At 34.1% G+C, this 115,343-nt stretch carries 110 protein-coding genes (2 of these 110 only partly in view); 49 read left to right on the top strand and 61 right to left on the bottom strand.

Going from position 1 to position 115,343, the window contains the following annotated elements:
- The 11 genes from FNE73_RS01405 to FNE73_RS01455 all read right to left on the bottom strand — a co-directional run.
- Positions 1-91, bottom strand: partial view of a 2TM domain-containing protein gene (locus FNE73_RS01405; RefSeq protein WP_143883003.1) — the 5' end (the start) only. Its footprint begins 206 nt before the window's first position; 91 of the gene's 297 nt are visible here — the first part of the coding sequence; its start codon is at positions 89-91; the stop codon falls past the left edge of the window.
- A gap of 388 nt (positions 92-479) precedes the next feature.
- Complete coding sequence (locus FNE73_RS01410) at positions 480-941, bottom strand: hypothetical protein (protein ID WP_143883004.1); 462 nt, start codon at positions 939-941, stop codon at positions 480-482.
- Between the two features lie 3 nt (positions 942-944).
- A complete protein-coding gene (locus FNE73_RS01415; protein WP_143883005.1) occupies positions 945-4,478 on the bottom strand; it encodes a DUF6443 domain-containing protein in 3,534 nt (1,177 codons plus the stop codon).
- Between the two features lie 7 nt (positions 4,479-4,485).
- On the bottom strand, positions 4,486-7,959 hold the full coding sequence (locus FNE73_RS01420) for an RHS repeat domain-containing protein (protein WP_143883006.1): 3,474 nt from the start codon (positions 7,957-7,959) through the stop codon (positions 4,486-4,488).
- Positions 7,960-7,965: 6 nt separating this feature from the next.
- The gene (locus FNE73_RS01425) at positions 7,966-9,621 is read right to left on the bottom strand and encodes a T9SS type A sorting domain-containing protein (protein ID WP_143883007.1); all 1,656 of its coding nucleotides are present in this window, start codon (positions 9,619-9,621) and stop codon (positions 7,966-7,968) included.
- An 873-nt stretch (positions 9,622-10,494) separates the two neighbouring features.
- Positions 10,495-11,061: a methyltransferase family protein gene (locus FNE73_RS01430; RefSeq protein ID WP_185147265.1), complete on the bottom strand. Its 567-nt coding sequence runs from the start codon at positions 11,059-11,061 to the stop codon at positions 10,495-10,497.
- Between the two features lies 1 nt (position 11,062).
- Entirely contained in the window at positions 11,063-11,362 is a 300-nt protein-coding gene (locus FNE73_RS01435) for a 2TM domain-containing protein (protein WP_143883008.1), read from the bottom strand.
- Entirely contained in the window at positions 11,352-12,677 is a 1,326-nt protein-coding gene (locus tag FNE73_RS01440) for a 2TM domain-containing protein (RefSeq protein WP_143883009.1), read from the bottom strand. Before FNE73_RS01440 ends, FNE73_RS01435 begins: the two co-directional genes overlap by 11 nt.
- Positions 12,678-12,745: 68 nt before the next feature.
- On the bottom strand, positions 12,746-13,393 hold the full coding sequence (locus FNE73_RS01445) for a hypothetical protein (RefSeq protein WP_143883010.1): 648 nt from the start codon (positions 13,391-13,393) through the stop codon (positions 12,746-12,748).
- 28 nt (positions 13,394-13,421) lie between these two features.
- A complete protein-coding gene (locus tag FNE73_RS01450; RefSeq protein ID WP_143883011.1) occupies positions 13,422-15,653 on the bottom strand; it encodes a TonB-dependent receptor in 2,232 nt (743 codons plus the stop codon).
- 157 nt (positions 15,654-15,810) lie between these two features.
- The gene (locus tag FNE73_RS01455) at positions 15,811-17,940 is read right to left on the bottom strand and encodes a carboxy terminal-processing peptidase (RefSeq protein ID WP_143883012.1); all 2,130 of its coding nucleotides are present in this window, start codon (positions 17,938-17,940) and stop codon (positions 15,811-15,813) included.
- Between the two features lie 146 nt (positions 17,941-18,086).
- Here FNE73_RS01455 and surE point away from each other — a divergent pair, with 146 nt between their 5' ends.
- Positions 18,087-18,857, top strand: a complete 771-nt coding sequence (gene surE, locus FNE73_RS01460) for a 5'/3'-nucleotidase SurE (RefSeq protein ID WP_143883013.1) — start codon at positions 18,087-18,089, stop codon at positions 18,855-18,857.
- Between the two features lie 59 nt (positions 18,858-18,916).
- Here surE and FNE73_RS01465 read toward each other — a convergent pair whose 3' ends face one another.
- Genes FNE73_RS01465 through FNE73_RS01480 form a run of 4 tightly spaced genes read right to left on the bottom strand, consistent with a single transcriptional unit; the run spans position 18,917 to position 22,703 of the window.
- On the bottom strand, positions 18,917-20,119 hold the full coding sequence (locus FNE73_RS01465) for a glycosyltransferase (protein ID WP_143883014.1): 1,203 nt from the start codon (positions 20,117-20,119) through the stop codon (positions 18,917-18,919).
- 59 nt (positions 20,120-20,178) lie between these two features.
- Positions 20,179-21,582: a radical SAM protein gene (locus FNE73_RS01470; RefSeq protein WP_143883015.1), complete on the bottom strand. Its 1,404-nt coding sequence runs from the start codon at positions 21,580-21,582 to the stop codon at positions 20,179-20,181.
- A 9-nt stretch (positions 21,583-21,591) separates the two neighbouring features.
- Entirely contained in the window at positions 21,592-21,825 is a 234-nt protein-coding gene (locus tag FNE73_RS01475; RefSeq protein ID WP_228429827.1) for a hypothetical protein, read from the bottom strand.
- Complete coding sequence (locus FNE73_RS01480) at positions 21,822-22,703, bottom strand: prolipoprotein diacylglyceryl transferase (protein WP_228429829.1); 882 nt, start codon at positions 22,701-22,703, stop codon at positions 21,822-21,824. Before FNE73_RS01480 ends, FNE73_RS01475 begins: the two co-directional genes overlap by 4 nt.
- Positions 22,704-22,730: 27 nt before the next feature.
- On the opposite strand from FNE73_RS01480, the gene FNE73_RS01485 reads away from it, so the two are divergent.
- The 4 genes from FNE73_RS01485 to FNE73_RS01500 all read left to right on the top strand — a co-directional run bounded on the left by FNE73_RS01485 (position 22,731) and on the right by FNE73_RS01500 (position 28,368).
- On the top strand, positions 22,731-23,771 hold the full coding sequence (locus FNE73_RS01485; protein WP_143883017.1) for a GMP reductase: 1,041 nt from the start codon (positions 22,731-22,733) through the stop codon (positions 23,769-23,771).
- 426 nt (positions 23,772-24,197) lie between these two features.
- Positions 24,198-24,761 carry a hypothetical protein gene (locus tag FNE73_RS01490; protein WP_143883018.1) on the top strand — a complete coding sequence of 188 codons (564 nt, stop codon included), beginning with the start codon at positions 24,198-24,200 and terminating at the stop codon, positions 24,759-24,761.
- Positions 24,762-24,962: 201 nt separating this feature from the next.
- Entirely contained in the window at positions 24,963-27,764 is a 2,802-nt protein-coding gene (locus tag FNE73_RS01495; RefSeq protein WP_185147266.1) for a DUF6923 family protein, read from the top strand.
- Positions 27,765-27,828: 64 nt separating this feature from the next.
- The gene (locus FNE73_RS01500; RefSeq protein WP_143883020.1) at positions 27,829-28,368 is read left to right on the top strand and encodes a hypothetical protein; all 540 of its coding nucleotides are present in this window, start codon (positions 27,829-27,831) and stop codon (positions 28,366-28,368) included.
- Positions 28,369-28,460: 92 nt separating this feature from the next.
- On the opposite strand, the gene fabG is transcribed toward FNE73_RS01500, so the two are convergent.
- The 4 genes from fabG to FNE73_RS01520 form a co-directional block, all read right to left on the bottom strand.
- Positions 28,461-29,204: a 3-oxoacyl-[acyl-carrier-protein] reductase gene (gene fabG, locus FNE73_RS01505; RefSeq protein WP_143883021.1), complete on the bottom strand. Its 744-nt coding sequence runs from the start codon at positions 29,202-29,204 to the stop codon at positions 28,461-28,463.
- A 109-nt stretch (positions 29,205-29,313) separates the two neighbouring features.
- A complete protein-coding gene (rsmI, locus tag FNE73_RS01510; RefSeq protein ID WP_143883022.1) occupies positions 29,314-29,991 on the bottom strand; it encodes a 16S rRNA (cytidine(1402)-2'-O)-methyltransferase in 678 nt (225 codons plus the stop codon).
- The gene (locus FNE73_RS01515) at positions 29,991-30,557 is read right to left on the bottom strand and encodes a hypothetical protein (protein ID WP_143883023.1); all 567 of its coding nucleotides are present in this window, start codon (positions 30,555-30,557) and stop codon (positions 29,991-29,993) included. The genes rsmI and FNE73_RS01515 overlap by 1 nt, the downstream gene beginning before the upstream one ends.
- Positions 30,558-30,564: 7 nt before the next feature.
- On the bottom strand, positions 30,565-31,950 hold the full coding sequence (locus FNE73_RS01520) for a hypothetical protein (RefSeq protein WP_143883024.1): 1,386 nt from the start codon (positions 31,948-31,950) through the stop codon (positions 30,565-30,567).
- Positions 31,951-32,009: 59 nt separating this feature from the next.
- Between FNE73_RS01520 and FNE73_RS01525 the strand changes: the two genes are divergently transcribed.
- From FNE73_RS01525 to FNE73_RS01565, 9 genes are all read left to right on the top strand, one after another.
- Entirely contained in the window at positions 32,010-32,594 is a 585-nt protein-coding gene (locus FNE73_RS01525) for a thymidine kinase (protein WP_143883025.1), read from the top strand.
- A 59-nt stretch (positions 32,595-32,653) separates the two neighbouring features.
- Positions 32,654-32,974 carry a hypothetical protein gene (locus FNE73_RS01530; protein WP_143883026.1) on the top strand — a complete coding sequence of 107 codons (321 nt, stop codon included), beginning with the start codon at positions 32,654-32,656 and terminating at the stop codon, positions 32,972-32,974.
- Complete coding sequence (locus FNE73_RS01535) at positions 32,955-33,257, top strand: type II toxin-antitoxin system RelE/ParE family toxin (RefSeq protein ID WP_143883027.1); 303 nt, start codon at positions 32,955-32,957, stop codon at positions 33,255-33,257. Before FNE73_RS01530 ends, FNE73_RS01535 begins: the two co-directional genes overlap by 20 nt.
- Positions 33,258-35,702, top strand: a complete 2,445-nt coding sequence (locus tag FNE73_RS01540) for a bifunctional UDP-N-acetylmuramoyl-tripeptide:D-alanyl-D-alanine ligase/alanine racemase (RefSeq protein ID WP_143883028.1) — start codon at positions 33,258-33,260, stop codon at positions 35,700-35,702.
- A 4-nt stretch (positions 35,703-35,706) separates the two neighbouring features.
- A complete protein-coding gene (locus FNE73_RS01545; protein WP_143883029.1) occupies positions 35,707-37,863 on the top strand; it encodes a patatin-like phospholipase family protein in 2,157 nt (718 codons plus the stop codon).
- A 3-nt stretch (positions 37,864-37,866) separates the two neighbouring features.
- Complete coding sequence (ybeY, locus tag FNE73_RS01550) at positions 37,867-38,277, top strand: rRNA maturation RNase YbeY (RefSeq protein ID WP_143883030.1); 411 nt, start codon at positions 37,867-37,869, stop codon at positions 38,275-38,277.
- 199 nt (positions 38,278-38,476) lie between these two features.
- Positions 38,477-40,339 (top strand): tRNA uridine-5-carboxymethylaminomethyl(34) synthesis enzyme MnmG, encoded by a 1,863-nt coding sequence (gene mnmG, locus FNE73_RS01555; RefSeq protein WP_143883031.1) that lies wholly within the window; start codon positions 38,477-38,479, stop codon positions 40,337-40,339.
- A 91-nt stretch (positions 40,340-40,430) separates the two neighbouring features.
- Positions 40,431-41,252 carry a class I SAM-dependent methyltransferase gene (locus FNE73_RS01560; RefSeq protein ID WP_143883032.1) on the top strand — a complete coding sequence of 274 codons (822 nt, stop codon included), beginning with the start codon at positions 40,431-40,433 and terminating at the stop codon, positions 41,250-41,252.
- A 122-nt stretch (positions 41,253-41,374) separates the two neighbouring features.
- Positions 41,375-41,980 (top strand): hypothetical protein, encoded by a 606-nt coding sequence (locus FNE73_RS01565; RefSeq protein ID WP_143883033.1) that lies wholly within the window; start codon positions 41,375-41,377, stop codon positions 41,978-41,980.
- A 42-nt stretch (positions 41,981-42,022) separates the two neighbouring features.
- Here FNE73_RS01565 and FNE73_RS01570 read toward each other — a convergent pair whose 3' ends face one another.
- The gene (locus FNE73_RS01570) at positions 42,023-43,213 is read right to left on the bottom strand and encodes a phosphoglycerate kinase (protein ID WP_143883034.1); all 1,191 of its coding nucleotides are present in this window, start codon (positions 43,211-43,213) and stop codon (positions 42,023-42,025) included.
- A gap of 840 nt (positions 43,214-44,053) precedes the next feature.
- Here FNE73_RS01570 and rpiB point away from each other — a divergent pair.
- From rpiB to tsaB, 9 genes are all read left to right on the top strand, one after another.
- On the top strand, positions 44,054-44,488 hold the full coding sequence (gene rpiB, locus FNE73_RS01575) for a ribose 5-phosphate isomerase B (protein WP_143883035.1): 435 nt from the start codon (positions 44,054-44,056) through the stop codon (positions 44,486-44,488).
- A gap of 370 nt (positions 44,489-44,858) precedes the next feature.
- The gene (rnr, locus tag FNE73_RS01580; protein WP_143883036.1) at positions 44,859-47,009 is read left to right on the top strand and encodes a ribonuclease R; all 2,151 of its coding nucleotides are present in this window, start codon (positions 44,859-44,861) and stop codon (positions 47,007-47,009) included.
- 33 nt (positions 47,010-47,042) lie between these two features.
- A complete protein-coding gene (locus FNE73_RS01585; RefSeq protein WP_143883037.1) occupies positions 47,043-47,924 on the top strand; it encodes a KilA-N domain-containing protein in 882 nt (293 codons plus the stop codon).
- A gap of 17 nt (positions 47,925-47,941) precedes the next feature.
- Positions 47,942-48,634, top strand: coding sequence for a LysE family translocator (locus FNE73_RS01590; RefSeq protein WP_143883038.1), 693 nt, complete (start codon positions 47,942-47,944; stop codon positions 48,632-48,634).
- 125 nt (positions 48,635-48,759) lie between these two features.
- Positions 48,760-49,686 (top strand): S66 peptidase family protein, encoded by a 927-nt coding sequence (locus FNE73_RS01595; RefSeq protein WP_143883039.1) that lies wholly within the window; start codon positions 48,760-48,762, stop codon positions 49,684-49,686.
- Between the two features lie 48 nt (positions 49,687-49,734).
- The gene (locus FNE73_RS01600; protein ID WP_143883040.1) at positions 49,735-50,106 is read left to right on the top strand and encodes a YraN family protein; all 372 of its coding nucleotides are present in this window, start codon (positions 49,735-49,737) and stop codon (positions 50,104-50,106) included.
- A 91-nt stretch (positions 50,107-50,197) separates the two neighbouring features.
- Entirely contained in the window at positions 50,198-50,950 is a 753-nt protein-coding gene (locus FNE73_RS01605) for an SDR family NAD(P)-dependent oxidoreductase (RefSeq protein WP_143883041.1), read from the top strand.
- A 37-nt stretch (positions 50,951-50,987) separates the two neighbouring features.
- Positions 50,988-51,419 (top strand): nuclear transport factor 2 family protein, encoded by a 432-nt coding sequence (locus FNE73_RS01610; protein ID WP_143883042.1) that lies wholly within the window; start codon positions 50,988-50,990, stop codon positions 51,417-51,419.
- 46 nt (positions 51,420-51,465) lie between these two features.
- The gene (tsaB, locus tag FNE73_RS01615; RefSeq protein ID WP_143883043.1) at positions 51,466-52,143 is read left to right on the top strand and encodes a tRNA (adenosine(37)-N6)-threonylcarbamoyltransferase complex dimerization subunit type 1 TsaB; all 678 of its coding nucleotides are present in this window, start codon (positions 51,466-51,468) and stop codon (positions 52,141-52,143) included.
- A gap of 42 nt (positions 52,144-52,185) precedes the next feature.
- On the opposite strand, the gene porW is transcribed toward tsaB, so the two are convergent.
- The 4 genes from porW to FNE73_RS01635 all read right to left on the bottom strand — a co-directional run bounded on the left by porW (position 52,186) and on the right by FNE73_RS01635 (position 56,671).
- On the bottom strand, positions 52,186-54,759 hold the full coding sequence (gene porW, locus FNE73_RS01620) for a type IX secretion system periplasmic lipoprotein PorW/SprE (protein WP_143883044.1): 2,574 nt from the start codon (positions 54,757-54,759) through the stop codon (positions 52,186-52,188).
- Positions 54,760-54,830: 71 nt separating this feature from the next.
- Positions 54,831-55,400: a Maf family protein gene (locus FNE73_RS01625; RefSeq protein ID WP_143883045.1), complete on the bottom strand. Its 570-nt coding sequence runs from the start codon at positions 55,398-55,400 to the stop codon at positions 54,831-54,833.
- Positions 55,401-55,413: 13 nt separating this feature from the next.
- Positions 55,414-55,932, bottom strand: a complete 519-nt coding sequence (locus tag FNE73_RS01630; RefSeq protein WP_143883046.1) for a KdsC family phosphatase — start codon at positions 55,930-55,932, stop codon at positions 55,414-55,416.
- Positions 55,922-56,671, bottom strand: a complete 750-nt coding sequence (locus tag FNE73_RS01635; protein ID WP_143883047.1) for a Rossmann-like and DUF2520 domain-containing protein — start codon at positions 56,669-56,671, stop codon at positions 55,922-55,924. Before FNE73_RS01635 ends, FNE73_RS01630 begins: the two co-directional genes overlap by 11 nt.
- Positions 56,672-56,842: 171 nt before the next feature.
- Here FNE73_RS01635 and FNE73_RS01640 point away from each other — a divergent pair, with 171 nt between their 5' ends.
- From FNE73_RS01640 to lepA, 4 genes are all read left to right on the top strand, one after another.
- A complete protein-coding gene (locus tag FNE73_RS01640) occupies positions 56,843-57,394 on the top strand; it encodes an RNA polymerase sigma factor (protein ID WP_143883048.1) in 552 nt (183 codons plus the stop codon).
- A gap of 21 nt (positions 57,395-57,415) precedes the next feature.
- Positions 57,416-58,030, top strand: a complete 615-nt coding sequence (locus FNE73_RS01645; protein WP_228429834.1) for a hypothetical protein — start codon at positions 57,416-57,418, stop codon at positions 58,028-58,030.
- A 5-nt stretch (positions 58,031-58,035) separates the two neighbouring features.
- Complete coding sequence (locus FNE73_RS01650; RefSeq protein WP_143883049.1) at positions 58,036-58,545, top strand: hypothetical protein; 510 nt, start codon at positions 58,036-58,038, stop codon at positions 58,543-58,545.
- A gap of 226 nt (positions 58,546-58,771) precedes the next feature.
- Positions 58,772-60,568 (top strand): translation elongation factor 4, encoded by a 1,797-nt coding sequence (gene lepA / locus FNE73_RS01655; protein ID WP_050377848.1) that lies wholly within the window; start codon positions 58,772-58,774, stop codon positions 60,566-60,568.
- A 74-nt stretch (positions 60,569-60,642) separates the two neighbouring features.
- On the opposite strand, the gene FNE73_RS01660 is transcribed toward lepA, so the two are convergent.
- The gene (locus FNE73_RS01660) at positions 60,643-61,281 is read right to left on the bottom strand and encodes a DUF1579 domain-containing protein (protein WP_143883050.1); all 639 of its coding nucleotides are present in this window, start codon (positions 61,279-61,281) and stop codon (positions 60,643-60,645) included.
- A 124-nt stretch (positions 61,282-61,405) separates the two neighbouring features.
- On the opposite strand from FNE73_RS01660, the gene FNE73_RS01665 reads away from it, so the two are divergent.
- The 17 genes from FNE73_RS01665 (at position 61,406) to FNE73_RS01740 (ending at position 73,212) form a co-directional block, all read left to right on the top strand.
- Positions 61,406-62,101: an NUDIX hydrolase gene (locus FNE73_RS01665; RefSeq protein WP_143883051.1), complete on the top strand. Its 696-nt coding sequence runs from the start codon at positions 61,406-61,408 to the stop codon at positions 62,099-62,101.
- Positions 62,102-62,542: 441 nt separating this feature from the next.
- A complete protein-coding gene (locus FNE73_RS01670; RefSeq protein WP_143883052.1) occupies positions 62,543-63,085 on the top strand; it encodes an NADAR family protein in 543 nt (180 codons plus the stop codon).
- Between the two features lie 31 nt (positions 63,086-63,116).
- Positions 63,117-63,665 (top strand): prolyl hydroxylase family protein, encoded by a 549-nt coding sequence (locus tag FNE73_RS01675; RefSeq protein WP_143883053.1) that lies wholly within the window; start codon positions 63,117-63,119, stop codon positions 63,663-63,665.
- A 2-nt stretch (positions 63,666-63,667) separates the two neighbouring features.
- Complete coding sequence (locus FNE73_RS01680) at positions 63,668-64,072, top strand: hypothetical protein (protein ID WP_143883054.1); 405 nt, start codon at positions 63,668-63,670, stop codon at positions 64,070-64,072.
- Positions 64,073-64,143: 71 nt separating this feature from the next.
- Complete coding sequence (locus tag FNE73_RS01685) at positions 64,144-64,983, top strand: SPFH domain-containing protein (RefSeq protein WP_228429836.1); 840 nt, start codon at positions 64,144-64,146, stop codon at positions 64,981-64,983.
- A gap of 38 nt (positions 64,984-65,021) precedes the next feature.
- Positions 65,022-65,147 carry a hypothetical protein gene (locus tag FNE73_RS16950; protein ID WP_262711325.1) on the top strand — a complete coding sequence of 42 codons (126 nt, stop codon included), beginning with the start codon at positions 65,022-65,024 and terminating at the stop codon, positions 65,145-65,147.
- A 48-nt stretch (positions 65,148-65,195) separates the two neighbouring features.
- Positions 65,196-66,104 (top strand): diacylglycerol kinase catalytic domain-containing protein, encoded by a 909-nt coding sequence (locus tag FNE73_RS01690; RefSeq protein ID WP_143883055.1) that lies wholly within the window; start codon positions 65,196-65,198, stop codon positions 66,102-66,104.
- 186 nt (positions 66,105-66,290) lie between these two features.
- Positions 66,291-66,725 (top strand): ADP-ribosylation/crystallin J1, encoded by a 435-nt coding sequence (locus tag FNE73_RS01695; protein ID WP_143883056.1) that lies wholly within the window; start codon positions 66,291-66,293, stop codon positions 66,723-66,725.
- The gene (locus FNE73_RS01700) at positions 66,700-67,335 is read left to right on the top strand and encodes a DUF4291 domain-containing protein (protein WP_143883057.1); all 636 of its coding nucleotides are present in this window, start codon (positions 66,700-66,702) and stop codon (positions 67,333-67,335) included. The genes FNE73_RS01695 and FNE73_RS01700 overlap by 26 nt, the downstream gene beginning before the upstream one ends.
- Positions 67,336-67,475: 140 nt before the next feature.
- A complete protein-coding gene (locus FNE73_RS01705; RefSeq protein ID WP_143883058.1) occupies positions 67,476-67,985 on the top strand; it encodes an O-acetyl-ADP-ribose deacetylase in 510 nt (169 codons plus the stop codon).
- Between the two features lie 131 nt (positions 67,986-68,116).
- Positions 68,117-68,803, top strand: a complete 687-nt coding sequence (locus FNE73_RS01710; protein ID WP_143883059.1) for an SIR2 family NAD-dependent protein deacylase — start codon at positions 68,117-68,119, stop codon at positions 68,801-68,803.
- Positions 68,803-69,750 (top strand): ADP-ribosylglycohydrolase family protein, encoded by a 948-nt coding sequence (locus FNE73_RS01715; RefSeq protein ID WP_143883060.1) that lies wholly within the window; start codon positions 68,803-68,805, stop codon positions 69,748-69,750. Before FNE73_RS01710 ends, FNE73_RS01715 begins: the two co-directional genes overlap by 1 nt.
- Entirely contained in the window at positions 69,747-70,289 is a 543-nt protein-coding gene (locus tag FNE73_RS01720) for an RNA 2'-phosphotransferase (RefSeq protein ID WP_143883061.1), read from the top strand. Before FNE73_RS01715 ends, FNE73_RS01720 begins: the two co-directional genes overlap by 4 nt.
- A gap of 87 nt (positions 70,290-70,376) precedes the next feature.
- Positions 70,377-71,297 carry a helix-turn-helix transcriptional regulator gene (locus FNE73_RS01725; protein ID WP_143883062.1) on the top strand — a complete coding sequence of 307 codons (921 nt, stop codon included), beginning with the start codon at positions 70,377-70,379 and terminating at the stop codon, positions 71,295-71,297.
- A gap of 121 nt (positions 71,298-71,418) precedes the next feature.
- Positions 71,419-71,991, top strand: a complete 573-nt coding sequence (locus tag FNE73_RS01730; protein ID WP_228429838.1) for an energy transducer TonB — start codon at positions 71,419-71,421, stop codon at positions 71,989-71,991.
- Between the two features lie 184 nt (positions 71,992-72,175).
- Positions 72,176-72,727, top strand: a complete 552-nt coding sequence (locus FNE73_RS01735; RefSeq protein ID WP_143883063.1) for a hypothetical protein — start codon at positions 72,176-72,178, stop codon at positions 72,725-72,727.
- 53 nt (positions 72,728-72,780) lie between these two features.
- A complete protein-coding gene (locus FNE73_RS01740; protein WP_143883064.1) occupies positions 72,781-73,212 on the top strand; it encodes a nucleoside deaminase in 432 nt (143 codons plus the stop codon).
- Between the two features lie 40 nt (positions 73,213-73,252).
- Here the strand turns inward: FNE73_RS01740 and FNE73_RS01745 are convergent, their stop codons facing one another.
- From FNE73_RS01745 to FNE73_RS01765, 5 genes are all read right to left on the bottom strand, one after another.
- Entirely contained in the window at positions 73,253-74,008 is a 756-nt protein-coding gene (locus FNE73_RS01745; RefSeq protein WP_143883065.1) for a type III pantothenate kinase, read from the bottom strand.
- Between the two features lie 285 nt (positions 74,009-74,293).
- Entirely contained in the window at positions 74,294-75,379 is a 1,086-nt protein-coding gene (prfA, locus tag FNE73_RS01750; protein WP_143883066.1) for a peptide chain release factor 1, read from the bottom strand.
- A gap of 77 nt (positions 75,380-75,456) precedes the next feature.
- Positions 75,457-78,294 (bottom strand): alpha-amylase family glycosyl hydrolase, encoded by a 2,838-nt coding sequence (locus FNE73_RS01755; RefSeq protein WP_143883067.1) that lies wholly within the window; start codon positions 78,292-78,294, stop codon positions 75,457-75,459.
- Positions 78,295-78,598: 304 nt separating this feature from the next.
- Positions 78,599-78,889: a hypothetical protein gene (locus FNE73_RS01760; RefSeq protein ID WP_130914491.1), complete on the bottom strand. Its 291-nt coding sequence runs from the start codon at positions 78,887-78,889 to the stop codon at positions 78,599-78,601.
- 97 nt (positions 78,890-78,986) lie between these two features.
- Complete coding sequence (locus FNE73_RS01765) at positions 78,987-80,594, bottom strand: fumarate hydratase (RefSeq protein ID WP_143883068.1); 1,608 nt, start codon at positions 80,592-80,594, stop codon at positions 78,987-78,989.
- A 318-nt stretch (positions 80,595-80,912) separates the two neighbouring features.
- Here FNE73_RS01765 and fumC point away from each other — a divergent pair, with 318 nt between their 5' ends.
- Positions 80,913-82,307 (top strand): class II fumarate hydratase, encoded by a 1,395-nt coding sequence (fumC, locus tag FNE73_RS01770; RefSeq protein WP_143883069.1) that lies wholly within the window; start codon positions 80,913-80,915, stop codon positions 82,305-82,307.
- 333 nt (positions 82,308-82,640) lie between these two features.
- On the opposite strand, the gene FNE73_RS01775 is transcribed toward fumC, so the two are convergent.
- From FNE73_RS01775 to FNE73_RS01890, 25 genes are all read right to left on the bottom strand, one after another.
- Complete coding sequence (locus FNE73_RS01775) at positions 82,641-83,678, bottom strand: outer membrane beta-barrel protein (RefSeq protein WP_143883070.1); 1,038 nt, start codon at positions 83,676-83,678, stop codon at positions 82,641-82,643.
- A gap of 31 nt (positions 83,679-83,709) precedes the next feature.
- Positions 83,710-84,315, bottom strand: a complete 606-nt coding sequence (locus FNE73_RS01780) for a hypothetical protein (protein ID WP_143883071.1) — start codon at positions 84,313-84,315, stop codon at positions 83,710-83,712.
- Positions 84,302-84,862: an RNA polymerase sigma factor gene (locus tag FNE73_RS01785; protein WP_143883072.1), complete on the bottom strand. Its 561-nt coding sequence runs from the start codon at positions 84,860-84,862 to the stop codon at positions 84,302-84,304. The genes FNE73_RS01780 and FNE73_RS01785 overlap by 14 nt, the downstream gene beginning before the upstream one ends.
- Positions 84,863-85,037: 175 nt before the next feature.
- Positions 85,038-85,412 carry a hypothetical protein gene (locus tag FNE73_RS01790; protein WP_143883073.1) on the bottom strand — a complete coding sequence of 125 codons (375 nt, stop codon included), beginning with the start codon at positions 85,410-85,412 and terminating at the stop codon, positions 85,038-85,040.
- Between the two features lie 28 nt (positions 85,413-85,440).
- Positions 85,441-85,767 carry a hypothetical protein gene (locus tag FNE73_RS01795; protein WP_143883074.1) on the bottom strand — a complete coding sequence of 109 codons (327 nt, stop codon included), beginning with the start codon at positions 85,765-85,767 and terminating at the stop codon, positions 85,441-85,443.
- A gap of 34 nt (positions 85,768-85,801) precedes the next feature.
- A complete protein-coding gene (locus FNE73_RS01800) occupies positions 85,802-86,788 on the bottom strand; it encodes an endonuclease/exonuclease/phosphatase family protein (protein WP_143883075.1) in 987 nt (328 codons plus the stop codon).
- Positions 86,789-86,868: 80 nt separating this feature from the next.
- Complete coding sequence (locus FNE73_RS01805; RefSeq protein WP_143883076.1) at positions 86,869-87,858, bottom strand: endonuclease/exonuclease/phosphatase family protein; 990 nt, start codon at positions 87,856-87,858, stop codon at positions 86,869-86,871.
- A gap of 5 nt (positions 87,859-87,863) precedes the next feature.
- The gene (locus FNE73_RS01810; RefSeq protein ID WP_143883077.1) at positions 87,864-88,619 is read right to left on the bottom strand and encodes a rhomboid family intramembrane serine protease; all 756 of its coding nucleotides are present in this window, start codon (positions 88,617-88,619) and stop codon (positions 87,864-87,866) included.
- A 4-nt stretch (positions 88,620-88,623) separates the two neighbouring features.
- Positions 88,624-90,402, bottom strand: a complete 1,779-nt coding sequence (gene mutL, locus FNE73_RS01815) for a DNA mismatch repair endonuclease MutL (protein ID WP_143883078.1) — start codon at positions 90,400-90,402, stop codon at positions 88,624-88,626.
- A gap of 180 nt (positions 90,403-90,582) precedes the next feature.
- Positions 90,583-91,434, bottom strand: a complete 852-nt coding sequence (locus tag FNE73_RS01820; protein WP_143883079.1) for a YoaK family protein — start codon at positions 91,432-91,434, stop codon at positions 90,583-90,585.
- A gap of 28 nt (positions 91,435-91,462) precedes the next feature.
- Entirely contained in the window at positions 91,463-91,960 is a 498-nt protein-coding gene (locus FNE73_RS01825) for a hypothetical protein (RefSeq protein ID WP_143883080.1), read from the bottom strand.
- Between the two features lie 169 nt (positions 91,961-92,129).
- Positions 92,130-93,539 carry a HAMP domain-containing sensor histidine kinase gene (locus FNE73_RS01830; protein ID WP_143883081.1) on the bottom strand — a complete coding sequence of 470 codons (1,410 nt, stop codon included), beginning with the start codon at positions 93,537-93,539 and terminating at the stop codon, positions 92,130-92,132.
- A 3-nt stretch (positions 93,540-93,542) separates the two neighbouring features.
- Positions 93,543-94,250, bottom strand: a complete 708-nt coding sequence (locus FNE73_RS01835) for a response regulator transcription factor (protein WP_143883082.1) — start codon at positions 94,248-94,250, stop codon at positions 93,543-93,545.
- Between the two features lie 114 nt (positions 94,251-94,364).
- Positions 94,365-95,255: a hypothetical protein gene (locus FNE73_RS01840; protein WP_143883083.1), complete on the bottom strand. Its 891-nt coding sequence runs from the start codon at positions 95,253-95,255 to the stop codon at positions 94,365-94,367.
- A 10-nt stretch (positions 95,256-95,265) separates the two neighbouring features.
- Positions 95,266-96,609 carry a beta-carotene 15,15'-monooxygenase gene (locus FNE73_RS01845; RefSeq protein ID WP_185147267.1) on the bottom strand — a complete coding sequence of 448 codons (1,344 nt, stop codon included), beginning with the start codon at positions 96,607-96,609 and terminating at the stop codon, positions 95,266-95,268.
- A gap of 3 nt (positions 96,610-96,612) precedes the next feature.
- Positions 96,613-97,020, bottom strand: coding sequence for a hypothetical protein (locus tag FNE73_RS01850; protein ID WP_143883084.1), 408 nt, complete (start codon positions 97,018-97,020; stop codon positions 96,613-96,615).
- Positions 97,021-97,024: 4 nt separating this feature from the next.
- On the bottom strand, positions 97,025-97,387 hold the full coding sequence (locus FNE73_RS01855) for a DUF6804 family protein (RefSeq protein WP_143883085.1): 363 nt from the start codon (positions 97,385-97,387) through the stop codon (positions 97,025-97,027).
- Positions 97,388-97,389: 2 nt separating this feature from the next.
- Positions 97,390-98,001 carry a hypothetical protein gene (locus tag FNE73_RS01860; RefSeq protein ID WP_143883086.1) on the bottom strand — a complete coding sequence of 204 codons (612 nt, stop codon included), beginning with the start codon at positions 97,999-98,001 and terminating at the stop codon, positions 97,390-97,392.
- Between the two features lie 12 nt (positions 98,002-98,013).
- Positions 98,014-98,316, bottom strand: a complete 303-nt coding sequence (locus FNE73_RS01865; RefSeq protein ID WP_143883087.1) for a hypothetical protein — start codon at positions 98,314-98,316, stop codon at positions 98,014-98,016.
- Positions 98,317-98,325: 9 nt separating this feature from the next.
- Positions 98,326-99,399 carry a type I restriction endonuclease gene (locus FNE73_RS01870; protein WP_143883088.1) on the bottom strand — a complete coding sequence of 358 codons (1,074 nt, stop codon included), beginning with the start codon at positions 99,397-99,399 and terminating at the stop codon, positions 98,326-98,328.
- 10 nt (positions 99,400-99,409) lie between these two features.
- Positions 99,410-99,742, bottom strand: a complete 333-nt coding sequence (locus FNE73_RS01875; RefSeq protein ID WP_143883089.1) for a YegP family protein — start codon at positions 99,740-99,742, stop codon at positions 99,410-99,412.
- 4 nt (positions 99,743-99,746) lie between these two features.
- On the bottom strand, positions 99,747-99,896 hold the full coding sequence (locus FNE73_RS16640) for a hypothetical protein (RefSeq protein ID WP_185147268.1): 150 nt from the start codon (positions 99,894-99,896) through the stop codon (positions 99,747-99,749).
- A gap of 137 nt (positions 99,897-100,033) precedes the next feature.
- Positions 100,034-100,699 (bottom strand): helix-turn-helix domain-containing protein, encoded by a 666-nt coding sequence (locus FNE73_RS01880; protein WP_143883090.1) that lies wholly within the window; start codon positions 100,697-100,699, stop codon positions 100,034-100,036.
- A gap of 5 nt (positions 100,700-100,704) precedes the next feature.
- A complete protein-coding gene (locus tag FNE73_RS01885) occupies positions 100,705-102,360 on the bottom strand; it encodes a sensor histidine kinase (RefSeq protein ID WP_143883091.1) in 1,656 nt (551 codons plus the stop codon).
- Positions 102,361-102,423: 63 nt separating this feature from the next.
- Positions 102,424-102,627 (bottom strand): hypothetical protein, encoded by a 204-nt coding sequence (locus tag FNE73_RS01890; RefSeq protein ID WP_143883092.1) that lies wholly within the window; start codon positions 102,625-102,627, stop codon positions 102,424-102,426.
- Between the two features lie 375 nt (positions 102,628-103,002).
- On the opposite strand from FNE73_RS01890, the gene FNE73_RS01895 reads away from it, so the two are divergent.
- Positions 103,003-103,839: a hypothetical protein gene (locus FNE73_RS01895; RefSeq protein ID WP_143883093.1), complete on the top strand. Its 837-nt coding sequence runs from the start codon at positions 103,003-103,005 to the stop codon at positions 103,837-103,839.
- On the opposite strand, the gene FNE73_RS01900 is transcribed toward FNE73_RS01895, so the two are convergent.
- The 6 genes from FNE73_RS01900 to FNE73_RS01925 all read right to left on the bottom strand — a co-directional run bounded on the left by FNE73_RS01900 (position 103,830) and on the right by FNE73_RS01925 (position 110,738).
- Entirely contained in the window at positions 103,830-105,125 is a 1,296-nt protein-coding gene (locus FNE73_RS01900; protein WP_143883094.1) for an HlyD family secretion protein, read from the bottom strand. The genes FNE73_RS01895 and FNE73_RS01900 overlap by 10 nt on opposite strands.
- A gap of 100 nt (positions 105,126-105,225) precedes the next feature.
- On the bottom strand, positions 105,226-105,579 hold the full coding sequence (locus FNE73_RS01905; protein WP_143883095.1) for a four helix bundle protein: 354 nt from the start codon (positions 105,577-105,579) through the stop codon (positions 105,226-105,228).
- Between the two features lie 71 nt (positions 105,580-105,650).
- A complete protein-coding gene (locus tag FNE73_RS01910) occupies positions 105,651-107,846 on the bottom strand; it encodes a peptidase domain-containing ABC transporter (protein ID WP_143883096.1) in 2,196 nt (731 codons plus the stop codon).
- Positions 107,847-107,851: 5 nt separating this feature from the next.
- Positions 107,852-109,363, bottom strand: coding sequence for a vitamin K epoxide reductase family protein (locus FNE73_RS01915; protein ID WP_143883097.1), 1,512 nt, complete (start codon positions 109,361-109,363; stop codon positions 107,852-107,854).
- 3 nt (positions 109,364-109,366) lie between these two features.
- Positions 109,367-110,455 carry a TlpA disulfide reductase family protein gene (locus FNE73_RS01920; protein ID WP_143883098.1) on the bottom strand — a complete coding sequence of 363 codons (1,089 nt, stop codon included), beginning with the start codon at positions 110,453-110,455 and terminating at the stop codon, positions 109,367-109,369.
- 46 nt (positions 110,456-110,501) lie between these two features.
- Complete coding sequence (locus FNE73_RS01925) at positions 110,502-110,738, bottom strand: bacteriocin-like protein (protein ID WP_143883099.1); 237 nt, start codon at positions 110,736-110,738, stop codon at positions 110,502-110,504.
- Between the two features lie 307 nt (positions 110,739-111,045).
- Here FNE73_RS01925 and FNE73_RS01930 point away from each other — a divergent pair, with 307 nt between their 5' ends.
- From FNE73_RS01930 to FNE73_RS01935, 3 genes are all read left to right on the top strand, one after another.
- Positions 111,046-112,800 carry a helix-turn-helix domain-containing protein gene (locus FNE73_RS01930; RefSeq protein WP_143883100.1) on the top strand — a complete coding sequence of 585 codons (1,755 nt, stop codon included), beginning with the start codon at positions 111,046-111,048 and terminating at the stop codon, positions 112,798-112,800.
- 182 nt (positions 112,801-112,982) lie between these two features.
- The gene (locus FNE73_RS16645; RefSeq protein ID WP_185147269.1) at positions 112,983-113,129 is read left to right on the top strand and encodes a hypothetical protein; all 147 of its coding nucleotides are present in this window, start codon (positions 112,983-112,985) and stop codon (positions 113,127-113,129) included.
- 99 nt (positions 113,130-113,228) lie between these two features.
- On the top strand, positions 113,229-115,343 hold the 5' portion of the coding sequence (locus FNE73_RS01935; RefSeq protein ID WP_143883101.1) for a CocE/NonD family hydrolase. It continues 120 nt past the right edge of the window; 2,115 of the gene's 2,235 nt are visible here — the first part of the coding sequence; its start codon is at positions 113,229-113,231; its stop codon lies beyond the right edge, outside the window.

Raw genomic sequence — 115,343 nt, forward strand, 5'->3', positions numbered from 1 at the left:
TCAAATTTCCATAAAAGCTCTTTAAATCTTTTACCCTCTTTGCCGCTTTTTCGTACGCTAAATTTTCTTTGTTGAATGATAAATTTTCCATGATGTTTTGTTTTACAATTAATTTGCTTGTTTTTGTTGAGACAAATGTATGTCAGAAAAGTATCCTCAATCAACTTTATGTGACTGAATGGTAGAAAAACAGAACTGAATGGAAGTAATCAGGATATATAAACAAAATCCCTCGTAAAATTGCGGTGGGTTTATTTTTATCCGCTCAAAGTCGGGAGACTTTGCGCAGCGGGGTATATAAATATAAAAAAACCTCGCATTTTCCGAGGTTTTGTTTTTATCCGCTCAAAGTCACAGACTTTGCGTAGCGGAGGGATTTTAAAAACAGACAATCTTATTCTTTATAAAACAAAAACCTCGCATTTTGCGAGGTTTTTTTATTATCAGCTCAAAGTTACAAACTTCGCAGAGCGGGGCGGTCATTTGGAAGGTTGATATGAACAATTTCGGAATATAGGATAAATCATTTTTAACTTATCCCCAAAATTATTCTCTTCATCTTGGTATTGACTTATTTTTCCTTTTTCCACAACCCACCATCTATCATAACCATCATAGTACATTGTGTCATTTCCTTTATTATTATATAATACAAAAGCAAAATCTACATTATTATAATATTCCGGATCATTGTTACCGATAAATTTAAATGTTTTAATTTTCGTATTAATTTCTAAATAATTTGCTTTAGAAAATTTTTGCATAATAAAAGAATTTTCATCAGAATTAATTTTCCAAAACAATTTCTTTTCAAAGCTAAATGATGCATCGTTTGCAGAAGTTGACTGTTTGTAAAGAATGACTTCTTCATTACTATCCTTTCTTATTGAACACGAAAAAATTATTGCAAAACACATAAATAAAATAACTAATCTAATCATAACCTACTTTGCTTTATTACTTGTTACAGATTCTGTTGGTATTTTAATACCCCAATAAACTTGACGTTGTGGTTCATTTAATGCTTCATTCACTTGGTTGGAGAGAATAGTTGTTCTTATTTCTTCATTATTAGTAAAACCATTTTTATCTACATTTTTAAACGGTTCTTGTCTTTGAAAATAATTAGCATTATCCAATAAAAAATTTCCAGCGTGTATTATTTCATGTCCTAGCCCTGCAGTTGGAGAATTTATTTTATCATCTTTGCTAAATTTACCACTTTGATATCTTGATATTAAGCCTTTTCTATTCGCATCGTTATCCTCAGAATTATTGAATAGAATTCCTTTTTTACTATTAAATGTAATTTTACCTATATCAATAGGATCTTTTGTATTCCAATGTTTATACTTTTCGTTATAAGATAGCCCCATATAAAATCTTGTAGTTTCACCTTCAACTACACTGAGAACTCTTTTGTCATCAATTATTTTTTGTAAGTAATTTGTATCTTTTTTCCCGTCTCCGTTTGTATCTAAATTTAATGCATCAGATGTATAAAGCTTATCTAAACCTGCAATTGCATTATCAAGAAATTCATTACCTGTTGTTTTCCTATTCTTAGAATATGAATAACTCCATTGTTTTTGTCTACCATCTTCTGTCTGGTAATAAATTATAATCTCTTTTCCATTGGGATCTTTAAAAAATATCGGATTATTAAAGGCATAATGGTAGGGACTGGCTTTAATATATCTTTCCGCCAGCGGATCCACCACACCCCAACGTCCAATATCCGGCATATAGAATCTTGCGCCATAATCATACATTCCGGTCTCTTGTAGCTCCTTGCCGTTGTACTTGTATTGATAGGGATTATAAAAATTATAAAACATCATGTTCTTATGCATCATTCCAAAGGGATAGTAATCGGTGACTTCCTCAATATCTCCCATTATAATTCCTGGCATACACGGCTGATCAGGAGGTGAATTATCACAATTTTTAATACCATCTCCCTTAACTATTCCATCTCCATCTGAATCACTATAATTTATCCTTACGTTACCTAAGTGATCAGTATAATTATAATAATATGTGGCTCTTAATGAATCGTAAAAACCTTCTGATGTCGGAATAAAGCTTAATTTCATTCCATTATTTGCTGCATTTCCATACGGATCTACCCAATATCTATATTGAAAACCATCTAAATAATTTGTCTCTAAACCATCAAAGAGCTTCTTTATTTTCACTCCATCCGCTCGATAAGTATAATTGGTTATCTCCGAATTCTGAGTGATCTGCTTTGGTAAATTTAGAAAATTATACTGAATTGATGAAATGCCTTTATCTACAAATGAGGTCATATTTCCATTTATGTCATATGCTATATCTGTTGGTGCAGCCTTGTAAGGATAACCATATGTTGTAGTAACGGCATCTGTTATTTTCTGCAAACGGTTGCTTGTATTGTTGTTTTCGTACTGATAGGAAAGATTATCAATGAGCATAGCGGTAGTTCCAAATCTATGAGCAGTTCTCTTCATAGTCTTTATATTCCCATTGAGATCATAGGTTACTTTTTCATAATATTCCCTGATTGATGGATTCATTGAGTTCTGATAAAATCCTGCTGATAAACGGCTGAGTCCATCATACACATATCCATATCTTTTGAGAGGATCATTTTCATTCCCAGTTCTCCAGTCAACTTCAGCAATATTCCCATTGTACCTTGGAAGAACCTGTAAACTTGGATCAGATGCATCAGGAGTTTGCAGACCTTCAACCTGATTATATTTTATCTTATATCCAAAAAGATCATTTCCCAAATTGTTAGGATCATTAATTCCCGTCATCCAGCCACGAATATTGTAAGTGTAATCAACATTTTGAAGCCCACTTCCTGAAATTTTCCCACCAACTTTCTTGGTTTTGAGCTGTGAGAGCTCGTTGTATTCGTTCTGAGCGAGATATTCAACAGGATTATTGTCAACCTGATGGGTATGGGTTTTTAGTCTGTTCTGATGATCATACGTAAAGTTTTCGGTAATTACTTTTTCGGTATCAGAATTAAGCCTTTTATGACGGGTAACGGCTTGTTTGGTTACCCCGGCAAAGTCAAGCTGAGATTCTGTTTTGGTGTAGCCTCCGAGGTGATTGATGGAGTGGGTGCCAATGGCTCTTCCTCTCTGGTCGTACCACGTATAGTTTTTTGTCCAGTTATCGTCTTCGATGTTTTTGACATACGAAGCGGTTGGAAGAGATTTGGTGCTGATATTGGAGTTCTGGGCATCTTGTGTCAAAACATTCTGACCTAAAATCTGTGTAGGAAGAGTTGGGCTTCCCTGTGGATAGGTGTCGTAATAGTTGATAGAAAATACTTTTTCCAGATAAGGGAACATTACATTGGAATAATAAATCTGCATTCCGTTCTTTGTAAAACCTGCTGTATCCCTGTTTTCTGTAATCACCAGATCTCCAATCATATTCTGCATTGGAGATCTCTCAGTAGTTCCTTCAACAAGGCCTGTGAGAATTACTCTTCCAAAACGATCATATTTGGTGAAAAGCCATTTTCCGGTAGGTCGCATTACTGCATCCTGGGTAAAGATCAGCCGGTCTGCTTTATCATACACCATATATTCCCAGCCTTTCCCGGGAAGCTTCTTTTCAACTAGACGGTTTCTGCCGTCATAACGATATTGATAGCAGAGATTGTTTAATATGTCATCAGGTATCTCATCATCGCTTCCTGCTCCATATTCATTATAAAAGCTAAAAGAGGCTTTTGGAGGGATAACCAATGCCAGTTGATTATATTCGTTATACACATAGTAGGTATCTGCATTTTCAGTTGCGCTTAAAACTTTTCTTACCAGTAAAACTTGCCCTTCACCGTTTTTAAATTCGATGGTTTTGTTGCCGTCTTCGTCGGTAACAGTATTTTTATATAACTGCCCATTTCCATAGTACAAGCTGCTTGCTGCTCTAACAGAAGTTTTTGTAGCATTATTTAACCAAGTGGTTGTTGGAACAAATTGCCCTACCTGATCATTGGTATTACTTGCATCATAAGTGAATTGTATAGGCTTATTGTTCCATGCATTTCCCACCTGCTTTTGCTGGAGTAACCGATCCAGTGGAGAATTTTCGAGGATTTTTTCTGAATAGATTTTCTCAGAACCATAGATCGCAGGGTTTGAAGCGTAATCCAACGGCGCAGTAAAAATGCTGCCGTTGGCTGTAAAAGTTTGCGGAACAGGAAGATAATCTCTCACCTGTCTTCCAAAGCCATCATATTCGATATGCGTAACAACATCCCTTCCCAGTGGTGATGCTTTTACATTCACCACCTGTTTTGGTCTTCCTAAACCATCGAAATACTGAACGGTTTCTGAGGTTTTAGGATTGGAAAGTGTAGGATCGGAGAGATAGGTCTTCGAATATACATAGTTTTCAGTATTGGTCAGCTGTGCCTGAAAAAAGCCTGACACGAGCAAAGCACTAATGGGAATTAATATTTTTTTCATTTGGGTTTTATGGTTTATAGTTGTATTTGAATTCTTTTAATACTTTACCGTTGATATCTACAATCTTCTCCAGTCTGTTGGCTGCATCGTATTTGTAGACTTCCCTGATTCCCGATGGCGGAGTGATGCTCGTGACGCCAATTAAAGGATCGTAGGTGTAAGTAGTAATAGGATATCTGTAGTTACTCTTTCTAAAATTATCAAGAGTGTTAATAAAATTTGATTCAGATGATGAATCAACATCCGATGTTGATTCAAGTATTATATTTGAAAAATCAACCAGACCGGTTGTCCCATCATAATCTATACCTTCAACCATAGCTATAACTTTCGTATTATTATATCCCCAAATCAAACTCACCGGTATTCCACCTTTCATTGTGTATTGCAACAAATTACCTTTCGAATCGTATCTATCATATGTAACTTCTGTTTCCATATTATTGATCGAAAAATTTCGGGACATGACAGATGAAGGTAAATAGTTTTGTAAGTTATCATACTTGGTTTCTACGTGGCTTATTAAAATATTTGAATTAACGGTTCCCTTGTAAGTCTCAATACTCAACGGTATTCCTGTCATACCCTTATTAACTAATCTGGTATTGTTTACATCAGCAGCATAATCATAGTCTGTCTCTATAATTTCACCATCACTTGTTGTTGCTTTACTAGTAGCTACTTCACCGGAGTTGGTATAAGTAAATTCTGTTTCTTTTATTAAAGTTTTATTACCAAAATATGAGATATCCGTAGTCTTCATAAGTCTTCTCTTTCCGGTAATTAAAGGGTTAAAAATAAAATGATATTTTGAAACTGGATCTTGATTAATAACAGTTGCTCCTGTATAAGATATACCGACTTCCCAATTTCCTCCACTACCACAACCTAATAATAAGGCTGGGTAAGTAGTATACGTCGGATCATAAGGGCCGGTTGATGTATTAACTATATAAAATTGTGGATATACTGCATAGGTGTTGGGTAGATTTGAGTAGAAATAGTTTGTTTTAAAAACTTTATTTTGATTCTGATCGTATTTTTCAACATATAAACCTTCACCATTTGTTGTAATATCTCTTTTAGGAAGCCCTTTATAAGAATATATAAAAGATAGATAATCTTCATTACTAAAACCATATTTTGTTGACCCCTTAGTTGTGCCATCAAATATATTTATGTCGGTTTCGGTAACTTCACTATATCCAAAAGGTTTATTTCCACCAGTTCCAAAATCGTTGGAATTCACAGACAGCTCGTTAAAAATTGATATTTGATATTCCATAAAACAGCCGCCATCCTGCATTGTCGGCTGAGATTTATATGTTGATGCTCTTACTACGCCAATTGGTTCAAATTTGTAGATAAGCTTACCATCCGAATAATTATACGCCTTATGAGATAATAAAGTATTATTCTCATAATTTTTAATAGATTTAATTCTTACACCATGACCATATGAAACCGACTTATCAATTGCTCCGTCATCATTATATTCAAAATCACAAGAAACTACGGCGAAATGGATTCCGTCATTGGCATTATACTGAATTCCGTTTTCAACATAAACATAATATTCTGTTGTAGGGTCACTATCAAATGGCAGAACATAATCTTCATTCCATTGTTGTTGATGAGTCTGCTCAAATACGCTGCCTGCCACATCAATTTTCCACTCTTTTAATAATACCTCGGGTTGGGAAGCTTTCCGTTTATACAATTTTATCTTGCACTTTACCATTTCCGAATATGGATAATGTGTCTGTGGATATACGGAGCCCATATATCCATCAAAAATGGTATTCTTAAACTTTATTGTAACAGTTTGTGAAGGCTTAAATACCTGACTGACTAAAAAATAATATCCCCCAGGAACTGTTGAAGCTCCACGATGAGTTATACTTTCTGATCTACGTATTGCGTCAACCTGACTCCTTGTTGGAATAAATTGATTGTTAAATGTATTTGATTCGTATTCAAATTCTGTTCTTGCCTTAGTAGGATAGGTTATTTTTTTTAAAATATTTGTTGGAACATATGACTGATTTACATATCTGGAAGTTGGAGAATATGGATATGTAACATTCATATTGTAATTTTTATACGGATTAGTATTAAGGTAGTCAAAATAATTTAAATCAGGCAGTAAAGAAAGGCTATTATTACCATTATTGTATCCGTAAAAATCTGAACTTGAAATTTTAGAGGGCATCACGTAAGATAAATCGTATTCAAACAGGTAGGGTGGAGTATTCTGAATTGCCACTCCTGAACTGTTATAATTTATTTCCTGAACAGAGTTTAATTTTAATCTCTTATGTCTGTAGCCTTCTTCGACTGTTTGGATTTGAATTGTTGGAAAATAATCGGTATTAAAAACAAAACTTTTTATCATCTTATTTGGAAATTTCGATTTTATATCAATAGAAGCTAATTTTTTTATTGGAACGGCTGAAGAGTTAGGTTTAATATCTTCTCTGTTAGCTAAATTAAAATCAATTTTTGTATCTTCTGTTTCGATAGAAACTAATGTTTTTTTATCGTTGATTGTTGCATTGTTACTTGTTGTAACCTGTTCACTTTGGGACAAATGAAAACTGGGGAAACGAGCTACTTGTGCAGGATACAACTGGTAGGTTTTTTCGTCTTGATATGTGAAATTAATTGTCTTTCCAGTAGTTAATGTAATTTTTGATATTTTAAAGGTAATCCCAATGTCTGTATAATCTGTTTGGTCTGTTCTTGATTTTTCAACAACATAAAAGAAAAATTTGTCCCCTTTATTTGTTGTTGCCAGCCAACCGTCAAAATTTCTGACAAACTTAACATCTTCATTACTTTCTATAAAAAGTATTTCATTAACATCTTCAGGGTTGTAAAAAAACTTACCTGAATATCCGTAAAAATTATAGGTAAAAATGTCTGGCTGCCCTTTTTTTGCTTTTAAATCAATAATTACATCATAAGCATCATCATTCGGTTGTGGTAAGATAGACGATAATCCATCATTTGTTTCTTGCCTGCCTTGTTGTAATCTATAAGATGGGGTCTCTGAATTAAGTGTTGCAAAATTATTCTTAAATGCATTGTACCCACTATTATTAGAAAATCCATCTCCTCCATAAGGATTGTCTTCTTTACCCCTGATTTCCTGCGTTATCGTTCCTTCAGGCATAAAGCTCCATCCTAATCCTACCCATGTAGCTTCATCCGCCACTTTTATACCTGAAGTATGATAGTTTAAGGCCAAGGGTATTTCAATGTTATCTACTTTAAGATTATACAAGGGAACTGATACGGAAGCTGTCCCAGTATAGTGTCCCACCGGAATGTCACCAAACCTTCCTAGAAGAGCGACTTCGGGAGAAGTTGGAACATTAGTTTTGCTTGGATTAAACTGACTTTGATTGCCAGAATTATTCTGACCAAATATTTTACTAATGTTTGCTAGTAATATTATTGATATTAAAATTTTTCTCATTTGTATTTATTTTTTTATAATTTTCGCACTCGCCGTTTTATTATCATTGGTTTTCACCACCACCAGATACGCTCCCTGAATGAGGTTCTGGGTGTTGATCCTGGTGATTTTGTTTTTAGTTTTCAGGCTTTGCAGCTGTCTTCCGCCCATGTCGTACACCGTAATGTCCGCTTCAGCTTTCCCATCACCCAGCTTCCAGCTTGCGGATTCCATTCCAATCTCCACATAACAGTAATCACTCACCGGATTCGGATAGATTCTGATGTCCTGCTTCTCAATCAGTTGGTCAATCTGACTGTCACCCAGCTTCACGATCTTCCAGTTTTCTTTGCCCAGTTCTTCAGCACTTGTTCCTGCCAAAACAATCGACCCGTCACGATTCAGTCTGAGGTCTGAAAGTCTTTCCTCTCTTTGTCTGCTTTCTCCTTTCACGTATTTCCGCCACTGCTCGTTGCCGTTCTGGTCGAGATAGAGCATCCAGAATGTTTCGTCATTGGCTTCCATTCTGCCTTCCGCCTGCGTATAACCGCCCAGCAAAATGCCTTTGGTTAAGTCTTTATTCTTTTCTCTTTCATCTTTTCTCTGAATCACGTTCATTCCCATCAACACATCACGGTTTCCGAAATTGTAAGACTTCTGCCAGAGTTCTTCGCCACTGCTGTTCAAAGAGATGAGCCATACATCTGTTCCTTCATCAATTCCTACAGTTTTATTGCCTGATCTTTCCGATCTGGAGCTTCCCCCGATAATGTACCCGGATGAAGTAAACGCCAGAGTGGTTAAATGATCATCACCTTTCCCTCCGAAATTCTTTTCCCATTCCACCCTTCCGTCTTTATTAAGCTTAATGATCCAGTAATCACCCTCTCCTTCGTTACCTGTGGACTTGGAGTAACGTTCTTCGGGATTCGAGGTTCCACTTGTACTCTGTATCCCGGAACTCTTACCAGAACCCGCATCCCGTACCTCGGAACTTCTGGAATACACTCCCAATAACGCCCCTCCGTCCGGAGTAGGAATCATTTTCTCTACTTCATCCAGTCCTTTTCCGCCTAAAATAATCTGTGAAATTTCTTTTCCGTTTTTGTCGAGCTTAATGACTGTTACATCTTTTGAACCGAAACCTTTGGGTGAATTTTTCACGCTTCCTGCCACCAGAAATCCGAAGTCCATGGTCTGGATAACAGCTTTTGCCTCCTCATCCTGAGCGGTTCCGATGGTTTTCTGCCAAAGCTCATCACCAAATTCGTTCAGTCTTATAACCCAAATGTCTGATCCGCCTTTGGAAGCGTCTTTCTTATCTAGTCCGGTCGTGGAAAATGAAGTTCCCACTACTGCAAAACCTCCGTCCTGCGTACTGATCGTTGACTGAATGTAATCGTGGTTGTTTCCGGCAAAATATTTTTCCCAAACCTGTTCGCCCTGCTGGTTGAGCTTTACCAAATGGAAATCGTAACCGTTGTTTTGCTTACTGCCTTCAGCTTGCAGCTTACTGCTTTGAATACTGCTTCCGGTAATAAGGTGCTGCTGATCAATGGTTGTGGTCACCTGCGAGAGAAAATCCTGGGTATTGGAAAGGATGTCTTTCTGCCATATTACTTCCTGAGCCTGCAATACAGCCATGGTGCATACAAGAAATGCACCCGAGTAGAGTTTTTTCATAGCTGCGTTTTTTTAATAGTTTATTTTTTAATTTTTCAAATATAAATGAATTTTTTGAATGTATAATTCACCATGTTTTAAAAAAATAAAATTCATGGTTTTTTTATTTATCTTCATATTGTATTAATATTTAATTTATTCCGGATGATAGTATTTCACGCAAAGATTTAATTCAAAACGTTTAATTTTAATATGCAAAGGCAATTAAATTGCATCGCAAAGCGTGAAAATACCGCTTCATCAATCAACTTGTTGAGTCAACTTTGCTCTTTAGATCTAATTATTTTATTAAAAAAAATTTACTGTTGGTTAGATTTTTTTCACGCAAAGATTTATTTTCAAAATGTTTAATTTTAAGATGCAAAGGCAATTAAATTGCATCGCAAAGCGTGAAATATCGCTTCATCAATAACTGTGATTCATCTTTGTTCCTTATATAAGATTATTTTGATTCAACTTTGCGTTAAATATGCGTCAAATATTCTTGTAATAAGTTTGTTGTTAATTTTTACGCAAAGATTTATTTTCAAAACGTTTTATTTTAAGATACAAAGGCAATTAAATTGCTTCGCAAAGCGTGAAAATATCGCTTCATCAATCAACCTGTTGATTCAACTTTGCTCCTTATATGTAAGGTTATTTTAATAAAACTTTGCGTTTAAATATGCGCAAATTTTTATGTAATAGTTTTTTTGTTATTTCTGCAAAGCTAAATCGCTAATGCGACAAAACTTGTCGTGTTATAAAATTAATATACAAGTAAACTGTTAAATCTAAAAAAAGGCAAATCAAATTTTAAAAGCAATTTTTTTTCCGAAAAGAAAAGGAGACGTATTATCATCTCCTTTAATTTCAATTTGAATTATTAAATCTTTAGTAAACAAACGGAATCAGCATTTTAGTTCTCTTTTTATACTTAATATATTCTTCACCAAATTTTTCTATAAGTGCCTTTTCTTCAATCTTAATACGATACAGAAAGGCAATAAATGTCGGGACAAAAGCAAGAAATAAAGAAATCCAGTTATTGAGGAAAATCCCAAGACCTAAAAAAGTAAGAAGCGCAAAAGTATAAGAAGGATGCCTGATGTATTTATAAAATCCTTCCTGCTTTATTTTATGATCTTCTTTGATAGAGACATCTACCGTAAAATATTTTCCCAAGGATCTGATAATGATCCAGCGAAAAAAAATTCCGGTCACAATAAAAAATTCACCAATGTATAACGTAAGATATTGATTTTTAATAGGAAAATAAGTGATTTTAGAAATCAAAACAGCACAAAAAACAGACGGTAAAATTACTATCCATAAAATATTGAGTGTGGACTGATCTTTTTTCTGATCTTTTTCTCCAGATTTCAGCATTTTTTTATAATACAGTTCGCTGAAAAGCCAGAGCGCAACAGATGCATAAAAAACAAGATAAAGTGCATTCATATTATTTATTTTTTTCCATTAATTCTCTTATTTTCTTTTCTTCCCAGTTTTTACCCAAGATAAATGCCGGCAGAAATACACTCAGACCATGAGCAGCAACACCAATTCCCCATAATGAAGGCAAAATGAGCAAATCCCATTCCCAAAATTTTGCTCCAGGTTTTGCTATAACAGCTTCAGAAACAATGCTAAAAATATTCACAAAAAAATATACCATAAGATGGATATAAAAGCCTTTAATTTTTTTTACTTTTTTTTCAGCTTCACGGTAGCGCATGCTGCGCTGTATATTATTTTCCATAACTGTTGTTTTCTTTTTCTAAAATTTCCCTGATTTTTCTTTCTTCCCAGTTTCTTCCGATGGAAAATACACTCAATCCGTGTGCTGCCACACCCATTCCCCATCCAAGCATGGGCCAGTAAAACCACAAATGCTGCGGTGTTGATATCATATTAATAATAACCAAAACCGGTATCACTACAATGTAGGAGATAAGATTACTGTAAAAAGATTTAATTTCTTTTACCCGTTTCAATGCTCTTTCGTAAACCACATCATCATCAGAAACAACACTATTGACAACATTTGGTTTCTCAATTAACACAGGAAGTTTTACTTTAAAATAATCATCAGATCTTTCTATAAAAACATTTCGGCTGGTAAGCAAAGCGTAACGCTGCACAATATTTGCCAAGCCGATTCCTGCACTTTCTTTAATCTGTTCACGGATCTGGAGGTTATTTTCGATACACAGACTCTCTCCTTCTGTAAAAATTTTAATTAAAAGAGGTTTTGAAGAAGTAGCAAGATTATGTTTAATACAATTCTCCAAAAGAAGTTGCAGAGAAAGCGGAACAACAAATTTCTTTATATCTTCTTTTTTAATATCAAAAATAAAATTCACACTGTCTTCAAATCTTGTTTTAAGCAATTCGCAATAGATTTTCGCAAATTCAATTTCGTCTTCTACCGTAACGAGTTCTTTATCCTTCTGCTCAAGGACATAGCGGTAAATCTTAGACATTGAAGCCGTAAATTTCTGTGCCTGAATGGGATTTTCATCTATCAGTGAGCTCAAAACATTCAAAGAATTAAACAAAAAGTGAGGATCAAGCTGATTTTTCAGGCTTTCAAACTGTGCATTGGCAGATTTTGCAATAAGCTTCTGCTCCACCACTTCTTTTTTGGAAGCTTTTTTGAGTTCTTCCATAAAGCCTTTCGCATGAAGAAATGCTGAAATCAATAAAGCAATATTGATGGTAAACCAATTGATAAAATTATATTTCCCAAGAAAGTATTCTTCCGTAGTGGCTGATTTCTGAAAAATGACAAAATTGATGTAGTTACAGAAATAAACCAGGATAATATTGGTAATTAAGATGGTAACAATACTGATGACCGCACGCTTTGTGGTAGCTTCAGACCACGGAAATTTCTTGTTGAGAAAATCATTGACAAGCCCGTTTCCGCCACCTAAAACAAATGAGTACATAGACGAAACAAGAATCGTCAGCAAAAAATTTTTAATGGTCTTTTCAGTCGTAAACAGAAAGAAAAAGAACATTGATGTTGCGAAAGAAACCCAGGCAAGAGTTATCAGATTTTTGCGTGTCATAAGGTATTGTGTATTCAAATTTAGGCAATAAACTGTTTTTGCCGTAATTTTTGTTATTTAGATACAGATTATTTTCCGGACTGGCTGATAAAATATTCGGCTTCAGATTGTCCCCAGTTAGGATCTAAAGAAGTTTTAGGCTTGAAAGATTTATACTTCTCCAGAGCAGACTTAAAAAGTTCCATTCCCTTGGATTTGCTTCCGCCATATTGTTCGGGAGTAAAATAAGTATCTTCAGCTTTAATCAAAACCACTCGCGGATTTGCAGGATCCAGCTGTTCTGCTTTTTTAAGTGCTTCTTCAGCTTTTGCTCCGAATGTCATGTATCTTTCCATAGGATTGACCATCATCTTGAGCGAATAAATCATTTTTTGAAGCAAGTGAATTTCAGAATTGCTTTTTTCTACAGATTCTGCTGCATCTACATACTTCTGAGCCTGATCTGCCGCCTCATCCAAATTCTGCATTTTTCCTTCTCTCATCAAAACCCTTCCTTTCTGAATGTAAGAAAACGCAGTATAATAATTGGGCTGCCATTTTCCTTTTTCTTTGTCGGCAATTCTCTGAAAATCGTTGGCAAGAGCCTGGAAGTCTTCCGGAGTTTTGCATATTTCCAGTTTGCTGATCTTTTCAGTCATTATTTTTTCGTAATTGGATTGAGCATAAGATACTAAACTCATACAAACTAAAGCAAAGCTTAAAAGATATTTTTTCATGATTTCTAAATTTTTAAAATTATTGTTATTAAAGATTATTATTGATTGCATCCTGTGTTCTGTCGACTCCGAAGCTGATAAAAGCTCCAACAAAAACAAAGGTATTTACAGGTGGAACCACCGCAGAACTCTGCATTCCGTTTCTGGAAAAATTATACCCGTAAATGTTTTTATTTCCTAAAATATTGGAAATACTTAACACAAGTACAACAAATGACTTCGCATCTTTTTTTCCTAAATTCGGAAGATAATTAAAACTAAAATTAAGTGAACTGAAATCTTTCAGCCTTCCTTCATTCCTGATGATATTTTCCCCGTTTTGCGAAACAATATCGTAGAAAGGTCTTCCTTTAGCATAAGTATAAGAAAGATTGGTTCCGAATTTCAGCTCAGGGAAAAATCTTTTAGCAACTGCGGAAATAGTGTGTTCTGAGGCAAAATTGGGTCTTAAACTAAAAGGATAATTTAAAAAATCTCTTTTAGAATCCAGAAAAGAATAGCTTATCCAGTAATCAATATTCTGAAAGGTCTTTTTGTCTCTCCAGAAAAATTCAAGACCTTTGGCAAAACCATTTCCGTTATTATTTATGGCTGTCTGCACAGGCGGAGACTGGCTGTTTATTTCGCTGATATTTAAAACTTTAACTAAATCGTCATACTTTTTATAAAAAGCTTCCAGCCTCAAACTTCTCCCTTCAGAAGCTCTCTGAATCTGAAAAATATAATGCTGTGACTGCTGAAAATCTAACTTCACCGGCGAATTGATGTAACGGCTTTCCGGATTCTGGTAAAACAATCCGTAAGCGAAAGAGGCTGTCCATTCTTTTGCTAATCTGTAAGCCAAAGCAAAACGCGGAGCCACATTAAACCGGTTCAGAAAAGAAGAATGTTCCGAGCGAACGCCGATTTTAGCAGAAAAATGATTGCTGAATCCCAAATCCGTTTCCACGAAAGCAGAAGAGATCAAATCTTTGTAATTTTTATTAAAATCTGTAACGGTAAGTTCTTCACTGGTATTATTCAACTCAAAACCTCCTCTCAATGCACTGATTTTATTCAGTTTTCTTTCTAAAACGGTTTTAAAGTTAAAGTAATTCCCATGATTCAAAACCTGAGTATTTCCTGATTCTATTTCCTGCTTTTCGGTTGAGAAATTAAGATCAGACTCGTTAAAAGAATAAGAAGTTCCTATATTCAAAAGGTATTTTCCGAATTTTTGTCTGAAAGAAAGATTGTGATACATATTTTCTCCTTTCAGTTTCACCAGAGCAAAATCGTATTCCGGTTCCAGACTTTCTGTTTTTACACCCATTCTGTCGGTACTATACATTCCGTAATATTTGAAAAAACCTCCGGATTTAGTTTTAAATCTGAAATTTGCATCTCCGTTAAAACCTTGCGGTCCGTCTGTAAAATCAGTATTAAAATTAAAAATTTTACGCATTGGTGTCAGCAAAGAATATCCCGCACTCGCTCCGTAAGAATGATTTTTATCTTCGCCTAATCTCTGAAAGCCTGCATTTAAAAATATCGGAGAAACGCCAATGTCATAAGAGCTTTGATCCGGAAGATCTACGCTTTCCAGCATCAGAACACCAGAAAGAGCCTGCCCGTATAACGCTGAATAGCCGCCGCTGGAAAAAATATTTCCTTTGAAAAGAGAAGTGTTGAAGCGGTCTCGTCCTGCAATTCCCGGAACAGAATTAGAAAAATAATTGTTGATAAGACTTCCGTCCATAAAGATTTTGGCTTCGGTACCGGTTCCGCCACGGATAAAAAGACCTTCCGTTTCGCCTACTTTCTGCACACCCGGAAGATACGTGAGCGCAGAAGAAACCTGCCCGTCTGCTCCGGCAATCGTATAAATATCTATGGGTGTAAGTAAAGCTGTAGCACGTTTTTTATCGCTGGCTTCTATAGCTCCTGCGGAAATTACCACTGCTTCAATTTCACTCACCTGTTCTTTAATTTCGCTATTTACGGTTATGTTTTCATTTCCTATCAAAATATTTTTCTCTACTTCAATATATTTAGGATGCGAAAATGTAAGAACCTGATTTCCTTTCTCGGTTGTTTCAAAAGAAAAAATGCCGTCTTTGTCTGTTGTGGCACCGTCATAAGTATCTTTCAGTGTAACATTTACTTCACTGATTCCCTTATTTTTAAAGGTAACTTTCCCTGAAATTTTAATCTGAGAAAAAGAAAAAGTAAAGCTGAGCATCAAAAGAAAGCCAACCACTTTCTGAAATATCGTTTTCATGTCTGTTTTAATTTTCCGTAAAATTATCTCTAAAACTTTACAGAAAAATATTTTTCTGACTGAACGGTAGTTTTTGAATACTGAGTTGTATTTCTTATTTGATTTGCGTTTCTATAAAATAAAAAACCACCAATTTTCGTTGATGGCTTGTAAAATTTTATTGTTTTGATTTCATGTCGGCAATAATATTCATCGCTTCCTGAAGGTAAGAATCTTTCTGGAGATTTTTAATCCATATTTCCGATTTCTTCTTAAAGACCTCATCTTTCTTCTCTCTTTCAATTTCCGCAGGATACATTGCAAACTTCAATCCGTTATTGAATTTAGAAAGCTTTTTGAACTTCTCAATCTGTGCTTTTCTCTGCTTCATCAGTTCATTAAACTTGTTAATATTCAAAGTTATTGTTTCTTCTTTATTAAGCTGCTCTCTCCATTGGGCAGATTCCAGAAGCAATTGATAATTAGGATTTTTTGCCATTCTTTCGCTGCTTGCTTTTTCTAAAGCCTTCACATCAAGATTATTCATTCTCTGGAAGTTAGCACTCGGAATTTTATCCCAAGCTAAAGCAAAATCATCATATCTTTCTCCGATTTCCGCAAAAGTGAAGAAATCTTTCATCTGAATATCCGACACAATTCCTTTTCTTTGGTTTGATTCTCCTGTCACTCTGTAGAACTTCTGAATCGTTAGTTTTAAAGATCCGAAATCATCTTCAGTATTTAGAAATCTGTTAAGATCAACAAAAGTCTGCACCGTACCTTTCCCAAATGACTGTGGAGATCCTACTACAATTGCTCTTCCATAGTCCTGCATTGCCCCTGCTAAAATTTCCGAAGCAGAAGCGGAAAGCTCGTTTTGCATAATTACCAACGGACCATTCCAGATTGGAGATTCCTGCTTATTTTTCAAAGTCTGAATTTTTCCGTTTCCGTCTTTTACCTGAACGTAAGGACCTGCATTCATAAACAATCCCATAATATCACCCACTTCGGTTAAAGAACCTCCGCCATTATTTCTCAGATCAAGAACGATTCCTTCAATTCCCTGCGCTTTCAGTTTGATGATTTCATTTTTAATGTCATCAGAAGCATTTCTGCCTTTTTCATCCTCAAAATCGGCATTGAAGCTTGGAAGATTGATGAATCCGTACTTTTTGCCATTCGGTGAATTTACGATAATGCTTTTCGCAAACGTATCTTCAATGGCAACTTCCTCGCGAATCATGGTTACATCTCTGATCGTACCATCTTTTTTCTGAACCGTTAAAGTTACCGGAGTTCCTTTTTCACCTCTGATCAGTCTCACCGCTTCATCAGAAAGCATTCCTACTACATTTACAGCATCTTCTTTTGGTTTAGATTTCACTTTCAGAATTTTATCCCCTTCAGAAAGCTGTTTAGATTTCCAGGCAGGAGCACCGATTGTTAATGCGCCCAAATAAAGATTTCCTTTTTTCTCCTGAATTAAAGCACCGATTCCGATCACTTTTCCTTTAAACTGGGTATCAAAATCTTCTTTATCTTTTGGAGAATAATAATTGGTGTGCGGATCAAAAACTTCTGTATAAGCATTCATATAGACCGTAAACCAATCCATTTTCTTTCTTTTTTTGAATCTTGTAAAAGTTTCCTTTACCAGATCCTTTACCTCATCTGTTGCTTTTGTCAGTTTTTGCTGAGGCGTAAGAATTTCAAGTTTTATCGTGTCTTTCAGCTTAAATTTCTGTACAGAATCTTTTTTCTCTTTTTGGGTTTCCTCTTTGCTGTTCATCGACTCAATTTCCTGAAGAATATTGTATTTGATGAATTTTTTCCACTCGTTATACTGTTCCTGTTTGTTTGCAGGAGTTTTTTTAAGTTTAGGCTCAAGAATCAGTGTTTCATCTTCTTCAAGATTGATTGGTTTCGTAAAAATATCCTGCGTCATCTTATCAATTTCATCTACTCTTTGGTACAATCTATCAATAGTCAGTTTGTAAAATGTAAGGTCTCCCTGATTGATGTAATCATCCAGCTTGGTTTCATGCTTAGCAAATTCATCCATATCAGACTGAAGAAAATATCTTTTTGCAGGATCTGCCAATTCAAAATAATGCTTATAAACATCTTTAGAATAAGCATCGTTGATGGGTTTTGGGCTGTAATGTAAGTAAGAAAGAGTATTTTTAACACTCACCATGATCGTCTGCATCTTTTCATCATCATTTTGAGGTGAATTGAAACAAAACATAAGACTTGTCAATGGTATGAGGAGTAAAAATTTATTCAGTTTAAAATTTTTCCACATAAATCTATAATATATTTTATTAATTTTTTAGAATTGTTTTTAATTAGTATTGATAATTAAATTTCCGTTACAAACTATCAAAATTAATACCTTCTTTAGAATTATCAATTAGTTTTAAGTATTTTTGTTAAAATTAAATTTTTTATATGGAAAAACCACTTATTCTGGTAACAAATGACGACGGAATTACAGCTCCGGGTATCAGAAATCTTGTAGAATTTATGAATGAGATAGGAGAAGTGATTGTGGTGGCTCCCAATTCTCCTCAAAGCGGAAAAGGTCATGCAATTACCATCAATTCTACTTTAAGCTATGAAGAAGTACATTTGGACGGACCTCAACGGGATTTTTCCTGCAGTGGAACTCCGGTAGACTGTGTGAAAATGGCTTTGGATAAAATTCTTCCGAGAAGACCGGATATTGTAGTATCAGGAATCAACCACGGAGCTAATTCTTCCATCAACGTTATTTACTCGGGAACAATGTCTGCTGCTGTGGAAGGCGGTGTAGAAGGACTTCCTTCGATTGGCTTTTCTTTGTTGGATTTCAGCTGGGAAGCAGATTTCACACAGGCTAAAGAATACATCCAGGGAATTGTAAAAAAGGTGATTGATAACCCAATGCCAAAAGGTGTTGTGCTGAATGTCAACATCCCGAAACTTACGAAAGAAGAAATAAAAGGCGTAAAAATCTGCAAACAGGCGAATGCAAAGTGGGAAGAAAGCTTTGATGAGCGCATCAATCCGCATGGAAAAAAATATTACTGGCTTACAGGATATTTCAACAATATGGATGAATCTGAAGATGCAGATGAAACAGCATTGGCAAACGGATATATTTCTATTGTTCCTGTGAAATTTGACCTTACTGCGTACGAATACATGAATGAATTGAATGAAATTATGAAGTTTAATTAAAACTCTTTGATCTCTTTTTAAGACAGATTTCTGCAAATCTTAATGCAGAAATCTGTCTTTTATTTTTTATTTTTCTCTTCAATCCAGCGGCTCATGTATTTGGTTGAGTTTAACTGATGATGCTGAAGAATGATTCCCAGAAAATTTCCTGTTCGATGATTTTGAAGGTTTTCCTTGATGTCTGCAATTTTTTCCCAAAATTGGTCAACGTAAAGCTGTTTATCAAAAACTTGTTTCAAAATCTCCTCTGCATTTTTGTTTGCCTGATTCCAGACTGTTTCATTTTGATATAGCTCAACAGCTTTATTGATAAAATTTTCGTCAGAATCTTTAATAAATCCGTTCCAGGGAAGATTTTTATGCATCGCTTCTGCTCCAACCGAACTGGTAACATTCGGCAAGCTAAATTTCATGCTTTCCCAGAGTTTTCCTTTCAAGCCCGCACCAAAAGGAATGGGAGCGAGTAAAACACGGTATTGTCTGAAAACAGACTCTGCAGACTCTGCCCTTCCTTTCACGATAAAACCTTCATTCTCATTATTCAGCTGAAAAACTTTTTCTGTCGCATAAGCTCCGTAAATATGAAGTTCCGCATCCGGAATTTGCTTACGAATTGATTTCCAGATTGTTTTCAGCTTAATAACAGTCTGCCAATTGGGTTCATGTAAAAAATTTCCGATACTTACGAAATGTTCGCGCTCTGAAAAAGAAGGCTTATTTTCTTGCTTTTCTTCTGTCAGAAACGGAATATAAAAGAGAATCTCAGGATTAATTTTGAATTTTTTTATCAGCAAATTCATTTCGAATTCAGAGATGATTAACGATAAATCACACCGCAAAATGGAAGCAATTTCTCTTTTAAAAATTTCATTGATGAAATCCTGATCGTTTACTTCTCTCTTTTCAGCAAAAGCTTTTCTGCGTGCTTCCCTCAAGAAATGAAGGTCTTCCGTATCAAGAATTTTAATCGCATCCGGACAATTTTCAGAAATACGCCAACCTAACTGTTCTTCGGTAACATATCGGTCAAAAAGAACAATATCAGGATTCAGAACTTTAATTTTTTCGTCAAAACTTTTGCTGTTGATTTCAATTTTTTCAACATCAATTTTCTCCGAAAACTCAATATTGTTAGCCGATGTAAGAAAAGTGACTTTGTAATTTTTTTTACTGAACAATTCAATAAGCTGCATCATTCTTTGACCAGCTGCCGTAGAAGCAGGCTCAGGAATAACGAGACCGATAATAACGAGATGTTTCACAAATGCAAAATTAGGACTAAATTTTCCAAATCATTGATTAAAGTAGTCTGCATTTATAGCTAAAATAAAACCCTGTCATCTTTTCGCAATTCTTCCAGGTATTTGATTTTATCATCACGATAAAACAAATTCATTGTCTCAAAAGGAATAAGTTTTAAATTTTTGCTGACAATGTGTACGCATGATTTTTTCACAGCCCGCACGTCAAAATCGTGTGCATCCATAAAATTCATAATAATAATTCTGAATAAATTATCATAATCAAGATTCGGAGCCGAAACTTCAGGAAGACAGCATAATAGCTGATTGACTTTAGGTTTTACTTTATCAACCGAAATACCCGTACTGAAAATATCTAAAAGCTGCATCTGCAATCCGGTATCCTGTTCGTAGACGATTGTATTTTTGGTTTCATTATTCAGCAAATCGGCGGGATTGATGTATCTGGTTAAAGGAATTGTCTCGCCTTCCAGTTTTAAAATATATCCCATTGCCAAAGCATCCGGGTTACATGGGACCGGAATCAGATCATCTGAGTTCAAAAGCGGAAACTGGTTTAAAATTTCTTGTCTTACTTCCGTTAAAGTAATTTTTTCATGTGCCGAATCTTCTCTGTTCCGCCCTGCAATTTCGACAGGCTGAAAAGTAATTCCGCGAACACATTTTTGTTTTAAGGCAAACTCAATAATTTTTCCGATTTCATCAACATTTTTTCCTTTTTGCAGAACAATAACGAGCGTCGTAGAAAGATTTAATTCATTTAATTTTTCTAAAGCTTTCATTCTTACATCCGTTAAGTCTTTACCCCTGAAGTCTTCTAAAACCTCCGGCTTGAAGGAATCAAACTGCAGATAAACTTCAAATTCCGGAGCATAGGATGCTAATTTTTCGGCAAAGCCGGGATCATTGGCAATTCTTACGCCATTGGTATTCAGCATTAAATGTTTGATCGGTTTCGTTTTCGCAATATCCATTATTTTGAAAAATTCAGGATGAATTGTAGGTTCTCCTCCACTGATCTGAACAACATCCGGTTCACCTTCATTTTTTACAATAATATCAAACATTGCTTCAATTTCCTGTAAGCTTCTATGACTTCCGTAATGCGGAGAAGACATGGCATAGCAAGTCGGACAAGTGAGATTACAGCGATCTGTCACTTCCACGATAGAAAGGCAGCTATGCTGCTCATGATCAACACATAAACCACAATCGTAAGGACAGCCATACTCTACATCGGTTCCGAAATGAACAGGTGTTTCTGATGCTTTATTATAGTTTCGTATGTTTTTATAGTATTGAACGTCAGAAGCAATTTTAGTTTTAAAAAAGCCATGATCGGGACATCTTTTGGTCATGAAAACCGATTCATCCTCAATGATAATTTTTGCTCCTACCCTTTTCAGGCATTCCGGACAAAGACTTATCGTATAATCGTAATAGGTATAGTTTCTTACTGGCATATTTTATATTTACATTCCACCACAAATAAAACCACTGATCAACCCGCCAATAAGCATCGATATCAAAACGGTTCTCCAGAACTGTCCGCTGGTAAATTTATTTTCGTTATTCCATTCATAAATCACTTTTGTAATAGCGGCAATCACCAGAGAAACTACAAAAAGTATAACCAAAATAAGCCCTATAATCATTACAAGAAAAGCTTCAAGACCACCAACTTCAAGGATTGTTAAATTTTTCATGATGTGATATTTTCAGGTGAAGTTAAAGAATTTATTTTTCTCAGTTTCAAGAAATAATAAAAAATGACACAAAGACAGGTAATCTGAATTGTTCCTAAATTTCCGACAATTTCTATTTTCGGTTTTATAAAATCCAGCATAAACCTAAAGCTGAAATAACTCAACATAAATATCTGAAAAACAAAACCTGACGGATATATTTTTTTATCCTGAATAGTTTTTAAAATAATCCATAAGACTATAAGAAAAGTAATTTCGTAAAGCGCAACAGGATGCCGAAGATATTCATCTCCTAAATGCATTCCGAAAATAAAATCTGTAGGAATTCCATACGTTTCTTCGTGAATTCCTGTCAGAAAACATCCGATTCTACCAATAATCATTGCGAGGATTAATGGAAAAACAATCAGATCTCCTGTGCTTTCTTTATGACCGACAATTTTTTTTGCCCATTCTACACCGATTAAACCAAAAGCCAGTCCGCCGACGATGGTATTGTTTGTCCAGAATCTTTTAAAATCAAAATCATTAAAAAATACATACGGATTTTCTAAATTCCCTATAAGCTTTGAACCCAATAATGCTCCTGCCGTAGCTCCGATTAAAACCGCAGCAGAGATGTTGAATGACAGTTTTTCTTTTGATTTCCGTTTTAAATAAAAATAATACCGCATTCCGATGAAAACCCCAATCGTTTCAAGAACAGGATGTGCAAGGATTGTATGACCAAAAATCTGAAAAGTAACAGGAAAATCCATGAAATCAAAAATAGGATATTTCAAAAGATGATGACACCAATTATAAGAATTAAATTCTAAATCACTCATAAATATTCTATAAAATCCTCTCCTTTCGATGTTTCTAAAAATCTTTTCCATACTTTTATTTAAAATATCTTCCAAATTATGAGAATAGAATATGATATAAAGCTGGGCTTTAAAGATGTAATGTTTCGTCCTAAACGTTCAACCTTAAAATCGCGCTCCGAGGTTAACTTAGAAAGAGAATTCACATTCCTCCACACTCAGAAAAAATGGAAAGGCACTCCTATTATCGCAGCCAATATGGATACGGTAGGAACTTTCGAAATGGCAGTTGAACTCGCAAAAGACAAAATAATTACTGCTGTACACAAACATTACTCTGTAACAGAATGGGCTGATTTCCTGCAGGATAAGAATGATGAAATCTATCAGTACATCGCATTGAGCACCGGAACCGGAACAGCAGATGAAGAAAAAATAAAAACCATTCTCACGCAACATCCAAAAATTGAGTTTCTCTGCATAGATGTCGCCAATGGTTATTCTGAGCATTTCGTACAGTTTGTGAAGAAAGCCAGACAGAATTTTCCTGATAAGATTATCATTGCAGGGAATGTAGTAACAGGCGAAATGGTAGAAGAGTTACTTTTAGTTGGTGCCGATATTATTAAAGTCGGAATCGGCCCAGGTTCGGTCTGTACGACAAGAGTAAAAACCGGTGTTGGTTATCCTCAACTTTCAGCCATTATAGAATGTTCTGATGCCGCTCACGGATTGAAAGGGCACATTATTGCAGACGGAGGATGTAAAGTTCCGGGAGATGTGGCAAAAGCTTTTGGCGGAGGTGCAGATTTTGTGATGCTCGGCGGAATGTTTGCCGGTCACGATGAAAGCGGTGGTGAAATGGTGGAAGAAAACGGAAAAAAATATAAGCTCTTCTACGGAATGAGTTCTAAAACAGCAATGGATAAACATTCCGGAGGTGTGGCAGAATACAGAGCTTCCGAAGGAAAAACGGTGAAAGTAGAATATAAAGGTCCGGTTGCGGAAACGGTAAAAGATATTTTAGGCGGCGTACGTTCTACCTGTACTTATGTTGGTGCTTCCACACTGAAGGAATTGTCAAAAAGAACTACTTTTATACGAGTTCAGGAACAGGAAAACCAGGTCTTTAAGGATTAATTTCATCTAAGTGTAATTGATATAAATATCAATCCTCATTAATAAAGAATTCTTTTATTCTAAATTAATGAGGGTTTTATTTTTATTTATTTCCCATTTTTTTTCATTAAAAATTTTTAATAAACAATGAAAAATTTTAATTGTTAGCTTTCATAACATCATATATTTCATATTAACACAATAATAAACATTTATAGATGCGTATTATGCTTGTAGATTTTTATCTACAAACAGCTTATTATCAGCAAATTAATTAAAATTTAATTTAACTTTGCTGAATTAAAGGCTATTCCAATCAACAATTTTATCTCACATATTGATAATTTGATATTAAACCCAATTTTTTCACAAAGAAAATATTGGAAAATTTTATTGTTGCCTTTTTTGTTATTTTATGTGAAATCTTATTCACAAGAAAACGACAGTTTGAGCGAACGCTCTTCTAATACAATTTTTTTGAAGGGAGAAGCAGCAATTTACTCATCTGATGATAATTTTAATTATCAGATTGCTGAAAGATCTATTGTAATCAAAGGTAATTCGATACAATACACAAAAAACTCAGGGAAATCATTAATAATAATTGCCAGTTCTTCTGACTATGTAAGCACAAGTAGGGATTTAAAAAACAATAAAAAAAATTTAGTTAAGAGAATTAAAAATGATGATATAAAATCAAAAAAAATAATTGATGAATACCAATCAAAACTAAAGTATCATATCATCAGAAAATTTGAAAATCACCACTCAGAAGAAAGATTTTCAAATCTAAAAAATCAAACATTATATTATTTACTTCCTGAATCTGGTTTGAAGAAAAAAATAAAAAAAGCTTGTTTAAGTTTTTTAACTTTCTTCTCTTATTTGTCATGTTTGTTTTTGCTTGTGCTGTTATCCGATTGGTACAACAAACAATTCATAGATTATCATTATTCAAGAGTTTTTAATATAAGACCGCCTCCATCTTTGTTGAGTTTTATCAAATTCTAATCTATTAATTAGTTGAATACTCGTTTTTATTCAACGAATATATGGTATTTGATAAACAATGGGTTTGATAAGTATATTTGAAATTGATTCTTACACCGTTGATAATTACTATTACAAAATCTTTCAGCAGTTTACAATCAACATCTTTAACACAAATAATATAAAATGGTAAAAAATAATAATTTTTTTAAGTTATTCACTATGCTTTTAATTATACTTGGAAGCTGTAGTGAAATACAAGCTCAATTGTATGGAAGTTTTCCATACAGTGAAAGTTTTACGTCTGGAAGTCAGCCAAGTGAAATAACCCTTATGACACCTCAAACCGGAATAAACTCTACAACATTTACTACCAATGGTATGCGTCTTACATCAGCAGTAAACAATCAGTTTGGTGCAGTATATATTAATAATAAACAATTCTCTTCTCTGAACGGTATCAAAATAGAGTTTGAATACGGAATGTATGGTGGTACAGGTGCAGATGGATTATCAGTATTTTTGTTTGACGCATCAGTTGCTTCACCTGTAGTTGGTGCAAACGGAGCGGGTTTAGGCTATGGGTACAACAGGGCTCATAATACCTTTGCTTCAAACAGGCAAACGGGACTTTCCGGAGCTTATTTAGGAATAGGTATTGATGCTTTTGGTAACTTCAAAAGACAAGTTTATCAGGGTGATCAAAGAAGCAATGGTGTAAGAGCTACTTTTGCACAAAATGGCAGCCAGGTGACACTTAGAGGAAAGAGAGGAACACTGAATCTTTCGAATGGTTTGGGATTGGGCTATACTGGATATCCCACTCTAATCACACAATCAACACTTGCTTCTGCGGGAATAGCATCTGCTACTATCAATCCGGCTACGGGTGCTTATACTACCGGAGTAGGTTTACCAGCTAATTTTAATCTAAGAACAACTACATTCACTACAAATCCGGCTAATGCTGATTATAGAAAAGCGTTTATTGAACTAATTCCAAATGCCTTAGGCGGATTTAATGTTACGGTAAAAATACAACACGGATCTACAGTATCTACAGTGATTAACAATTACTGGTATAGAACTTCGTATGTGTATAATGAAAACGCAAACCCTGTTTCAACTGATTTTAATACTTCAGATGTGCAGGGCGCTGACGCAACTTACACCTTAGATACAAGTCCGCCGGCAAACTTTAGAATTGGTTTCGGAGCTTCTAATGGCGGACTGAATGACATTCATCTTATCCGTGGACTGAAAGTTACCCTTCCTTATTCTGCAGTTTCCAGTGATGACTCTTTTTCTACGTGCAAAAACTCTTCTGCAACGATAGCCCCTTTAACAAATGATATAGCGTATTCCGGACCCATAACAGGGACACCAACTTCTTCATCCTCTAATATAGATGCTAATTCATTTCAGTTTATTGATGTAGCGGGAACACCTCAAGGAATTTCCTATACTCAGAGCGGTGTAGGTACTTGGACCTATTCTGCATCTACTAAGCTGGTTACTTTTTCGCCGGCGACGGGATACACAGGTACGGCAACTATCAGATATAATATCAAAGGTCTTACTGCTCCATACAATGATGACGGCTATCGCAGTGAGCCTTCAACTATTACAGCTACCGTAAATAATTGCTTTGGCTGTACATCTAAATTATATCTTTCTCAGGCAAATTCGCTTTATGAAGTTGTTACATCAAGCAATCCACTTACTTATCCTCTCATAGGCACAGCATCTGTAAATTACAATTCTACAGCGATAAATCCTTTGAATGGTGTTATGTACGGAATTCAGACTCCTACGTCTAATGTTCTGGTAGCCATCAATGCAGACGGAACATCTGTTAATTTGGGAGCAGTAAGCGGTTTACCTACAGGAGTAACATTTAATTCCGGAGAAATTGATAATCTTGGAAATTATTATGTAAAAGTAAATACCAATAATAATCAGATTTACAGAATCAACCTTTCCACTTTAACTGCTACATTAATAACATTAAATACAAGTGTAAATTTACCCGATATGGCATTTAATATTACAAATGGTTTATTGTATGGGGTAAACTCTACCAACGGGCAGCTTGTATCCGTAAATCCATCTACAGGAGCCGTTGTTGGAATAGGCATTACTCCGGGAGCAGTAAATTTTGGGGCTATGTTTGCTTCCAGCACAGGTGAGATGTACGGAGCTGATAATGCAGGAGGCTTTTATCAGTTTAATCTTACCACCGGACAGAGAGTATTGATTTCTAATTCTCCTGCAAGTAACGGAAATGATGGTGCACATTGTGTAACAGCTCCAATCAGCTTCGGTTCAAATTTATCTGTAACTAAAACAGACGGAAAAACCGAATATATTCCGGGAACTACAAATACCTATACCATTGTTGTAAGCAATTCAGGGCCGTTTGGTGTACTCAACGCAACGGTAAGTGATCCCGTTCCTGCAGGAATTCCTGCCGCAAACGTTTCTTATACAGCTGTAGCATCATCAGGAAGCACAACCAGTATTGTAGGAACACAGGTGGGAGCTATCAACGATTTGGTTTCAGTTCCGGTAAATGGTACAATTACCTATACCGTAAATATCAATGTGCCTCTTACTTTTACGGGTAACCTTGTAAACATCGTTACAGTAACACCTCCTGCAAACTCTACAGATTCTAATCTTGCAGACAATACGGCTACAGATACAGATAGCAATGGTGTCTGTTATAAACCCGCCGTTACCGATGGTAATACTTACCCTACTCAACATGGTATTACAGCACTTTCAAGAGCGGGTAATGACAACAGCAACTGGCCAATGGTAAGACAGAGCGGATGGACTGCTTTAGAAGCAAAAACAAAAGGATTTGTCATCAACAGAATTGCAACAACAGCAGCCGTAAATGCAATCCCAAATCCTGTAGAAGGAATGATTGTGTTTGACATACAGGCAGACTGTTTGAAAATTAATACAACCGGTACATCTGCAGGCTGGAAATGTATAAATACTCAGACGTGTCCTTAAAAATTATAGTTGATGGCTGTAGTATACTCAAGCTTTGCTAAAGTTTAATTTAAAAAAAATTACAATGAAAAAAATAATCATCATAATAACCATACTTATTGCTAATCTGGCATTTTCCCAAATAGCAATTGGTAAAGCTGCAATAAGCACACTGGCTGACAATGTAACTCCTAATCCTAATATTTCATTAGAATTCGGAACGGGTAATAAAGGAATTATTTTACCTTGGGTAACCTCTGCTGCAGGAGTAACTTCAGCAGTTCCGGGAACGATAATTTTCGACACTACAGATTATAAAATAAAAGTGAAACTAGCCGCTTCATGGAAAGATCTGACAATAGATACAAACGGAGCAGCAGATACATCACTGCAGAATAGTCTCACAGATCAAAACACAGCGAAAACGGTGATAGGATCGAACGCAGGTACAGATAATACGCCGGGTATTTTAGTCCTTACAGATACGGATAAAGCCATGATACTTCCTAAAATGGCAAGTCCTCATCTTAATATCAAAAACCCGGCTCCGGGAATGATGGCTTACGATACTTCAACGAAGCAGCTTGCTGTTTTCAACGGAACTGTCTGGAGTTTTTGGAAATAGAATTATTGTATACTTAATTATTCCAATTCCGAGTAACAAAAACCCTTTCATAGCAGCTATGAAAGGGTTTTTATATTAATTTAAATTTACTTTTAAGTCAGCATTCCACCGTCCACGTTCAGAACCTGTCCGGAAATATAAGAAGACATTTCGCTTCCTAAAAAAACACATGCATTAGCTACATCTTCAGGCTGTCCTCCTCTTTTCAAAGGAATTCCGTCTCTCCATCCCTGAACTGTTTTTTCGTCTAAAGCTGCCGTCATTTCAGTTTCAATAAATCCCGGAGCAATAGCATTACAACGAATGTTTCTGGATCCTAATTCAAGCGCAATAGATTTGGTAAATCCAATAACACCTGCCTTAGAAGCTGCATAGTTTGCCTGTCCTGCATTTCCTTTTACTCCCACTACAGAAGTCATATTGATGATAGAACCAGATTTTACCTTCATCATTGGCTTGATTACCGCTTTGGTAAGGTTGAATACAGAATCCAGATTTACTTTGATAATTGTATCCCAATCATCTTTTGACATTCTCATCAGAAGATTATCTTTTGTAATTCCGGCGTTATTCACCAAAATATCAATTTTTCCAAATTCAGCCATTACCTCATCAACCAATTTCTGAGCCGCATCAAAATCTGAAGCATCAGACTGATAACCTTTAATTTGAGTTACAGAACTTAAAGCAGTTTCTAATTCTTTAGCTTTTTCTACAGAGCCAGCGTAAGTAAATGCTACTTTCGCTCCCTGTTGAGCAAAAATTTCTGCAATTCCTTTTCCGATTCCTCTTGTAGCTCCGGTAATTAGCGCTACTTTTCCTTCCAATAGTTTCATATAATGATTATTTATTTTAAACTTAAATAATTTGTTTGGTGTAAATTATTAGTCTGCAAAGATATTATAATTTGCTGTCTGCAATATATGCAAAGCACAATTTCTTTCTTTATTTCAGCGAATTATTCACAATCAGAACAATTTCCCCTTTCAGAGTTTTACTTTTTGAAAATTCAATCAATTCATCAATTGTCCCACGCTTAGTTTCTTCAAATCTTTTCGAAATCTCCCGGCTTAAGCTGGCTTTGGTTTCAGCTCCGAAAAATTCTTTAATCTGCTCTAGAGTCGTATTAATCTTATGGGGACTTTCGTACAAAACAATCGTTTTTTTCTCTTCTGCTAATTGTTTCAGCTTGGTTTGCCGTCCTTTTTTCTGTGGTAGAAAACCTGCAAAAAGAAATTCGTTATTAGGCAGACCGGAAACTACCAAAGCAGGAATTAAAGCTGTTGCTCCGGGAAGGCAGATCATCTCAATATTATGATCCGAACCTGCTTTTGCCAATAAATAACCCGGATCTGAAATTCCCGGTGTTCCTGCATCAGTAATAATCGCAATGTTTTGTCCGTTCTTAAGATCAGCAATTACTTTTTCTGTAGCTTGATGTTCATTATGTAAATGATAGGATTTCAGAGGTTTAGCTATTTCAAAGTGTTTCAGGAGAATTCCCGAAGTTCGGGTATCTTCACAAAGAATATAATCTACTTCTTTAAGGATTTTTATTGCCCTGAAAGTCATATCATCCAGATTTCCTACTGGAGTAGGTACAAAGTATAGGATTCCGCTCATTAATTTAAGTATTTGAATCCAAACAAACCTTTGTCATAAAGAACATTTACAGTGTCTCCATGCTTTATCTGAATTAAAATTTTTTGCTGGTTCAATTTTCTTTTTTTATCTATTTTCTCTATAAAATTATTCTGGATAATAAATTCCTGACTATTCGTGTTATGTAATGAGACTATTTTATCATAATTAAACAGCTGATAAACAACATTTTCCTTATTAAGAGACTTCATTTGATTTAAAAACATAACATTTGTTGTTATGAAACCTCTGAAAAATGTATAAAAAAGAATAACAAATAAAAACCAACCCAATATTAACATTCCCATTTGCTCTTTACTTTTTTCAATTTTAAAAAAACCAAATAAGAGTATAAAAATACTAATTGCCAGATAAATTTTCCAGAAATAATTATTTTCAAAATATTTAATATCACTATCCAAATATTTATCTTTTACAAATGGTTTTTCAATAAAACTATAAATAGAAAGAACCAAAATTAAAATTATTGAAGTCAGAAGCTTGCTAATTGATATTTGATTTCCTAAAACATTGATATTTCGATCCATGTAGATTTTACATAAATTTATTTTCTACCAACAGCCAAAGTCTCTGTGCATATTCATCTACCTTATCCCATTTTTTATCGTAATAGAGATCACTGAGATACTCTTTCGCTTCTTCAAGATTTTTACATCTGTTAAGCTCAGAAATAGCATTATTTAAATCTGTCTGGCTGCCTCCGAAAAGCACTTTTGTAAAAGCAAGTCTGTCATTCAGATCCAATCTGAACTCAGGTCTTGGTTTTGCAGCCTCCATAAAATCAGTCGGAATATTGCTTTTTATCAAACTTCCCGGATCTTCTTTTACAACCGGATCTTCAGATTTTTCTTCTTTTTCTCTTTCCAGAGGATCATCATCAAACAAAGTCTGAATAGATTTCAGCCCTCTTATATTCGCAAGTTTAATTTTCTTTTCGTTTTTATAAGCTTCGATATTTTCAAAGCTCTGATCCGATAGCGGTGTACCTTCTACTGTTTCAGAAGCTGGCTTTTCAATATCCATGATTTTGCTTCTATCAGATTCATCCGATGTATCTTCATCATAATGAGAATCTTTTTTTATTTCTTCTAAAACAGTTTCTACATTAGAATTTTCAGTAATTATTTCTTCCTGATTCAGTTTTACAGCATCTGAAACATCTTGATTTTCTGTTTCTTCAATCAGAATATCATCTTCTTGGTAATGATCAGCATCAAAAATATCGGCAATTTTTTCTGAAATTTCCGGTTGGCTTTGTTCCTGAATATCAGCTTCGCTCAATTGTTCCGTAGAAGCGTTTTCTTCGGTCTTATCACCATAAAAAGCTTCATCTTCTTCTACGAAATCATCTTCGGGTTCAGCATTTTCCAGAATTCTTTCTTCGTCTACAAAACTCAGGACAAGATTTTTATTTTCCGGATATTCCTCGTCAATTTCATTCAGCTCGTTATTAAATACAGCTTCCTCCTCAAGATGATCTGATATTTCATCAGAAACAAAGTCTACAGCTGCTTCGGGTTTGTGTTCTTCAACAAAATTAACCAGTTCCTCATGCAGATCACTCTCGATAATCTCATTGATTTTCTGGTTAAAAATAGCTTCCTCTTCTTTTACTTCAAAGCTGTCTTCAGATTCTGACTGATAATTGCTTCCAATTTCGTTCAGCTCATTATTAAAAATAGCTTCTTCTTCAAGATATTCGTTAGTACTACTATATTCTGCCTTTTCAGAATACGGCAGATTCTCAAAATTTCTCAGATTTTTGTTCAACAGCTTCAAAAAAGTGATCTTCTCTGCGAGATCATCAGCAAGACTGTGCTTTGAAATCAGCTCTTCGACATTATTTATGCCGCTTAGAATATGAATGATATTCCGGGATTCGGAAAAAATCTTATCCTTTAAATCTTGAATGTTCTGCATCGTAGATCTTATTAAATTTGCTTACTTTTGATGATAAAATATTACGGCTAATTTAACAAATGTTTTTAGAAAATACAATTAATCATTCCAAACAGAGCGGTTGGATGGAAGTTATTTGTGGCTCAATGTTTTCCGGAAAAACCGAAGAGTTGATCCGAAGACTGAGAAGAGCCGAAATGGCGGGGCAGAATGTGGAGATTTTTAAACCTAAAATTGATGTACGGTATTCCGAAGATGATGTAATTTCACATAATCAGACTAAAATACGGAGTACACCGGTGGAAAATCCCAACGAAATTCTTCTTTTGGCTTCCAATTGTGCGGTAGTGGGAATAGATGAAGCTCAGTTTTTTGATGAAAGTATTGTAGATGTAGCCAATCAGCTTGCAAACAGCGGTGTAAGAGTTGTCATTGCCGGTCTGGATATGGATTTTCTGGGAAGACCTTTCGGACCAATGCCGAATCTTATGGCAACCGCAGAATACGTTACAAAAGTACATGCTATCTGCAGGAGAACCGGAAATCTTGCCAACTATTCTATGAGAACTTCTGCAGGGAAAGATCTTGTAGAACTCGGAGAGACAGAAGCTTATGACGCAGTCAGCAGAAGAGTTTTTGTAGACGAAGTTTTAAATAAAAAATAATTTAATATCAAATTAATTATTATTTTTGTTTAAATATTAATAGTAAAAACTATCATAAAATGATATTGGAAATCAAAAACTATATCAAAATCAGTAATTCTATTGATGAAATTCTGAAGAACTCTCCGTTTAAGATGAAATATATCATTGAGAAAAGCGGTATTTCTGAGCCTACTTTTTTTAGAAAAATGAAGGAAAAAAAATTTCTTCCCGAAGAATTATTAAAAATTGCTGAGATTATTGAACCGGAAAAGTCTTTTTTACATTCTTTGGAAGAAGCTGAAAAAGATTTTGAAAGTGGAATTTACCATTCTCATGACGAAGTAACGAAAATTACTGAAGAACGTTTTCTGAAAAAGTATGGAAATAAGGTGGTCTAAATTCGCTTTAAAAGATCTTGAGCAGATAGAAGATTATATCGGAAACCGATTTACTTTCAGAGAATATCAGAACTTTATGAATACTCTTAATCATAATATAACCATAATTCTTGATAAAAAAGTGACATTCCAAAAACTGGGAAAATTTCCTGATTATAATAAGCAATTAATTACAGAACAAACAACTCTGATTTACAAACTAGAGCCAAAATATCTGAAAATATTACGTTTATACAATAATTTTCAGGATGATCACAAAAAATTTATAATAGACGATTTATAAATGAATTATACAGTAGAAGATATCGCAAAGATCACCAATGCAAAAATCATTGGTGATAAAGAATTAATCAAAAATATTGCTTTCGACAGCAGAACGATTTATTCTACTAAAAATACAGCGTTTATAGCGATCAATACTCCAAAAAATTCAGGAGAAAAATTCATTGAATCTGCGGTCGACCGTGGAATAAAAGTCATCATTTCCGAACATCATTATCCTCAGTTTGAAAATATCACATGGATTATTGTTGACAATTCTGTGGAATTTCTTCGGAAATTGGCAAAATTTCATTTTGAAAATTCTCACATAAAATCTGTAGGAATTACAGGGAGCAACGGGAAAACCATTTTAAAAGAATGGCTGTATCAATGTCTCTGGAATGAATTTCCTACGGTAAAAAGCCCAAAAAGTTTTAATTCTCAGATTGGTCTTCCGCTTTCTCTTCTCCAGATCAATGATTCTCATAAGCTTGGAATCTTTGAAGTAGGTATTTCGGAACCTGATGAAATGGAAAAACAGGAAAATATTTTTCATCCTCAAATTGGTTTGTTAACCCATATCGGAACTGCTCATCTTGCGAATTTTAAATCTGAAGAAGAATTGATTGATGAAAAAATCAAACTTTTCAGAAATTCAGAAGTTATTATTTATAATGGCAATAACCTATTGGTTGACAAAAAGATAAAAGAACTTTATTCAAGTAAAAAATTAATTTCATACGGTTTTAAAGATCACAATCAGGTATACTACAAAAACAATACTTCTAAAAATGAAGATGTTGTTGTACAGTATTTGGATGAAGAAATGTCATTTCCGATACAACAAAGAGATGAAGCCACTTTAAGCAATGCTCTGGCTTTGATAACGGTATTAAAGGAGCTAGGAGTAGAAACTCAAAAGATCATCGAAAAAATCAATGCGTTGAAAGCTGTTGAAATGAGACTTGAAGCCATTGAGGGAATTAAAGATAATATAATCATCAATGATTCTTTCAATCTTGATCTTGACTCACTGAAAACGGCTCTTCAGTTTCTGAATGAATATAACAAGTCAAAAAAATCTTTGGTTTTAACGGATATTATTGGTGTAAATGCCAACTCAAAGGCACTTTATGAGGAAGTTTCAGATCTTGTGAATGAACAAAAATTTGAATCTGTTTTTCTGATCGGTACAGAAATAACACAATTTTCAGCACTTTTCAAATATAAAACTTTTACTTTTATTGATACAAAGGAACTCATTGATAGTAAATATCTTAATGAAATAGAAAATCAGATTATTTTATTGAAAGGAGCAAGAAAATTTGAAATTGAAAAACTTAAAGATATTCTTGAGCTCAGAAAACATGATACAGTGCTGGAAATTAATCTGAATGCTATTCTTCACAATATTAATTACCATAAATCTTTACTGAAACCATCCACAAAAATGATGGCAATGGTGAAAGCAAATGCGTATGGATTGGGAAGTTATGAGATTTCAGAATTCTTACAGCATCATCATATTGATTATCTCGGCGTTGCTTTTGTAGATGAAGGAGTAGAACTCCGAAAAAAAGGGATAACAGTACCTATTATTGTGATGAATCCTGAACAGCACAGCTATGAAGCGGTGATTGAGTATAATCTTGAACCTGAAATCTACAGTTTCAGAGTTTTAGAATTGTTTTATGAAGCTGTACAAAAATCAGGACATGATAAAAAATATCCAATTCACATTAAACTGGAAACCGGTATGCACCGTCTTGGTTTCAAAGATCATGAGCTGGATGAACTCAGTAATGCTTTAGTCAATAAAAATCTGAAAGTTCAAAGTATTTTCAGCCATCTTTCGTCTTCAGATATACCTGACGAAAGAGAATTTACTCTCAATCAGCTAAAAACTTTTGAAAAAAATTCAGCTTATTTGATAGAAAAATTGGGATATACTCCTATCAGACATATACTCAATTCATCAGGAATTACAAATTATACCGATCATCAACATGATATGGTGAGAATTGGTATTGGAATGCTTGGTGAATCTTCAGATTCTGAAATACAAAAACAATTACGCTCTGTTGTAAGCTTCAAAACGGTCATTTCCCAGATTTCTGTAGTAGAAAATGGAGAATCAGTAGGTTACAGCAGGAGATTTAAAGCACAACATCCGACTAAAATTGCTACAATACCTGTAGGCTATGCAGACGGAATACCAAGACTGATTGGGAATCAGATAGGAAATGTGGGCATCAGCAAAACCTTAGCTCCTATTGTAGGAAGTATTTGCATGGATATGATGATGATCAATATAGATCACATTCCCCATGTAAAAGAAGGAGATAAGGTTACTATTTTCAATGCAAAACCCAGTTTAAAAGAATTTGCATCCTATTGCAAAACAATAACTTACGAAGTTTTAACATCCATTTCGCCACGAGTGAAAAAAATTTATGTAAAAGATTAAGCCTATGAGAAAGTTTCTGATTTTACTTTTCATATTACAGATAGTTTTCATTAACGCTCAGGTTAAGAAAAATCTTGTGATTCCGAAAAATCCCAAAATAGGACTTTCTTTAGCTGGTGGCGGAGCTAAAGGCTTTTCTCATATCGGAGTTCTCAAAGTTTTAGATTCTTTAGGTGTAAAAGTCGATTACATTTCCGGAACAAGTATGGGAGCTATCGTTGGTGGATTATATGCAGCAGGATACACTGGTAAAGATATCGAAAAAATTGTCATGGATACCGATTTTTACTCTCTCATCAGAGATCCGAAATCAAGAAAGGAAAGTACCTTTTTTAATAAATCTGTTGATAAGTATCTGCTTACCATTCCACTTCAGAACGGCAAAATTACTTTACCTTCTTCCATCAGTTCCGGACAAAAAAATGTTTATCTTTTGAAAGAACTATTTAAAAATGTCTCCAATATTGATGATTTTTCTAAGCTTCCTATTCCTTTTATGTGCGTGGCGACCAATCTGGAAAGCGGTAATATGGAAATTTTTGAAAAAGGAGATTTAGTACAGTCTATCATGGCAAGCTCAGCATTTCCTTCTTTGATGGATCCCGTAAAAATTGGTGACAGCATTTATATTGACGGAGCAATGACCGTTAATTATCCGTCAAAACCTTTAAAAGATAAGGGAATTGATATTGTTATAGGTGTAGATCTTAATCAGGATTTATCCAAGAGAGAAGATTTAAACAACATTATCTCTATTCTGAACCAGATTATAGATTTTGGAATAAAAAAAGATACAAGAAGACAGTACAGGTTTACAGATATCAATATTAAGCCAAATCTTACAGGAATGACTGCTACAAGCTATGATGATAAGAAAAAAATTCTAGACAGCGGTTTTGTAGAAGGACTTAAATATGCTGAAACTCTGGATCAGCTTCCAAAAAGAAATTTTGACCGTCTTAGACAGCCCGTAAATCCAATATTTTCTAATGTATATAAGATAGACAGCATACAGATAGATGGCGGAAAAATATACGGAAAAAACTATGTCTTAGGGAAAATGGGACTACGGCTTCCATCAATGCAAACCTACGGAAGTATCAATCGGGGGATAGATAAACTTATTGCAACCAATAATTATCGCTTTATCAACTATGATATTATCTCGGGTAACAGCTCCAATTATCTTAAGCTTTACGTAAATGAAGATGAAACAAGACATTTCTTAAAAGTCGGTTTGCATTATGATGAAATTTTTAAAACAGGATTACTGATGAATTATTCAGCAAAGAGGCTTTTATTCAAAAACTCCAATTTATCTGTAGATGTTGTCGTAGGAGATAAGCCAAGATATTATTTAAACTATTTTATAGATAACGGATATATTCCCGGATTTGGAATTTATTCTTCGGGAATGAGCTTCGATATAAAAGACATGAATAATTATAATATAGAACGATGGGAATGGCTCAGAAATGAAGCGTATATACAATCTGTCTGGAGAGATAAATTTGCTATTGGAGGAGGTTTAAGCTATGATTATTTTGAAGCAGAATCAAATGGAATAAACAAAAGATACAACAGATTTTTAAATCCCTATGTATTTCTAAAAAGTGATACGCAAAATGACAAAGATTTCGCAACACAGGGAATTTACATTAATGCTGAAGGTAAAGTGATAGATTTACTCAAATCTGAAGTCGAAAAAAGAATTGTCCAGGTGAAAGCTGATATAAAAATTAACATTCCCCTTTCAAGACAATTTGCTTATAAGCTTAATCTTTATGGAGGGATTACCATAGGAGAAAATACTCCTCAATTTTATAAATACAGATTGGGAGGAATTTTTGAGCAGAACATGATTAATTTCAAATCTTTCTCCGGCTTTTATTTTGCTCAGTTAAACTCAAATAATACTGTTTTAATATCCAATGATCTTCAATTTAAATTCAACAAAAATTATTTTTTAACAGGTAATTTCTCTTTTGCAAATTTATCTGATGACATCAGTTTTGAAGATGCTGTAAAACTCAATTACAGTTCTGCCGGTATTTCTGCAGGATACAAATCCCCTTTCGGACAGATAAAAATAAATTTCAGTCATTCACTCAAAACTAACCAAAAAGGAATATTCAGTGTGATTTTAGGACACTGGTTTTAAAGTATGATACAATATTTTTACGAAAACATTACAAAAACTGTAGACCAGAATTATAAAATTTGGCTTCAGGAAATAATTATTTCAGAACAAAAAAAGATTGGCGTGATCAACTACATATTTTGTGATGACGAATATATTCTTAAAGTAAATCAAGATTATCTTCAGCATGATTACTACACCGACATTATTACATTCGATTACGTAAAAGGCAAAACCATAAGCGGTGAGATTTTTGTATCTTTGCAACGCATTTCGGATAACGCTTCTACCCTTTTGAAAAATTATGAAGACGAATTGAGAAGAGTTTTAGCTCACGGGATTCTGCATCTCTGCGGTTATAAAGACAAGTCTGAGGAAGAAGAAAAAGAAATGCGAAACAAAGAAGATTTTTATTTGAATAAATATTCAAAATAAGATCTTTTTTATTAGGAGCTAGATCCCGCTCTCCGCACTCGCTATTTTTCTTTTCAAGAAAAATGAGCTTAAACAATTGCTTCGATCGGGGCTAAAACAGCCATTTTAAAGGCTTTTTAAGCCTTCTAAATAAGAATGTTTCACGTGAAACATTAAGGATAGAAAATAAAAAAAATAAGCTTTAAATAAGCAATATAAAATGATTTCAGAAATATATGACGTAATTGTCGTAGGCGCTGGTCACGCAGGATGTGAAGCAGCAGCAGCAGCAGCAAATTTAGGATCGAAAACCCTGCTTATTACGATGAATATGCAGACTATCGGACAAATGAGCTGCAACCCTGCAATGGGAGGAATCGCGAAGGGACAAATTGTGCGCGAGATTGATGCAATGGGCGGCTATTCAGGGATTATAGCTGATAAATCTGCTATTCAATTCAAAATGCTTAACCTTTCAAAAGGTCCTGCAATGTGGTCTCCGAGAACGCAAAATGACAGAATGCTTTTTGCAGAAGAATGGCGTTTAGCTTTAGAAAATACACCTAATCTTGATTTCTTTCAGGATATGGTAAAACAGCTGATTATTGAAAATAATAAAGTTACAGGTGTTGTTACTTCATTGGGTATTGAAATTAAAGGACAGTCAGTAGTATTAACAAACGGAACTTTCCTTAACGGACTAATCCACGTTGGCGACAAGCAGTTAGGAGGCGGAAGAATGGGGGAACCGAGAGCTTTTGGAATTACAGAACAGCTCGTGTCTTTAGGATTTGAAGCAGGAAGAATGAAGACCGGTACTCCACCAAGAGTCGATGGAAGAAGTCTTGATTACTCTAAAATGGAAGAACAGAAAGGTGACGAAAAACCACAAAAATTCAGCTATCTTAATACTCCTAAATTAACAAAGCAATTAAGCTGTCATATTGTTTATACCAACGAAACAGTACATGATATTTTACGTGAAGGTTTTGACAGAAGTCCTATGTTCAACGGAACTATTCAAAGTTTAGGACCAAGATACTGTCCCTCAATCGAAGATAAAATCAACCGTTTTGCAGAACGAAACAGACATCAGTTGTTTGTAGAACCAGAAGGCTGGAAAACAGTAGAAATATACGTAAACGGATTCAGCTCTTCCCTACCTGAAGATGTTCAGATCAAGGCAATGAAACATATTCCGGGATTTGAAAATGTAAAGGTATTCCGTCCTGGTTATGCTATTGAATATGACTACTTTTCTCCTACTCAGTTAAAACATACTTTAGAAACTAAATTAGTTGAAAATTTATATTTCGCAGGTCAGATTAACGGTACAACAGGTTATGAGGAAGCTGCTGGACAGGGTTTGATTGCTGGTATCAATGCTCATAACAAGGTAAAAGAAAAAGAAGAATTTATTTTAAACCGAGATGAAGCTTATATTGGCGTTTTGATAGATGATCTCATCACAAAAGGAACAGAAGAGCCTTACAGAATGTTTACTTCCAGAGCAGAATACAGGCTGCTTTTAAGACAGGATAATGCAGATATCCGCTTAACTCAAAAAGCTTTTGATTTAGGATTAGCTTCACGAGAAAGATTGGAAAGAGTACATGAAAAAGTGTCTAAAAGTGAGGAACTTGAAAACTTTCTTCGAGAAACTTCTTTAAAACCAGGCATGATCAATCCGATTTTAGAAAGTATCGAAAGCAGTCCGGTAGATCAGGCTTACAGAGCTGCCCAGATTTTAACCAGACCTCACATGAATTTAAATAAACTTGAAGAACTTGATTTCATCAAAGAAGTTTCTTCTCAATATAATGATGAAGTAAGAGAACAGGCTGAAGTGAACATTAAATATAAAGGGTATATTGAAAAAGAAAAAGAAAATGTAGCCAAGCTGAATCGTCTGGAAAATGTAAAAATCCCTGAAGATTTTGATTACCTGCAAATTTCCAGTTTATCTTCTGAAGCCAAACAAAAAATGAATAAACTTAAACCAAAAACTGTTGCACAGGCAGGTAGAATAAGTGGTGTATCTCCTGCAGATATCAACGTATTGCTTGTTTATTTAGCTAAATAATCCTAAATGTTTCACGTGAAACATTTTATAATAAAGCTGAAATATTAGGCTTAAATAAATCTAATTTTCAATCTTGAATGTTTTAAAATTTATGAAAATAAAAGACCATTTTCTCACTCAGGAAGAATTTGAAATTGTAGAGACTCCTACAAAAGGCGTGTATAAAACCTACCCTATTCCATCTGATCTTTCAAAATATTATGAGAGTGAAGACTACATATCGCATCATCAGGATTCCGGAAGTATTAAGGAAAAACTATATAAATTTTTACAGTCTTTTAATTTAAAGTATAAAAAAACAATTCTTTTAGATAGAGTAAATAGAGGATCAAGAGTTTTAGACTATGGTTGCGGAGCAGGCGAATTTGTAAAATATATAGAAAATGACTTTAATACATTTGGTTTTGAACCGAATGCTGATGCAAGAAATGCAGCTCAAAATAAAATTTCAAGAGCAGTTATTTTGGATGATATTCAATCTATAGAGGATAACAGTTTAGATGCAATTACATTATGGCACGTTTTTGAGCACATAGAAAATCAGGACGAAATACTTGAAGTTTTTAATAAAAAATTAAAAGAAAAAGGTCTTCTGATCATTGCCGTACCCAATCCCACTTCTTACGATGCCAAACATTATAAAGAATATTGGGCAGCTTATGATGTTCCGAGACACGTTTATCATTTTTCAAAAAAAGGTATGGAAACATTGATTTCAAAAAAGCCAAATTGGAAAATGAGAAAAATAAAACCTTTGGTCTTGGATTCATTTTATATCTCCATGTTGAGCGAAAAATATAAAAAATCTCCGCTTTTTTGGCTTAAAGCAATCATTCATGGAACAATTTCTGACGTAAAAGCACTTTTTTCTAACGAATTTTCAAGTTTGATATACATTATCGAAAAAAAGTAGAAAATAGATTTTTGAGCTATTTATGAAGGTCAATTTTTAGAATTTTGGAATAATTTTATTAAAAAATAAAATTTAGTAATTAAGATTTCGGATTTTTAAAAAGGAGATTAATAAAACTCTTTATGAAAAATAATATTTTGCTCATCATTTTATTCTTACAAATTTCATGTAATAAAAAGGAAAAGGAAAAATTCGGAGATGAATGGAAAACTATTGTGGTAAATTATGAAATTAAAAATAATATCAATTTCAAAAAGTTTAATGATGAAAAAGAATTTTCTTTTTTATTTGACAATGCTACTCTACAGAAAAAAACAAATAATATAATTTTCTTACAAGATGAAAAAATCGATCTGAAAGATACTTTGGAAAAGAATGACATGTTTCTTAGAAATATAACCTGCGCAGCAAATTTTTATAATTCTGACACACTTTCAATTCATGTCATGAATAGTAACGGATATACAGGAAATGGTTTTAAAATTTCAGTATTTAAAAAGAAATATAAAGTCACCTATTCATCTTTTTCAGATGCAGGACCCACTTATCAAAACTCAAGTTTAAAATTTATCTTCAGCAAGTTGATTTTAAATAAAAAGACATATAAGAAAAATGACAGTATTTTCGGGTATGTAGAATTCAAATGTACAGATGAAAAAACCTATTTAAAACCTGTAGAATATTATGCAAAAGGTTATTTCAAAACGAGAATTGAAAAAATCAAGTAAAAACCTCCGAAAAATCGGAGGTCTTATTTAAATATAGGAATTCTAATTATTGATTGCCGAAACACCTGGAAGTTCAAGTCCTTCCAAACTTTCCAGCATTGCTCCTCCTCCGGTAGAAACATAGCTTACTTTATCACCGTAACCAAACTGTTTTACAAAAGCAACGCTATCCCCTCCTCCAACTAAAGAAAATGCACCTAACTTAGTGGCTTCTGCAATACTTTCACCAAGTGCAACAGTTCCGGCTGCAAAATTTGACATCTCAAATACACCGATAGGACCATTCCATAAAATAGTTCTTGAATTTAAGAGTACGTCATTAAACTGCTCTCTTGATTGGGTTCCAGCATCAAGTCCCATCCAACCTTCCGGAATTTCGTAGATATTCACCTCTTTTCTTTCAGCATCGTTATTGAAACTTTCAGCAATTATCGTATCTGAAGGAAGATATACCTTAACATTATTTTCTTTTGCTTTTTCCAAAATTTCCAATGCTAAACTGAGTTTGTCATCCTCTACCAAAGATGTTCCTATTTTTCCGCCTAAAGCTTTGATGAATGTGAATGCCATTCCTCCGCCAATAATCAAATTATCAACTGCTGGAAGAATATTTTCAATAATTGTAATTTTAGTAGAAACTTTAGAACCTCCAAGAATAGCAGTTACAGGTTTTTCACCTGATTTTAAGACTTTATCAATGGCTTTAAGTTCATTCGTCATCAAAATACCGAAAAATTTAGTTGAAGGAAAAAACTGAGCGATTACAGCCGTTGAAGCATGTGCTCTGTGAGCTGTACCGAATGCATCATTTACATACGCATCTCCAAGTTTAGACAATTGTTCTGCAAATTTTACATCTCCTTTCTCTTCTTCATTATGAAATCTGAGATTCTCAAGCAAAAGAATTTCACCAGGCTGCAGTTCAGCTGCAGCTTTTACAGCATTTTCACCAATACAGTCTTCTGCAAATTTTACTTTATTACCCAACACATCAGAAATTTCATCTACAATATGTTTTAAAGAAAACTCATCCTTAGCTTCTCCTTTTGGTCTTCCCAGATGCGCCATCAAGATAACAGAACCTCCATCCGAAAGAATCTTATCTATAGTAGGCTTTACCGCTGCAATTCTCGTATTATCGGTTACTTTAAGCTGATCATCCTGCGGAACATTAAAATCTACTCTTACCAGAGCTTTCTTTCCTTGAAAATTGTAATCTTTGATTGTTTTCATATTGTTTAAAATATTGTAAGGGTTATCATATTAGACTAAAAGAACTCATGTTATTCATGCGCGGTTCTTTTAAATTTTACTTTCACAAATGTAAGATTTTAAATTTTCGGAGGAAACGGAAACATCTAAAAGTTTTCAAAAAAAAATGAGAAACCCGTTCATTCAATAATCAACATTAATTTCTTTTTTTTAAATAAAAGAATGAGTAATGTTGTTGAGTGATGTGAATTTCGGGGATAAGTTTTCTCATAAAACTTCATCACATAAAAATGATCTGAAACTCATAGTTAATCCACAATTTAATTATCTGTAAATGTGATTATTTCTGGTTTTACCAACAATTATGGATAACTTTCTAGATATCATCTTTCTTAATAAACGGAATATGGAAAAAAATAATAATACCTGAAAAAAGTTTTGAAAAAGTTTTGAAATTTTTTTTGGAAGAATATTTCATTACGAATTTTAATGAAGCAAAAAAACATTATTTTCAACAAAGTTTTCCACACTTATTCACATTGCTCTTAACAATTTATACTGGTTTAATTAACAATTGTGGAATACACAGCTTTACAAGAAAATAGAATCATATTATAACTTGACAATCAATTACTTATTATATAGATAGATTGAAATGAATACTTATTCTGAAAATTAATTCTTATAAGCAATTCCAAAATGGGTTAATTCTGGTATATGTATGTGTAAAATATTAAAATGAGGAGTTATACCAATTTTTGGCAAATATTGCCTTACTAACTAAAAATTTAGTTAAATAAAAATAATATAATATCTTAGATTTACAGTAACTTTGTAAGATAAATCTAGTATTAAGTTAAAATGAAAAGAAAAATCGCTATCGCAGCAGATCACGCAGGTTTTGAATATAAAGAATATCTGAAACAGCAGCTTCAGGATGAATTTGAAATTCAGGATTTTGGAACTCATTCTCTGGAAAGTGTAGATTATCCGGATTTTGTACATCCAGCTGCAACTTCGGTTGAAAATGGAGAAAACGAATTAGGAATTTTAGTTTGCGGAAGCGGACAAGGCGTTCAGCTTTCTGCCAATAAACATCAGGGAATTCGTTGTGCATTAGCATGGATGCCGGAAATTGCGGCATTATCTAAGCAACATAATAATGCCAATATGGTTGCTTTACCGGCAAGATTTGTAGCAAAAGAGTTTGCTTTGGAGATTGCAAAAACATTTCTGAATACAGAATTTGAAGGTGGAAGACACCAAAACAGAGTTGACAAAATTGCATTTTGCTAAATTGATAAAGGCTTGAAAATCATTTTTCAGGCCTTTTATTTTTTATTGTATATTTGCAATTCAAAACAGAACTTATCAGACTGTTGATTCCATTAAAATTTTTGATCATCTTTTAGAACATCAAAAAGTTTTCCTCGCACTTCTCCATATTTATTATAAATTTATAGAAAGATTATCACAAGATTCTATCTTGATATTAATAAATATTCGATGATGAAATCTGTTTCAATTTTCTTCATATTCATTTCTGCAGCTCAGACAGAAATTATTGGCAAGAAAAATGATGAATTTTAATGAGAATAAATAGAATTCATATTTACAACTGTATATTCAGGATAAAATCGGAATATATTTGAATAATTAATTAAAAATGGCAAAAAAGAAAAAATATATAAGTCAGAAAAATGATCATAAACTCATGGAAATCGGAAAGCTGATTATGAGATTTATGAATCAGAATCAAACAAAGCTGTACAATTACAAGCAAATCTCAGACGGGATAGATTATAAAAATCCGAGACAGCGTGAGATGGTGATTCAGGCTTTGCACAAATTATTAGCAAACCAGAGAATAAAAGAAACCGAAAAAGGAAAATTCAGTATTAATCTTAATATTGAAGGTACTTTAACAGGAACCATAGATTTCAACCAAAGCGGAAATGCTTATGTTACCGTGGAAAATTTAAAAGACGATATTTTCATTCATTCAAAGAATGTAAAAGATGCTTTGCAGGGTGACACGGTACTCATTGTAACTTACAATTTCAAAGGGAAAAAGCTGGAAGGTTCCGTTTTGGAAGTTTTAGAAAGAAAAAGAACAGAATTTGTGGGTACTTTTCAGCTGGTTCCGCATAAAGAGTTTGGTTTTGTGGTTTGTGATAAAAAGACGATCAACACCGATATTTTCATTCCGAAAAATAAAATTAACGGTGCTGAAAACGGCAATAAAGTCATCGTAAAAATGACCGAATGGAAACCTGGAGACAAAAATCCTGAAGGTGAAATTCTACAGGTTCTTGGAAATCCTGGGGAACATGAAACGGAGATCCACTCTATTCTCGCTGAATATGGTTTACCATACAATTTCCCTGAAGAGGTGGAAATAGATGCTGATAAAATAGACCGAAGAATTACAGATGAAGAGGCAGCAAAACGCTGGGATATGCGTGATGTACTTACTTTTACAATAGATCCTAAAGATGCAAAAGATTTTGATGATGCATTATCAATCAGAAAATTAGAGAACGGCAACTGGGAAGTTGGGGTTCATATTGCAGATGTTTCTCACTATGTAGTTCCGGGAACAATTCTGGATGATGAAGCGTACCAAAGAGCAACATCCGTGTATTTGGTAGACCGTGTTGTACCGATGCTTCCTGAAGTTTTAAGCAATGATGTCTGTTCACTTCGTCCGAACGAGGATAAATACACATTTTCTGCTGTTTTTGAACTGAATGATAAAGCAGAAGTTAAAAAAGAATGGTTCGGAAGAACGGTTATTCATTCCGACAGAAGATTTACGTATGAAGAAGCTCAGGAAAGAATCGAAACCAAAGAAGGTGATTTGCAGGAAGAAATCAATGTTTTGGATGGTTTAGCTAAAATTATGCGCGGAGAACGTATCAGAAATGGCGCAATTACTTTCGACAGAAGCGAAGTCCGGTTTAATTTGGATGAAAACAATCAGCCGATTGGTGTTTATTTTAAAATCAGTAAAGATTCAAACCACCTGATTGAAGAATTTATGCTTTTGGCTAATAGAAAAGTTTCGGAATTTGTATCGCTGAAAAAAGGAAGACCGAATGGAAATACCTTTATTTACAGAGTTCACGATGATCCGGATCCTGCAAAGCTGGAAGCTTTACGAGATTTTGTTTCCACTTTCGGATACAAAATGGATTTGGCAAATACCAAAAAAGTCGCTGAATCTTTGAATAATTTATTAAAAGATGTAAAAGGAAAAGGCGAAGAGAATATGATCGAAACTCTGGCAATGCGAAGCATGAGCAAAGCCATCTACTCTACCGAACCGATCGGTCACTATGGTTTAGGATTCGATTATTACTCACACTTCACCTCTCCTATCCGCCGTTATCCGGATTTGCTTGCGCACAGACTGCTTCAGCATTATCTTGATGGAGGAAAATCTCCAGACAGAAACGAACTGGAAGAAAAAGCAAAACACTGCAGCGCCATGGAGCGTTTAGCGGCAGATGCAGAAAGAGATTCAATCAAGTTCATGCAGGTGAAATTTATGGAAAAACATTTAGGAGAAACTTTCACCGGGGTTATTTCAGGAGTTGCAGAATTTGGTTTCTGGGTTGAAATTCCTGAAAACGGAGCGGAAGGTTTAATAAAACTCCGTGATTTGATGGATGATTCTTACACCTACGATAAATCTACTCATGCAGTTTACGGAAACCGTACAGGAAACCGCTATCAGTTGGGAGATCAGGTAAAAATTAAAGTAGTAAAAGCTAACTTAATTGCAAAACAGTTGGATTTTAAAATCATTAATTAGTTTTTTTATATTTTTAAACCTTAAATTATCAGAATGGCTAAGAAAAAACAAATTAATGTAGATAATTTACCAATTTCAATTTTAGATATTAATGATAGTGATTATATATGTCTCACTGATATGACGTCTAATCAAGAAGAAGGTAGCAAGCTGATTGAAAAATGGTTGACAAATAAAAACACAATTGAATTTTTAGGTATTTGGGAACAACTAAATAATCCAAATTTTAATTCCCCCGAATTCGGGGGAATTATGTCAGAAGCTGGAACTAATAGGTTTTATATGTCTGTAAAACAATGGGTAACAAAAACTAATTCTATTGGTATTCTAGCTAAAAGTGGAAAGTTCGGAGGAACATATGCTCATAAGGATATTGCCTTTAATTTTGGATTATATATAAGTCCTTTATTTAATCTCTTACTTATAAAGGAATTTCAAAGGCTTAAAGAAATTGAAAGCAATCAATACGGTCTTGAATGGAATGTAAAAAGAATTCTAAGTAAAGCTAATTATCAAATACAAACAGATGCGGTAAAAAAATACATAATTCCAAAAGCAAATTTTTCTCAGGCTAAAGAGTGGCTCTTATATGCTGATGAAGCAGATCTATTAAATATTGTTTTATTTGGTTGTACAGCAAGACAATGGAGAGAGTCAAACCCGCAAAGGGTTTTAAAAGGAGAAAATATAAGAGATATGGCAAGTATTAATGAACTAGCAATTTTAACTAATATTGAAAGCTTAAATGCTACTCTAATTAAAAATAATTTAAGTAAAAAAGATAGATTTAAGATACTACTAGAAACAGCAAAAGAACAAAGAGAAACTTTAGATAAGATAGATTATTTAAAATCTATCAAAAAATTAACTGATTCTACATTTATAGATAAGATAGAGGATGATACTCAAAAATAAAAATAAAATCTTCTATTATGTTTGAACTCATACTTTCTGCCATTGGTTTAGGTTTTATGCTGAGTCTCGTTTTTATCGGGCCAATCTTTTTTCTCTTAATTGAAACCAGTTTTTCCCGTGGTCCGAAACATGCTTTAGCACTAGATTTTGGGGTAATTACTGCAGATTTACTTTGTATCATTGCAGCTTATTACGCCAGTGCAGATATTGTTGATCTTATCGACAAACATCCCGGGTTTTATAGAATTACTTCCATTCTTATCCTTACTTATGGAATTATAATGCTGGTAACCAAGACCAAAATGAGGATGCCCGGAGAAGAAAAACTCATCAGTCAGAATTATTTTAAAACTTTTATCAACGGATTTTTATTAAATCTTTTGAATGTAGGTGTAATACTGTTCTGGCTCGTCACAGTAATTGGAGTGAGAAATCAGTATCCGGATACCGAAAGCGTAATTTTATATTTGGGAATCGTGATCGCAACGTATCTGGCAATAGATTTTCTTAAAATTTTTCTGGCAAAGCAATTTCATGACAAACTGACTCAAAAGCTCGCCAACAATATCAGAAAAGGAGTTGGTGTAGTTTTAATTATATTCAGTTTTTTCATTTTCCTCCAAAGTTTTAAAATGTTTAACCAGTTTGAAAAACAGCTTGAGGAAGCAGAAAAAAAGGAATTAAAATACAAAAAAACAGATAAAATTTAAAGACATAATAATTCTTATCATAAATCCAACCTTGCTGAGAAACGTACTTGCGAAAAAAAAATCATTTCGCACATTGCGTAAAAAAAAGTTTTGAACATTAATTTAAATAAAAACGACATCTGATAATGAAAATATTTCCCAAAGCCCTTAAAAAAGGTGATAAAATAGCAATCATTTCTCCTGCAGGTTCTGTTGAGCCTGCTCAATTGGAAAAAGGTTTAGAGATGATTAAATCTAAAGGTTATGAACCTGTTTTAGGTGAAAATCTTTACACAAAATTTTCCAACGGCTACAATTACGCAGGAACTGAGTCAGAAAGATTAAAAGATCTCAACTGGGCATTAAATGACAGCGAGATTTCTGCAATCTGGGCTTCAAGAGGCGGTTACGGATGTCAGCATTTATTAGAAGGTTTAAACTTAAAGGAATTTGCTAAAAACCCTAAATGGTACATCGGGTATTCTGATAATACAGCTATTCAAAGTTATTTACTGAAAAAAGGTTTCGTTTCCATTAACGGACAAACCATCAAAACGTCAAGTTTTGGGGTTACTACAGAAAGTTATGATCTTATTTTTGATATTTTAAAAGGAAAAAGACCAGAATATAGTTTAAAATCTCATCAGCTTAATAAGCTGGGAAATAATATTGAAGGAGAATTGATCGGAGGAAATTTAGCATTAGTTTATGCGCTTTTAGGAACGAAATATTCATTTGATTTTAATGACAAAATTTTATTCATAGAAGAAATTGGTGAAAAATTTTATGCGCTCGATCGGATGATGATGAGTCTGGAACTGGCGGGAGTTTTCAAAAAAATCAAAGGTTTAATTATTGGTGGAATGACCAATATGGGGGATAAAAAAGATAACAGCCAATACGAAGAAAGTTTCGATGAATTTGCTTTTAAACTTATTTCAGACCGAATTTCAAAATATCATTTTCCGGTAGTTTTTGGTTTTCCGAATGGTCATATTAAAAACAACCGACCATTGATTATCGGAAGCGAAATTAAGATGAAGATTGATGATAAAGTAAAGATTGAGTTTTAATTAAAAACTATTAATAGCCGGACTCTCCCACTCTCAAAAACTCATCCAATGGCAGATCATAACGAATTAGGCAAAAAAGCAGAAGACTTGGCAGCTGAATATTTAGTAAAAAACGGGTACAAAATTCTTGTCAGAAACTTCCGCTTTCAAAAATCTGAAATTGATATTATTGCCGAAAAAGATCATCTGATTGTTGTGGTTGAAGTAAAAGCGCGTTCCACTGATATTTTTATTCTTCCTCAGGAAGCGGTTACAAAAGCAAAGATCAAATCTATTGTTTTGGCAGCCAATCATTTTATGGAAGAGTTCAATAAAAATCAGGAAGTAAGATTTGATATTATTTCCGTACTCCCCGATAAAACCGGAAAATTAGAAATAGAACATATTGAAGATGCTTTTGAAGCATTCGATGCGAATTAATCAATGTAATAATGTGGCAATTTACCAGTGTAAAAATGATTGTTACATTGCTAAATTATTACATTGTTACATTTAAAAATTGAAAATTTTTATGAAAACAATACTCATCACGGGAGCTACTTCCGGAATCGGAAAAGCAACAGCAGAACTTTTAGCAAAACAGGGAAACAGAATCATCATCTGCGGAAGACGTGCAGAAGTTTTAGAAAAGGTAAAATCAGAATTATCAGAATCAACTGAAGTTTTCAGTTTACAATTTGATGTTCGCAATTTACAAGAGGTTGAAAATGCCATTTCATCGCTTCCCGAAGAATGGAAAAATGTGGATGTTCTTATCAATAATGCTGGAAATGCACATGGTTTAGAGCCGCTTTCAGCAGGAAGTACAGATGATTGGGATAATATGATTGATGGAAATGTAAAAGGACTTTTATACGTTTCTAAAACCCTGATTCCGATGATGAAAGAAAGAAATTCGGGGCAGATTATCAACATCAGTTCAGTTGCTGCGAGACAGACGTATGCAAACGGTGTTGTTTACTGCGCAACAAAAAAAGCGGTTGATGTCATTTCCGAAGGAATGAGAATTGAACTGACAGAATTTGGAATTCGGGTGACCAATATTCAACCCGGAGCTGTAGCAACAGATTTTTCTTTAATCCGGTTTAAAGGAGATCAGGAAAGAGCTGCAACAGTTTATGCTGGTTATGAAGCCTTAAGAGCCGAAGATATTGCCGATGCGATTGCCTATTGCATCAACGCTCCGCAACATGTCACAGTTTCGGATATGACCATTTATCCGAGCGCGCAGAGCGAACCGAGAACGATTTACAGAAAAGGATAATCTCAATCTAAGAATGAATTAATCTGAGAATTGGAAAATGAGGTTGTTCCCTATCCTACTTTTGTTTTGTTTTGCTTTGGGATTTTCTCAGAAGTATTCAAAACAGGAAAGACAATTGCTTTCCCAAACAGAAAAACTGGATTATTTGATGCAGAATAATGATTCCGGGATTATAGATTTGTTTGAAAAGGATGTTTCTTTCGGTCATTCCAATGGCTGGATTCAGAATCTGGATGATTTTAAAAAAGATTTTTTGTCCAAAAAAGTTATTTATAAAGAAATCAGGCAGACAGAAATTTCCGAAATTAAGAAATTCAACAATACATTCAGCATCCGAAGAAAAATAAACGTCTCGGGTTTGTATAAAAATCAGGAATTTAAAATGACTTTATCACTTCTGGAAATTTGGATCAAAAAGAATTCCGGCTGGAAACTGTGGAGCCGACAAAGTGTGGAAATAAAGCCATAAATTTGCGTGATTAGAAAAAGATAAATTATTTTAAAATTTAGTCTAAATGAAAATCCTATACCTTGAAACCTCGTCCAAAAACTGTTCAGTTGCCATTTCTGATGGTGATAAATTGTTATGTGTATGCGAAGAAGTTTCAGAAAACTATAAACAATCAGAATCGCTTCACACATTTGTAGAATGGGCTTTAGAAGGCGCAAAACTTTCTATGAAAGATATTGAGGCGGTTTCTTTAGGAAAAGGACCCGGTTCTTACACAGGTTTGAGAATTGGTGCAGCTTCGGCAAAAGGATTTTGTTATGGTCTGAAAATACCTTTGGTTGCTGTTAATTCTATGGAAAGCATGATTGAGCCGTTTTTAGGGCAAAACTATGATTTGGTTATCCCTTTAGTCGATGCGAGACGAATGGAGGTTTATACGGCCGCTTATGATGGAAATTCAGGTGAAGAAATCTTACCGACAGAAGCAAAAATTTTAGATGAATATGCTTTTGAAGAATTTAAAGATAAAAAAATTCTTTTCGTAGGAGACGGAGCTGCAAAGGCAAAAGATATTCTAAAACTTTCGAATGCCGAATTTAAAACGGATATCTATCCTTCTGCACAGTATTTAGTCAAAAAAACTTTAGAAAAAATACAAAATAAGGAATTTGAGGATATTGCTTATTTTGAACCTTTTTATCTGAAAGATTTTCATGGAGTTAAAAAGAAAAAGGCAGAATAACATCATTAAAAAAGCGAAGAAAATAATCTTCGCTTTTATATTTTATTTCCCGAAAGGATTTGCCGGAACAGCATTGGGCACTGTCTGAAGTTCATTTTCTTGCGGTTTTTTGGGAACACCATTTTTCTGATTATTCATTGGCTGCATATTCTTATTCTGCTGAATTTGATTTTGCTGCTGCTGATTGATCTTATTCTGAGGAATATTTCCTGCCTGATTGTTTTGATTACCTACCATCTGCTGATTATTCTGAATCGCATTTCCTTTATTATCCGTTGCCTGAAACTTCAGATCACTTTTCAGGTAATTCAGCATTTCTTTGGCTTTAATGCCTTCCGGAGTTTTGGCGTAATTCAGAACCAGTTGTTCAAGCTGCAGAATCATTACTTCTTTGCCATTGGTTTTTCCGGCATTGAAAGCATTTAGAAGACTTAGTTTAGGAACCAGCGCATCTTTCGGATATTTGAGGATAATCTCTTCTATTTTACCTTGGCTTTGCGAAAATTTTTCAGATTCATACAATGAATATGCAGTTTTATATGCATTTTCTACTTCATCGGATGATTTTACAAAATTGCTGTTTTTAGGATTTCTGGCAAATTCAGCGTACGATGTGTAAGGATAATCTGTCAGTAAAATCTGTTTTGCTCTTGCAGCAATCTGAGGATTTTTCTCGTAATTCATTGTAAAAATTTCATACAAAGCCTGCAGCATTACTTTTTCTTCGGGTTTCACATCTACCAGGTCGTATAATGTTTTGGTAGCTAAAGGAGTATTGGTAAAATAATTCTGATACATTACGCCCAGTCCCAGAGAAGCTGTATCTCTGTCTTTTTTCAGCTGTGAAAGTCTGGCTGCGTCTGTAGGAATCTGCTCAATGTAGAAAGCCGGCTCAAAACGTCTGGGATTAGGAGCTGTGTTTACGCCCAGAGCTTCATTTTTCAAATCCTCAAGAGAAGCCATTTTTTTAGAATAACGCCAATTGTCTGACAACGCACGGTCGCCCCAAACCTGCTTAAAGGTTGCAGAACCTTTACTTACCGTATTGTTGTTGCTGAAATAAAAGCCTTTCGCAGCTACCCCGAAATCCTCAAAACTTCCGCCTCCGTTGGCAAAAATAGAGTTGGCGTTATAATCTCCGGAATCAAAACCTTTGCTTCTTTCGGCTCTTCTTCTCTCCAGTTCTTCTTTTTCTTCTTTAATTTTTAGTTTTTCGATGTATTTGGCAAAATATTCATTTTTTTGCGGTTCTGTCATTTTAGCCAAAGAAAGAATACTGTCGTTTTTCTTGATCAGGTAATAATTTTTTGAGATTTTTTTGATGTAATTAGACTGATCCTGCAGTAAAATTTTTGAAGGTTCGTACGTCATCGCTACCAATGCAGAATCATAATAAGCTCCTGCTCCGATGTAATCATTCTTTTCCAGATAGCTCTTCCCTATTTCATAATAAGCCAACCCTCTTACCTGCGAATCGGACACTTTTTCCAGTAAAGATTTTCTGAAAAATTCCTGTGCCTCTGTCTTTTTGCCGGCTTTATTTGCCATTAATCCGAGTGCATAGTAAAATTCATTTTTTCTTGATCCGTAAGTTCCTTTTTTGCTTATTTTTTCAAGATAATCTTTTGCGCCTTCATAATTTCCTTTTCCGTTGAATGTCTTTGCGATTTCGATCTGAGATTTTACTTCAAACTCAAAATCATTGGCATATTTATAGGCAGAAAGAAAACTTTCTCTTGCAAGATCAGATTTTCCTTGTTCCTGTAATACCTGTCCTCTTAAAAAAGCGATTCTGCTTTTCAGTTTTCTGTTGCCGTTAAGATCAAATGCACGGTCTAATTCTTTTACTGCTTCTTCTTTTTTTCCGGCATCCAGAAGAGATTCTGCATAGTAAATACTCAGAATTTTTTCGTGGTCTTTACTTATTTTTTCACTTTTAAGCTGAGCAAATATTTCTTCAGATTTATGAAAGTTTTTCATCTGAGCATACGCCAAGGCCTCATACACATGAGCCAGAGGAAGTCTTTTATCCTCTTTCATGTGGGTAAAAACATAATTCAGCGCATCTAAAGCAGGAAGATATTTTCCCTGATAAATTCTGGACTGTGCCAGAATAATATAAGCATCAAAAATGGTTTTGTTCTGCTCCTCTCCTTTCCGGATAACAGAATATTTATTAATGGCTTTCAGAGCTTTTGCTTCGGCAATTTCTAGAACGGAAGCTCCGGGATTTTCGGTTCCGTCTGCATTTTGAGACATAGGATTATTTCCCGGCATTCCTGGTGGCATTCCCGGAGCACTTCTTTTGCTTGCAGACCGATTAACTTCCGCCATTTTCATTGAATTTTCTGCAAATGCTGCAGATTGACCCAAATCACTCCCCAAAGGTTGCTCTTCATAAGTAAGAATAGGAATATATGGCGCATAAAAGTTATCCTTATGCTCTTTATCTCTGGCTGTAAACTCACTGTTTAAGGCATCTTTGGCATTAAACAATGTATTGTAGTATGTGGAAAAACCTTTCAAAAACTTTGATCTCGCTTCCGGCTTTTTCACTTTTGTGGAACAGGAAACGATAGCAATTGCTGCTAAAAGGAATATGATCTTCTTTTTCATTATTTCAATATAACTCGCTAATTTACTTTTTATTATCAGCAGTTTGATGATTTTGTAAAAATAATAAAAAATTATTTTGGAAATTCCTGCAATTGCTTCAGTATTTTATTCACCAAATGAGTAGGCAGTCCCATGATGGTATAGAAACTTCCTTTGATGCTTTTTATTTTAGCCATTCCTAGCCATTCCTGTATTCCGTAGCTTCCGGCTTTATCGAAAGGCTGATAATTTTTAATATAAAAATCTATTTCATCATCAGATATTTCATCAAATTCTACATTGGCAACATCAGTTTCTGTGATGGTTGTATCTGTAGTTTTAATAGTTATTCCTGTAAAAACCTGATGAATTTTTCCGGATAAAAGGCGAAGCATTTTTTTTGCTTCCTGCTGATCTTTTGGCTTTCCGAGAATTTGGCTGTCAATAGCAACTACAGTATCTGCGGTGAGTAAAATTTCATTTCCAGAAAGATTTTGATAAGCTTTTGCTTTGAGTTCTGAGAGGTATGCAGCCGAATCTTCGATGGCAATGTTTTCAGGCAAAATTTCGTCACAATCAATTTTTACGACCTCAAACTCTAAACCCAGCCCGGATAACAGTTCTTTTCTTCTTGGAGATTGCGAAGCTAAAAGTAATTTCATTGTAAAAAGTTTTTTAAACTGATTGTGTATTGTCATCATGCCATTTTCCCTGTACTTTCATCACCTGTTCAACTACATCGCGTACAGCTCCGCTCCCACCCTTTTTAGACGAAATATAATCAGCAATATTTTTAATTTCCGGAACGGCATTTTCTGGACATGCAGCAATCACAGAGTTTTGCATCATATTCAGATCAGGAATATCGTCTCCCATGGTAAGAATTTCTTCATTTTTAAGATTGTATTTCTCCTTAAAATTTTCAAAATCAATCATTTTGTCGTGAGATTTTGCATAATAATCTTCTATTCCCAGATAATTGAGACGGTGTCTTACCATCTCGTCATTTCCCCCGGTAATCACACCGATTCGGTAGTCATTTTTAAGGGCTTTTACAATGGCATAACCGTCAAGCACATTCATCACTCTGCACATATTTCCGCCGGGCATCAGATAAACGCTACCGTCTGTGAAAACACCGTCTACATCAAATACAAATGCTTTTATATTTTTTAAATTTTCTTTATAACTCATACATTTTTTTAATAGAATTGTTGATAGTCTTGTAGATTGTAAGACTTTCATCTTTTAATAATTGTTCGTGTAACTGCAAAACTCTCTGATCATTTCTTACAGCAGGTCCGGTCTGTGCATATTTAGGCTCAATTTCATGAATTTTCTGAATGGTTTCATCAATCAACGGCAAAAAATAGTCAAAAGGAATATCCTGCGAATCTGAAATTTCTTTGGCTCTAGCAAAAAGATGATTCACAAAATTACAGGCAAAAACTGCGGTGAGATGAATATATTTTCTTTTTTCATGAGTACTTTCCATCACATTTGCTGAAATTCTGGAAGCGAGTTCTATCAAAAGTTGCTGATCTTCAATATTTTCGGTTTCAATAAAGAAAGGAATTTTTCTGTAGTCCAGAGATTTAGATTTAGAAAAAGTCTGCAAAGGATAAAAGCTTGATTTTCTGTACTCTCCTGCTAATATTTCTTTAGGTAAAGAACCCGAAGTATGCGCAACAAGACAGTTTTTTTTAGAAATGATTCTGGAAACTTCTTCAATAGACTGGTCACTTACGGAAATAATATATAAATCAGCATCTTCCAGTTTCTGAGTAGAATACGGAATATCTAACTCGTCTGAAATCTTCTGAAGTTCATTTTCATTTCTTCCAAAAATTTGTGATAAAGGAATGTTATTCTGTGTAAAAGCTTTAGCAAGATGATAAGCCACATTCCCCGAACCTATAATGACTGTTTGCATCTAACAAAGATAATAGTTTTTGTTTTGGATTTGAAATCAATCCGGAGGCAAATCGGAAGTTTTATCTATATTTATCAAAAGAAGTTTTAAAAATTTAATTTATTGGACTAAAAATTGAATGATTAATTTAACTTTTAAATATTTTTGTAATCCAAACAATGAAAGCATCACATGAAGAGTAAAGACGCAGAGATTATTGCGCTTATGCAAAACTCACGAACACTTGATAAAGGGATTCGTGTGATGATGGATGCTTATCAGAGTAGATTGTATTGGCACATCAGACGTATTATTGTAGATGGAGATCTTGCTCAGGACATACTGCAGGAAACTTTTATAAAAGCATATCAGAACTTTCATCAGTTTAAAAATGACAGCCAGCTGTATACCTGGTTATACAGAATTGCAACGAATGAGGCTTTGCAGCAGATCAATAAGCTTAAGAGAATGCAGAAGACCGATGAAGATCCGGAATATTATATGCAGAATATAGTTGCTGATAATACGGAAGGAGATGCCGAAGAAATACAGGTTCTGTTACAGAAAGCAATACAAAGCCTTCCGGAAAAGCAGAAGCTAGTATTTACGATGAGGTATTATGATGATTTGCCCTATGAAGAAATATCTAAAATTGTGGATATGTCTGTAGGAACTCTGAAGACAAATTATCATTACGCAAAACAAAAAATAGAAGAGTACATCAAAGAAAATTATGAAAAATAATTTTTGAGAAAAAAACCAGACATGAAAGATTTTAATCTAAATAATTTAGAACGCAAAAACATTTATAAAGTTCCTGAAAATATGTTTGACAATATTCAGGAAAAGGTGTTGAGCGGAGTGAAAGATTTTGATCTTGATAAACTAGAACGCAAAAACATTTATAAAGTTCAGGATGATTTATTTTCTACCGTTCAGAATAATGTTTTAAAAGAGATTTCAGGAAATAAGAAAACGCCGATATTCAACCTAAATTGGGGTTATGCAGCAGCAGCTTCCTTAGCACTTATTTTTGGATCGACTTTTATTTTTAGTAATAATGAAGCTAATGTTGTTGAAACAGAAAACAGCATCACAAAATCTGACACTCAGATTAATGAAAGCCAGATTGCTTATCAAACTTTGAAAGATGATTTAACTTCAGTTGAAAATATCAATCAAAAAGCTATAAGTCAGAAAGATGCGAAAGTTTCCGTTGTTAAAAGTGAAGTTACCCAGAATACAAATAAAGCAAACCTGCCCAAGAAAGTTTCAGCAGAGACCAGAATGAATGAGTATCTGGATTCTTTTACCAGCTCGGAAATTGCGGAATTAGCCAATAATTCTAATCAGGATGTCTATTTAGACTTGTATAATTAAAGAGGATGAAGAAAATATTATTTACACTTTTAATGATCTCTGGGTTTGGACTAAATGCCCAAGTTAAAGATTATGACTGGAAGAAAATGAATCCGGAGCAGAGAAAGGAGATAATAAACAATCTTTCGCCGGAAGAGAGAAAAAATCTTCTTACTCAGTTCAGAAATAATATGATGATTGAAATGCTGAACGTTCCGGCACAGGACAAAGATGAGTTTACCAGAATGTATACTGAGTACATTGAAAGTCAGAACAAGATAAAAAGTAAATTCGACTCAGATTTTGATCCGGATAAACTGTCAGAAGAAGAGGCAAAACAAAAACTTCAGCAAAGTTTTGATGTAGGACAGCAGTTGTTTGAAAACAGAAAAAAGTATGCAGAAAAGATGCAGACTGTAATTCCTTGCCAGAAAGTACTTAAGCTTTTCCAGTCTGAGGGAATGATGAGAGATAAAATGAATGAAAGAAAACCTCACGGAAGAAATAAAGCTTCGGGAAAAAAGCAAAGCCCATAATAGTTTATTTTTTTAATGTTGGACGACCCTTGCAATCTATTGTGAGGGTCGTTTAATTTTATCTTAAACAATAAAAAAGTTATGATAAATCTGTAAGCTAAAATAAATGATATTACACGATTTTTAAAAAATTTACCTTAATAATCACAAAATAATACATACTATAACATTAAGAGAGACGAATTGTCTCTCTTTTTTTTATCTTTGCAAATTACATAGTTCTTAAATGAAAAACATACGAAATTTTTGCATAATCGCCCATATCGACCACGGTAAATCTACTTTGGCAGACCGTCTTTTGGAGTACACTAATACTGTGACTCAGAGAGAATTACAATCTCAGACGCTTGATGATATGGATTTGGAAAAAGAACGTGGGATTACGATAAAATCTCACGCCATCCAGATGGATTATGAGCTTAATGGCGAAAAATATATTTTAAACCTAATCGATACACCTGGACACGTAGATTTTTCTTACGAAGTTTCCCGTTCTATTGCTGCCTGTGAAGGTGCGCTTCTCATTGTAGATGCTGCACAAAGTATTCAAGCACAAACAATTAGTAATTTGTATTTGGCTTTGGAAAACGATCTGGAAATTATTCCGATTTTGAATAAAATAGATCTTCCGTCTGCAAATCCTGAGGAGGTTACCGACGAAATTATGGGGCTTTTAGGTTGTAAATATGAAGATGTTCTTCGAGTTTCAGGGAAAACAGGAGAAGGCGTTCATGATTTGCTTGAGCAGATTGTAAAAAGAGTTCCGCCACCAGTAGGAGATCCGAAAGCACCACTTCAGGCGTTAATTTTTGATTCAGTTTACAATCCGTTCCGGGGAATTGAAGCTTATTTCAAAGTCGTAAACGGAAGTATTTCTAAAAATGAAAAAATTAAATTCTTCGCAACAGGAAAAGAATACGGTGCAGATGAGGTAGGAACACTGAAACTGAAACAAGTACCTAAAAAAACTATTGAATGCGGTGATGTGGGCTATATTATTTCCGGGATTAAAGATGCCCGAGAAGTAAAAGTAGGAGATACCATTACTTCTTTTGTAAATCCGGCTGCTGCTGCAATTGATGGGTTTGAGGAAGTAAAACCAATGGTTTTTGCCGGAATTTATCCAATTGAATCTGAAGATTTTGAAGAATTGAGATTCTCTTTAGAAAAATTAAGACTGAATGATGCTTCTTTGGTTTTTGAACCAGAAAGTTCTGCTGCACTTGGTTTTGGTTTCCGTTGCGGATTCTTAGGAATGCTGCATATGGAAATCGTTCAGGAGCGTTTGGATAGAGAATTTAATATGGATGTGATTACGACGGTTCCCAACGTGTCTTATCACGGCTATTCCAAAAAAGATCCAGAAACAGCAATTCTCATCAATAATCCGTCTGAAATGATTGATCCGAATCTTTTAGACAGAGTAGAAGAACCTTACATTAAAGCGGCAATTATTACTAAATCTGATTTCGTAGGTGCCGTAATGACTTTGTGTATTGAAAAAAGAGGTGAAATTGTTAATCAAAGTTATTTAACCGCGGATAGAGTAGAATTAACCTTCAATATGCCTTTGGCAGAAGTTGTTTTTGATTTTTACGACAGACTAAAATCGATTTCAAAAGGTTATGCTTCATTTGATTATTCGCCAATCGGAATGCGTGCTTCTAAGCTGGTAAAAATGGATATTTTGATTAATGGAGATATGGTTGATGCTTTATCATCATTGATTCACGATTCTAACGCTTATCACATCGGTAAAAAAATGTGTGAAAAATTGCGCGAACTGATTCCGAGACAACAGTTTGATATTGCAGTTCAGGCAGCTTTGGGAGCGAAAGTTATCGCAAGAGAAACTATTAAAGCTTTAAGAAAAGATGTTACCGCAAAATGTTACGGAGGAGATATTTCCCGTAAGAGAAAACTTCTTGAAAAGCAGAAAGAAGGTAAAAAGAAAATGAAACAAATCGGTAGAGTGGAAGTGCCACAAACAGCATTTATGGCAGTTTTGAAACTGAATGACTAGGAAGTTAATGAGCAAAAGATAAAAACGAAATCCGCAGAAATTTTCTGCGGATTTTTTTATTGAGATTAATGTTTTTATTTTTTCGTAAACTTGATTTCCATTGTTTTAAATTCTTTTCCTGTTTTAGAATCTGGTCCGTACATTTCCATTTTTTGGGTATTATCATCTACGAAAGTGAAAACTTCTCTTACATTACAGTCTTTTCCGGATCTTGACGGATCTGTCATTTTTCCTTTAAATTCAATAGATTTTGTTGACGGATTCCAATCGCCTTCCATATTCATAATTCCTGTTCCCATATTGTCGATCCATGTACTTACAAATTTCTTTTTAGAGTTGTCATAAGCCAGAATGCTCATTCCTTCAAAAGGCATTCCCATCATATTTCCCTTATGACTGCTCATTTGATAGCGCCCGTCAAACATCATTTTGTTTGTTGCTTCAGATTTGCTTGTTATGGGTTGTCCGCCATCTTCCATCCACATGGTAGTTTCCCCAGTCCAGTTTCCATCAGATTTTGCTAACATTTTGTGTATTTCTCCGGGAGTTGCATAATCCATCCAGGCTTTGGTTGCGGTTGCAGAATCTACAGGCTTCCATTCTTCATTGGTTAATGAATCTGTTTTATCTGAATCTGTTTTTGCAGCAGTTTTAGCTTTATCACAGGATGCAAGAAGAAAAAAAGTACAGGCAGTAAAAAATAAATTTTTCATAATAGTTTAGTTTTAAGTTGATTATAAATTTAATAAAAAAATTCATGTAAAAAATAATAATCTTTATGTTGATATTAATGATTCTAAATTGTAGCTTTGTGTATTCGTAACGCAAATTAGAACAATGGAGTCTCCAAAAAAATTACAGGATATAAAAGTGGCTGTAGATGCAGTAATTTTCGGATATTTTGATAAGAAAGATCTTCAGATTCTTCTCATTAAAAGAAACATTGAGCCTTTCAAAGGAGGCTGGGCGCTTCCCGGAGGTCTGGTTTTGGATGATGAAAACCTGGATGATGCCGTAAAACGCGAACTCCATGAAGAAGCAGGAATAAAGCCCGATTTTTTGGAGCAGCTTTACACTTTCGGAAACGTCGGTCGCGATCCTCGAAACCGTGTGGTTTCCATCGCTTATTTAGGACTTGTCAATCCATCCTACCATGAATTGTTTGCTGATTCTGATGCGGAAGATGCACAATGGTTCAGCTTGAATCAGCTTCCGAAACTGGCTTTTGATCATCAATCCATTATTGATATTGCATTAAAAAGACTTCGTACAAAACTCCAGTATCAGCCGATTGGTTTTAATCTTTTAAACGATGAATTTGCCTTTTCAGATCTTGAAAACCTTTACAAAACCATCATCGGAAAAGAAATAGACCGCCGTAATTTCCGCAAAAAGATCATGAGCTACGGATTGCTTAATGAAACCAATAATCTTAAAAAAGAAGGCAGCGGAAGACCCGGAAAACTCTTTACCTTCAATCAGGAAAAATATAAGGAACTGGAAGAGCAGGGATTTTATTTCGAAATCAAATAGTTTTTCTTAAACACTAATAGCACAAATATTTACACTAATTTTCACGAATGATTCTGTTGTGTTCGCTGTCATTCAGAATGAAGCGAAATGAAGAATCTTTTAACTTAAACTAAACATAACAATAGATTCATCCTTCATCAGAATGATACAAAGTGTGTATATTTTATTCTCTATATTAATTTTAAGATCAAGTTTTAGAGTTATAAGTACTGAACATTAGTCCGTTTTTTCATTTAATATCCCCAAATTAGATTTCACCTAAATGTAATAATAATTAAATATTGTCTCCTTTATCAAAGACATTTGCGCCATTCGTGTTTCAATAAAATAAATTTTTAATACTGAAAATCAACCAATTAAAGTATTTAGCGTAAAAATAACACAAATAAATTTGGAAGATAAAATCAGATTCCTTTAAATTTGTGTAAAAATAACGCAATCATGAAATATACATTAAATAATACCATCGAAAGATTCCATCAAAAAGAAAATCCGGAATTTCTTTTCTTTTGGGGACATACCGTGAAAGATGAAATTACAAAAGCCTGTTTCAGTCAGTGGTTTCCTTTTGAGTTTAAAGAAAACGGAATCATTTATAAAACAGCAGAACATTATATGATGGGCGGAAAAGCGAGATTATTTAATGATCATGAAATTTTAGAGCAAATTTTAAAAGCAGAAACTCCGAATCAGGCAAAAAATTTAGGCAGAAAAGTCAGAAATTTTGATCCTCAAATTTGGGACGAGCATAAATATGAAATTGTAAAACAGGGAAATCTATTAAAGTTTTCTCAAAACGAAAAGTTTAAAGAATTCCTGCTTTCAACAGGCGATAGAATTTTAGTAGAGGCAAGTCCGTACGATAAAATCTGGGGAATCGGGATGCTGGAAACCAATGCAAAAGCAAAAGATCCTTCAAAATGGAATGGTGAAAATTTATTAGGATTTGCTTTAATGGAAGTAAGAGACGAATTAAGAGGGTAAAAACACAATAACCGTAAACAAATTAGGAATCATGAGAAAAACAGAACTTCATCCTCAAATATTTGTGATAGAAAACTTTCTTTCCGACCAAGAATGCGATCATTATATTGAAATGACTCAGGACAAAGTATTTGAGGAAGCAAAAATCAATATGAGAGGTCGACAGGTGATGAGCAAAGGAATCCGAAACAACGACAGATTAATGATTTTCGATGAAAACTTAGCCGAAAATCTTTATGAAAGAGCCATCGAATTTCTTCCTCAGATTCATGATAACTATGAAGTTTCGGGCTTTAATGAAATGTTCAGGATTTATAAATATTCTCCGGGACAGCAGTTTAAAATGCACCACGACGGAAGCTACATCAGAAATGAGAATGAAAAAAGCTTTTACACTTTTTTAATCTATCTGAATGATGATTTTGAAGGCGGAGAAACAGAGTTTGAACATCTGTTCACTGTAGCTCCGAAGAAAGGTTCAGCATTGGTTTTCTATCATCCTTTGAGACACGAAGGAAAAACATTGATCAGCAGACAGAAATATGTTTTAAGAACAGATGTAATGTATTTAAAGACTTAAAAATGAAAAAGATCTATGTATCAGGAAACGGAAATGTGTCCTGGGAGAAATTTCAGCAGTTTTATATCGAACTGTTAAAGAAATTCAATCTTGATGAGTGTGAATTTATCATCGGGGATTTTTCGGGAACCGATACATTAATGATGGAATTTTTAAAAGATAAAACAGAGAATGTAACCATTCTTCATGTTGGAAAAAGACCGAGATATTTTGCCAATTCTTTTAAAACAAAGGCAGAAAAATGGAAAATTATAGGAGGATTTACTTCAAATTATGAAAGAGATACGTTTGGAATTGATCTATGCACTCATTTTCTGGCGGTTGATTTCAATACCGATGAAAAAAGAAAAAGCGGAACATTAAAAAACATCGAAAAGTGTTTTGCTTTAAATAAAATAAAAGTGTAAAAAATTTTACCCATAATTTGCTTAAAAAAACACGAAAATTAACAAATTGTTTCACTAAAAATCATAAAGCTATGTTTGGATTTACACACATCAAATTTGATTCTATGACGTACGTTCTTCATTTTAAAAATGGAAAGATTGCCAAAGAAGGAAGAGGTTTATCGTTCTTTTATTTCGCTCCCAATTCGTCTATTGTGGCGATTCCGTTGGGAAGCAACGATCTGCCGTTTATCTTTAATGAAAACACGAACGATTATCAGACCGTGAAAATTCAGGGACAGATCAGCTATAAAGTGACCGATCCTAAAGCACTTTCCAACACGCTGGATTTTACCGTGGACGGAGAAGGAGTTTACAAAAAGAATGATATTGAAAAGCTGAACCAGAGAATCATTAATCTTGCACAGACAGCGACTTCTTCTTTTGTACACAATCTTAGTTTAAAAGAAGCAATCCGTTCTGCCAAACAGATTGAAGATCATATTCTGAAAGGATTAATAGATTCCGAATCCATTAAAAGCATGGGAATTGAAATTCTGGGAGCCAATATTTTAGCCGTTCAGACCACTCCGGAAATGGCAAGAGCCCTGGAAACGGAAACCCGGGAAAAACTGCAACAGCAAGCCGATGAAGCGATTTATGAAAGAAGAAATTTTGCGGTGGAACAGGAAAGAAAAATCAAGGAATCTGAACTAAATACGGAAATTGCTGTTGAAGAAAAGCAAAAGCAGATTGAAGAAAAAAGAATGGAAACCGAAGTTCAGCAGGAAGAAAACAACAGAATCCTTCGTGAAATGAAAATTGCCGCCGATATTTCTGTAGAAAACCAGAGAAAAAAACTGATCGAGCAAAAAACAGAAAACGACAGAAAAGAGCAGAGACTCAAGGTTATATTCTGGAAACTTCCTTAAAGCCATACAAAGAAATCGACTGGAAAGTACTGACTGCTTTGAGCGGAAGACAGGATGCGAGAAACAACATCGCCTTAGCATTCAGAGAATTGGCAGAAAATGCCGGAAAAATCGGAAACCTGAATATCAGTCCGGATTTGCTGGATACTATTTTGAAAAAGTAAAGGAATTTTAAACTAAATTCTAGTTTCTAACCTCTAACTTCTAATGCAATGAAAATCGAATACGCCATCATCATTAAAAATAAAACCCGCCTCGAGTCTTTGGTCGAAAGATTCAACACGCAGGCTCAGGCGAAGTTTTATATTGAAAGTTCCGGAGGAAATTTTAAGGAATATGTGGATGAACACGAAAAATTCGGTCAGTCATTTGTGGAAGTTCAGACACAGCTTTCCAAAATCATTAAAAATAAAGTGATTGAAAGGGAGTTTGTTCCTTCTTATATTTTCTCTGAAAACAACCTGATTGTGGTGGTCGGACAGGACGGTTTGGTAGCCAATGTTGCCAAATACTCCAAACACATTCCGATCATTGCGGTGAATCCCGATCCCGAAAGATATGACGGCGTTTTGCTTCCATTCACCGCAAAAAACTTTTTAAAAGGAGTGCAAGCTGTGATGAACGGAAATTTTAGTTCAAAAAAAATGAAGTTTGCCGAAGCAGTGCTGAATGACGGACAAAAATTACGGGCAGTGAATGATTTATTTGTAGGAATTTCTTCCCATTCTTCCGCGAGATACAAAATTATGCTGAACGGAAAACAAGAAACCCATTCTTCCAGCGGAATCATAGTTTCCACAAAAACAGGAAGTACAGGTTGGCTGAGTTCCATTTTCAATATGGCATTTGGAATTTTAGGCGAAACCGGATTAAAATATCCGCAGCTCAATGAAGAAGATTTGTATTTTGCAGTAAGAGAACCTTTCAAAAGCATCCGAACGCAGACCGATATCTGCAGCGGAAAACTGAAAAAAGGAAACAAATTAATCATCGAATCACTAATGCCGAATAATGGTTTTATATTTAGCGACGGAATTGAGCAGGATTTTCTACAGTTCAACAGCGGAGCAACAGCCGAAATCAGGCTTTCTGACGATGAAGCTGTTTTAGTTTTAAATTAAATAATAACCATGAAAACTATACTATATTTAAAAGGCGACGCAACAACCCTCAAGTTGAAGAGAATAAATCATTATTCTATAGTAGAACTCTGAGATCTTAGCTGAGTAGAACGCCTTTGCGAACTTAAACACAGTTAGTAATAAATAAAACCTTTGCGGTCTTTGCGTTAAAAAAATAAAACAATCATGAAAACAACAACTTTATACAGACCCGTCGGAGAAAAAGAAATGCTCTTAATCATCGAAAGCAATTACAGAAAATTCCCTCCAAGACTAAACTGGCAACCCATTTTCTACCCCGTTCTGAATGAAGAATACGCTTCCGAAATCGCAGAAAAATGGAACACACGAGACGAAGCCGGAAATTATCTCGGTTTTGTTACGAAGTTTGAAGTTTCTGAGGAAGTTGTCAGCAAATATCCCTCACAAAACGTAGGAGCAAGAAATCACAACGAACTCTGGATTCCTTCCGAAGAACTTGAAGAATTTAATCAAGCCATTATCGGAAGGATCGAAGTACCGAAAGTTTTCATTGGAAAAGATTTTAAAAAGGCGGCAAATAAAGAGATAGAAAATTTATTATTAAAAATTAACAATGAAAATCAATTTAAAAAAATATAAAGAACAGCTACAGGATTGGCCGGAAAAAGGCTATCATATCATGTCTCAGTATGATGAAGATAAAATTATTGTCTACCAGTCGTATCGGAAAGAAATAGGTCAATTTGCCGTTAAAAATCAATACTTTGGCGGAGCATTCAGTCTGGAAAGAATGACGTGGATAAAACCGAATTTTCTTTGGATGATGTTCCGAAACGGTTGGGGAACAAAAGAAGGGCAGGAATCTGTTCTCGCCATTCATTTGAAGATGGATGCTTTTAAAAATTATCTGAAAAATGCAGTCTATTCTTCATACAACGAGAAATTAGGAATTTCAAGGGAAGAATGGCAGAATCAGGTGAAAGAATCTTCTGTGAGACTGCAATGGGATCCGGATCACGATCCTTTCGGAAACAAACTGGAAAGAAGAGCGATTCAGATTGGTTTGAGAAATGACTTCATTAAATCCTTTGCTAAAGAAGACCTCCTTTTGATTGAAGATATTTCAGATTTTGTTAAAGAACAGCACCAGTTTGTTTTGAATGATGATTTAGACAATTTAGTTCTTCCGGAAGAAAAACCGTTATTGTTTGATGATGAAGATTTAAATAAGAAATTAAGGTTAAAATAATGCTTATCCAAATTTCATGTCATGAAAAGCTCTCTGTGAACTTAGTTAAGTGAAACGGCTTTGCGAACTTAAAAGCATATAGTAGTAACAAAAAATTTTGCGGACTTTGTGTTAAAAACTAAAACAAAATAAACACAACGATGGAAATTGAATTAATAAAAGGTGACATCACTAAAATAAATACGGAAGCCATTGTGAATGCAGCCAATTCTTCATTATTGGGAGGAGGTGGAGTAGACGGAGCCATTCATCGGGCAGGAGGAAAAAAGATTCTTGATGAGTGTTTAGAAATCCGAAAACGACAGGGCAAATGCAAAACAGGAGAAGCCGTTGTTACAACCGGTGGAAATCTCCCTGCGAAATACGTCATTCATACCGTTGGTCCGGTCTGGAATGGAGATGAAGAAAAAGGGTCGAAATTATTGGCAAACTGTTATTATAATTCATTGAAATTAGCAGAAAGTCTGAATGTTAAAACCATTGCTTTTCCCAACATCAGTACAGGAATTTATCGGTTCCCAAAAGAATTGGCTGCTAAAATTGCCATAGATGAGGTGAAAAACTCTACATCGGAGATCATTGAAAAAGTTATTTTCGTATGTTTTGATGATGAAAATGAGGAAATTTACAGAACACTGTTAAAAGAATAATACAGAATAATAGTTTTTGTAAGCTTCGCTAAGTGAAACGGCTTTGCGAACTAAAAACGTTTAGTAGTAACAAAAAAACTTTGTGGTCTTTGCGTTAAAAATAATACAAAAACAATGAAAAACTAAAACAAATGAAAAAACTAACCATATTAACCGGCGCCGGAATCAGTGCCGAAAGCGGAATAAAAACTTTCAGAGACGGAGACGGTCTTTGGGAAAATCATAGCATCACAGATGTGGCAAGTCCGGAAGGATGGCGAAAAGACAGAGCTTTGGTTCTTGAGTTTTACAACCAGAGACGAAGACAGCTTCACGAAGTCGAGCCGAATGATGCACACCGATTATTGGCAGAACTGGAAAAACATTTTGAAGTTCAGATCATTACCCAGAATATTGATGATCTGCATGAAAGAGCAGGTTCAACCAATATTTTACATTTACACGGCGAATTATTCAAATCCTGTTCCTGCAACAATAAAAACCTGATTTACGAGCAGAAAGACGACATTAACATCGGCGATAAAGCAGAAGACGGAGCGCAGCTAAGACCATTTATTGTCTGGTTCGGAGAAGATGTTCCGCTGATGAAAGAAGCTACGAAAATGGCAAAAGAAGCAGATATTTTTATTGTTATCGGAACTTCTTTACAGGTGTATCCTGCAGCGGGATTGCTACATAATATCAAGGATGACTGTCTTTTAATCGTGATCAATCCCAACGAAACAGGTTTCGGATACGGACAAAGAGCTGTTGTGATGAAAGAAACCGCAACGCAGGGAATGAAACTGCTTTTTGACAAACTCGTAAATCTTGCATAATGGAAAATATTGTAAAAGCTGGAATTTTCGGCGTTTGTGTGGGTGATGCGTTGGGCGTTCCTGTAGAATTTAAAAGCAGAGAAAATTTAAAAGTGTTTCCCGTTGAAAATATGCGGGAATTCGGATCGTGGAACCAGCCGAAAGGAACATGGAGCGACGACAGTTCGTTAACGCTTTGCATTGCAGACGAACTCACAAAAGGCTATGATCTGGAAAAAATAGGACAAAGCTTTGTGAAGTGGGTAAAATACGGACATTGGACGGCTCACGGAAGATTATTCGATATTGGAGGAACAACAAGGCATTCTATCGCAAGATTAATAAAAGGAGAAAGCGCAAAATTTTCGGGAAATATTTTCGAAGAAGATAACGGAAACGGTTCCTTAATGAGAACACTTCCGTTGGCGTTCTATCTTAAAGACGAAGAAAATATTGAAAAACTTTATCAGACAGTAAAAGAAGTCTCTGCAATCACACACGGACATTTTCGTTCAGTGTTTGCCTGCTTTGTTTATGTAATTTTTGCCATTGAATTAATCAAAGGAAAAGATAAAAAAGAAGCGTATCAATATACTCAGAAATTGGTGTTGCAATTTTCAGAAATTCAAGGTTTTAACCCAAAAGAGATACAGCTTTTTGACAGGGTTTTAAAGAATGATATTTCAGAATATCATGAAGATTCCATCAGTTCGGGAGGCTACGTTCTTCACAGTCTGGAAGCTTCATTATGGTGTTTTCTGAACTCTGAAAATTATGCTGAAGCCGTTTTAAAAGCCGTCAATCTGGGAGAAGATACCGACACAACCGGCGCCATAACAGGTGGAATTGCCGGAATATATTACGGTTTTGAAAGTATTCCGAAAGAGTGGATTGATGTTTTGGCGAGAAAGGAGGATATTGAGACATTGTGTGAGAGATTAGAAAATAAATTAAAAATTAAACCATGAACGAAATACAAAAGAAGAAAATAAGCAAATACCTAAGCTTGGTGCTTAGACACAAACCCGAAGTTATCGGGCTGAATTTAGACGAAAACGGATGGGCAGATGTGGAAGAACTACAGGAAAAATGTGCAAAACAAAATCGCGCTTTTACACTGGAAGAATTGGATGAGTTGGTGGAAACCAACGATAAAAAACGCTTTATTTTAAACGAAGATAAAACCAGAATTCGTGCAAATCAGGGACATTCTATTAATGTCGATTTAGCTTTAAAGCCGCAACAGCCGCCGAAATTTTTGTACCACGGAACTTCAGAAGCCAATCTTGCATCCATCTTTGAAAAAGGAATTGAAAAGAGAAACAGACAGCACGTTCATCTAAGTCAGGACAAAGAAACCGCAACCAAAGTCGGAATGCGCCATGGAAAGCCTGTTATTTTAACCATTGAAACCGGGAAAATGCATGAATATGGAATGGTATTCTATCTTTCTGAAAATAATGTTTGGCTGACTGATTTTATAGATGCAGAATATATTTTGCGATAAAAATACTCTTATAAGTTATCCACAAAAATTAAACACGACAAGTTTTGTCGCATTAAGAATATATATTTGTGGTAGAAACTTCTAAGAATGAAAAAAGATTTTTACCTCACGAGATACGCACTGATTATTAAAAAATTAGAATCTGCACCTTCTACCTATTCCCAGATAGAAGAATATCTGCTCAATTCTTTTGAATTTCAGGATGCAGAAATCAAAAGCTATTCTATGCGGACGCTGCAAAGAGACATCCGGGAAATTTCCAATCTTTTTAATCTCACCATTCATAATAAAAAAAGGAGGGACAACCGGTACTATATCGACAGCCGCCCCATGATGGAAGTTGATGAATATAACCAAAAATTGCTTGAGTCTTTTCAGGTAAGCAATGCATTAAATCTTCATCCCGATTTTTCAGATTTTATTTTTTTTGAAAGCAGAAAGCCTACAGGATTAGAACATTTTTACGATCTTTTTTTTGCCATCAGAAACAAAAGAATTGTTCTGTTTGAGCATTATAATTACAAAAATAAAAAGATGACATCAAGGAAAGTTCATCCCTTAGCGCTCAAAGAATCCAAAGACAGATGGTATCTGATTGCGGTTGACACAAAAGATAAAACCTTAAAATCATTTGGATTAGACCGGATAAATCATCTTTCGGTAACTCCGCAGAAATTCAGAGAAAAATATAAATACAATTTTAGAGAGCATTTTAAAAATGCTTTTGGAGTGATGAATCTTACTGAGCAAAATCCGCAGAAGATTGTTCTGAAATGCAGCAGGCATCAGGGTGAATATATCAGAAGCTTTCCGCTTCACCAGTCTCAAAAAGAGGTAAAAGAAACACCGGATGATATTTATTTCGAGTTTTTTCTTCATCCGACTTATGATTTCAGACAAGAAATTTTATCTTACGGAAAAGAGGTAAAAGTAATGGAACCCGAAAGCCTGATCAGAGAAATCAGAGAGAGTTTATCAGATTCTCTGCAGGCATATTCTGAAGACTAATGTAAACTGCACTCTTTTTGATTATATTTACATCTACAACCAGCATCTTTTGAAAACGATTTACTTTTTTTTTCTTTTAGCATCTTCGTTTTGCTTTTCGCAGCAGAATGAAGATTTCAAAATGATAAAAACCTACTACAATCAGCACCGCACGATGCTGAATAATGAGTTTCGGAAAAAATTTGATAAGGAAAGCAATCCGCTTTTTAAAGCTGCCGTTAAGAATGATTTTCTTTTTTTTATGAAGAAAATGGATAGCATTGAAAATGTTGCGCTTATCGGAGCTTTACTCAAAGTTAAAAATCTGGAAGATCTCAAAAAAATTAAAGCTCATCCCGTTATTGTTTCTGATCAGAATAATGCAGATCATGACCGTGAAGATAATCTTACAGTGAATGTAGAAAAAACAGCAGATTATCCCGGAGGAATCAATGCTTTGAGAAAAGAAGTTGCCGATTTATTTTATGCTGAAGGGGTATATTCTGAAAATCCCAGTCTGAAAACAGTTGTCGTATTTGTTGTTGAAAAAGACGGAACCATCAGCAACGTAAAAGCAGAAGGAGAAAATTTTACGTTTAACAGGCAGGCAGAAATAGCTGTTTACTCAATCTCCGGCAGGTTTTCTCCGGCTTACATTAACGGTATTCCTGTAAGATACAGGTTTCGTTTTCCTTTGGCAATGAACTTTGAATAATTTTTCACAAGTTGTTGTTTTATTATTTATATTTGAATCAAATTTTTCTGGGAGATATTTAATCATTTAAGATATTGAAAGCGGGGAAATTTGTATTAAAAACTGAATATATTTTAAAGTATAAGCTTAAACCTGATACGGTTTAAGTTATTGAAAACTACTGAAAACGATAAATAAACTGAATATGAGAAAAATCTTTCTGGCATTATTTCTTACCGCCGGACTTTGCTCTGCACAGACTGCAGATGTTGCAGAAAAACAAAGGAAAAACGATATCGTTGCCGATCCTGTTTTGTTGATTGCAGTTCCGCTTGCCAATATTTCGTATGAAAGGCTGATTTCTGAAAACAAAGGAGTGGGTATCAATGCAATGATGCTTCTGGATCGTAAGGAAGACAGGTTTACCCAGTTTTCTGCATACTACAGAATGTATTTCGGAAAAAAATATGCTTCCGGATTTTTTCTTGAAGGTTTTATTCCTGCTACCACAAATTCCAATGATGATTATAATTATGTTTATGAGGAAACTACGGGCTTTTACTATACTTCATCTGTGAATAAAAGAAATATTACTACCGTAGGAATCGGATTTGGAGTAGGAGGAAAGTGGGTTCTGAGAAATAATCTGGTTATTGAAGCGAGTGGGGGATTGGCAAGGAGGTTTGGCGACCGGGATAACTACTCTTTTGAAGAAGTTACCGGAAAAATCATGGGCGGCATCGGATACCGGTTCTAAAAATATAAAATTTGATGATGAAAAGCTTAGTTTTGTACTAAGCTTATTTTTTTATGTTTACCGATGAATATTATATGAAACTTGCGCTGCAGGAAGCGCAGGAAGCTTTTGAGAAAGATGAGGTTCCCGTTGGCTGTGTAATCGTTTCAAACAACCGTGTGATTGCAAGATCTCATAATCTTACCGAAACGCTGAATGACGTAACGGCGCACGCAGAAATGCAGGCAATAACGTCTGCTGCTAATTTTCTCGGAGGGAAATATCTCATCAACTGTACTTTGTATGTGACTTTAGAACCTTGTGTAATGTGTTGCGGGGCTTTATCATGGTCACAAATCTCCAGAGTTGTGATAGGAGCAAGAGACGTGCAACGGGGATTTATCAATAAAAATCTTCAGCTTCATCCCAAAACAGAAATTATTACCGGAATTTTGGAAAACGAATGTTCTTCGATAGTAAAAGAATTTTTTAAAACAAAAAGATAAAACAATCTCAAGGCTTAATTTGAATAATAATCCTGTACTTTTATTCTCTTCCCAGAAAATAAAGTCCTTTCAGCGTGTGAAGCCGATCTGTAATATGAATTTTATTGGTCAAAGGTTTGTAAACGTGAGAAACTCCTCCGGTAGCTATCACAAAGCATTCATCATCTACTTCATTATTAATGCGGTCTATAAAGCCTTCTACCATACCCAAAAACCCGTAAACCATTCCGCTTTGCATACAGGTTATGGTGTCTAATCCCAAAACAGTTTTTGGCTTTACCAGTTCTATTTCCGGGAGCTGTGCAGTCTGGCTGATTAAAGAATTAAGAGAAGTAATAATTCCGGGTGCGATGATAACGCCCAAAGTTTCGCCATCTTCTGCAACACAGCTTGCTGTAAGTGCGGTGCCAAAGTCAAGGACAATTTTTTTTCTGTCGGGATATAAATTATGAGCAGCAACCAGATTGGCATAAATATCTGTTCCCATCTGCTTAGATTTTGCCTGTACAGCAGAGAAAGTGGTGCGGTCAACAACAACAGGTTCTTTACCGTGAATTTTTCGGATGGCTGAGCTCATAACTTTCGTAAGCTGCGGAACAACAGAACCCATAATTACTTTCTCGATATTTTGAGGATCAACCTTATAGGTTTGGTAAAGCATAAGAATCTGCACATACAATTCGTCAGCAGTTCTGTAAGGTTTAGTATTGATTACCCAGGAAATATCACAGTTGTCATCATCGAAAAGGCCAAATCTGATATTGCTGTTTCCAACATTGATTACAATTGAATTCATTAAAATGATTTTTCAGCCAGAAACTATCATACTACTTAAAAAGAGCGATAAAATTCCTGCAATTTTTACAGGGTAAAAATAATACTTTCGTAACAATTATTATAGAAAGTACATTCTTTAAATATCATTATCCTTGCGGAAGTTATGTCATAATTTATAATAACAAATATCGCAGTTATTTTGGAGAATATTCTAAAGACCAAATTTACAAAGATTTAAGAAAAATTTTAAAATAAAAAAAACTTCTGATTTCTCAAAAGTTTTAAAATTTTATTTTAAATAATCTTAATAATTATCTTCTTCACCTTTCATTTTTTCGGCGTTTTCTGCCATAATTACGGCATCAATCATTTCAGAAATATCACCATTCATGTAGGCATCAAGATTATATATAGATTTGTTGATTCTGTGATCAGTAACTCTTCCCTGCGGATAATTGTAGGTTTTAATCTTTGCAGAACGGTCTCCGGTAGAAACCATTGTTTTTCTCTGTGCCGCAATATCTCCCTGAACTTCCTGTAATTTAATATCATATAGCTTTGCACGAAGCATTTCCATTGCCAGTTCACGGTTTGCAAGCTGCGAACGGGCTTGTTGACATACAACTACCAATCCGGAAGGTTTATGCGTAAGCTGAACTTTTGTTTCAACCTTGTTTACGTTCTGTCCTCCTGCTCCTCCGGAACGTGAAGTCTGCATTTCGATATCAGCAGGGTTGATTTCTACATCCACTTCTTCAGCTTCCGGTAAAACAGCAACCGTAATAGCAGAAGTGTGAACTCTTCCCTGAGATTCGGTTTCAGGAACACGCTGCACACGGTGAACACCGGACTCAAATTTCATGATTCCGTAGACTCCTTCTCCCTCCACTTTCATGATGAGTTCTTTATATCCTTTTGCAGCTTCGTTGGAATCAGTTACCTCATGTCTCCATCCTTTTGCTTTAAAATACATAGAGTACATTCTGTAAATATCTTCCACAAAAATAGCCGCTTCGTCTCCGCCGGTTCCTGCACGAAGTTCTACGATAATATTCTTATCATCAGCAGGATCTTTGGGAATCAAAAGAACTTTGAGCTGTTCTTCAAGCCCCGGAATTTTTTCCAGTGCTTCGTTTTTTTCAATTTTTGCCAGATCTACGAAGTCTTTATCAGATCCGTCGGCGATAATTTCATCAGATTCTTCAATGGTGTTTAAAGCGCCTTTGTACTGATCATATACTGATACAATTTTGCCCAAATCACTGTATTCTTTATTGAGAGAAGAATATCTTTTCTGGTCTGAAATTACATCAGGCTGAATAATAAGGTCTGCAACCTCATTATATCTTTGTTTAATCGCTTCTAATTTCGGAATTAAAGATTTAGACATAGTGAAAATTTAGTGTGCAAAGATACGGAATTGATAGTGAAGAACAAAAGCTCATTTTCATGAGCTTTCGTTAGTATTTATTTGATAATCATTTTTTGAATGGCTGTTCCGGTGTCAGATTTTAAATGGACAAGATAAGTTCCTGCCGGATAATCCGCTTTCAGTTCATGCATTCCCGTCTCATTTTTCAGCCTGAAGGAATCCTGCTTTTTTCCACTTATATCGTAAATGGTGATTTCCCCATTTTTAGCTTTGGTGTACATAAGCTTTGCAACACCGTTTTTCACGGGATTATCTGCAATTTGCAGAGAAAGCCTGTTCTCGGAATTTACTTCAGATGTTCCTAATGTTCCGTTTGTACTTCCCAAAATTCTAAATTCACCGGGCTGTAGTGTAATGGGAGCTATTGTTGAAGTAATATTCAATGTTGTATTATCCATCAGATTTTGCCATTGTCCGGTATAAGGGAAGTATGGAACAACATTTCTGGCGGTAATGCCGTAATTGGCAAGAACGACAATGTTTTTCAGGTTTCCTGCAGGAAGAGAATTATCATACACATAGATGCGGGTAATAAGACCATCCGGATCATTCGCAAGGTTGTTAGATTCTACCGTATACGTTTTAGATTTAAAAACCGGATGCAAATTTCTGATATTAATAATTTGTGCCCAGGTATTATAAATTGCCTTTCTGTTGACGTTTGTGTCGTATCCTAGCGTAAAAGCAATAGGTTTTTCATCAGTTCTGCAAGCGTTGTTGATAGATCCGTCCGGACATCTGTTGATGCTGAATTCATATCCAAGCTCTCCAAACTGCCAGATCATTTTAGGACCAGGAATGGTAAAAAATGCAGCTCCGAAAGTTTTCATTCTCTCTAAGGCGGTATTTAGCGTTTGCACATTATAAGTTCCGTTGGACGCTCCATAAGCCAGATTTTTAAACATTAATCTTTCCTCATCATGACTTTCACCAAATCCTACTGCGTGCATATTGGTAAATCCGTGAAGCTCATGATCCATTCTGTCATAGTTACTGTTGTCCTTATATCCCATAGTATTTTGGTTGTAAGGATCTGTCTGCTTGTTCCAAAGCATGACGCCTTTTCCTTCATTTACTCTGTAATTTGCCCACTGCTGCTCTTCTGCATCTGTTCCTAAATGTTCGAAGATGATATAAGAAGTAGGATCTGCTGCCCATTGTTTGTCTGCATAATATTTCAGAACATCTACTCTGTCCTGTTGATACGCATTGGTACAGGTTTCATCATTCGCAGAACAGTTTTGTGTAAATCCTTTGGTAAGATCCCATCGGAATCCGTCAATCTTATATTCTGAAATCCAGTGCTGTATTGTACGTTCTACGTAATATTTTGTAGCATTGCTGGAATGATTGAAATCATTGAAAACATTGTATGAATGTTTAGGAACCTGATTAAAGTAAGGATTATTTGCCGCCACATCTCCAAAACCGTCTCCATCAGGATCTATATTCCAAAGTCTTACCAAGGGCGATCTCCCTGTTGCATGATTGAATGCAATGTCTAAAATTACGGCAATTCCGTTTTGGTGACACAGATCTACAAATTCTTTGAATTTTTCCGGGGTTCCGTAAGCTTTATCTAAAGCATAATGAAAGGATGTGTTATAACCCCATGAAAGATTGCCTTCAAACTCCATTATAGGCATCAGTTCAATAGCATTGATGTTGAGATTTTTAAGATAATTAATTTTATTAATAAGTGACTGCCAGTTTTTTTCCTGTGTAAAATCTCTCAACAGCAATTCATAGATAACAAGATTTTCTTTATTAGGTTTCTGAAAAGAGGTAACCTGCCAGTTATAAGGTGTCTGTCCCGTTTTAAATGTAGAAACTTCAAAACCTTGTCCTGCAGGAAATGCCGGAAGATTAGGATAAGTAGCTGCTGAAATCCACTGGTCATCATAGGAAGACAATATTTGGGGAGAAAAAGGATCTGCTACTTTTTTCAGATCATTTGTTCTGTACTGAAATGTGTATAATTGCTGGGGTGTGAGTCCGCTTAATTCAATCCAGTATAAATCAGGGTTTGCAGTATCTCTTTTCATGAGATAAGTATCATTTACCGTCCAATTATTAAAGCTTCCGATGACATGGACGAAATTTTTATGCGGTGCGTAAAGAGCCAGACCTACTTTTGTCTGGTCTGCTGGATGATAATTAATTCCCTGTCTGATCCATGTCGGAATTGCCTGAGAAACCACATTTCTAGGAATCTGGAGCATAAATGCAGCATTTTTTGTCGTCGAACCGGAAGTAGCAACCAGTTCCATATCAGCATCTTGAGTAACAGTATAGCTGTAAACATACGAAGTAGATGGAGTAGAAGTAGAGTTTACTACAATACCATTGGCTTTTAGCTGAAAAGTTGCATTAATATTGGTGATTGCTGTAATGTTAATAGAATTTCCTGCAGCGATTGAGGTTAGGCTGTTTGCTGCCGGATTCGTCATATTCAGGTTTAATGTTCCGACATTAACCAGGTTGTCAGAAGTTTGATGTGACCCCGTTTTATTCTTCAGCAAGAATCCAAAACGCCCGATTCCTGTTCTGTTAAAAAAAGTAGTTGGAGTAAAAGTTAAAGAATAACTGTCGGAAGCTGAGTTGTAAGCCAGTCTGTTTGCCTCGCTTGAATTAGTCCAGCTTCCGTTGGTTGGGCAATCCTGGCTGTTAGCAAAGTTCTGATCCAAAGACCACGACCAGATATAGACAGCATTATTGACAACTCCCCATGCAGTTTCATCAATTTGGTTTCCCGGAACGGTTAAAGTAATTTGATCTGTTTCATTAAAAGGATTAGGTGTAATAGTGTAGCTTATTTGTCCGAATATTACGGTCATTACAAAAAGCAGTAATGCAGAATAATTTTTTTTCATATACAGGGATTTATTGTATTAATTTGGCATATTGAATGTTGAAACCATTTTTATAGCAGATTTATGTAAGTAAATTTTATTTAAGTAGTTAATTATTACGAATTTAATTTATTTTTTTTGAAATTACACTTACTTTTATATTGTTACAAACAATAAAAAACTATGCAAAGAATATCTTTTTTTTGGTAAGGCGAATATTATGTTAAACAAAAAAACCACTTAGAAAACTAAGTGGTTTTAATATATGTTGTTTTGCTTTGATAGTCCTTTTTCAGAATTCAGGTGAAAAAGAACTGACAGTCAATTAATGATGTCCGTGATCGTGACCATGGCTGTCATGAATGAAAGGACCATGACCTTTTGGAGAATTATAAATAACTTCAACTCCTTCCTGCTCTGTCAAAAGCTTGCTTCTGATTTGTTCCGGGTCGAATGGCTTTACCTTACCGAAATATTCTTTCAGACCTTCTGTTAACCACAAAGGAATAACAAATCCGAAAAACATAAAGATACACCAGAAACCTACAAGGAACATTGTAATGAAATAAACTGTCCAAAGGAACTGATAAAACGGCCAAAATGCTGATAAAATCATTTTTTATTCTTAAAGATTAGGGCAAAAATATAACATTTTTCTTTTTCAGACAAAAGATCAAAGCTGATTTTTGCTATTTATTTTAAATTTAAACTAATTAATGCGCAAGATTAGCAAAGAAATCATTTCCCTTATCGTCAGTAATGATGAATGCAGGGAAGTCTTTCACTTCAATTTTTCTTACCGCTTCCATTCCCAATTCCGGGAAATCTACCACTTCAACTGACAAAATATTGTCTTTCGCCAAAATTGCAGCAGGTCCTCCGATCGAACCAATATAGAAACCTCCGTATTTATGACAGGCATTGGTAACATCTGCCGTTCTGTTCCCTTTTGCCAACATGACCATGCTTCCGCCATGACTCTGGAATTCATCTACATAAACATCCATTCTTCCTGCCGTTGTCGGTCCGAAACTTCCCGAAGCCATTCCTTCCGGAGTTTTTGCAGGTCCTGCGTAATAAATCGGGTGATTTTTGAAATATTCAGGCATTGGTTGTCCTGCATCCAACAATTCTTTAATTTTTGCATGAGCAATATCTCTTGCAACGATCAGAGTTCCGTTTAATTTCAATCTTGTTTTGATCGGATATTTTGAAAGTTCGGCTAAAATTTCCGGCATTGGTTTATTTAAGTCGATTTCAACTGCTTCTTCTAAATGTGGAGGTGTTTCAGGTAAAAACCTTTTCGGATTTTGTTCCAGTTGCTCAAGGAAGATTCCTTCTTTTGTAATTTTTCCTTTAATATTTCGGTCTGCAGAACAGGAAACTCCCATTCCTACAGGACACGAAGCCGCATGACGAGGCAATCTGATTACTCTAACATCATGTGTTAAATATTTTCCGCCAAACTGAGCTCCGATGGCACTTTCCTGACAGATTTTCTGAACTTTAGCTTCCCATTCCAGATCTCTGAAAGCCTGCCCTGCTTCATTCCCTTCTGTAGGAAGATTGTCATAATATTTTGCAGATGCTTTTTTTACGGCAGCTAAATTTGCTTCAGCAGAAGTTCCACCAATCACCAAAGCCAGATGATAAGGCGGACAAGCTGCCGTTCCCAAATCTGAAATTCTTTCTTTTACAAAAGCTTCAAGAGACTTTTCATTTAATAAAGATTTTGTTTTCTGATACAAAAACGTTTTGTTGGCGGAACCTCCTCCTTTCGTTAAAAATAAAAATTCGTAGTAATCTCCTTTTTTAGCATAAATATCAATCTGTGCCGGGAGATTTGAACCAGAATTTTTCTCATCAAACATCGTCAACGGAACAACCTGAGAATATCTTAAATTCCTTTTTTGATACGTATTATAAATTCCTTTGCTTAAATATTCACCATCATCAACACCTGTGTAAACATTTTCACCTTTTTTACCCATCACAATCGCAGTTCCTGTATCCTGACAAGAAGGTAAAGCTCCTTCTACGGCAACTGCAGCATTCTGTAATAGATTATATGCAACAAATCTGTCATTATCAGTTGCTTCAGGATCATCAATAATTCTTCTTAAACTTCCTAAATGTGAAGAACGAAGCATGAAAGAAACATCTGCCATTGCTTCTTCAGCCAAAAGTTCAAGACCTTTTGGATCGATGGTCAAAATTTCTCTTTCTCCTAGCTTTTCAACTTTTACATAATCTGAAGTCAATTTTTTATAAACCGTATCGTCTTTTAGAATTGGGTACGGATCCTGATATTTAAATTCCATTTACTTTTTATTTTCGGTGCAAAAATACAGCTTACTCAAAAAAGCGTAATTAAAAATCATTCATTGAAATTGATATTTATAATGATTATAAATTGCGAGGTTTTTATGCATTACTTAACTTTAGAGAAACTTTAACCACAAAAGTTTTAACACATTAGTTCCTGAAGTTTAATAAATAATTTAAAAGCACACATTAGTTTGGAAACCTCTTCGAGATTTCATTTTGTGAACTGTACAGCAAAATAATTAAGCTTAAAACTTCCAACTAAATATTTTTTGTCTTTTGTGGTTAAAAAAATTAAAAAAATCTCAATCACAATGAATTACAGAATAGAAAAAGACACCATGGGTGAAGTGCAGGTTCCGGCAGATAAATTTTGGGGAGCACAAACAGAAAGATCTAGAAATAATTTTAAAATAGGTCCGGAAGGCTCAATGCCTCACGAAATTATCGAAGCTTTTGCTTATTTAAAAAAAGCCGCCGCATTTACTAATTCGGATTTGGGAGTTTTAGCTCCGGAGAAAAGAGACATGATTGCCCAGGTTTGCGATGAAATTTTAGAAGGTAAACTCAACGATCAGTTTCCTTTGGTAATTTGGCAGACTGGCTCAGGAACGCAGTCGAATATGAATGTGAATGAAGTGATTGCCAATCGGGCGCATTTCAATTCAGGAGGGAATTTAGGTGATAAAACAGAAGTTCATCCTAATGATGATGTGAACAAGTCTCAATCTTCCAATGACACTTACCCGACAGCAATGCATATTGCGGCTTATAAAAAAGTGGTTGAAACCACGATTCCTGCTGTTGAAAAACTAAGAGATACGTTAAAAGAGAAATCCGAAGCATTTAAAGAAATAGTTAAAATCGGAAGAACGCATTTAATGGATGCAACGCCTTTAACTTTAGGTCAGGAATTTTCAGGATATGTCGCCCAATTGAATTACGGCATTAAAGCTTTAAAAAATACATTACCACATCTTTCCGAGCTTGCTTTGGGAGGAACGGCGGTTGGAACCGGCTTAAATACACCTCAAGGTTATGATGTAAAAGTGGCAGAATATATTTCTAAATTCACCAATCTTCCTTTTGTAACTGCAGAAAATAAATTTGAAGCTTTGGCCGCTCACGATGCGATTGTGGAATCTCATGGTGCTTTAAAACAACTGGCAGTTTCTTTATATAAAATTGCTCAGGACATCAGATTACTGGCTTCCGGTCCACGTTCTGGAATCGGAGAAATTCACATTCCGGAAAATGAGCCCGGTTCTTCGATTATGCCCGGAAAAGTAAATCCTACTCAAAATGAAGCAATGACAATGGTTTGCGCTCAGGTTTTAGGAAATGACACCACGATTTCTTTTGCCGGAACGCAGGGAAATTATGAACTGAATGTTTTTAAGCCTGTGATGGCTTATAACTTCCTTCAATCTGCACAATTAATTGCAGATGCCTGTATTTCGTTTAATGATCATTGCGCAGTCGGAATTGAACCCAACCATGAAAGAATCAAAGAATTGGTAGATAAATCTCTAATGTTGGTAACTGCTCTGAACACGCACATCGGTTATGAAAACGCTGCAAAAATTGCAAAAACTGCACATAAAAACGGAACAACTTTAAAAGAAGAAGCTGTGAATCTTGGACTTTTAACAGCCGAACAATTCGATAAGTGGGTAAAACCTGAAGATATGGTAGGAAGTTTGAAATAATCCTAAACATAAAACAAAACACTCCGCAGAATATTCTACAGAGTGTTTTGTTTGTTAATGTTAATGTTAATTTTTATTATTCAATTCTTATACCAAATTGAATTTCGGCTATTTTGTCATATTTTGTATCAATTATTTAACCTCAGTTCGGGATAAGAAATAAATTAAATAATTGATTTATAGCATCATATTAATTTATCGCAAAGAAAAAAAAAAGATTTTTTACTTTTTGAAAATTTTAAGCTAAACAAAGGCACTTCGTTTATTGAAAAAAGACAAAAATGGTATTATTTTGATAAGTTTATCCCGAACTCAGGTTATTCAGGTAATTAACTACCATCCCAAAGTAAGTCCGAAAACCAAAGCTTTATCATTTTCAAAATATCCGTCTTTAAAGAAATTGCTGAAATCTTTTTTCACAAAAAGACTGATGTTATCGTATGAAACGGTAAACTGAGCTCCGTAAACGAAAGGGTTTACCTGATAATTGGAACGGTCTCTGATGCTCTGGCTGTCACTTTTGATGATATTATTGGTAGACATTCTTATTCCTCCGTAAGCATTTGCACCAACTCTGAATCCTTCCGAATAAGGTCTGTACTGAATGTCCATTCCTGCATTTTTCAGTTTTGAAAAATTATACTGAAATCCCAGAGGAACCATGATATAGCCGGTTCTTAACTTAGCTTTATCCAGATTTCCATCATATTTGCTTAAAATAACATCAGAATCCTGCTTTGCAAAAATCATATTGTTATCTGGTCTTACCGTTCTCCATGAAAAACCGATTCCAGAGATTAATCCCCACGGACTCGTTCTGCTGAACTGATAATTAAATTTTAAGCCAAATTCCAGATTATTGGCGTAACCTAAATTTCTGTCTAAGTCATTATCTGGTCTGTCATTCGTTAAAGTCATGATTCCGTAAGAAAAATATCCGTCAAAACTTTTTGTAGGACGAAATTTTTTCATCAGGTTTTGCTTCATTTCTTCATTTGAAGTTACATCTGAATTGAGAAGAGAATATCTTACCTGTTTCTGGATTACCTGATCCAGGTCAAAACCCAAAGCTTCAATTCTGGTGTCTATTTTTTGAGAATATTGGTCTGCAATCTGAGCTTTTTGTCTGTCAAATTCTGCTTTATCCAGATTTTTTTCCTGCAGAAACTTTAGCTCGGTTTCCATCTGTTTTTTTTCTTCCTGGATGATACCATTTATTTTCGCAGCATATTCTTCAACTTTCTCTTTTACAATCGGGCTTACTGTTGTGTCTTCTTTAGGCTGAAGATTTAAGCTCAATGCTTTTTTTTGCGCATTCATAGAGATGGCGACAAAGCACAGCATTCCTGAGATGATAAATTTCTTAATCATTTTTATTATTTTTTAAAGTTAAATTAAATAATTATTTAGCGTTGAGATCTATTTTAGCAACATTGCTACCATCTTTGGTTTTCTCAATAGCATCTTTGTGTTCTACCGAAAAAAGCAGGGTAGAAGGATCTACATATCTTTTTTTCTTGGGTGATCTTATAGAGTCAGCCTTTGCGATAATTTTTGACGGTTGACTCTGAATTATTTGTGATGCAACCTCAGTAGGGTTTTCCTTGATCAATGGAAGATCAGTATTGACAGGAATTTCTTTTTCATTTTTTAATCCGGGAGAATTTTTGATTTGAGTAAATTTTTCCTGTTTTGGTGTTACAATAGCGTTCTGAGAAAAAGTTGTTGCGGGCTGTAAAACAATATCTTCTTTTTGAGTAGATGACTTTTCTGTTTCTGCGATTTGTATTTTGGGTTCAGTTTCATTGGTTAAAAACAAAACGGTTCCTAAGCCAAACAGCAGTACAAAACAAGCAGCCAGTAAAATCGGGTTAAGATTAGATTTTTTTGAATAAGTATTTTCGGTCTGAGCCTGAATCTCTGACCATAAATCTCTTGACGGGCTGATTTCTCTGCCGGAAATCTGCTCTTTTATCTGATGATCCAAATTATTTTTATACGAGTTCATTTTTCAGTTTTTTTTGTTGTTGAAAGTAGATCTTTCTCAGTTTTTCTTTAGCTCTGAAGAGTTGCGTCTTGCTTACTGCAGTAGAAATATTCAATGTATCTGCAATTTCCTGATGGGAATATTCTTCCAGTACATAGAGATTAAAAACCATTCTGTAGGAATCCGGAAGCTGATCCAGAAGTTCCTGTGCATTAAAATCGAAAACAATTTCCTCCTCATGAATTTCCTCCAGAACAGAAGCGTGAACATCATCCAGATAAAAAACCGTTTTGTGACTTTTAATAAAATTAAGACATTCGTTCACCACTATTTTTCTCGCCCAGCCATCAAAGTTTCCTTCACCACGATAGCTTTCTATGTGTTTGAAAATTTTGCAGAAAGCTTTGATAACGCAGTCTTCTGCCTGATACAAATCACTGATGTAGCCTCTCGCCGTACCGAGATATTTTTTCACATTCTGATCATAAAATATTTTCTGGGCAGCGGGATCATGTTTTTTAAGCCGGCTCAGCAAATCTTCTTTTTTATTTCCAAACAAAAGCTTCATGGTTGTATGCTGTTTCTATATAAAAGACAGAGAAAGTTTAAAATGGTTACAGAAAACTTTGAAAAATTATTACACAACAATGTAAATAACTGATTTTCATAGTGTAAAATTTAATTTTGTTTTGCTTTTTATTTGCAGTATAAGAAAAACCGCAGCGTTACTGCGGTTTGGTTGGTTATCTTTTCAGATCTTCTTTAAGTTTTTTAGCACCGTCTTCTACTTTTTGTGCTCCTTTTGCGGCGGCATCTTTTGCATCACGGCTCACCTCCTGTACTCCTTTTTTGAGGTCTTGACCTACAGCATTAATATCCTGTTTGGCTTTCTCTGCACTGTTATCAATCTTTTGTCCGGCATTATCTACGGTATTTTTAATGTCATTTTTAGCCTGATTGATTTTTGATGAGTCTACAAGTCCGGTTGTAGTTTCAGTAGTTGTTGTGGTGGTTACAGATCCGTCAGGATTTTCAACTGTTTCGGTTTTAGTAGTGGATTCTTTGCAAGAAATAATCATTGATGTTGCTGCAAAAGCGGCTAAAATGTGTTTTTTCATTGTGTGAATTTTTTTAATGTATATAAAATTATTGATTAGGATCTTTCAACGGTTTTTCCTTCAGTTTATTTTCTTCCTCGGCTTTCTTTTTTTCTTTATCCAGCTCTTCTTTTATCCGCTTTTCTTCCTGCTGCATTTTTAAAACTTCCTTCAAAGAATCCTGGTATTTTTGCGAAGACATTCTGATTTGTCTTGCGACATCAACAGAAACAGCACCATCTGAAAAAGAATCTATCGCAGTAGTGTCATAATGTGGCTGTAATACTTCGGTACTGCTTTCTGCAAGAGGTTTGTTTTTTGAACACGCTGTCAAAAACGCTCCCAAAAGAGCTGAACCGAAAATTATTCTTTTCATGTGATAATTTCTTGTTTTTCTTATTTTCAAAAAACTAATTTATAATAAATTCAGCAATTACGGCATAATGGTCTGATAATTTTACAGAATAATCTACCTTGTAGCTTATGGCTTTAATGTTTTTAGATGTAAAAATATAGTCTAGCCTTAATGGAAATTTAAAATCATGAAATGTAGTGGAGCTCCCGCAGCCTGATTGCAGAAAAGCATCATCAAGATTTTTCCCTAAATTGTAATATTCCCAAGAATTGGGAACCGCATTGAAATCTCCAGCCAGAATTACCGGATATGGAGAATTCTCAACAGCAGTTCGTATTTTTTTAATCTGATTTTCGTGTGCCTTAAAAGTTTCTGTTAAACGGCAGAATAGTGTCAAAATACTGTGTTTTTCTTTGGAAGGATTGTCATCGTCTTTCATTCCGATCATACTTTTTGTGACTCTGAAGGGTTCCAGATATACATTCACAACACGGATTGTCTCGCCCTTTATTTCGAGATCTGCAAAAAAGGAACTTCCTTTTGACGTATCTTTCAGCAGATCCTGCTGATTCAGAATTTTATGTTTTGTCTTTAAAATTGCTGCAGGATATTTTACAAGATCTTCTCTGAAATTTCTGTTGGTATCTTTTTCCTGAACCAGAATAACATCAGCATCATGGCTTCTGATATATTTTCTGACGTTTTCCCATCCTTTGCTCCCATATTTTACATTGTAAGTGATTATTTTAACAGATTTATTTTCTGATAAATTTTCTTTAGGTGATGCAGAAATATTTATCCATCTTCGGATAGGTTGTATAAAGATGATGGTGCTCATCAAAAAAAGAAGAGCTGTTTTTTTTGCCTTAAAAAACCAGATGGTAATAAGAAGTAAATGAGTGATAATTAAATACGGAAAAAGCAGAGACAGAAAATTAAGAGATCCAAATAGACTTGGTGCAACCCATTGATTTGCCATGGTTGCCACTAAAAGCAATAGAACTAAAAAGTGAAGAACAAAAAGTAATGAAACTTTCCTCATCAGGATATATTTAATACGGCTTCCATGAATCAAAAACACAGCCAAAGCGATGCATTAAAATCATAAAATCTATTAAATTATCATTCTATTTTGAAGCTGGCAATTACAGGAAAATGGTCAGAAAGATGTACTGAGTGATCTACATAATAACTCACAGGCTGAATAGATTTTGAAGTAAAAATATAGTCTATTCTTAAAGGGTATCTGAAGTCATGAAAGCTGGTTCCGCTTCCTTTTCCGACCTCGTAAAAAGGATCTTTCAACACATCAGATATATGATAGTACTCATAGGAATTGGGAACAGCGTTGAAATCTCCGGCAACAATCACGGGATAAGGAGACTGCTCAATACTTTTTCTGATAAGCTGCACCTGCTCCTGATGGCTTTTAAAAGTAGGAATAAGCCTTTTAACCAGATCCTTCATTTTCTTTTCGTCCTCATTACCGTTCCCGTCAAGTTTTACCATATCTTTTACAACACCAAAAGATTGAAGGTGTACGTTGAAGACACGATAGGTTTTCCCATTGATTTTAAGATCAATCTGCTCACACTGAGAAGTGATATCACCATCGGAGAGATGTTCAAAAACATTTTTTCTAGCAAGAATTGTGTATTTTGAATAAAAACAAATGACAGGTAAGGTATATTCTCCTTTGAGGTTATCCAATTCATAATCAGGACCGGATTCTTGAAGAAAAACAATATCTGCCTTTTGCTCATTGATATAATCCTGAATTTCTTTTTGACCTAATTTTCCGCCTTTTGTATTGAATGTGACAATTTTCAGATTCGGAATTTCTTTTTTCTCTGATGAATAATTAAGCCATCTTTTTGCAGGATTAAAAAAAAACAATCCTAAAAACATAAAAGCAAACGCTCTTTTTTTCCAGCTGAAAATCCAGAAAAAAGTAATAAAAATGTAAAGAATAAACATTACCGGAAAGCCCAAAGACAAAAAATTGAAACCCCAGAAAGCTTTTGGCGGAATATAAGCATTCAGCAAAACTCCGAGTAAGAGAAAAAGCAATGCTAAATGTGCAATGAAAAGAAGGGTGCGGAATACTTTCACAGCGATTAATTGAATCTGTATAAATGTTTTTTCCAGATTTTGGCTAAAATATATCCGACAATAGCTCCTCCCACGTGAGCTAAATGAGCAATACCACCAACATTTCCTGTAACTCCTAAAATAACCGAACCTACAATAATGATAGGAAGCAGAATTTTTACCTTTATCGGAACCGGGATAAACATAATTCCAATTTTTGCATCAGGATAGAGTGTAGCAAATGCGGCAACCACTCCAAATATAGCTCCGGAAGCTCCAAGCATTGGAGATCTTAAGCTAATTAGAAGTTTTCTTGATAATTCAAAAATTTCTGGTGTTTTATTGTTTAAAAGAATTTGTTCTGAAAAATTTATGTCAGATTGTCTGTATATTTCAAATACATCAACGCCTAAATTTTGCAGATTAGCTGTAATCTGCTGAATTTCAATAAAATTCCAAAGGTTGAATAGGAAAAATGCTCCAAAACCACTTAAAAAATACAGAATTATATATTTATTTCTTTTTAAATTATACTCTAAAATAGGTCCAAAACTATACAAGGTAAACATATTAAAAAGGATATGCATTATTCCGCTTGGTTCTTTAAAAGGAGCATGCATAAACATATGTGTAATAATTTGCCAAGATTTAAAATTAGGTGAAAAAGGATAAAATGCAGATAGTGTATTGTATAGATCAAAAAAAACAAAATTTGCAATGATATAAACAACAATATTCAAAATGATAATATTCTTGGTGATTGGCGGTATATTATTAAACATTTACTTAAAATTTATTTTTAAAATCATTAAACGGAACTTCAAAATAGCATCTTTTTCCGTTGGGTAAAAACTCAGGAAATCCTAGAGCTGTAAAATCTTTAATGACCTGTTCCGCATCAATTTTATAGATAAAATCGAAACGTGATTTGCTCTGCATTTTGTTCCATTGGTTTTGATAATACTGCAAAAACTCGTCCTCTGTTCTGTATTCCAGAATTTCAAACAGATTTTCCAGAAATTTCATTACCTGAGATTCTTTCAGACCTTCAGGAACGGCATCTATCCTCAAAACACTCTCATGAGCAATTGTCATTTCAAAACCCAGCTCCGGAAGATATTTTTTGATGGATCTGTATTTGTTTTTTTCAATTTCATTCATGTGATATTCCAGAGAAAACAAAAGAGACTGGCTGTTGACGGCTCCTTTTTTTACTGTTTTATTATGATCTGAAACTACAAGCCTGTGCATTCTTCCCAAATCCAGCATCAAAGTACGGTCACCTTTATTGAAAAGCCAGTATCCATTCGGAAGCCTCATCAAATCCTCATCAAAATCTTCGTCTTCAAAAAGATTAATTTTTGATGGCTCCGGAGTGATGTTTTGCTGGTACATTTCCGTGAGATTGTGAATTTCGGTTTTAGAAACTGTTTTTTCTTCCAAAAAAGGATTGTAATCTCTGTCAACAATAATCTCGGGCATTTTGAAACTTGCCGAATTGCTTTTGCTTGGAAAGCTTTTCTGCATTATCTCATCAAGCTGCGGATCTCGCTCAAAATCAAGGCTTGGAGCAATATTGTAAATTCCCAGAGAGCGTTTGATAGTAGATCGAAGCAATGCAAAAATAAGGTGCTCATCTTCGAACTTCACTTCTGTTTTCTGCGGATGAATGTTGACATCTATTTTCTCAGGATCCAACTCAAGAAAAAGAAAGAAAGTCGGGATATATCCCGGCAGAAGCAAGCCTTCAAAAGCTTCCTGAACCGCTTTATTAAAATAAGGACTTTTAAAAAACCTTCCGTTAACAAAAAGAAACTGTTCGCCGCGTGTTTTTTTGGCCCCTTCAGGTTTAGCAACGAAACCGTGAAGCTGACACCATACAATATCTTCTTTAATAGGAATGAGCTGAGGCTGAAGTTTTCTTCCGAAAATATCAACAATTCTCTGCATCTGGGTTCCTTTTCTGAGTCTGAAGACAGGCTCATCATCATGAAACAGGCAAAACTCTAAATTTTCGTGAGCCAGTGCCACCCTTTGGAACTCATCAATAACGTGACGAAATTCAATATTGTTATTCTTGAGAAACTTTCTCCTTGCAGGAACATTGTAAAATAAATTTTTAACCAAAAAATTGGATCCTTCTGCGGTCTGTATCGGCTCCTGAAACTGAAAGACTCCGCCTTCAATGTAGATATTGGTTCCCAAAGGGGCTTCATGACGTTTTGTTTTCAGCTCCACCTGTGCAACAGCAGCAATGGAAGCCAGAGCTTCGCCGCGGAATCCTTTGGTGGCGATTTTGAAAATATCTTCAGTTCCTCTTATTTTAGATGTAGCGTGTCGCTCAAAAGCCATTCTTGCATCAGTTTCAGACATTCCTTTTCCGTCATCCACTACCTGAATAAGGTTTTTCCCGGCATCACGTACAATCAGCTCAATTTTTGTGGCTCCTGCATCAATAGAGTTTTCCAGAAGCTCTTTTACAATAGATGCGGGCCGCTGAACGACTTCACCTGCTGCAATCTGGTTGGCTACATGATCGGGTAAAAGCTGAATAATATCTGACATACATGAATAATGAACTTACAAAAATAGGTAAAGCAATTAAGATTTAAAATAATAATCCACTGAATTACAAATTTAGTTATCCTCAGGTTACTCACGATAGAAAATAAAAAGCTCCCATCATTTTTCAATAAATGGAAGCCAAACTAAGTAAACTATGATTGTCTTGTGTTTAAAAATTTATTACGTCATTTTTTCTTCTAAAACGAGTTTAGATTTCTCTGTCCTTTTTCTTTCAATTTTTTCACCGTTTCCATGTATTTTATCGTACAGAAAGGCCAATGGATTAGGCTTTTTGTATATTCTGGAATATCTGTATTGCGTATTAAAATGTCTTACATGAATTTTATAAAAATCATATCCAATTACGACAACAAGACAGGTGCTGATTACATAAAACACACTGAATTCCAGATAATAATATGTAAGACCTGAGAAAACGGCTCCCAAAACATAAGAAATCATGATGCTGACCAGCAGTTTTGCTCTTGCCTTAAGCTCGGGATTTTTCCTGTATCTTTTCTGAGTAAACATAGACGCTAAAATTCCCAGATCAGTGGTCGTTCCGGTAAGGTGGGTTGTTTTTACCAAAAAATTGGAGATACTCGCCGTTAAACCATTCTGAAGACCTGTTGCAAACAACATAAGCGCTACCATAACCTGTGCTTCTTCTATGGTTTTCTGATAGTAAAGATGTCCGTAAATTCCTACTGTCAAGAGACAGATAATTTCTAGAACGAGCGGAAATGCGTGGGCAAAATATTTACTTTTTTTATTGAAATTAATGACCGAAAAGTTAGCAGTAAAACTTCCGAAAAAGAAAAGAAAAATCCATGCTCCTATTACAGCTACCTGTGTCCAGTTTCCTTTGCTTATTTCTGCTGAAAAAACAGCATAATGTCCTGTAACATTGGATGTAAAAGACAGAAAAATAAGCAGTGAGGCAACATTTATAGTTCCTGCCGTAAAGGCGGTCAGCGTTCCCAGTCTTATATTGTCTCCCAACGTTCTGCTGTTACTATAATTCCTTAACATTTTTTTTAAATTTAAAAGTGAATTTGTATTAAACTTCTGCGAAAACTTCCGCAAGCCTGCCTTTTTCAGGCATTACTTTAGGAGTTTCCAGTACCAGCTCGAAAGAAGGCAGCTCTTTGCATTTTCTGATATAAGGAGCCAGATCAAACTTTCCTTTTGTATTCATGTCTTTCAATGACGGAGAATAATAAGCTTCTGTGATATTTTCCGCTTTCACATAATTGTTGAATGCTCTTTGCATGCTTCCGGTAAAAATGTCGCATACGATTTTATCTACCAGATGAGAATATTTGTTGGCAATAATAGCATAAGCTTCACAAAACTCTTTAGCTCTTATTTTGTTGAAAACGGTAGCTTTTGTATTGAATAGCAGATCTCTGATAGAATCTCCCATGTCATAACCAGATACCATGAGAATTTTGTACTTCGTATCCTGCTCAGCATTATTTTTTTCTTTAAGTACTTTTTTTAAAATATTTAATGATTCAAGAGAATAATCTGTTGCTATTAAAATGGTTGTGCTCATATCTTTCAGATTTAGAAGTGTAACATTTTTGATATTACAAAACTATCGCTGCCAAATTAAAAGCTCTTTGGAAAGAAATTAAAATGTAATTAAAGAGATTAAAATGAGATTAGAATTGATGTTAGTTTTAAAAAAACGTATTTTATTCTAAGTGAAAAATTGAACTGAATTAAGAATTTTCTTCCTTTTTTAAAATCCCGTAAATGGTGGGAAATCGCATTTGTACTGTAGTTCCTTCGTTTTCCTGTGAACTTACCAGAAGTTCGCCGTTGTGCATTCTTACAATATTTCTGGCAAGCGGAAGACCAATTCCGTAACCTTCATAGTTTCGGGTATTTGAAGCTCTGAAGAAAGGATCGTAAATTTTGTTCATTTCAGATTCAGGAATCCCGATTCCAATATCTTTTACGATGATATACAGGTCGTTATCTGTAGCGCCTAAAGAGACCTTTACTTTTTGAAAATCAGAGTATTTGCAGCCATTGCTGATGATGTTGGCTACTGCGAGATGAAGCAGTTGCTCGTTCCCCTGAACTTTCAGTTTTTTAGGATTATCCGGAAGCATGCTGATATCAAGGTAAATGTTATTTCTGGAATCTATTTTCCTTAATGTTTCAATGACATCCCATAGAAGCTGATCCATTCTTACACGATCTATTTTTTGAATTTTTCCGTCAAAACCCGTCTGTGCAATGAGAAGAAGCGCTTTTATTTTTTTATCTAATTTTTCGGCTTCATCTAATATGATACCCAGTGTTTCTTTATATTCTTCGGCAGTACGGTTGATGGAAAGTGCAACATCGGCTTCTCCCATAATGGAAGTAAGGGGCGTTCGCAGCTCATGAGAAACATTTCCGATAAGATGATTTTGTGTTTCAAAGGAGGTTTCTATTCTGGTCAGCATGGTGTTGAAAGTTTCTACCAGTTCGTTAAGCTCTTTGTTTCCCGGTTGAGGTTCCAGCCTTAAGTGAAGATTTTCTGAGCTGATTTCTTTTACCTTCCCTGTAATTTTTAAGATAGGCTTAAAAAGTGTTTTAGAAAGATAAAAAGAAAAAATCATGCTGAAGAATATTGAGAGAATCATACACGTAATTAATGTACGTTTCAGAAAACCAAGATAATGAACTACATAATGGTTTTTAGCAGAAGCAATAGCAATATAATCTTTGTTGCGGTGTTTAAAAGACTGACCGATGTAATAGAACTCCGAGTCATTAAAGTTGGCTTCACCTTTTTTCAGAATATTTTTTAAAAAGGAGCTTGGAATATGTATTTTATTGGAAATATCTGTGAAGTTGGAATCAGAAGGAACTGCAAAAACATAGTCTCTTTCCATGGGCAGCTCTTCATCGTTGTTGCTGTTGAGTACATAGTTTTCCGGCAGATCCAGAAGATCTTTGTTTTTCTCTATCTGAACAATTGTTGTCGTTCTGATTTTAAGTAATTCATAGAACCTCTGATGTGAAAAATTAACGATAGAAAAGTAAACCGAACCTCCAAAAATGAGAATGACGGTTGTAAAAACAGCCATCAGAAGAATCATCGTTTTGGTTTGATTGGTAATTACTCTATTGAACATATTCTAAGGTTTTTTCAGCACATAACCCATTCCTATTACCGTATGTATGAGTTTTTTATCTTCCTGATTATCAATTTTTTTCCGCAGATAATTTACGTATACATCTACCACATTGGTTCCCAGCTCATAGTTTACTCCCCATACAGCATCTAAAATTTCTGCTCTTGAAATTACTTTTTCCGGGTTATTGAGAAAATACATAAGGAGTTTGTATTCTGTGGAGGTAAGAGAAACCTCTTCACCTGCACGGGTTACTTTTTTGGTATAATCGTTTACGATAAGATCAGAAAACTGATAAATATGTTTACTGTCGGTGCTTTCTTCCGGAATTTCTTCCACTTTTCCTGAACTGCTTCTTCTGAGAAGGGATTTGATCCTTGCCACAAGTTCAATAAATTTAAAGGGTTTTACCAGATAATCATCACCGCCATTTTCAAGTCCCAAAACAATATTTTCTGAAGTTCCTAATGCAGTAAGAAATAGAATAGGAACGCTTTTGTTGGTTTTCCGGATTTCTTTGCAGACTTCCAGACCATTCATCTCAGGAAGCATGATATCTAAGATGACAAGATCAAAATCGTTTTCCTGCACAAGATTTACTCCGGTGCGACCGTCGAAAGCCACAGAAATTTCATACCCTTTTTCCTGAAGTCCTTTTTTTATAAAAGAAACAACGCTGGTTTCATCTTCAATCAGAACAATTTTTTTCATATCAGTAACCAATAACACAAAAATAGGCAAAAGAATATTAATGAAAACGAACCTGTAAAAAAGAAAAAAAGCAGAATGTTCCGCTTTTTTTCCAAATATATATATTGAGTGTTTTTATTTTTTTGAAGGCATCATAGCGTTCAGAATTACCGGCTCCAGATTAGAAGGTAAATCTGCTGACTTGATCTGATATTTTTTTATTTTCATTTCTCTAAACCAGTTTTCCCAGTATTCTTTGATGACATCAGCTTCAAAAGGATTTCCTTTTACAGGATTAATTCCCAAAACAATCACTTCCAGATCTTCAAGATTTTCATTAGCTTTCACAAAGCCAAGGTTTTTATCCTGTATTGCAGATTTAAAACCGGAAGAATTAAGATTTAAAGATTTTATCAGCTCAGGAGTAAGATAAGATGTCTTTTGACCTTCCGAAAACTTGGAGTCTTTATGATACATATACCCGTCTGTAAGAATATAAAGAATATTTTTGTGATCATCTTTTACACAGTAATCATTCACTTTATTCTTGAAAAATTCCCAAATATCCGACCCTACATATTTTTTGTCTTTTATTGCTGACTGATAAATGGCTAAAGGTAATTGTGAATATTTCTTTTCAACCAGACTGATGTTTTCTTTCGTTGTATTTTTATCGAAAGAAACTTTTAATTCTTTGGTAAGCTCATTCATTTTCGGATCTGAAGGTTCAGGATTGAAGAAAACCTGCATCTGATCGTTGAGCTGAATTACTTTTTTGCTTTTAATGTGATCTAAAAATCCTTTTTCTATCGCTTTAATGTATTCTGTATCTCTCTGGAAATATTCCATCGTAGGATTGGGATTTTTTTCTGGATCTATTCTATCGGAAAGATCGATTAATACACTTACATTCAGATTTTTTGCCGAGTTATTTGGCGTAACTGGATTTTCTGAAACTTTTTCCTTCGGTTTTCCGCATTGGATAAAAAATACAGAAGCTATAATGAGGTAGAATATTTTTTTCATAATTAAAATTTTAAAGAACAGACATATAAACAGAGTTTTGACTGTCAGAATTTGCACCAACTTTGTTGAGATTGTAGTTGTATTGTTTTTTACATTCTTCAATCATATCCTGTTTTACCGGGTAGGAAACGGCAAGCTTTTCACCGATAAACGTAATCCATCCCTGCATATATTCCGAAGCATATGATTTATAATCTTTGGTGGGAATGATAACCCCATCAATGATATTCTGCAATTCTTCCACCCTTCCTTTGGCTTTGGCAATCAGTTCTTTAATGCTTCCTATGCTGTTTCTTATCTCTTCCTTTTGTTTTTCAAAGTCAACAATTTTTTCTTGGTGTACTAAGATATTTTTTTGTCTTATTATCTGTTCATTTTTAATTTTATCTTTCTCTTTATGCTCTTTCATTACAAAATCAAACACAAGTCCCCAAATGATATACACGATAAATCCTGCGAAAATAATTCCCCAGAACTGATTTTTTGTAAACGCAACAGATAGATCGAATGGAGCAGAGCTGAAAGTCTTGTTTAGTTCGTAAAGTTTTGACTCAATTTCGTACGCCAGAATAGCATCGAAAACGAATGTAATAATGAATAGCAAGGCAATTTTTGAATAATTGATCCAGTTTTTATTCTCTCCAAACATATGAATCAAATATCCCAGACCCAAAAATACAAAAGGAATTAATGTTACAAAAGCACCTTCCAACGGACCTTCTTCCCATGCTTTATTGAAAGCCTGTGCATCTAGAACGCTTTGAATAATATTGCCGTTGGCATCAAAATTTTTGAAAAATGCAGAGTAAGATGTTGAAATATAAAATGTAAACAGGTATAAACTGATAGGTAAAAGCAGAAAAAGACCGATCCAGAATTTTGTAGAAGCCCCTTTTGTGGCTTTTACGCTATATGCTTCCGGATTTCTGGGCAGATCATTAATTTCAAATTTAATAGTTTCAATTATACTCTGCACATTTTTAATTTCTCCATCAATATTAACCAGTTTTTCCTCTTTATTATCTAAAGAAACGGTTAAACCTTTAATTTCGGTTTCCTTGTTTTTCTGCTCATTCAGATAAGGTTCTTTGAGCTTGTTCTGCTTATCAACAAGTTCTTTTTCTTCGTTTTGAAATTTGGAGTAAATGGCATCCAGACAGATGGATAAAGCAGTATGGTTGCCACTATTTCGAGAGCTGTCTCTGTAACCGGATTCATGATAAGTACGCTTTCTGCTTTCTTCACTGGCTTCTTCTGACAGCTTTTCGGTCTGAGCCGCAGATGTTATATTTTCTTCTGATGAAACGGGCTTCAGCCGAAAAAGATTCTTAATATTCGAGGTCATGGTGTTCATGATTTAATTATTTAAGGCATTAATAATTTCAGTTTTGGTTTTTCCGTTTTTTACCGCTTCAATGAAATAATCTACAATGTCATTTACATTTTCTTCCAAAAAGCCAAACATTAATACATATTTCTGAAGCGCAGAATACTCATTGGGACTTACTATTCCATCTGCCCAGATCATTGCAGTAAGATCATAGAGATATTCTACTTTTTCGTCAAGATTTTCAGGGATTAAGTTTTTGGAATTGATAGGATTAAGAAGAATTTCGTCTAGATTTTTTTGTGAAATTCCTCTTTCTTCTGCAGATTTATACAACATTTTCAGTTCAAGCGGACTAAAATCTTCGTCGCATATCGCCATTTGATACAATCTTAAAAAATGTGCTTTAAGATTTTCAGGTATTTGTGTGGTTTCCATATTTTTATTTAATTATTCTGTCTCTGGTTCGAGGGATTTCTATGTGATTAGTATTGATGGTTTCTGGTTCTTTTGTTTTTTTCTTCGGGATTAGCGTGTAGAAATAGTAGAGTAATAAAAGTCCTACAATGCAGTCTATGATAATCCAAAATGGCTTTAAATAAAGGTAAATCGGCACAATTGGATTGAAAAGAATAAAGATTAAAACAAAAGTGATAAACCAAAATCTTCTGCTTCTGAATTCATTCACAATAATGACAAATGCCATGAATGAAACGATGATCCGAAGAAAAGTGTAATAGCCAATCGGTAAATCGATAATGCCGATAAAACAGCATAGTGAAGCTATGATGATGAGGTATTTCATGGTTATTTTAGTTTTACTGCCTCAATTTTTTTAATTAAATAATTAGGAAGTACTTTGTCATAGGAACTTACATATCTAAAACTTCTACTGATTTTGTCTTTACTGATTCTCCATCCATAATTTGAAACTAAGTCTAAAGCGTCTTGAGGAGTTAAATTATTTTTATTGAAAGAATGATTTACCTCATCAAATGCCCAATCATCAATTATGTTTTTTGAAATAGGGCAAATATCTATGACCTTATCATTGTAATAGAGAACTGATAAATAAATAATATTACCATCTTCCGTCTCAAAATCAGAATTTTGAATAGAAATTAAATTTGATTTCTCAATTCTATCTCCATTATAATTAGATGTAGAAGCTAAATAGTCACCAGAAGATGTTTTTTTAGATTTAGAGTAGCTTTCATCAGAACTTGATGAATAAGATGGTGAGCTTTGATAACTACTGGATGAATAGCTGCTTCCTGAATTGTAACTTCTTGTATGTGGTCTTACATAAGTTCCATCTTTTCTTGTATAGCCTTTTACACTTGTAGTTCTTCTTTGTGCTTCAATTTGTGTAAGAAAAGAAAATGAGAAAATTATTAAAAGTAAAAATTTGAGTTTCATAATTATTTTTTATTAGTTACAATTAGAACAATACGATCTGTCTACATATTCTTTACTATTTCCGGAATAGTAATAACAACCTCCTCTCGGACCAACAATTAATTCGTGCCCGTTGTAAGTACAACCTCTTTTTGCTGTTGATCTTGATCTTTTCGCTTTGCTTCTTTTACTTTTTGCGCTTTTTCTGCTTTTCTTTTTCTTTCCTTTGGAGAAAGACACTTCTTTTGCTGAAGCTGTGCTGTTATCAGAAGCTGAAATAGCTGTAGGTAATAATAAGGCTAAACCTAAAAGGCTTGTAAGTAGTAATTTTTTCATAGTGATTGTTTAAATGTTATAATTTTCTAAAGTCTGATGAAGCTGATTTCTGAAATTGTAGATTTCATCGAGATTATTGAGCAAAACTTTTTCTCCCGCTTCTTTTCCGTTGTGAAACGTTTCCAGATACTTGTTTGCCGTGTTGAAATGAAATCTGCAAAGTGGCTTTCTGTTGTTGTCATCGAGCAGAACTCCGAAATACGACAGCGTGTCTCTGTGTGCAATTCTTTCAGATGGAATTTTTTCCCGCAAGATGGCTTTTACAATTTGAAAAGCTTCCAGTTCTTCTTCTGTGGTAACGATTTTAGATTCGTTGTTGTCGTCAATAGGAGAAGAGGTGACTATTTTTTCTTCCTGCTTTTCTATTTGTTCGTTGATGCTTAATGCCGATTTTAATCTAAAACTAATAGATTCGTTGATGGATGTTGTCAACGCTTTTTTAGTATATTCTTTAAAGGCAATCATTCGGTTTGCGATAAGTGGCTTATTGAAAAATCGGCTGACCAACATTTTTACCATTTCGTCGGAAGGATTTTCAATTTCTTTTTCAAATTCTTTTCGAATGGCTTTTATGTATTTTAATGCTTCTGCAGAATCTAAAATAGTTTCAAGATTGTACTCTTTCTTGGTAAAGCTTTCCAGAATTTTGATAGAACTGTCTTTGATGTCTTCAATATTAATGGTAAAGAAAGGTTTTTCGTCCATAATATTCGGTTTCTCCAAATCTGTGTAAAAATTATAGACAATTCCGTTGGTAAGAACTCCAAACCTGGATTTTGAAACATGAAAATAACGGTGAAGCTGAGAATTGTGAGCATCGGCATTTTCTTTCCAGTGTTTGCATTCGATGATAATAATGGGTTCGTCATTTTTCTTGATGACATAGTCTATTTTCTCCCCTTTTTTCGTTCCGATATCACAGATGTGTTCCGGAATAACCTCAGTCGGATTAAAAATATCATATCCCAAAATCTGAATAAAAGGCATTACGAAAGCATTCTTTGTGGCTTCTTCTGTTCCGATCTGATCTTTCAGTCCAACAACTTTTTGATGCAGCTGTTCTAGTTTTATTTTAAGATCCATGGTTTTTGGTTTAAATGGTTTCGTCAACAGTTTCTGCTGTCGGAGCGTTGGCTTTTACTGATGCAATCCCGGTTTCCATAGCAGATTTTGAACTGTAATACTGACTTTTACCTATGATTTCTCCGTTTCTTGCTTTCAGCACAAAATAATCTTTGTTGTTAACGGTCATTCGTCTGTCGTATCTGGAATCGTCCTGCGAATTGTTTTTCACAGATTCTATCCCTTTAAGACAAGATGATTTCTGAACGCAGCCTTCACTCATTAAAATGATTTCTCCGTTGCCGGCTTTCAGATTAAACTGATACTCGTTGTTTACTCTTTGAGTGATTACAAATTTTCCCATGATTTTAGTTTTTGCAGCCGTTTTTATCGCATGTTATTTTATCGGAAGTATTTGTCCAGTGGTCTGAATGAACATTTGTATTGGTTCCACAACCAGTTGTTCCTCCTTTTTGCCCTTTATGTACAATTTCTGTTGGTGTATGTTTTACATTCATAATAAATATTTTTTTAAATTGTTTTTAATACTCCAAAAGTATAACCCTTTAGAAACCAATCCTTACGGGAAACCGTAAAACGAAAAAACCTTTCAAAAAAATTGAAAGGTTCGTATGAATGTTTTATGAAAATAAGATTAAATAATTCCCCAATCTTTGCAAAGAGCAATCAGTTGTTCGTTATTACCTACTCCTAAAGATTCTTTCATATTGTTGAGACATTTTTCTACACTGCTCAAGCTGGATGGTTTGATGTTGTTTTCCTTTAAATATTCAGGGATGTTTTTCTGCATCATGCCTTCTGAAAGTAATTTTACAAGAATAATTTCAAATCTTGTGAAATCATAAGAATTTTTCGTTTTTATCGAATTTTTAATATTGGTTGAAATATATTTTTGATTATTAAATACAGCTTTTATAGCTTGTTTTAGTTCTTTAAGATCTTCCCGACCTTTGGAAACGAAACCATTGATTTCGTGTGTTTTGAATAGGTCGTCAACAATTTCGGCTCTGTCTTCTATGGAGAAAGCGATTATTTTGATACTTGGAGATTCATTTTTTATAATATTGATTAAATCGCGACCATTTGTTATATTTTGCTCTCTGTGATCACTTACAAACGAAAGATCGGTAATCAGCAGATCATAAGGTTTTTTTTCACGAATACTTTTTTTGATCTTCATAAATGCATCGTCGCAATACTGAACATTATCTATGATTTCAATTTTTAATTCTTCAAGGGCTTTTTGTACAGAGGAGTTGTAACTCTCGAAATCTTCTGCTATCAGTGTTTTTTTAAACATAATTATTAATTTTTTGCTGGAAATGAAAGGGTTATTTTCAAACCATTTTCTGTTTTCGTGTCAAAATTAATTGTTCCACCAATAGAATTTATACGGGATTCCGTATTTTGCACACCATTTTTTGGAGAAAATTCCGAAATTCCTATTCCGTTATCAGAATATACAATATTTATCAAGTCATTTTCGCGTGAAAAATCAAGAAGAACTTTATCTGCTTTGCTGTGTTTTTTCATATTGGTCATCAGTTCCTGTAAAATATAAAAAACTTCAACCTTCGAATGATCTCCAACATCTTCCCACAAAGATTCTTCGTTACCAATAATCGGAACTTTGATATTTTCTGATGAGTAAGATTTTAGCATTTGAGATAAATGTTGTGAAAAATTATGCTCAAGAACGACATCATTTTTTTCATAAGATATATCTCTTGAAATTTGATAAATCCCATCAAGTTTGTACAGTAAAACTTCTTTGTTCATGTTTTCAGTATTCTCTACTTCAGACATGACATGATAAACTTTGTTGGCTACTTTATCATGTACTTTTTTAGAATACCGAAGCTCTGTGTTTTTTACTTCGAGTTCTTTTTCCTGCTTTAGCCTTATTTGTCTTTTTCTCAAAAAAACAATAACCAAAATTGATAATAGTAAGCTTCCAAAAAGAATTAATATTTTGTTTTCATCTTCAAGCTTCTGAAGTTTTAAATTTTTGTTTTCGGCATTTTTCTGTTCAACATCATATCTTACGACAGCAAATTGATTTTTAGCTTTATTTCTGGCGGTTTGTATGCTGTCATTAAGTTTTTGAAATCGATTAAAATATTTTAAATAATTCTTTTCATCTAAGTTGATGATTTTTTGTAATGCTTCAAGCTGATCATCGGGACTTTTATTTTTTATTGCTCTGTCTAACATCAACTTTGCATAGAATAATGACTGGTTTTTATCTTTATTCATAAAAAAATCTGCAAGGGTGGCAAAGCTGGAATTTAATCCTAAAGAATCTTGTTTTGCTTTTCTAATTAGTAGGGCTTTTTCTAATTCTGGAATTGCGTTATATTCTGTATTACTTAGGAATTTAGCTTTTGCTAAATTATTCAAAACGCGTGCATAGTTGATGCTGTCTTTTGTTTTTGAAAGTCTCTGTAAAAGCTTTATTGCTGATTCGGTTTTGTTTTGAAGAATTAAAGCATCACTTATATTATTTTTAATAACTGATTTGTACTCCTCTTTGTCAGTTGTTTGTAAAGCATTTTGATAATACTTTTCAGCATCATTATAATTTTTTAATGATTTTGATGATATTGCGAGGTTATTGTAATTTGATGAATAAAGATTGTTTACAAAATCATTCTTCGCAGCAGTTTTTAAATATTTATCAGCTTCCAGAGAAGTTTCAATGCTACCATAAAAATCTCCTGTGTCAGACTGTATAATAGCCATATTTATTAAAGATCTTGCGGCTCCTACAGAATCATTTACGTTAAGAAAATCATTTTTGGCAATATTAAAATATATAAATGCTGAATCTACATTTAGATTTTTGAGTTTTTTTGCTTTTTCAAAATTAGAATTTGATGTAACGCCAGAAGCTTCTGTGTTGTGTTTTTTACAGTGATGTAATAAGCAAACTAATAAAATAGCGGTTAAAAAATTTTTCATGTTAATAGTTTCCCGCAAAATAAGAAAAAAAGGACAGATTACTAAAATCTGTCCGTTTATAATTTATGGTTTTGGTAAGGGTGGAGGTAATTGTCCTGTATTTCCACCTGTTCCTCCATCATCTCCTCCTCCTGTTCCGCTTCCCGGATCAAAGCCCGTTCCTGGGTTGTTTTGAGTGGTTACTGTATTTCCATTATTACAATTTGTTGTGTTTGCTGTATTGTTTCCGAATGCTAAGCCAAGTAGCATTAAAAGTAATTGTATCATTTTGTCAAAAAATTTATTGTTAAAGCATTCGTGTTCTTCCCTGCGAAACAGATCACAGATAGTTTTACACGATTAAAAAAATTGAAGCGCTTCTAAATTTTTTGGGAAGTGGACCTTCAAAAACGGAAGAGAAACATCTGCTTCCCAACCCGGAGTTTTCTTCCGTTTTATCAGGTAGTCTAGAAATCAGATTAAATGTTTGTTTTTATAATTTTTAGTTTGTCACTGATTTCTATGGCAAAGATGCATCAGAAAATGAGGTAAGGGTTAGACAGATCTTAGACAGCGGTAGACAACGGGACGGAAATTTGTATTACGGAAAACCATAATGCTATATGGTTGAAAATCATTTAATTTGTAGTAAACTAAATAATCATGTCCAAGAAAAAGTTGCTTATCAAGGAAATGTTTAATAAGGCTAAAGAAGAAACAGGCAAGAAAACTAAAAATGCTTTAGCATCTTACTTGTGGTCTTACTTTGATGAGAGATTTCCCAAATGTATTTCTGACAGGACGCTGTCAAGATATTATGACGCATTCATAGATGAGACCAGGGATGAAATTGAAGTGGAAGATTTTATGCTTGATAGATTCAGTGAGTATGTAGGTTTTAAAAACTTCACCGATTTTTCAAGAACATTCATTAAGAAAGATGAGGCTGCTAATAAAACAATGGTAAAAATAAGTGTTGGTGAGGATGAAGAATCTCTAACTGAAAAACTTTCCAATATCATCATTAATATTACCAATGAGCAAAACTTTAAAATTCCTGATTTTATCAAAAAAAACGGATTGGGTATTTTAGAAATGACTTTTGTATTGCTTCTGGTTACAGGAGGCGTCATGTTTTCTAATAAAAAAACACCCGAACCTTTCAATTGGATGTCTGGTTGGGGTTCTCCCGCTATTGATAAGCCCTATATGTATTGGGAAAATGATAGATATATGGCAACAGACAGCAGTTATTTGGGACCGCAAATTAATGTTGTCCCAATGAATCCTAGTACGTTTACATATCTTAAAAAAATTACAAGACCAGATACCCTTAATATTAATAATTTCAGAGGGAAAGTCTGGTATGATAAAAGTAATAATAGAGTGGATTTTTTTACGAGTTTTGGACGACATCCTGAGAATGGAAAAACTTTAAAAGAAGCCACTGATCGTATTATTGAAAACTATGCAGGATCAGATAATGAAAATCAGGACTGATATCCTAATAATTTCCTGATCTGATAAAAAAACCGTTCTATTAATCTTAAATCCTGTGTAACAATTTCTGCATTTCCACGGAGTTCTTTGTCGAACTTAAGGATTTTATTGTAAGAAGTTTGCAAACCTTTCGGAAGAACAACATCTACATAATAATTTCCTTTGTCATCGGGTGTAAGAGAGATATTCTGTACTTTTCCTTCGATGATTCCGTATTCCTGAAAACGGTAATTATCCAGTTTGATCAGAACTTTTTCTCCCGCAATTATTTTTCCTGAATTAACAGCAGGAACAGACATTCTGCCTACCAATTGTTCTGTATGATCGGGTAGAATAGAGATGATAGGATCTCCTGCTTTTACAAACTGATTTTCACCAAAAAACTGCTGAAAGCTCGCCATTCCGTTAGTAGAAGAAACGATGAGATATGTCTGTTCCCATTGTTTTAGAGATTTTCTGAGATTTTCAAAAAGCTGTAAAGTCTGAGAAGAGTAGGTAATTTTATCCTTCTCTGTGTTGATTGCCGTTCCGCTTTTTGTTTTATTAAGATTGGTTATGTTTTCCTGTAACTGTGACAAAGAAATATTGATGTTTTCGAGGTTTTGCTGAGCCTGGAGGAATTTTATTTTTTCATTTTCCAGCTCCATCGCTGCAATAACTCCCTGATTGAATAATTCCTGAGAACGCTGATAATTTTTTTTGGTAAGCTCGTATTTTGTAATCTCCAGATTTTTCTGCTGCATTAAATTAGCAATTCTTATTCTCGCTTCTGTCATGCTTTGATTGGCAGCAAGGTTTTCCGGAGCATACGGCTGTAATCTGGTGAATAAATTTTCGTCCTGAAAAGCTTTTGCAAAACTGTTGTAATCACCCTGCAGTTCGCCCAGTTTGAAATTGGAAACTTTACTCAACGGGAATGAAAGCAGCTCATCAGATTTTATAGAATCAACAATTGTCTTAAGTTCCAAAACATCCTGATAGTTTGCGGTAGACTGTAAAACCATCATTACATCACCTTTTTTTACTTTCTGATGATCTTTAATAAAGATTTTTTCTATTTTTGAATTACTTCTCGCTTCAATTTTTTCCGGCGGATTCTGGGAGGTCACAATAATCGGAGCGGGAACAAATTCCGGATATTTGATGATGTAACTCATCACCATAATCATAATCAAAATAATAAAAATAACCGTGTTTCCCCATCTGATCATCCAGTGAGGAGGCTGTGTAAGAATATCCTGAACGCTTTCTGAGCGGAGTTCTATGTTATCTAAAATATCTTTCATTTTAATTAGCAATTAGCAGTTAGTACGTAGCAATTAATAGTTAGCAATTAGTTGTTAGTTAGTTTATACTTACTAATTTCTAAATACTACCAAAACCAACCTATTTTGATTTTAATGTTTTTGTTATTGAGATTAATAGCTTCAGTAATTCTGTTGCATCTTTTGATATAGAATTGAATTCTTTTGTTGACAGAAAGTTGGTTTCATACAAAAGATCAAGCCAATATAAGGTTTCATTTGCTTCTTTTAATGCAATGTATAATTTGTTTAAAAAATCTTTATCACTTTGTGCGAATTTACTTTCTGCAATTAATGCTCCTATAGCAGTTCCGCTTCTCAGAAGCTGTTTAGAGAGAATAAATTCTCTCATACTATCCGTCAAAAATTTGTAACAATGAATAATACGTATTGCAAATTTCTTTGATTTATCATGGAGTACATTATCTTTTTTCATTTGATCAATTAGTAGAAATAATTATCAATCGGGTTGAACTAAAATACTAATTACTACTTACTAAATACTACTTAATTACCAAGTTCTAACTGATTTTTAACAAGTCTGTAATATTCACCTTTTAAAGTAACCAATTCTGCATGATTACCTTCTTCTACCACTTTACCTTTATCTAAAACAATAATTTTATCGGCATGTTTCACGGTTGATAATCTGTGTGCAATCACAATTGCCGTTTTGCCTTTGAAGAACTGTTCAAGATTTTCCATGATTACTTTTTCGTTGTTGGCATCCAAAGCACTTGTAGCTTCATCAAAGAAAATGTATTCCGGAGATTTATACACTGCTCTTGCAATGAACAGCCTTTGTTTTTGTCCGCCACTGATCCCAATGCCTTCGTTTCCGATTTTCGTATTGTAGCTTAATGGCAATTCTTCAATGAAATCTTTAATATTGGCAATTTCTACTGCTTTTCTCAGTTTATTTTTATCTACATAATCTTCTCCTACCGCAATATTATTGGCAATGGTATCATTGAATACATAACCTTCCTGCATCACAACACCGCATTGATCTCTCCAGAATCTTGGAGAAATATTCTTCATCTGAGTATTACCGATTTTTATTTCCCCTTCATTGGGTTCATAAAATTTCATTAAAAGTTTTAGCAATGTAGTTTTTCCGCTTCCGCTGGCTCCGACAATAGCGGTAGTTTTCTGAAATGGAATATTTAAGCTTAAATTTTCAAAAACGAACTGGTCAGAACCAATATATCTGAAAGACATATTGTTGATTTCAATATCTTTTTCAGGAATCTCATTGGCATATTGTTCGTTTTTATTTTCTTCATCTTCTTTATCATGAATTTCGCCTAATCTTTCTAATGAAATCTTGGCATCCTGCGTTTGTTTAATAAAATCAATTAATTGTAAAAGAGGACTGTTGAGCTGTCCAATAATATATTGAACCGAAAGCATCATCCCTAAAGTAAGATTTCCTTCCAAAACCAATTTAGCGGAAAGAAAACTCACCAAAATATCTTTCATCTGATTGATGAAATTTCCGCCAACCGATTGCCATTGCTCTAACGAAAGCGATTTTATTCTCAATTTAAACAATTTGACTTGCAGAAATTCCCAATCCCAACGTTTTTGTTTTTCGGCATTGTGCATTTTGATTTCCTGCATACCATTAATGAGTTCAATCACTTTGCTTTGTTCCTGAGAAACCTGTGAGAATCTTTTATAGTCAAGTTCTTTTCTTTTATTAAGAAAAAAAGTAATCCATCCGACATACAGAACAGCTCCAACCAAATAGACAACAAACAATCTGTAATCATAAAACAGCAAAACGATACTAAAAATAATCAGGTTGACTAACGAAAATAAAGTGTTTAGTGATGAGTTGGTGAGAAGTTGCTCAATCCTGTGATGATCGTTGATTCTCTGCATGATATCTCCGGTCATCCTCGTGTCAAAGAAACTGATTGGAAGTTTCATCAGTTTGATAAAGAAATCAGAGATAATGGAAATATTGATTCTTGTGGAAAGATGAAGCAATATCCAGCTTCGGATGACTTCAATTCCCATTCTGCCGAGAAAAAGCATCACCTGTGCAAGGAGCACAAGATAAATAAAATTAATGTCCTGATTCTGAATCCCGATATCCACTATGCTTTGGGTAAGAAACGGCATTATAAGGGAAAGCAAACTTCCTGCAAGCAAACCTACCGCTAACTGAAAAATAAGCGATTTATATTTCAGTAGATATTTTGAAAGAAAAGAAAAACTTGCTTTGCTTTCTTCATCATCAAATTCCGTTTGAAAAAACGCAGGTGTGGTTTCCAGAATAAGAGCAATACCTTCTTCCGTATTTTCATTAGCGTTTTCACCGATCCAGAATTTGATAAATTCTTCTCTTGCGTAGGTTATCAATCCATAACTTGGATCAGAGATATAAACATTATTATTCTTATCAATTTTATAAACGACAACAAAATGCTGCTTATTCCAGTGTACAATACACGGAAAAGGAACTTCAGAGGCAAGTGTATTAAAATCAATCTGAACACCCAATGAACGGAAACCTAAGTCTTCAGCTGCATCGCTCAACCCTAATAAACTGCTTCCTTCACGAGTCGTCTCCGAAAGATTACGAATTTGCTGCAAAGAAATGCTTTTGCCGTAATGTTTACTGATGATTCTGAGACATGTGGGACCGCAGTCTTTGGCATCGGGTTGAAGGTAAAAGGGAAATTTTTTTTTCAACGGTTTTATATTTTCTTCATTATTTCTTCATCCTCCAAAAGATCATCTATAAAATAGAAAATATCATCTCTTTCATATTTATCTGGAAACTGATACCCATTAATAATAAAAATTGGAGTGAAATTAAGTTGAGCTTCTATGTTTTCTACAGTATTCTGAATAATGTCAGTTAAATCTTCACTCACCTTCGATTTCGTTTTTTTACTGATTTCTTCTTCATCTCTATTTTCAAACCAAGAGTCAATAGCTTTTAGAAACTCTTGTTGAGATTTGTTTTTATAAATATTTAGGAAACCCGAGATTAACTGCGTGTATTTTTCTTCAACATTTCCTCCTAAATAATTAAACCTTAATTGTGCAGAAATTTTATCAGGATATTTTGATAGTAAATCTTCTAATATTTTATGGGCGTCTTTGCAAAAACCACAATAAGGATTAGAAATAACGGATATATGGAGTTTTGCATTTTTATTTCCTAAGAAAAAGATATTTTCATCTGAAAACTCAATTTTATCTTTACTTAAAAGCTCGCGTTTAAACAATTCATAATTTCTTTTAAATCTAAGATTTTTTGCATTCAAAACTTTTAGAGTTTCTTTTTCTTTTATAATTGTGTTTATATATGCAACAGTAAAAAATAAAGTAACAAATAAAACAATTCCGATAAAAATAAAATTGATGGAGAAATTAAAATTTAAGTAAATCAGACTTATGGTTAAATTAGACAATAAAATGAAAATAATTATTAGGCATACTCTACACAGTGTTTTTTCTAAAAAAAACTGAACATACAATGAGTATATAATAATAAATACTGAAGTTATTGCCGCAATTTTTAAAATAATCTCTGCCTGAGGAAAAAGAGTTCCTACGATAGTAATTCCTAAAAAGTAAATTAGGCTAAAGTCAGATAATTTTAGTCCTAATATATCTATTTTATCTGAAGAAAATACCCTTTTACAGGAACTTTGTAAATTGTTATTTGAAGTAACTCCACAAATGCTATTTACTATTAAAGAGTCATGACCAAATTTTTGACTAAATAATTCTAAAGAAATAAACAAGCCCAATAATGACAGCATATTGAACAAACTTTTATACCAATCAAGCTGAAATATAGAATACATTATTAGAAAGAAAATAACGAAGTAAATAGAATACTTAAAATTAAAATCTGATTTTGTGGTATTCTGCTTTATATTTTTTTCTAATATAAAAACAAGATTATTGGTTTTTTCGTGCAACTCTTCTTTAGTAAGACTTTCTATTTTATCAGAATATATTATAAACTCATTATTTTTTTTCTGAACAAACGAAAAGGAATTATCAAGAAATGTAATAAATTCGTCAGGAAGTTCATCCCAATATTCTTTGTCCAACTCATAAGCATCATTTTTTATTCCCATAAACCTTAAAGTATCACTAAAAGCTAAAGCTGATGGATAACTAGGATGTGATTGAAATTGAAAGAGATACTCTTCTTTTGAAATTTTTATTTTATTACAAAAAGCTATCATAAATTACTTTTTTAGCAACTCTATTAGTTCTTTTTCGTTTGATAAACCGGTAGTTTTTGAAAGTATTTTGTTGTTGCTGTCTATTAGGACAGTATATGGTATTGCTTGGTCAAGTTTATAATTTATTTGTAGGGCTTCATAGTCTGTGATATTTTTTTTGTTTACAATAAGCTGTTTCCATGTCATATTTTCAAGAGCTAAAGCCTCTTTCCACGACTTTTTATCTTCGTCTAAAGAAATTGAAATGAACTCTACCTTATCTTTATATTGAGAATGGATTTTCTTTAAAATAGGAATTTCCTGTCTACATGGACCACACCAACTTGCCCAGAAAACAATCAGATGCTTTTTGTATTTTTTATTTATTATTTCAGTTTTTTTCCCTGTGTTATCTTCAAGTAATGGAAGGACGACAGTTTTTTCATTAAATCTTTTATCGTTATATGCTTTCAGGTTTTTATATGTTTCGCTTTTACGAATATCACCTTTAAAAGAGTCTAAAAGAGAGACTAACTGTTTTGCTGAGAAACTATTTTTAGTTTCGTTAATTTTATATAATAAGTGATATGAATAAGGATAAATTTTTATTTTTTCTTTTATAATCTCAACTTTTCCATTACTAATTTGATCAAATATGTCATTATCAATATTGTAAAAAGCAAGTGTTTGCTTTCCAGCAACAATTTTTTGTGTCGTTACAAATTTAAAATTATCAGGTAGTTTTAAATCTTTAAGTTCAAAATCAATTATTTTTCCAGTAATTTTAATAATTGAATCGGATAAAAAATTAGGAGAGTTCCAGCCAGCCCCTAAATATTTAGATTCAGTAGGAAAATTAAATGCTCTTGTGACTTTTTTTTTATCAACATGATCTAGACCTAAATAAACAGGTTCACTATCATTCCATATATAATTAAAATTAAACTTGCCATTTTTTACAATTGTGCTATCAATTCGGTTATTTACATTGTCCTTATATAAGTACATTTTTCCATCAGGCAAATTATTAATATCTCCTGAAATTAAGGTATGCTTGGTTTCTGTACACGATAAAGTACAAAGAATCAAAAAATAAGAATAATATTTTTTCATAAAGTTTTAAGGAGGCTAAAAAACCTCCTTATTTTGATTTAGTACATTAACAACGAGATCTTCCACCATTTGATGTTACATTTACTTGCCCTAAACCTGTTTCACAATAACTTGTAAAAGTAGGAATGGTAAGTTCGCCAACATGTATTAATTCCATCTTTTTTTCACAAGTCCCAGTTCTGGTTACCCATTGTCCATTTGATCCTTGAATTGATAATGTACAAGCTTGTCCACCCAGTATATTACCTAAATCATTTCTTGAAAGTTTTTTAAGATTTTTCATTTTAAAAAAATTTTATTTAATAATAATTTTTGCCGTACAAACCCCGACATGGGTTTTTTGCTGATCAGCGTTTTCATTTATAATTTTGCTGTGCGCACAAACAAAATATAAACATTTGTGTTTTGTTGAAGCAAAGATGCGGTAGTGCTGGGAAATAGACAAACAAGAGATGTCGAAATTGGTAAGTTTTGGGGTCGAAATTGATAAAAATCGAAAATGTTATTTTTTGTAAATTATATAAAGTCAATTGATTATATGTTAATCTTGAAACCCCTATTAAATTCTAAAAAAATTGTAGTTTTGTAAGATGAAAATACAAATGCTTCGTTCTTATTTTATAATTTTGGCATTATTAAATTATACATTGATTTCTTCACAAAGTATAAAGGGATTTAAAATCCCAGATACTTTAAAAAATAAAAACTATGAAGAATTGGTTAAAGCATATAATGAAGTATTTCAAATTGATAATTCTAAAGCAGAAATATATGCCAATACCATTTTAAGCAAAGGCAAGAAAGCTAGAAAAAATGACCTTATATATGATGGGTATTACAAAATTGCGCATTCAAAAGGTTTAAAACCAAGGGAAGGTCAGCCTTATGCAGATTCGCTTTTAATTATTACAAAAGATGTTTACACAAAAGAGTATCCTGCTAAAGCCCATATTATAAAAGGTATATTAGATTACAAAGAATTTAATTATAAAAGCGCATTAGATCATTATATAACAGCACAAACTTTATCAAAAGACAGGAATCCCGACCAGTTTTATTACATCAAGAAACTTATTGGTATATTAAAAACAGCAACCGACGAAAATGAAGATGCACTACAACTTTTTATTGAGTATTATAAATACCAAAGGCAAAAACTGAACTCTAACACAAAAGATGTAAAAAGCTATATTGGTTCTGTTTTTTCAGTATCAAACGCTTACAATAAAACAAAAAATTATTCTCAAAGTAAAGTCTTTAACAAAATTGGAATTTCGGAGTGTAAGAAGTATAATGATTATTCTCATTTTGTTTATTTTTTGATGTCTGAAGGTATTGCTGACTATCATTTAAGGAGTTACGACAATGCCGTCAGGAATCTTTTAACGGTAGAAGAAAAGCTAAAGAAAAATGAAGATCAGCCCAATCTGGCAATTGTCTATTATTTTTTAGGTAAAATTAATCATGAAAAAAAGAATCAATTAAAATCAATTAGTTATTTTAAAAAGTCAGATTCACTTTCTTTTATTTCTAACGAATTTCTTCCGGTAACAAGAGATGGTTACGAAATTCTGATAGACTATTACAAATCCATTGGGGATAAAGAAAATCAACTTACTTACATCAATAAGTTATTTCATGCAGATAGCATTATAAATAATAGTAAGCAATATCTCTCAAAGGATATTTATAAAAAATACGATACACCCATACTGTTACAAGAAAAAGAACAGTTAATCTCTGATTTAAATAATAAAAATTCTATTCTGTATTGTTCTTTGGGATTAGGCAGCACTGTTATTTTAATACTGTTCTTTTTATTTATTAAGAATATAAGGAAAGTAAAAGAATATAAAAAACAGGCAAAAATTTTACTAACCCACCGGATAAATGAGTCTGAACCTAAATTTCCAAATCCTATCTCTACTACAAATGAAAAAATTGAGGATAATACTGTAAATATTGAGAAACCTAAATATACGGTACCCAATAATATCTTAAAAGAAATAAATCTAAAGTTAGAACACTTTGAGACTAGTAAAGGTTTCCTTCAAAAAAACATTACAATTGATGCATTAGCAAAAGATTTGGGAACTAATCGTGATTATCTTTCCAAATCTATTAATGAACTTAAAGAGAAGAACTTTTCAAAATATTTGAATGAATTGCGTATCAACTATATAATAAAAGAATTACAAGATAACAAAAAACTTAGAAAATTTACAATTTCAGCTATTGCAGACCAAGCAGGTTTCAATAATTCAGAATCATTTTCTAATGCTTTTAAAAAAATTACAGGGACATTGCCTTCGTATTATATAAAAGTATTACAAGAAAGAAATTAGGATAATATTCTGAAAATATGATATTTGTAAAAATGATGAATAAGAAATTGGTAAATTTCGAGATTAATTTCTTTGATAACCCTTTTAAAGGAACTTATTTTGTACCGTTTATTAAGATTTAATTTATTGCAATGAGAAAGGTAAAAAACAATCAAAAAAAGCTTTCATTAAATAAGCTAAAAATGGTTAAAATTCAAAATGGATTAAACACTATTATGGGAGGTAGTGCTGTTGCAGGAGGTATTGGAGGAGATAATCAGACTGTTTTGGACAATACCGACAACCCGGGAGGCGTCAACGGACCTCTTCAACCTAGAACAAATAGGTAAAACAAGATGAGGCTGTTAAAAGTTTACAGCCTCAATTTTAAATCTAAGTTATGAGCATTTTATAATACTCTTTCGCTAGTAAATTTCGCTACAGATATAATGAAAAACATTCTAATTATTTGTTTTCTTACTTTTTTCAATTTTATTTTTTGTCAAAAAATAAATGTAAAAGGAGTTACGACCTCGAATCCAGAAAATCTTGTAAAATATTTAGCAACTCAACTTAAAGATAAATATTCAGAAAAAGAGCCATCAACTTTTTATGAGAATGCTTTCAGGATTAATATGATTAATGAAGATTATGATTTATCACTTTCTCAATTGGAATCAATTCGAGATATTTATCGGTCTGACTATCCCATTGAAGCGTCTGCAATGGGAACGCAGTTTGAAATTTACATGAATACTATAAAAAGAGCAAAAAACACTGATGAGTTAAAAAAAATATATGAGGAGGAGTTTGTAAAAAAATATAAAAAACTACCCGTGAAGTCACAAATTATCCTCCCTGAATATTTTGATTTTGATCTCGCAGATATTGAAAAATACATTAGTGAAACCATTCAAACTAAAATAAAAAATGACAGTATTGAAATAACTGATGCAGTACAGCTTTGCAGAGAATACAACTCGCTTAATGTTGCCAGAAAAACCTTCCATTTTGCAAAGCCATTATTAAAACAACTGGATCAAGAAAATTACACAGTATATGATAGTGTGAAAATTGTTACTAAAGATAATGTTGATCTTACACTAAGTATCGTAGTAAATAATAAAACGTCCAAACCCTTAAATACTATTTTAATAAATACAATTTATTCAAGTGCAGCAAATATTAATGAAGCTAAAGAATACGCTTCAGAAGGTTATGCTTGTGTTATCTTAAATACACGTGGTAAATATTTGAGTAGTAACAAAATAGAGCCATTTGAGAATGAGACAGAAGATATCAACAAAGTCATAGACTGGATTGTGAAGCAGCCATGGAGTAACGGAAAAATAGGGATGATGGGCGGAAGCTATTTAGGGTTTAGTCAATGGGCAGCAACAAAAAACCTACATCCTGCATTAAAAACAATAATACCGCAAGCTCCTGTAGGAATTGGAACAATGGATTTTCCTATGAATAATAATATTTTTTCATCTTATGCGCTAAGATGGCTAAACTATGTCACTAACAACAAAATGATTAGCTACAAGGATTTTGAAGAGAAAAAATGGAATCCAATTTATAAAAAATGGTATGAAACAGGTAAATCTTTCAAAAAATTAGATTCATTAAGTGGAAAAACGGATGTTATTTTTCAAAGATGGCTTACACATCCCGCATACGATAATTACTGGAAAAGTATGGTGCCTTATAAAAAGGAATTTTCTAAAATAAACATCCCTGTTCTGACAATGACAGGATATTACGATTCAGATCAGTTAGGAGCATTATATTATCTAAAGCAGCATTATAAATATAATAAAAAAGCTGAGCATTATTTAATCATTGGTCCATACGATCATTCGGGTGCTCAGGGGAATATCAAGAAAAAACTAAGAGGTTACACAATAGATAAAGTCGCTGATATAGATTTGAATAAAATTTGTATTGATTGGTTCGATTATATTTTAAAAGATAAAGAAAAGCCGACATTTATAAAAGATAGAATCAATTATCAGGTGATGGGTTCAAATCAGTGGAAAAGTACAAATTCCATTCATAACTTTGAGGAGAATAAAGTGAAGTTCTATTTAGAAAGTGAAAAAAAGAACTTATCTGCCTCAAAAAATAAGACCACAAATTTTTCCTCACTTAAAATAGATTTTAGAGATAGATCTGATGCAGACGAATTACTTGCATTAAAGTATGATGTAATTGAAAAAACAATTTATGAAAAAAATAATTTAATTTTTTCTACAGATGCTTTCGATAAAACCTTTGAATTTTCAGGTAATTTTTCAGGAAAACTTAAATTTTCAATTAATAAAAAAGATGTAGACATCTATGTCAATTTATATGAACTTTTGCCAGATGGTAAATACTTTTTATTGTCAAGCTATTTGGGGAGAGCAAGTTATTCACAAAACCACGAGAAAAGAAATTTACTTGTTCCAAATAAAAAAGAATCCCTGCTTATCTCTAACAATGAATTTGTAAGTAAGAAAATCGAAAAAGGAAATAAACTTGTTTTAATAGTTGGTGTTAATAAAAATCCTTTGTGGCAA

Source organism: Chryseobacterium binzhouense (assembly GCF_007474545.1).
GTDB classification, from domain to species: Bacteria; Bacteroidota; Bacteroidia; order Flavobacteriales; family Weeksellaceae; genus Chryseobacterium; species Chryseobacterium binzhouense.

Coding starts and splice junctions, on each gene's coding strand:
- tsaB (WP_143883043.1), top strand. CDS start 51,466: ATGAAAATCCTATACCTTGAAACCTCGTCCAAAAACTGTTCAGTTGCC.
- FNE73_RS01665 (WP_143883051.1), top strand. CDS start 61,406: ATGGAGTCTCCAAAAAAATTACAGGATATAAAAGTGGCTGTAGATGCA.
- FNE73_RS01435 (WP_143883008.1), bottom strand. CDS start 11,362: ATGGAAAATAATATACAGCGCAGCATGCGCTACCGTGAAGCTGAAAAA.
- FNE73_RS01855 (WP_143883085.1), bottom strand. CDS start 97,387: ATGAAATACCTCATCATCATAGCTTCACTATGCTGTTTTATCGGCATT.
- FNE73_RS01480 (WP_228429829.1), bottom strand. CDS start 22,703: ATGGAAAAGATTTTTAGAAACATCGAAAGGAGAGGATTTTATAGAATA.
- FNE73_RS01835 (WP_143883082.1), bottom strand. CDS start 94,250: ATGAAAAAAATTGTTCTGATTGAAGATGAAACCAGCGTTGTTTCTTTT.
- FNE73_RS01470 (WP_143883015.1), bottom strand. CDS start 21,582: ATGCCAGTAAGAAACTATACCTATTACGATTATACGATAAGTCTTTGT.
- FNE73_RS01810 (WP_143883077.1), bottom strand. CDS start 88,619: ATGTTTAATAATATACCGCCAATCACCAAGAATATTATCATTTTGAAT.
- porW (WP_143883044.1), bottom strand. CDS start 54,759: ATGAAAAAGAAGATCATATTCCTTTTAGCAGCAATTGCTATCGTTTCC.
- FNE73_RS16645 (WP_185147269.1), top strand. CDS start 112,983: ATGGTTAAAATTCAAAATGGATTAAACACTATTATGGGAGGTAGTGCT.
- FNE73_RS01635 (WP_143883047.1), bottom strand. CDS start 56,671: ATGCAAACAGTCATTATAGGTTCGGGGAATGTGGCTTATCATCTTGCT.
- FNE73_RS16640 (WP_185147268.1), bottom strand. CDS start 99,896: ATGAATGTAAAACATACACCAACAGAAATTGTACATAAAGGGCAAAAA.
- FNE73_RS01865 (WP_143883087.1), bottom strand. CDS start 98,316: ATGAAAAAATTACTACTTACAAGCCTTTTAGGTTTAGCCTTATTATTA.
- FNE73_RS01600 (WP_143883040.1), top strand. CDS start 49,735: ATGGCAGATCATAACGAATTAGGCAAAAAAGCAGAAGACTTGGCAGCT.
- rsmI (WP_143883022.1), bottom strand. CDS start 29,991: ATGAGCGGAATCCTATACTTTGTACCTACTCCAGTAGGAAATCTGGAT.
- FNE73_RS01830 (WP_143883081.1), bottom strand. CDS start 93,539: ATGTTCAATAGAGTAATTACCAATCAAACCAAAACGATGATTCTTCTG.
- FNE73_RS01725 (WP_143883062.1), top strand. CDS start 70,377: ATGAAAAAAGATTTTTACCTCACGAGATACGCACTGATTATTAAAAAA.
- FNE73_RS01870 (WP_143883088.1), bottom strand. CDS start 99,399: ATGGATCTTAAAATAAAACTAGAACAGCTGCATCAAAAAGTTGTTGGA.
- FNE73_RS01565 (WP_143883033.1), top strand. CDS start 41,375: ATGAAAAATAATATTTTGCTCATCATTTTATTCTTACAAATTTCATGT.
- FNE73_RS01545 (WP_143883029.1), top strand. CDS start 35,707: ATGAGAAAGTTTCTGATTTTACTTTTCATATTACAGATAGTTTTCATT.
- FNE73_RS01640 (WP_143883048.1), top strand. CDS start 56,843: ATGAAGAGTAAAGACGCAGAGATTATTGCGCTTATGCAAAACTCACGA.
- FNE73_RS01525 (WP_143883025.1), top strand. CDS start 32,010: ATGTTTTTAGAAAATACAATTAATCATTCCAAACAGAGCGGTTGGATG.
- prfA (WP_143883066.1), bottom strand. CDS start 75,379: ATGTCTAAATCTTTAATTCCGAAATTAGAAGCGATTAAACAAAGATAT.
- surE (WP_143883013.1), top strand. CDS start 18,087: ATGGAAAAACCACTTATTCTGGTAACAAATGACGACGGAATTACAGCT.
- FNE73_RS01895 (WP_143883093.1), top strand. CDS start 103,003: ATGTCCAAGAAAAAGTTGCTTATCAAGGAAATGTTTAATAAGGCTAAA.
- FNE73_RS01785 (WP_143883072.1), bottom strand. CDS start 84,862: ATGAAGCTTTTGTTTGGAAATAAAAAAGAAGATTTGCTGAGCCGGCTT.
- FNE73_RS01760 (WP_130914491.1), bottom strand. CDS start 78,889: ATGATTTTATCAGCATTTTGGCCGTTTTATCAGTTCCTTTGGACAGTT.
- FNE73_RS01625 (WP_143883045.1), bottom strand. CDS start 55,400: ATGAAATTACTTTTAGCTTCGCAATCTCCAAGAAGAAAAGAACTGTTA.
- FNE73_RS01440 (WP_143883009.1), bottom strand. CDS start 12,677: ATGACACGCAAAAATCTGATAACTCTTGCCTGGGTTTCTTTCGCAACA.
- FNE73_RS01420 (WP_143883006.1), bottom strand. CDS start 7,959: ATGAGAAAAATTTTAATATCAATAATATTACTAGCAAACATTAGTAAA.
- FNE73_RS01920 (WP_143883098.1), bottom strand. CDS start 110,455: ATGAAAAAATATTATTCTTATTTTTTGATTCTTTGTACTTTATCGTGT.
- FNE73_RS01695 (WP_143883056.1), top strand. CDS start 66,291: ATGAAAACAACAACTTTATACAGACCCGTCGGAGAAAAAGAAATGCTC.
- FNE73_RS01425 (WP_143883007.1), bottom strand. CDS start 9,621: ATGAAAAAACTCTACTCGGGTGCATTTCTTGTATGCACCATGGCTGTA.
- FNE73_RS01885 (WP_143883091.1), bottom strand. CDS start 102,360: ATGAAAAATTTTTTAACCGCTATTTTATTAGTTTGCTTATTACATCAC.
- rpiB (WP_143883035.1), top strand. CDS start 44,054: ATGAAAAGAAAAATCGCTATCGCAGCAGATCACGCAGGTTTTGAATAT.
- FNE73_RS01900 (WP_143883094.1), bottom strand. CDS start 105,125: ATGAAAGATATTTTAGATAACATAGAACTCCGCTCAGAAAGCGTTCAG.
- fabG (WP_143883021.1), bottom strand. CDS start 29,204: ATGAAACTATTGGAAGGAAAAGTAGCGCTAATTACCGGAGCTACAAGA.
- FNE73_RS01860 (WP_143883086.1), bottom strand. CDS start 98,001: ATGAAACTCAAATTTTTACTTTTAATAATTTTCTCATTTTCTTTTCTT.
- FNE73_RS01735 (WP_143883063.1), top strand. CDS start 72,176: ATGAGAAAAATCTTTCTGGCATTATTTCTTACCGCCGGACTTTGCTCT.
- FNE73_RS01500 (WP_143883020.1), top strand. CDS start 27,829: ATGAAAAAAATAATCATCATAATAACCATACTTATTGCTAATCTGGCA.
- FNE73_RS01410 (WP_143883004.1), bottom strand. CDS start 941: ATGATTAGATTAGTTATTTTATTTATGTGTTTTGCAATAATTTTTTCG.
- FNE73_RS01605 (WP_143883041.1), top strand. CDS start 50,198: ATGAAAACAATACTCATCACGGGAGCTACTTCCGGAATCGGAAAAGCA.
- FNE73_RS01455 (WP_143883012.1), bottom strand. CDS start 17,940: ATGTGGAAAAATTTTAAACTGAATAAATTTTTACTCCTCATACCATTG.
- FNE73_RS01825 (WP_143883080.1), bottom strand. CDS start 91,960: ATGAGCACAACCATTTTAATAGCAACAGATTATTCTCTTGAATCATTA.
- FNE73_RS01720 (WP_143883061.1), top strand. CDS start 69,747: ATGAACGAAATACAAAAGAAGAAAATAAGCAAATACCTAAGCTTGGTG.
- FNE73_RS01645 (WP_228429834.1), top strand. CDS start 57,416: ATGAAAGATTTTAATCTAAATAATTTAGAACGCAAAAACATTTATAAA.
- FNE73_RS01740 (WP_143883064.1), top strand. CDS start 72,781: ATGTTTACCGATGAATATTATATGAAACTTGCGCTGCAGGAAGCGCAG.
- FNE73_RS01675 (WP_143883053.1), top strand. CDS start 63,117: ATGAGAAAAACAGAACTTCATCCTCAAATATTTGTGATAGAAAACTTT.
- FNE73_RS01535 (WP_143883027.1), top strand. CDS start 32,955: ATGGAAATAAGGTGGTCTAAATTCGCTTTAAAAGATCTTGAGCAGATA.
- FNE73_RS01850 (WP_143883084.1), bottom strand. CDS start 97,020: ATGGAAACCACACAAATACCTGAAAATCTTAAAGCACATTTTTTAAGA.
- lepA (WP_050377848.1), top strand. CDS start 58,772: ATGAAAAACATACGAAATTTTTGCATAATCGCCCATATCGACCACGGT.
- FNE73_RS01880 (WP_143883090.1), bottom strand. CDS start 100,699: ATGTTTAAAAAAACACTGATAGCAGAAGATTTCGAGAGTTACAACTCC.
- mutL (WP_143883078.1), bottom strand. CDS start 90,402: ATGTCAGATATTATTCAGCTTTTACCCGATCATGTAGCCAACCAGATT.
- FNE73_RS01745 (WP_143883065.1), bottom strand. CDS start 74,008: ATGAATTCAATTGTAATCAATGTTGGAAACAGCAATATCAGATTTGGC.
- FNE73_RS01705 (WP_143883058.1), top strand. CDS start 67,476: ATGGAAATTGAATTAATAAAAGGTGACATCACTAAAATAAATACGGAA.
- FNE73_RS01820 (WP_143883079.1), bottom strand. CDS start 91,434: ATGTTAAGGAATTATAGTAACAGCAGAACGTTGGGAGACAATATAAGA.
- FNE73_RS01450 (WP_143883011.1), bottom strand. CDS start 15,653: ATGAAAACGATATTTCAGAAAGTGGTTGGCTTTCTTTTGATGCTCAGC.
- FNE73_RS01715 (WP_143883060.1), top strand. CDS start 68,803: ATGGAAAATATTGTAAAAGCTGGAATTTTCGGCGTTTGTGTGGGTGAT.
- FNE73_RS01485 (WP_143883017.1), top strand. CDS start 22,731: ATGAGAATAGAATATGATATAAAGCTGGGCTTTAAAGATGTAATGTTT.
- FNE73_RS01660 (WP_143883050.1), bottom strand. CDS start 61,281: ATGAAAAATTTATTTTTTACTGCCTGTACTTTTTTTCTTCTTGCATCC.
- FNE73_RS01930 (WP_143883100.1), top strand. CDS start 111,046: ATGAAAATACAAATGCTTCGTTCTTATTTTATAATTTTGGCATTATTA.
- FNE73_RS01690 (WP_143883055.1), top strand. CDS start 65,196: ATGAAAATCGAATACGCCATCATCATTAAAAATAAAACCCGCCTCGAG.
- fumC (WP_143883069.1), top strand. CDS start 80,913: ATGAATTACAGAATAGAAAAAGACACCATGGGTGAAGTGCAGGTTCCG.
- FNE73_RS01890 (WP_143883092.1), bottom strand. CDS start 102,627: ATGATACAATTACTTTTAATGCTACTTGGCTTAGCATTCGGAAACAAT.
- FNE73_RS01790 (WP_143883073.1), bottom strand. CDS start 85,412: ATGAAAAAACACATTTTAGCCGCTTTTGCAGCAACATCAATGATTATT.
- FNE73_RS01515 (WP_143883023.1), bottom strand. CDS start 30,557: ATGGATCGAAATATCAATGTTTTAGGAAATCAAATATCAATTAGCAAG.
- FNE73_RS01780 (WP_143883071.1), bottom strand. CDS start 84,315: ATGAACTCGTATAAAAATAATTTGGATCATCAGATAAAAGAGCAGATT.
- FNE73_RS01795 (WP_143883074.1), bottom strand. CDS start 85,767: ATGAAAAGAATAATTTTCGGTTCAGCTCTTTTGGGAGCGTTTTTGACA.
- FNE73_RS01520 (WP_143883024.1), bottom strand. CDS start 31,950: ATGCAGAACATTCAAGATTTAAAGGATAAGATTTTTTCCGAATCCCGG.
- FNE73_RS01685 (WP_228429836.1), top strand. CDS start 64,144: ATGTTTGGATTTACACACATCAAATTTGATTCTATGACGTACGTTCTT.
- FNE73_RS01630 (WP_143883046.1), bottom strand. CDS start 55,932: ATGAGTTATAAAGAAAATTTAAAAAATATAAAAGCATTTGTATTTGAT.
- FNE73_RS01475 (WP_228429827.1), bottom strand. CDS start 21,825: ATGAAAAATTTAACAATCCTTGAAGTTGGTGGTCTTGAAGCTTTTCTT.
- FNE73_RS01430 (WP_185147265.1), bottom strand. CDS start 11,061: ATGAATGCACTTTATCTTGTTTTTTATGCATCTGTTGCGCTCTGGCTT.
- FNE73_RS01560 (WP_143883032.1), top strand. CDS start 40,431: ATGAAAATAAAAGACCATTTTCTCACTCAGGAAGAATTTGAAATTGTA.
- FNE73_RS01925 (WP_143883099.1), bottom strand. CDS start 110,738: ATGAAAAATCTTAAAAAACTTTCAAGAAATGATTTAGGTAATATACTG.
- FNE73_RS01530 (WP_143883026.1), top strand. CDS start 32,654: ATGATATTGGAAATCAAAAACTATATCAAAATCAGTAATTCTATTGAT.
- mnmG (WP_143883031.1), top strand. CDS start 38,477: ATGATTTCAGAAATATATGACGTAATTGTCGTAGGCGCTGGTCACGCA.
- ybeY (WP_143883030.1), top strand. CDS start 37,867: ATGATACAATATTTTTACGAAAACATTACAAAAACTGTAGACCAGAAT.
- FNE73_RS01840 (WP_143883083.1), bottom strand. CDS start 95,255: ATGAAAAAAATATTCTACCTCATTATAGCTTCTGTATTTTTTATCCAA.
- FNE73_RS01915 (WP_143883097.1), bottom strand. CDS start 109,363: ATGATAGCTTTTTGTAATAAAATAAAAATTTCAAAAGAAGAGTATCTC.
- rnr (WP_143883036.1), top strand. CDS start 44,859: ATGGCAAAAAAGAAAAAATATATAAGTCAGAAAAATGATCATAAACTC.
- FNE73_RS01540 (WP_143883028.1), top strand. CDS start 33,258: ATGAATTATACAGTAGAAGATATCGCAAAGATCACCAATGCAAAAATC.
- FNE73_RS01730 (WP_228429838.1), top strand. CDS start 71,419: ATGATAAAAACCTACTACAATCAGCACCGCACGATGCTGAATAATGAG.
- FNE73_RS01650 (WP_143883049.1), top strand. CDS start 58,036: ATGAAGAAAATATTATTTACACTTTTAATGATCTCTGGGTTTGGACTA.
- FNE73_RS01415 (WP_143883005.1), bottom strand. CDS start 4,478: ATGAAAAAAATATTAATTCCCATTAGTGCTTTGCTCGTGTCAGGCTTT.
- FNE73_RS01670 (WP_143883052.1), top strand. CDS start 62,543: ATGAAATATACATTAAATAATACCATCGAAAGATTCCATCAAAAAGAA.
- FNE73_RS01495 (WP_185147266.1), top strand. CDS start 24,963: ATGCTTTTAATTATACTTGGAAGCTGTAGTGAAATACAAGCTCAATTG.
- FNE73_RS01875 (WP_143883089.1), bottom strand. CDS start 99,742: ATGGGAAAATTTGTAATCACTCAAAGAGTAAACAACGAGTATCAGTTT.
- FNE73_RS01765 (WP_143883068.1), bottom strand. CDS start 80,594: ATGGAATTTAAATATCAGGATCCGTACCCAATTCTAAAAGACGATACG.
- FNE73_RS01610 (WP_143883042.1), top strand. CDS start 50,988: ATGAGGTTGTTCCCTATCCTACTTTTGTTTTGTTTTGCTTTGGGATTT.
- FNE73_RS01845 (WP_185147267.1), bottom strand. CDS start 96,609: ATGAACACCATGACCTCGAATATTAAGAATCTTTTTCGGCTGAAGCCC.
- FNE73_RS01700 (WP_143883057.1), top strand. CDS start 66,700: ATGAAAATCAATTTAAAAAAATATAAAGAACAGCTACAGGATTGGCCG.
- FNE73_RS01775 (WP_143883070.1), bottom strand. CDS start 83,678: ATGATTAAGAAATTTATCATCTCAGGAATGCTGTGCTTTGTCGCCATC.
- FNE73_RS01445 (WP_143883010.1), bottom strand. CDS start 13,393: ATGAAAAAATATCTTTTAAGCTTTGCTTTAGTTTGTATGAGTTTAGTA.
- FNE73_RS01905 (WP_143883095.1), bottom strand. CDS start 105,579: ATGAAAAAAGATAATGTACTCCATGATAAATCAAAGAAATTTGCAATA.
- FNE73_RS01585 (WP_143883037.1), top strand. CDS start 47,043: ATGGCTAAGAAAAAACAAATTAATGTAGATAATTTACCAATTTCAATT.
- FNE73_RS01590 (WP_143883038.1), top strand. CDS start 47,942: ATGTTTGAACTCATACTTTCTGCCATTGGTTTAGGTTTTATGCTGAGT.
- FNE73_RS01800 (WP_143883075.1), bottom strand. CDS start 86,788: ATGAGGAAAGTTTCATTACTTTTTGTTCTTCACTTTTTAGTTCTATTG.
- FNE73_RS01680 (WP_143883054.1), top strand. CDS start 63,668: ATGAAAAAGATCTATGTATCAGGAAACGGAAATGTGTCCTGGGAGAAA.
- FNE73_RS01570 (WP_143883034.1), bottom strand. CDS start 43,213: ATGAAAACAATCAAAGATTACAATTTTCAAGGAAAGAAAGCTCTGGTA.
- FNE73_RS01595 (WP_143883039.1), top strand. CDS start 48,760: ATGAAAATATTTCCCAAAGCCCTTAAAAAAGGTGATAAAATAGCAATC.
- FNE73_RS01710 (WP_143883059.1), top strand. CDS start 68,117: ATGAAAAAACTAACCATATTAACCGGCGCCGGAATCAGTGCCGAAAGC.
- FNE73_RS01755 (WP_143883067.1), bottom strand. CDS start 78,294: ATGAAAAAAAATTATTCTGCATTACTGCTTTTTGTAATGACCGTAATA.